The organism is Mesorhizobium sp. BR1-1-15, assembly GCF_020165475.1.
Taxonomy (GTDB): domain Bacteria; phylum Pseudomonadota; class Alphaproteobacteria; order Rhizobiales; family Rhizobiaceae; genus Mesorhizobium.
In genome coordinates, this window is the sequence record NZ_JAIUIF010000008.1 from 114,090 (window position 1) to 229,432 (window position 115,343).

The window sequence follows — 115,343 nt, forward strand, 5'->3', positions numbered from 1 at the left end:
GCCAGCGCGATCATGGCGGCGACGGCGCGCTGCGCACCTGGTCCACCATCGTCTGTGACGAATTCCTCCGGAGACGAACCCGCCGCAGCCAGGATATCTGCCGGAACAAAACACTGTCCGCGACTGCGGTGCAGCGGCAGCAGGAGCAACAGTCCCGTAATCGCCTGCGCGCAACCGGCCCTACCGGCCAGTTCGGCGAAACGTGGCGCCACTCCTGGATCCAGCACCATTGCCGCCAGTTGAATAAGCGCGGCTGCCGTTTCGCCGCAATAGCCTTCGAGATCGGTTCGCGACGGCATCGGGTCGTCGTAGAGGTCGAATATCCGGGCCTCGAGCATATTCTCGAATGCCTGTTTCGGCAGGCCGTACCTGGAAATCGTCGCTTTCAGCGCATCCGCGATCGGATGGCCCGTCTCGGACCCTTCGGCTGCGATAACATCGCGCCACCATTGCAACCGCACCTCGCCCGGCAAGGCCTCGCGGATGCGATCCCGAATGCCCGCGATTTCGGCATTGAAGGCGTAGAGCGAAAACAGCGCTTCGCGCTTGTCCGTCGGCGCGTAGAGCGCGCTGAGATAGCGGTCATGGTCGGCGGCGCGCACGGCGCCCATGACGATTTCGCCCTTTTGGTCCACGTCAGTCGACGGCGATCAGCGCGGCGGCTACCGCGCGATCCTCTGCGAGCAGGACATTATATGTCCGCACCGCTGCACCGGTCGCCATCGGGTCGGCGGCTATGCCCGCGGTCTTCAAGGCGGCGCGAAGCCCCGCCGGCAAGGGTCGTAAATCCTTGCCCGTGCCGACCAGCAGGATTTCGATCTTCTCGGCCTGGGCCAGCAGCCGTTCGAAATCCGCCACCGTCAGCGCAGATGGGTCCGCCGGCTCCCAGCCATGGATACCCGACGGCAGGCACAGAAGCGAACCGCGATGCGACATGTCGGCGAAGCGGAAGCCGCCATTGCCATATGCCTCGATAGGGGCGCGGCCGGGGAAATGCGCCTCGCGGATGACGATACCTTTGGCCATCCCTGCCGATCCGCCCTTCGGGTCGCGCGTCAGGTCGCGACCGCCTTGCCGCCGCCGACCGGCTTTTCCTCGTCCGAACTCGTGGCCTGCGGCCGCAGCTTGAATAGGATCAGCAGCGGCGCGGCGATGAAGATCGACGAATAGGTGCCGAAGATGACGCCGAACAGCATTGCCATCGTGAACGAGCGGATCACCTCGCCGCCGAACAGCACCAGTGCCAGGAGCGCCAGGATCGTCGTCACCGAGGTCAGCGTCGTTCGCGACAGCGTCTCGTTGATGGCGTTGTTGAGGAGCTGCGGCAGCGGCATCTTCTTGTATTTCCTGAGATCCTCGCGAACGCGGTCATAGACCACGATCGTGTCGTTCAGCGAGTAGCCGATGATGGTCAGGATCGCCGCCAGCGACGATTGGTTGAACTCCAGCCCGGTGATGACAAAGAAGCCTATGGTCATGACCACGTCATGGACCGTCGCCACGATGGCGCCGACCGCGAACTGCCATTCGAAGCGGAACCAGACATAGATCAGGATACCCACCAGCGCGACCAGCATGGCGATCGTGCCTTGCTTGGCCAGTTCTCCTGACACGGTCGGTCCCACCACCTCGACGCGGCGGAAATCGTAATTGTCCTGCAACTCGCCACGAACCTTGTCGATGACGGTCTGCTCGGCATTCTCGCCGCCGTCCTGCGTGCCGACACGGATCAGCACGTCATTCGGCTCGCCGAACTGCTGCACCTGCACTTCGCCGATATTCAGTTCCGAGAGCCTGGCTCTGATGTCGGCAAGATCGGCATTGCCGCTCTTGGACTTCACCTCGATCAGCGATCCGCCCTTGAAATCGATGCCGTAATTGATGTCGACGGTCATGAACAGCACCACCGACAGGACCGACAGCAGGCTCGACAGCGCGAAGGTCCAGCGGCGGATGCCCATGAACGGGATCTTCGTGCCGGGCGGAATGAAGGTTACCGGCGCCCGCGGCAATTCCTTCGGGCGCGCGCGGCGCAGCCAGATGGACACCAGCAGCCGGGTAAAGGTGAAGGCGGTGAACACCGTGGTCAGGATGCCGATGGCGTAGGTGATGGCAAAGCCCTTCACCGGCCCCGTTCCGAGATAGAACAGCACCACGGTCGCGATCAGCGAGGTGACGTTGGAATCGACGATCGTCGCCAGCGCCTTCGAGAAGCCGGTGTCGATCGCCTGGATCACCGAGCGTCCGGCGCGCCGCTCCTCGCGGATGCGCTCATAAATCAGCACGTTGGAATCGACGGCCATGCCGATGGTCAGCACGATACCGGCAATGCCTGGCAAGGTCAGTGTCGCGCCAAGCAGCGATAGCAGTCCGACGATCATCGCCACGTGCACCGCCAGCGCGATGTTGGCGAGGAAGCCGAGGAAGCCGTAGGCGACGAACATGAAGGCGACGACGAGGATAGAGCCGATGATGCCGGCGACCTTGCCGGCATGGATCGAATCCTGGCCGAGGCCCGGCCCCACCGTGCGCTCCTCGATCACGGTCAGCTTTGCCGGCAGCGCGCCTGCGCGCAGCAGGACCGCGAGGTCATTGGCGCTCTCGGCCGTGAAATTGCCTGAGATCTGGCCGCTGCCGCCCAGGATCGGCTCACGGATCTGCGGCGCCGAAATCACCTGGTTGTCGAGGATGATGGCGAACAGCTTGCCGACATTCTGCGATGTCGCCTGCCCGAACCGTGTCGCGCCGCGCGAGTTGAAGGTGAAGGAAACCACCGGCTCGTTGGTCTGCGAGTTGTAGGTTGCGGTCGCTTTGGAGAGGTCTTCGCCGGAAACGATGACGCGGTTTTCGATCAGGTAGGGAACCGGCGGATCGTCCTGCGAATAGAGGATCGATGAACCGGCCGGCGGACGGCCCTTCAGCGCATCCTGCACCGGCATAGACTGGTCCACCATCTGGAAGGTCAGCTTGGCGGTCTGGCCGATGATTTCCTTCAGCCTTTGCGGGTCCTGCAAACCGGGCACCTGCACCAGGATACGGTCGTCGCCCTGCCGCTGCACGATCGGTTCGGTGGTGCCGAGTTCGTTGACGCGGCGTTCCACGACTTCGATCGACTGTGCCAACGCAGCCGACGTGCGATATTTTATGCCGGCGTCGGTGACGGTGAATTTGAGCAGGCCGGGCTCGGAATCATCCAGCGCCATCTCCTGGACGGACCCGCCGGTGAACAGGCTTGCGGCGACCGGATCGGTCAGCGGCTTCAGTGCCGTCTTGGCCGCATCGAGCTGGTTCGGGTCCTGTATGCGGACCTGTACGGTCCTGCCCGTGCCCGCCAGGCCGGTATAGCCGATCTTGGCCTCGCGCAGCAGCGTCCTGATCTCGTCACGCGTCGTCTCCAGCTGCGCCTTGACCAGATCGTTCTGATCCATCTGGAGCAGGATGTGCGAGCCGCCCTGCAGGTCGAGGCCGAGCGTCATCTGCCGCTTGGGCACCCAGCTCGGAAGCTGCGCCAGCGTGCTTGCGGGAATGAGATTGGGCGCGGCGAGGACCACTGTGGCGGCCACGGCCAGCCAGATCAGGATCATCTTGAAGCGCGAGAAATAAAGCATCAGTTCTTATCCGTTCAGGCGTACAAGCGGCAGCATTCCGCCATCGGTTCGGTTCGCGGGCCCGTTTCTCATTCTGAGCACGGCCGGCCCTATCGTGCTTCTTCAGCGATTGTCAATCTTGCCGGCAATGGGCCGGTTCGCAACAGCATGGCGACGGTGTTGGCTTCCCGGACCGTGAAATTGCCCGAGACTTGACCGTAACCACCATCGATGGGCTCGCGAATGACAGGTGCTGAAATCACGTGGTCATCCAGGATCACAGCCAATGGCTTGCCCACATTTTGCGTTGTAACCTGTTTGAACCGTGCCGCGCCTTTGGCGTCAAACCGGATTATGACAACCGGCTGGTCATTTTGCTGCCCACTGTAAGTTGGGCGGGCGTCGAGCACGTCCTTATCTGAGAGGATGACCCGATTCTCGACCAGGTAAGGAACCGGCGGATCGTCCTGCGTATACACCACCAGCGAGCCAACAGGCGGGGAACCGCTGATCGCATCGTTCACCGGCATCGAAAGGTCAACCAAATGGAAGCTCAGGCGACCAGGCCGGGTGAGAATTTTTTCCAGCGTTTGCCGATCGGCGATGTCTGACGTCTGAACAAGTATGCCGTCTTGGTCCGCTGGTTGGGCCACCGTGCCGGCGACACGCAGATCTTGGAGACGATTTTTGATGACCTTAATCGACTGAGAAATCGCGTTAGAGGTCTGATACTTCAAACCCGCATCCGTCAGCGTGAATTTGAGCAAGCCGGCTTTGCCGGAATCCAGCGTCATTTCCTGAACGCGGCTGTCCGGGGCAACATCAGTTACCGTCTTGAGCGCTGTCTTTGCCGCCTCAAGCTGAGCCGGATTCGTGATGCGCACCTGCAAGGTCCTGCCCGACACAGCAAGCCCCGTGTAGCCGATCCTGGCCTCCATCAGAAGCGCCCGGACATCGCCACGCGCAATCTTCAGCCGGCCGTCGATCACATCAGCCACCACCAGATGGAGCAGGAGATGCGAACCGTCTTGGCCTGCTCGAACGACTGCCGGACTATCGGCAGGCCGTTCGGGCCGCATGGCATGCGGACTGGCGGCGAAAAGGTTGGACGTGTCGAAGACGGTCATCGTGGCTACGGCAAGCCACGTCAGCATCATCTTCAGGCGCCAAAAATGAGACATATGCCGTCGCTTGTCAGGGCCCCGTCCGCGGATCGCTCCGCCTGGAATTTGGTTATTTCTTGGCGTTCTGGTTCGCTACCGGCTCGCCCTTGACGCGCACGTCGGCGATCGTCGAGCGCAACGCCGTCACCTTCGTGCCGCCACCGAGGTCGATCTCGAGCTCATGGTCGTCGATCACCTTGGTCACCTTGCCGACGAAGCCGCCGCCGGTGACGACCGTGTCGCCGCGGCGCACGGCCGCCAGCATCTCGCCGCGCTTCTTCAGCTGCGTGCGCTGCGGCCGGATGATGAGAAAATACATGATCACGAAGATCAGGACGAACGGCAAAATGCTGATGAACATGTCGGGAGAAGCCCCAATGCCTTGGGCATATGCCGGTGTCACGAACATCGAGGTACTCCTGAATTTTGAAAACAGCCGCCAAACGGTTCAGTGGATTTGGCAGCCCCGCGAAATTTGGCCGGAATATAGTCGGTAAAGTTGCCAATGCAACTGCGTGGCCGGGCAAATCGGCTGCTTTTCCGGCCTGTTCGCCCGTGTTAGAGCATGACCGCGAAAAGCGCGAGCGGGTTTTCGCAAAAGATCGCGCTGTAACAAACGGTTGCAGCGAGTTTCGAAACCGTCGGGATCGAACCCGGCCACACCTTCCCTCGCGGAACCAGAGCAAAAGACCTGAGATGGCCGATACCAGCATCGACGCATTGAACCAGAAACTCGACCGCCTGATCGAGGCGGTCAGCCGCCTCGCCCCGCCGCCTGTGCCCGAAACCGACCTTGGCGGAGCCGATTGCTTCGTCTGGCAGGCGGATCCGGGTTACCTGGAGCCGGTGCGCAAGGTGAACCGCGTCGACATCGGCCTGATCCGCGGCGTCGACCGTGTGCGCGACATCCTCGTCGACAACACAGAACGCTTCGCCTCCGGCTATGCCGCCAACAACGTGCTTTTGTGGGGCGCGCGCGGCATGGGCAAATCGTCGCTGGTCAAGGCGGTGCATGCCGCAATCAACGCCTCGCCGAAACTCGACCGCCCGCTCAAGCTGATAGAGATCCATCGGGAGGACATCGATACGCTGCCGAAGCTGATGACGCTGCTGAAGGCCGCGCCTTACCGCTTCATCCTGTTTTGCGACGACCTCTCCTTCGACCATGACGATACCTCCTACAAATCGTTGAAGGCAGCACTCGAAGGCGGCGTCGAAGGCCGCCCGGCCAATGTCATTTTCTACGCCACGTCGAACCGCCGCCATCTTCTGCCGCGCGACATGATCGACAATGAGCGCTCCACCGCCATCAATCCGTCCGAGGCGGTCGAGGAGAAGGTTTCGCTCTCCGATCGCTTCGGCTTGTGGCTCGGCTTCCACAAATGTTCGCAGGACGAATATCTCGAAATGGTCAACGGCTACGCCAGCCATCATGGGCTCGACATCGACCCCGGGCAGTTGCGCGCCGAGGCGCTGGAATGGGCGACGACACGCGGCAGCCGCTCGGGCCGCGTCGCCTGGCAGTTCACGCAGGACCTCGCAGGCCGGCTCGGCAAGCCGTTGAAGGATTAGGCGCGGCTCACCGAGTGACGGCAGGAGCCGGCCACAAAAGTTTCGTGGCCGACCCGTCCGGGGACGCCGGTTTCTATATCGTGTTCATTCCCGCACAGGCTTTATGCTTCCCAGAACCATGGGAATATCGGTTTGTATCCCGAGTGTATCGGTCGCCCAGGCCTGCATTTCTGGTGAAGCATCACCTGATTTCAGGATGGAAATGGCCAGCTCGGACATGTCTGTGGGCGGCTTGGTATTGATCACCGCATAGGAGAAATAGCCGGCCAAAGCGGCACTTGCGATCGAAATGACCGGCGCAACGATTAAAGCAGTTGCTCGTACATGCGATTGCCAGCGATGCGTTGGGCTGGCGGACGGAAGTTCATCCTCTTCGACAGATTCAATCATTCCACTCTCCTTGCAGAGCGTCGAGAATGACTTTCCTCTACATTAGTTAAAATGCAGATAAACCATTTTCGATAACGCGAGTCGCAATACGGCTCTTGCGCCGATCCCCGCCAAGGGAGCGACTGCGGCACCGGAGACGTGGTGCGCACGACGGTTCCGGGCGCTGCTCAGGCGCCCGCCAATGGCAAACGTCTAGACTCCCAAAAGCTATTTGGCGTGATGTGTCCCCGCGCCATTAGCGCGGTTGAGGGCTGCTCTTTGGTTCAGCATGTCACTCAAAATTTGATCCTGGTTAGACATGCATGAAAACAACGACGTGCATCCAGCAACCAACTGAAAAAGCCCGCTCCTTGCGGGGCGGGCTGAGCCGGCGGGCCGGACTGGAGGTCAGGCGGCCCGCAAATCGCTTTTTTTATTCTATTCGAAATAGCCCCGACTATTCGAGATAGCCGGAGGGATCGACCGGGGCCGAGTTCTTGCGCACTTCGAAATGCAGCTTCGGCGAGTCCGTCGTGCCGCTCATGCCCGACAGCGCGATCTCCTGGCCGCGCTTGACCTTCTGGCCGCGCTGGACCTCGATCGAGCTGGCGTGACCGTAGACGGTGACCAGGCCATTCTCGTGCCGCACCAGCACCGTATTGCCGAATTCCTTGAGGCCGTCGCCGGCATAGATGACGACGCCATTCTCGGCCGCCTTGACCGGCGTGCCTGCCGGCACGGCGATGTCGACGCCGTCCTTGCCGGAACCGAAGCCGGAAATGACGCGGCCGCGCACCGGCCAGCGCATCTTGCCTATGCCGGTGGCGTCCGGCGCCACAGCGTCGTCATCCTCGGCCTGCTGGATGACCTTGGCGTCTTTCTTCGGCGGCGTGTAGGAAGCCAGCGTTTGCGACGGCGTCGTCTTGGCCGTCGGCTGCGTCGTGGCTGTCGTCACCGGGTCTACCGCCGCAGGCTTTGCGGCGGCCACCGTGGCCGTTCCGCCGGCCGGCACCTTCAGCGTCTGGCCGATCTTCAGCAAGCCGTCCTGCATGCCGTTCGCCTGCTTGATGGCGACAACCCCGACGCCAGTCTTCCTGGCGATCGAGGAAAGCGTATCGCCCGACTGCACCGTATAGGTACCGGCGCCGGCCTTGGGCGCGGCGGCGGCCGTTTGCGGCACGGGCTTGCTGTCTTTGGGCTTGTTCGCCGCGGCCGAAGCATCGACCTGCGCGGCCGGCTTGCCCTCCTTGAGCTTCGGCTGCTGCGGCAGCACGGCGACCTTTTCCGGCGCGGTGGCCGGCAAGTCGCGCTTGCCGTTGGCTGGCTTGGCGTCGGCAACCCTGGGCTCGGCCTTGCTGGAATAGGCGTAGGCGGGAATGATGATCTTCTGGCCGGTCTTCAGCCCCTTGGTCGCGCTCAGCCCGTTGACCTTCATGATCACGTCGGCCGGCACCTTGTAGTGCTGCGCCAGCCCGGAGATCGTTTCACCGTCCCTGACGACGATTTCGGTGGCATGCGCCGTGCCGGCTGCCTTGGCGTCGGGCTGGGCATCCTTGAAGGGCTTGGCCGCGGGAGCAACCGTGCCGGTCGCCGTCCGGTCGACATGCGGTGCCGGGCGCACCAGAGCGGGCGCCGATGCAACACGCACCGGATTGGCGGCGGGTGCCAGCGCGGGAGCGGGCTGCGCCTGGGCGACCGGTGGCGGCAGCGGCCGCGTCGACACCGGTTCGAGGCTGGAGCGGCTGACCGACTGCGTGTGGCTGCCATCGACCGGCGCGGCCGCGACATCCCCCGGATAGGGCTGCTGCACGGCATCCTGCTTGTTGATGATGGCGCGCTGATTGTTTGTCGAGGAGGTGAAGACGTCGTCGACGCCGTTGAACCGCGACACTTGCGAGCTGCACCCAGCCGCGGCACCCGCGATCATGAGAACAGCGCAGCCCCGCGCCAAATTGCGACTGTTTGCCTTCAAAACACTGAGTTGCATCGCACTAACCCGCACAAACTCTGCACCAACTGGACAGGATTAAAGCGCGTTAATGTTACTGGTCGGTTAACCCCTTAGAATCAGACGCAAAATTTCTTAAAATATTTGAGGCCGCCCAGACTGCCCATATAGAGGCATGCGCAGCCGCCGTTGCAGGCCGGCTGACATGGACAATCCCTAGATAACGGCCGCCAGGCTGCGCAACACCGGCTGCAGGCGCACGAGGCCGATATCCTCGCGCTCGAAACGGCTGCCGACCTTGGTGAGCTTGGCCAGCACCTGCTCGCCCTCCTCCGGTCCGATCGGCGCGATCACGATGCCGCCGCTCGACAACTGGTCGAGCAGGAAACGCGGCAGGCTGTCGAAGGCGGCCCAGGCGACGATCCGGTCGAACGGGCCTTCTGCGGCCAAACCGGAGGAACCATCCACCTGGCGCGCGATGACGTTGCCGATGCCGAGCGCCTCGAAGCGCTGCCGCGCCTGTTCGACCAGCGTCTTGTAGCGGTCGATGGTGACAACCCGGCCTGACAGGCGCGACATTACCGCTGCCGTATAACCGGAGCCGGTACCGATCTCGAGCACGCGATTCCCGACTTCGATGGCGAGTGCGGCGATCACCGCCGCCTGCATGTCCGCGCCCTCGATCGCTTCGCCGCATTCGATCGGCAGCATGCGGTCCGACCAGGCGATGGAATGGAATTGGGCGGCCAGGAAGCCGCGCCGCGGTGTCGCCTCGAAGGCCGCGATCAGCGCCTTCGGCACGGTCCCCCTGCCGCGCAGGCGCAGCAGGAAGGCGGCAAATCCTTCTCGGTCATCGATCGGCAGGTTCATGCAAGGGCCTTGCTCAGCTGGTCACGAATCTCATGCGCTGTGAGGTCGAGCTGCAACGGCGTCACCGACACCAGGCGATTGCGCAGCGCAAAAAGGTCGGTGCCCTGCTTGCCCTCGACGGGTTCGCGGCCGAAGCGCAGCCAGTAGTACGGCAGCCCGCGCCCGTCGCGGCGTTCCTCGACCCACAGGCTGTGTACGAGCTTGCCCTGCGAGGTGACCACCGTGCCGGCGACCTCTTCAGGCAGGCAGTTCGGAAAATTGACGTTGAGCAGCACGCCGTCCGGCAGCGGCGTCGCGACGAGTTTCTTGAGCAGCGCCGGCGCCAGCGCCTCGGTGGTCTCGTAGGGAACGACGCGGTCCTCGCCGATAGTGCTGTAGCCCTGGCTGAGCGCGATCGAGCGTATGCCGAGCAACGCGCCCTCCATCGCGCCGGCGACGGTTCCCGAATAGGTGACGTCGTCAGCGATGTTGGCGCCGGAATTGATGCCCGACAGGATCAGGTCGGGCGCGCCGGGCAGAATCTTCTTCACGCCCATGATGACGCAGTCGGTCGGCGTGCCGCGCACGGCAAAGTGCTTCTCGCCGATTTTCCTCAGCCGCAGCGGCTCCGAGATCGAGAGCGAGTGCGCATAGCCGGACTGGTCCTGCTCCGGCGCCACCACCCAGACATCGTCGGACAATGTGCGCGCGACGCGCTCGAGCGACGCCAGGCCCTCGGCATGAATGCCGTCGTCATTGGTCAGGAGAATACGCATTATTTCGATTCGATCTTTTCCAGCCCGCCCATATAAGGCCGCAGCACTTCAGGAATGGTTACGCTGCCATCCTCGTTCTGGTAGTTTTCGATGACGGCGATAAGTGCGCGCCCGACAGCCGTGCCTGAGCCGTTCAGCGTATGGACGAAGCGGTTGCCCTTGCCGTCTTTGTCCTTGTAGCGGGCTTCCATGCGCCTGGCCTGGAAATCGCCGCAGACAGAGCAGGACGAGATTTCGCGATAGGCGTTCTGGCCGGGCAGCCACACCTCGATGTCATAGGTTTTTCGCGCGCCAAAACCCATGTCCCCGGTGCACAGCACCATGGTGCGGAACGGCAATTCGAGCCGCTTCAGCACTTCCTCGGCACACTCGGTCATCCGCTCATGCTCGGCGAGCGAGGACTCCTGATCGGTGATCGACACCAGCTCGACCTTGTAGAACTGGTGCTGGCGCAGCATGCCGCGCGTGTCGCGCCCTGCCGAGCCGGCCTCCGAGCGGAAGCACGGCGTCAGCGCGGTGTAGCGCAGCGGCAGTTTCTCATGGGCGGTGATCTCCTCGCGCACGAGGTTGGTGAGCGGCACTTCGGCGGTGGGGATCAGGCCAAGCCTGCCATCTCCATGCGGCGTGAAGAACAGATCCTCCTCGAACTTCGGCAGCTGGTTGGTGCCGAAAAGAACATCGTCCTTGACCATCAGCGGCGGGATGACTTCCTCATAGCCATGCTCGGTCGTGTGCAGGTCGAGCATGAACTGGCCGATCGCGCGTTCCATCCGCGCCAGCCCGCTCTTCAGCACGGTGAAGCGCGAGCCCGACAGCTTTGCCGCACGCTCGAAATCCATCATGCCGAGCGCTTCGCCGATCTCGAAATGCTCCTTCACCCAGTTCGGGCGGGTCGGCACCTTGCCGACGATATGCTTGACCACGTTGTCGTGCTCGTCCTTGCCGACCGGCACATCGTCGAGCGGCACATTGGGCAGCACCGCCAGCGCGTCGTTCAGCGCCTTGTCGAGCTCGCGCTCGCGCGCCTCGCCGTTCTGGATGAAGGTTTTTATCTCACCGACTTCGGCTTTCAGTTTTTCGGCAAGGGCGGCATCGCCCGAACGCATGGCATTGCCGATCTCTTTCGAGGCGGCGTTGCGGCGTTCCTGCTTGGTCTGCAGCTCGGTAACATGTTCGCGCCGCGCCTCGTCCCTGGCGATCAGGTCATCGACGGTGGACTGCGCTTCCTCGACCGACCACGAGCGCTTGACCAGCGCCTCGACAAGGGCCTTCGGGTTGTCGCGAATCCATTTGATGTCAAGCATGGTCTGAAAGCTCCTGCGGTAGCTTGCCGCCAAAGCGCGCGGCGGTTTGCGCTACGATATGCTCAAGAATATAGCCTGAAACGCATCGTCGGTTTCGCGATGCGTTTCAGGCCAGAGGGGGTAAACCGCATCTCTGATCGATGCAAGATCGGGCTTGCTGACGGCAGGGGCCGCGAGCCCGCTTTCGAGTGGTGAGGGATAGCGCGACAGTCCAGAAATAAAAAACCCGCCTCGGCGGCGGGTCGTTGGCGCAAATCAGCACCATAACCGAATATGTACCATAGCGGCGGGCACCAAGTCAAGAAAAAATTCCTATCGGCACCGGGCCGCGCACCGATTCCGAGGCCGGCAGCCCGCAGGGGCGACGCGCCTGCCCTATGTGGAGGATGCGTCCGCCGGCTTTTCCGCCACCTCTTCCTCGGATTGCTGCTTCTCCCGCGCCAGGCGCTCGCGCTCCTGGCTGCGTTCAATCATCCGCGCCGACCAGATGGCGACCTCGTAGAGCAGGATGGTCGGGATGGCGAGGCCGATCTGGCTCATCGGGTCGGGCGGCGTCAGCACCGCCGCGACGACGAAGGCGATGACGATCGCCCATTTGCGCTTCTCGGCCAGCGCCTTGGATGACAGCATGCCGACGCGCGTCATCAGGCTGGTCACCACCGGCAGTTGGAATACCAGGCCGAAGGAGAAGATCAGCGTCATGATCAGGCTGAGATATTCCGACACCTTCGGCAGCAGCGAAATCTGCACCTGGTCGTTGGTGCCCGACTGCTGCATGGCGAGGAAAAACCACATCACCATCGGCGTGAAGAAGAAATAGACCAGCGAGGCGCCCATCAGGAACAGGATTGGCGACGCGATCAGGAACGGCAGGAAGGCGTTGCGTTCGTTCTTGTAGAGGCCGGGCGCGATGAACTTGTAGATTTGCGTGGCGATCAGCGGAAAGGCGATCACCATACCGCCGAACATGGCGAGCTTGACCTGCGTGAAGAAAAATTCCTGCGGTGCGGTGTAGATCAGCTCGACCTTGTGCGGGTCGAGCCCCGCCCATTGCGTCGCCCATTTGAATGGCACGACAAGTAGGTTGAACAGCTTCTTGGCGAAGAAGAAGCAGACCAGGAACGCGGCGAAGAAGCCGCCGAGCGACCAGATCAGCCGGCGGCGCAACTCGATGAGATGCTCCATCAGCGGCGCCGAGGATTTCTCGATCTCGTCCTTTTCCTTGTCCGAAACGCTCACTTGGCGGCTCCCGCCGTCTTTTTGGCCACTGGCTTCTTCGCTGGAGCCGGTTTCGCCTCGGCCTTGGTCGTCGCCGCCTTGGCTGCTGCCGGTTTGGCAGCCTTTGACGCCGCCACGGGCTTCGCCGGCGCTTTGGGTGCTGGCGCGGGTTTGGCGGTCGCCGCTTTCGCAGGCGTGGAAGCTTTGGCGCCGTTCGCCGAAGCCTTGGCGGGCTTGGCCGCTTTCCCTGCCGCAGGTGTCTTTGGCGCCAGCTCTGTCGGCGCTGAGGACGCCACCACCGATTCATCGGTCATGACTGGGAAGATCGGCGCGGCCGGCGCGGTATCGGGTTCAGTGGGCCCCGGCATGGTGGTCGCGCCGTTCTTCAACGGTTCGGCCGCCTGCGGCACCGAGCCGGCGGGCGCCGCCGTATCGACGGCCGGCTTCGGCTTCATCGCCGCGTCGACGCCGGAACGTACATCGGCGGCCGCCTGCTCGAACGGATTGAGCTGTTTCCTGATCTCGGCAACCGGGCTGAGCCCCCTTAGCTCGTCGACCGATTTTTTGACGTCGTCGAGCTCCGCTTCCTTCAGCGCCTCGTTGAACTGCTTCTGGAAATCGGCCGCCATGGCACGCAGCTTCGCCGTCGTGCGGCCGAAGGTGCGCAGCATGTTGGGCAAATCCTTCGGCCCGACGACCACGATCATAACGATCGCGATCACCAGCATTTCGGTCCAGCCGACTTCAAACATGGCTATCCGTTCCGACTAATGCATGCCGCCCAAAAGTGCGAAGCGGTTCTGGGACAACGACACGCACAAAGCAACAACCCTTGGCTCAGCTCTTGCTGGCCTTTTCCTTCGCTGCCGAAACGGTTTCGTCGGCGCGATGTTCGACGGTACGCTTGTCGTCGGCAACGTCGTCGTCCGCCATGCCCTTCTTGAAGCTCTTGATGCCCTTGGCCATGTCGCCCATCAGCTCGGGTATCTTGCCGCGGCCGAACACCAGAAGCACGATGACCAGCACGATCATCCAGTGCCAAATCGAAAATGAACCCATAGCAACTCTCTCTCGAATGGTTTCCCTGGCGATGATCTATGCGTTTTCGCGTTGGGATTCAAACACAACCGCGACAGAGTTTATGAAAGGGTGTCGGATGTCACGCATTTTCGGCGATGCGGTCCGCTACCAATCGGCGCATCTAGCCCGGGAAAGCCTCCAGGAACAGGGGCTTGCGGTCAATCTTCCGTGACGCGCGGCGTCAGCAGGCCGAGTTCCTCGAGATCGATATCGGTCAGCGGATCCTCGTCCTCGGTCAGCGCATCCGGATCGGCCGGCGGCTGCGGAATGGAGAAATTCGACGGCATGCGGCCCGAAAGCAGGCCGGCGCCCTTCAACTCCTCCATGCCGGGGAGATCGCGGATTTCCTCGAGCGCGAAATGGTCGAGGAAGGTTTCGGTGGTGCCATAGGTCACGGGACGGCCCGGCGTTTTGCGCCGGCCGCGCATGCGCACCCATTCCGTTTCCAAGAGCGTATCCAGCGTGCCTTTCGAGGTTTCGACGCCTCTGATGTCCTCGATCTCGGCGCGGGTCACCGGCTGGTGATAGGCGATGATCGCCAGAACTTCGAGCGCCGCGCGCGACAGCTTGCGCTGTTGCACGGTGTCACGGCTCATCAGGAAGGCAAGATCACCGGCGGTGCGAAACGCCCAGGCATCGCCGACCCGCACCAAATTGACGCCGCGCCGCGCATAGATCTGCTGCAGCTCGGCCATCGCGAGCGCGATGTTGATGCCATCGGGAAGGCGCGCGGCCAACTGCTTTTCGCTGACCGGCTCGGCACTGGCGAAAACGATCGCCTCGGCCATGCGCACCGCCTCCGCCATATGCAGCCGCTCGGCGGGATTCTGCGCCGGATTCTGGGCCGGATTCTGAACCGAAGCCTGGTCGATCTCGCCCTCCTCCGGTTCGTTGTCCATCTTGAACGGGACAACCGAAGCGTTGGCGCGTTCGCTCATGATGCCACCTCGACTGCCTTGATTGCCTGTGCGCGGTGGTCGCGCAAATAGATCGGCGCGAACACCTCGTCCTGCCGCACATCCATCTTGCCCTCGCGCACGAGTTCCAGTGTCGCCGCGAACGAGCTGGCGATCGCGGTGCGCCGCTCTTCCGGGCTGGACAGATATCGGACGAGAAAACTGTCGAGCGCCGTCCAGTCCTGCAGCGAGCCGATCAGCCTTGTCAGGATATCGCGGGCGTCCTTGAGCGACCAGACGCCGCGCCTGGCGATCGTGACATTGGTGATTGCCTGCTTCTGCCGCTGCTGGGCATAGGCGGTGAGCAGATCGTAGAGCGACGCCGAATAGGCATTGCGCTTCTCGATGATGACCATTTCCGGCATGCCGCGCGCGAACACGTCGCGGCCGAGCCGGTTCCGGTTGACCAGCCGCGCCGATGCATCGCGCATGGCTTCCAGCCGCTTGAGCCGGAATTGCAGCACCGCCGCCAGTTCCTCGCCGCTTTCGCCTTCCTCGCCCGGCTGCTTCGGGATCAAAAGCTTCGATTTGAGGAAGGCGAGCCACGCCGCCATCACCAGATAATCCGCGGCGAGCTCAAGTCTCAGTGCCCTCGCCGTCTCGACGAAGGCCAAATACTGCTCGGCCAGCGCCAGGATGGAGATGCGCGCGAGATCGACCTTCTGGTTGCGGGCAAGATGCAGCAGAAGATCGAGCGGGCCTTCGAATCCTGCGACGTCGACGACCAGCGACGGATCGCCGGTCAGCCGGGTATCATCGCTTTCGGCCCACAGGCGGTCCATCGGTGCGGCCTTCCCGGCCTTGCTTTCCAATGCTTCCGCCACGTCCCGTTCTTCCCTCTGTCAGGCCACCGCATCGAAATAGGTGGCGAATTCGGCGCGTATCTCGGTTTCTTCAGCCGCGTCGCGTTTTTCTATATAGGTCATTGCCCGGTTTGCACGCTCAAGCGACTTGCCCTCAAGCCCTTTGGTTCGCGATGCGATGCCCGCCATCTCCTCGAAAACGCCGTTGCAGTGAAGGACCAGATCGCAGCCGGCCGCAAGGATCGAGGCCGCCTTTGTCGGGAAATCCCCAGAAAGTGCCTTCATCGAGGTGTCGTCGCTCATCAGCAGCCCATCGAAGCCGATCTCGCGGCGAATGATCTCGTCGATGATCTTGCCGGAGGTGGTTGCCGGGTTTTTCGGGTCGATCGCGCTGTAGACGACATGCGCGGTCATGGCCATCGGCAGGTGGTTGAGTTCCCTGAACGGCGCAAAATCGTGCCGCTGCAGCTCGCTCATCGAAGCGTCGACGACAGGCAGTTCGAAATGCGTGTCCGCGAAAGCCCGGCCATGGCCGGGAATATGCTTCATGACCGGCAGCACGCCGCCAGACATCAGGCCTTCCGCCGCGGCGCGGCCGAGCTCGATGACCGGGCGCGGCTCCTTGCCATAGGCGCGCGCGCCGATGACGTCGCTCGCCCCTTCGATCGGCACGTCGAGCACCGGCAGGCAATCCGCCGTGATGCCGTAGCGCAGAAGGTCGAAAGCGTGCAGCCGCGCCATCAGCCAGGCGGCGCGGGCTCCGGCGTCATGGTCGTCGCGCCACAGCGCACCGAGCGCGCCGCCGGCTGGATAGTTCGGCGCCAGAGGCGGCCGCAGCCGCTGCACCCTGCCGCCTTCCTGGTCGATGAACACCAGCGCGTCCGGCCGTCCGATGCAGTCGCGCATCTCGGCGACCAGATCGCGGATCTGCTCGGTCTCGCTGATGTTGCGGGCAAACAGGATGAAGGCCCACGGGCATTCATTGCGATAGAAACTGATTTCTTCGCGGGTGAGCGATTTCCCGGCACAGCCGAGGATCATGGATTTTGATTCGGTCATGCCGACGAGTCTAGAATCTTCCGCGGCCAAAGGGAATCACGTCGAAAAGTGCAAAAAGAAAACGGCGCGGCGTTGAGGCCGCGCCGGTTTTCAAACTGCTCTCCTCCGACACGGGAGGTGAATGACTACCTCGACACGAAGCAGTTGCCGCCGGCAGCCTTGTAGCTGGTGCACAGATTGATGGCATCGTTGCGCGACTGCGCGGGCACGCGGACGCGGTAGAAAGTCCCCTTGCCGGCGATCTCCGCCTTGACGATGTTGGCGGTGCGGCCGGAAAGCACGCCGCCATAGCGACGCTGCAGATCCTGATAGGTCGACTGCGCGCTTTCGACCGTCGGCTGCGAGGCGATCTGCATCGACCACGAACCGCCGCCGGTCGAGGGCGCCGCGGGACTGATGGAGGCAACCTGATCGGGCTTGACCTCGCCGACCACGTCGACCGGCTGGTCGGACGGGCGCTGCGGCGCGACCGGGACCTTGGCCGGCGTGTTGGCCGACTGGGCCTTGGCTTCCGCCTTGGGCTCGGTCACCGGTTTCAGGGCTGGCTCATCGGCCGCCTGCGCGGCGTCCGGCGCCACCGTGCCGGTCTGGTCAGCATCAGCCTGAGCCGACGGCGCGACATGTTGCGGCGCCGGATCGACCGGCTCCACGGCAGCCACTTTCGGTGCGGCGGGCGCCGGATCCTCACGCGGCACCAGCGACCCGTCCGATTTGACCACCATGGTCCTAACCTTGCGCGGCGCCACGGCGACGACGTCGGGATTCGTTCCCTTGTCGGCATCCTGGAGGACCTGCGCGATGCGGTCCTCGGATTTGGCTGCGGGCGCGGCGTTATCGGCTGGCGCCGCAACGGCGGTTGGAGCATCGCCGCCGTCGCCGTCGGTCGCGTCGGCTGCGGTCTGGTCGGGCGAGAGATCGACGGCGCGAGCCGGATCTTTCGCCGCCACATCGACCGGTTCCTCGACATTGGTGACGAGCTTCTGCTGGACCGGCTCGGCGGGCTTGGCGCCCTTGGCGACCGCGTCATAGACCTTGTTGTCCTGGTTCGGCACCACGGCGCCGCCCGGGTTTTCCGGCTTGACCTTGATCGGTGCATTGTCCGCCTTGACCAGGACCGGGGCGTCGCTGCCGCCTTGGCCGCCCGGAGACAGCGCGAAGGCGCCGAGGCCTCCGGTGACAACGACTGCACCGACAATGGCGGCGATGAGCAGGCCGCGCCTGCGCGGCGACCCGCCGGCCTCGCGTTCGGCGAGACCAGGAACCGACATCGCCTCGTCCAGCTCGGGATCGTAGTCGAGCTCGTCGACGGCAAAATCGTCGGCCTGTGAAACCGGCTGGCTGCCGGGCAAGTCGTCGACGTCGAAGCCGTTGGTGGCGTCGGCATAGCCTGCCGGCGCTGTCGCGCGGGCAGACATTTCCGCCGGCCGTGCCGCGTAGGTGCGGGCCTCGGGCTGATAGCCCGGCTTGAGCCCCTCATAGCCCGGCTTGAGCGCCTGATAACCCGGCTTGGGAGCCTCATACCCCTGTTCAAAGGCATCGTAACCAGGCTTGAAGCCGGTATTGTAGGATTCGTCGGCATAGGACGCGCTGGTGTTTGCGGGAGCCGCAGCGACATCCACTGTATTCATCTCGGTCAGCAGATTGGAGAATTCGGCGTCGAGATCGTCGTAGCCGGGCGCGGCCGGCTCATCCTCTTCGAAGTGCAATTCCGGAATGTCGAGATCATCCTGAAGCGCCACGACGCGCTCCGGCACATCGACGGTCTCGACATCGGGCATCTCGTCATCGAACGCGGACTGCTCGCGCTGTGCGGCGGCCGGCGCCGCATAAGCGGCAGGCTCGGCCGCACGATAGGTCGGGACCGCGGCAGACGGCGCCGCGGCCATGGGGGCCGCCGAAGCCATCGGCTGGGCGGTAAAACTCGCCTGTTGCGGCTGTGGGACCGGCGTAACCCGGCTCCACGAGCGGACCGGCTCGGGCGGCGTGGACTGCATCGTCAGCCAATCGAGGGGATCGTCGCGGAAAGTTTCCGGCGCGGCGGGATCCGCGGCGACGTCTTCATCCCGGTCGATTCCTTCGGCCAGGTCGATGCCTTCGGCCAGGTCGATGCTTGCGGCGAGTTCCGCTTCGAAATCATCGCCTTCAGAGGCAGCGGCATGCGCGCCGCGGTCCTGGTCCTGAAGCTCATCGAGCATGAGATCGTCAAGATCGACGTCAGCGGCCGAGACCGCCTGATGCTGCTGCGCCGCCGCAGGTTCGTCCAGGTTCCAGTCGAGGTCACCGGCCGCCGGTTCTTCGTCGGGTTTCGCGGTCGCGGCGACAGGCTGCTGAACCGCTACCTCCTCCTCGGCCACCGGCGCCGAGCGTGCGCTCATGGCGCCCAACAGCGCGTTCAACTCGTCTTCAAGGCTACGCTCGTCGGCGGCGGCATGCACCGGTTCGGCCATAGCCGGGGCGGCGGGCTGAACGGGGGCAGCCACAGGCTCAGCGGCCGGCTCGTCCGTCGCTTCGGCAAGCACGTCGTTGAAATCCTGCTCGAAAGCATCATCCAGCGGCGCATCGGCGGCCAGATCTGCTGTCTCGCCTTCCGCATCCGTCACCTTGGCGAACACGTCATCCATTTCGTGCGCATCGGCCGTCTCGGCGGTCACGTCGTGCGCGTCAAGCGCATCCGTCTCCGCAGCCACGGGCGCATCGGTCGCGACCGAGTGATCGGCAGCCAGATCGAAATCGATATCCGCCAACGTGTCGCCGAAAGCCGTGGCGTCATCAAAGCGATCGCCAAAATCCTCTTCGGAAACCGCCTGGTTCGCGTTCAGCGCCGTCTCGAGGGGAAGCTCGACCGGAGCCGCGGCCGCTTCAGGCTGCAGCTGCGCCACGTGACCATCGAGCATCAGTTCGTCTTCGAGCGAAAGAGCAAAGCCATCGTCGAATTCATGGTCGACGGTAGGCTCCGCCACTTCGGCGGCCAAGGCGGGCTCGGCCGCATCGGTCGCGTCATCAAGCCGGAAGTCCTGATCGAGCGATGCCGCAAGCTCGTCCGCCATGGGCAGATCGTCATCGAGCGGCGAAACGCCATCGAGAGAGCTGGCTACCGCATCGTCGAAATCCGTATCGAAAGCGGCATCGACGGTTGGCGCGGCCTCGGCAACTGCGTCGTCGGCACCATGCTCATCGTCGAGCTGCATGTCGTCGAACGCCATGGCGAGTTCGTCATCCATGCCGTCGGTAGCGGCGGCGTCGAACGCCGGCTCATCAACATCGGCGACCGTCGCGGCGTTGCCTTCGGCAAAGTCGAAGTCGCCCATCAACTCCTTTTCGAGATCGATGTCGAAATCGACCCCCTGCGCCTGCTGATCAGCGGCGGCTTTCGGTTGGGCGGGCGCCTGTGGCTTGACCGGCTGGCGCGGGTCGAACCCCATGATCCTGGTCAGTTCCGCGAACGGATCATCGTTGGCGATGTCGTTGTTGTCGGCTATTCTCAGCTGGGTTCTGTCTGCCATTATTGTTCCCGAACTCGCACTCATTCGGACGCCATGGACGTCGCGCAGGGTTGGCCCTTACCAGCGCAATGTGGGCAAAAGGTGACAGGTTTTTTAGTCAAACCTAACGCATTTCGGTGGGCGCCGCGGCGCCGATCAGCGTCAGGCCGGACGTCAAGACATCCGAAACAGCCTGCACCAGCCCTAGTCTGGCATGCGTCAATTGTCGGTCGTTAACCTTAACAAAACGTAAGTCCGGATTATCGGTGCCGCGGTTCCAGTGCCCGTGGAAGCTTGAGGCCAGATCGTAGAGGTAGAATGCCAGCCGATGCGGCTCGAGCGCAAGTGCCGCCGACTCGATCAACCGTGGATATTCAGCGAGTTTCCTGATCAGGCCGATCTCGCCTTCGTCGGTCAACAATGCCACTGCAGCCGCCAGGCTGTTGCGATCGAAATTCGCTTCGCCCAACTGCTCGCTCGCCTGCCGGAACACCGAATGGCAGCGCGCCGAAGCGTACTGCACATAGAATACCGGATTGTCCTTGGACTGCTCGGTCACCTTAGCGAAGTCGAAATCGAGCGGCGCATCGTTCTTGCGATAGAGCATCATGAAGCGGATGGGGTCACGGCCGACTTCCTCCACCACCTCGCGCAGCGTCACGAAATCGCCGGACCGCTTGGACATGCGCACCGGCTCGCCATCGCGAAACAGCTTTACCAGGTTGCACAGAAGAACCGTGAGCTTCACCTCGTCGCCGGCGATCGCCCGCGCCAGCGCTTCCAGCCGCTTGACGTAGCCGCCATGGTCGGCGCCGAGCACGTAGATCAGCTCGACGAAGCCGCGATCGACCTTGTCCTTGAGATAGGCGACGTCGGCGGCGAAATAGGTGAACGAACCATCCGACTTGACCAGCGCCCGGTCCATGTCGTCGCCGACCGCCGTCGAACGGAACAGGGTCTGTTCGCGATCTTCCCAGTCGTCCGGCCTCTCGCCCTTGGGCGGCGGCAGCTTGCCTTTGTAGATATGGCCCTTCAGCGTCAGGTCGTTGATCGCCGAGCGGATCTTCCTGGCATTGTCGGCGTGCAGCGTGCGCTCGGAGAAGAACACGTCATGATGCACGTTGAGCAGCGCCAGATCCTCGCGGATCATCGCCATCATCGCGTCGATGGTGCGGTCCTTGACGATGGCGAGCGCCTCTTCGTCCGGCATCTGCAGCAAGGACCGGCCGAACTCCTTGGCCAGCGCCTGCCCGACCGGGACCAGATAGTCGCCTGGATAGAGCCCGGCCGGAATCTCGCCGACCTCGTCGCCAAGCGCCTCGCGATAACGCAGCATCACCGAGCGGCCGAGAACGTCGATCTGCGAGCCGGCGTCGTTGATGACATATTCCTTGGTCACGTCGTAACCGGCAAAGGCCATCAGATTGGCAAGCGCATCCCCAACGACGGCGCCACGGCAATGGCCGACATGCATTGGCCCCGTCGGGTTGGCCGATACATATTCGACATTGGCCTTCCTGCCGCCGCCGATGCTGGAGCGGCCGTAATTGCTGCCCTCGCCCAGAAGCATCGTGAGATGTGCCTGCCAAAAACCGTCCTTGAGCCGCAAATTGACGAAGCCCGGGCCAGCAACCTCGGCGGCCGCGATATCCTTGTCGTCCCGCAGCGCGAGCGCCAGGCGCTCAGCCAGCACCCGCGGGTTCTGGCCGGTGGGCTTGGCCAGCACCATTGCCGCATTGGTCGCAAGATCGCCATGGCTGGCATCGCGCGGCGGCTCGACGGCGATGCGCGACAGGTCGGGCGAAACGCCGTCATTGTCTTTCAGATCAAGCGTCTCGACGGCTTTTATGATTCGCGCGGTGAAGTCGGCGAAGATGTTCATGGGTATGACTCTGGCGGCTTTGCAGGGAATCCGGCTTGTTGGCCGGCAAAATCGAGCCCGCCCTAGCTCAAATCCGGCGTATGGTCAAACAAACGGCGGTGTTCCTTCAGCGCGTAGGTGTCGGTCATCCCCGCCAGGAAGTCGGCCACGCTGCGCGCCTTGATGCGATCCTCGGCCCGGTCGAGCCCCTCGCGCCAGCCGTCCGGCATGGCGCGCGGATCGGCGAAATAGACGTCGAACAGGTCCCTGACGATCCGCTCCGCATCGGCGCGCACGCGCATGACTTCCTTGTGCCGGTAGAGGTGTTTGTAGAGAAAGGCCTTCAGCTCTTTCTCGGCGATGGCCATTTCGGCGGAAAAGGTCACCATCGTCTCGCCCGCCGCCCTCACCGCATCGGCGCTCCGCGGCCCGGTGCGTTCCAGGTTGGCGGTGGTCGACCTGATCACGTCCTCGACCATGGCGGTGATCTGGCGCCGCATCAGCTCGTGGCCGGTGCGCACCTCGTCGAGATTGGGATAGCGCGCGCGCACCCCCTCCAGGATGGTCCCCGGCAGCGAGACGGCCTTCAGCATGTCCAGCGTCAGCAGCCCCGCCCTCAGGCCGTCGTCGATGTCGTGCGTGTTGTAGGCGATATCGTCGGCGATCGCAGCACACTGCGCCTCTATGCCGGCGAACCGGTCGAGTTCGAGGTCGTGCAGTTCCGAATAGTCGCGGATCGCCTGCGGCACCGGACCCTTCAGGCCCTTGCCGTTGGCATCGGTCAGCGGACCATTGTGCTTGACCAGGCCTTCCAACGTTTCCCAGGTCAGGTTCAGTCCGTCAAACTCGGCATAGCGCGCTTCCAGCCTTGTCACGATGCGCAGCGATTGCGCGTTGTGGTCGAAGCCGCCCCAATCAGCCATCTTCTCGTTGAGGGCGTCCTCGCCGGTGTGGCCGAAGGGCGTGTGGCCGAAATCATGCACCAGCGCCACCGCTTCAGCCAGATCCTCGTCGCCGCGCAGCGCCCGCGCCAGAGCGCGTGCGATCTGCGCCACCTCGATCGAATGGGTCAGCCGGGTGCGATAATGATCGCCTTCATGGGCGATGAAGACCTGCGTCTTGTGTTTCAGCCGCCGGAACGCGGTGGAATGGATGATGCGGTCGCGGTCCCGCTGGAACGGCGTACGGGTCGGGCTTTCGACCTCTTCGAACAGGCGCCCGCGCGAGCGCGCCGGATCGCTGGCATAGGCCGCGCGGGGCCTATAGCCAAATCCGATGTCGCCCAACTCGTTGGTCATGGTCGATGCCGCCTGACTTTGGCCGCCTGACTTTGGCCGCCAGACTATGGCCGGTTGACTTGGCCGGTTGACTTGGCCCTTCGCGCTTCATACCTATCATGTGAAACGGAAAGCAAGGTGACGCCCATGGGCGCGGATGCCAAGACCGCCATGAAAGTCGAGATGACCGATGCCGCCGCAAGGCGGATCGCCAAGATTGTGTCGGACGAGGCCGGCAAGACGGCGTTGCGCGTTTCTGTCGAAGGCGGCGGCTGCTCCGGCTTTTCCTACAAGTTCGATCTGGTCGACGCGCGCAACGACGACGATGTCGCCATCGAGAAGGACGGCGCCACGGTTCTGATCGATGATCTGTCGCTGGTCTATATGGGCGGGTCGGTGATCGATTTCGTCGACGACCTGATGGGCCAGTCGTTCCAGATCCGCAACCCGAATGCGGTCGCCTCCTGCGGCTGCGGCACAAGCTTCTCCATTTAGGAACAACATGCCTGCCATTGGCGCGGTTCGTCAGGTCGCGCTCTCGGCCGGGCGAGACCTCGACGCGACTCTGGCCTTCTGGTGCGACGTGCTCGGGATGAGCGTGCATGTGCGTTACGATCCGCCGGGCATCGCCTTCATCATGGCCGGCAGCGTGCGGCTGCTGTTCACCGACGGCATTCCGGCCGGAACCGTCTATCTCGACATATCAGGTCTCGAGGATTTCCACGCCGGCGCGAAAGCTGCGGGCGTTCCCTTCACCGCGCCTCCAACGCTTGTTCATCGCGACACCGAGGGCCAGTTCGGTCCGGCGGGGGAAAGCGAGTGGATGGCCTTTCTAAAGGATCCCGCAGGCAATACGATCGGCCTGGTCGAACGTCTTGCCCCGGAAGAACATTGAGGCCGCCATGAAGATCGTCACCTGGAACATCAACGGCATTCGCGCCCGCATCGGCAATCTCACCCATTGGCTGACCGAAAGCGCCCCCGACATCGTCTGCCTGCAGGAGATCAAGACGGTCGACGAGCAGTTCCCGCGCGCCGAGATCGAGGCGCTTGGCTACAATGTGGAAACCCACGGCCAGAAGGGTTTCAATGGCGTCGCCCTGCTGTCGAAACTGCGCTTCGACGAGGTCATCAGAGGTCTGCCCGGCGACGACGCCGACGAGCATGCGCGCTTCATCGAAGGCGTGTTCTCGACCGACAAGGGCGCATTGCGCGTCGCCTCGCTCTATCTGCCGAACGGCAATCCGATCGATGACGAGAGGAAATTCTCCTACAAGCTGTCCTGGATGGCACGGCTGGAGCGCTGGGCCGAGGAGCGGCTGAGGCTGGAGGAAGCCCTGGTGCTGGCCGGTGACTACAACGTCATTCCCGAACCTGTCGACGCGAAGTTCCCGGAGAACTGGCTGAATGATGCGCTGTTCCAGCCGCAGACGCGGCAGGCGTTCCGCAGGCTGAAGAATCTCGGCTTCACCGAAGCAGTGCGTTCGGTCACCGATGCGGGCGACACCTTCACCTTCTGGGACTACCAGGCCGGCGCCTGGCAGAAGAACAACGGCATCCGCATCGACCACCTGCTGCTGTCGCCCGAGGCCGCCAACCGGTTTTCATCGGCCTCGATCGAAAAGCATGTGCGCGCCTGGGAAAAACCGTCCGACCACGTGCCGGTGGCCATCGATCTCGATTTGCTGCCGGCCTGAGGGAGACCCGGGCCCGCGCTGGACCTCGTATCGCCACAATCAGGCGCATGATGGGAGATCATCATGGCGGCTGGGGTTCCCATGACCATACGACTTGTCCTTTGTCCGATCGGCCTGGCATTCGCTATCGCCGTCCCTGCGGCGGCTTTCGCCGCCGAGGAATGTCTTGCCAATGGAAAATCCTACCCGGTCGGCCAGGTCGCCTGTCTGACGATCGCCGACAAGAGCCACCTCGCCCGCTGCGAGATGGTGCTCAACAACACCTCATGGACGAAAGTCGGGGACAGCTGCCCGCAAGACACGCTGGCGCCGCACCGGCGGATGACGCCGATCTCGGCGCCGGCTCCCAGCATGGTGCCGGCGGAGCCGACCGAGAATTAATGTCTGATTAGCGATCTCCTCGTGGGGAGATCATCCTTACTGATCGGCGCTGTTGCCCTTGGTCAGGATGTCGTCAGCGAGCGAGATCGCTGTGCGGCGGTCGGCTTCGCCGGCGGCGGCAAAGGCCTCCTCCTGCATGCCGCGGATCCAGGGCTGGTCGGCGGGCGCCGCACGTTCGAGTGCTGCCGTCATCATCGCCAGGCCGCGCACGATCTTGCCGCTCTGGAACAACAGATGGCCAAGCGTCGCCTGCGCGCCGGCATGGCCTTTTTCGGCGGCGAGCTGGAACCAGCGCCCGGCCTGCTTGACGCTGGCCTTCACGCCGCCCTCGCCCTTCAGGAACATCTGCCCCATCTCGAACTGGGCATTCGGGTTGCGGTAGTTGGCGGCGGCGCGCATGTAATATTCCTGGGCCGCCACTTCGTTCTCGGTCACCGGGCTGCCGGGAATGCCCTTGCGCAGGTAGTCGCCCAGCGCCACCAGCGCGTCGGAAACGTAGCTTTCTTCCGGTGAGCCGGGCTCGACGTCCTGATCGACGATCTCCGAAAAGAACTTGAACGCCTCGTAATCGTCGCGCGCCACGCCGTCACCCTCGGCATACATGCGGGCAAGCTTCCAGGTAGCGCCGATCTGGCCGTTCTCGGCGGCGTATTTATAGGCCTCCGCGGCCTGTTCCTTGTGGCCGTTCTTGTAGGCGGAGAAACCGAACTGGAACACCGCCCAGGGGCTCGACTGCGGCTTCACGCCGGTCTTGTCGTCGAACACCTTGTCGTCGAAGGCCATGGCCTGGCCGACGGCGCCAAAGATCGCTAACGCGACCAGTGCCGGAAGGACAGACGACCTCAACAACTCAGATGTCCGCATAGCAGTGTGTTTCTTTCGCACCGCCCGGATGGGTGACCGCGCCGTCGCGGGCGGAACCTACCGTCTGTGCGTATTTCCATATCGCGCCGGACTGATAGTCGGTTGTGCGCGCCTTCCAACTCTTTGCCCTCGCAGCCAGTTCCCTATCGGACAACGCCACATCGATCGTGCCGTTCACGGCATCGATGGAGATCACATCGCCGTCCCGGATGAGGCCAATCGGACCGCCAACGGCGGCCTCGGGCCCCACATGGCCGATGCAGAAGCCGCGCGTCGCGCCCGAGAAACGGCCGTCTGTGATCAGCGCCACCTTGCCACCCATGCCCTGGCCGTAGAGTGCCGCCGTCGTCGACAGCATCTCGCGCATGCCAGGTCCGCCGCGCGGCCCTTCGTAGCGGATGACGAGAACTTCGCCTTCCCGGTAGTTGCGATGCGTCACCGCTTCGAAACATTCCTCTTCCGAATCGAAGCAGCGCGCCGGGCCGGAGAACTTCAACTCCGTCATGCCCGCGACCTTCACGATCGCGCCTTCGGGGGCAAGGTTTCCCTTCAAGCCCACGACACCGCCGGTTTGGGTAATAGGTCTGTCGGCCGGGCGGACCACATCCTGGTGTTCATTCCAGGCAATATGCTCCATATTTTCGGCCAAAGTGCGGCCAGTGACCGTCAGGCAATCGCCATGCAGGTAGCCGTGGTCGAGCAGCGTCTTCATCAACAGCGGAATGCCGCCGGCCTCGAACATGTCCTTGGCGACATATTTGCCGCCGGGCTTGAGGTCGGCGATGTATGGCGTCTTCTCGAAAATCCGGGCGACATCGAACAGGTCGAACTTGATGCCGGCCTCATGCGCTATGGCCGGCAAATGCAGCGCCGCATTGGTCGAGCCGCCGGTGGCCGAAACCACCGTCGCCGCGTTCTCCAGTGCTTTCAGCGTGACGATGTCGCGCGGCCGGATGTTCCTGGCGATCAGTTCCATGATCTTTTCGCCGGAGGCGAAGTTGAAACGATCGCGCATTTCATAAGGCGCCGGCGCGCCGCAGGAATAGGGCAGTGCCAGACCGATCGCCTCGGCCACGGTCGCCATCGTGTTGGCGGTGAACTGGGCGCCGCAGGAGCCGGCCGAGGGACAGGCGGCCTGCTCGATTTCAAGCAGTTCGGCATCGCCGATCGTGCCGACCGAGTGCTGGCCGACCGCTTCGAACACATCCTGCACGGTGATCTGGCGGCCGCGGTAGCTGCCGGGCAGGATTGAGCCGCCATAGATGAAGATCGACGGCACGTTGAGCCGCACCATGGCCATCATCATGCCGGGCAGCGACTTGTCGCAGCCGGCGAGCCCGACCAGCGCGTCGTAGCAATGCCCGCGCATGGTGAGCTCCACCGAATCGGCGATGACCTCGCGCGACACCAGCGACGACTTCATGCCCTGGTGGCCCATGGCGATGCCGTCGGTGACGGTGATGGTGCAGAATTCGCGCGGCGTGCCGTTGGCGGCCGCGACGCCCTTCTTGACCACTTGCGCCTGGCGCATCAGCGAAATGTTGCAGGGCGCCGCTTCGTTCCAGCAGGAGGCGACGCCGACCAGCGGCTGTGCGATCTCGGCCGCCGACAGGCCCATGGCATAGAGATAGGAGCGATGCGGCGCACGCGCCGGACCGACGGTCACATAGCGGCTGGGGAGCTTAGCCTTGGAGATGACTTTGGCGTCCATACTCTTCCTTGCCCCACATCTTCCTCGCAAGAGGGCGGTGCGGCCTGCTCCCATCGCCGAGCCTTTTGGCGCGTGTCCCGAGACAAGATCGAGGTGCGCCGGGTTTATGGCGGGAAATGGGCAATTTCGTCGGCCTGACTTCTAGCGCAGGGGTTGTTCAGAAAGTGTTGCCAAAACATCACAACGACACGAGGCGGAGCTGGTGCGGTTTATCTGCAACGCAGCCCTGGGGCCGACAGGCTCGGCCACAGCCCCGGAACGAAAAAGGCCGGGCATTGCCCGGCCTTTCATTTGATTTTACAGAGACTTAGAACTTGATCTTCACACCACCAGAGATCGCCGTGATCAGATCATTCCCGAAATCATAGCTGGCATCCTCGCCTGCAACATAGCCGTTCTCACCAGCCAATGTCCCCGAGTGGCCGCTGGTCAAAACGCCGACCGCTCCAGCGAGCCGCACTTCGATGTTGGGCTGCGGCGTATAGGCGACGCCGCCGCCCAGGGTCCACGTATCGGTCTGCGCACCATAGCCATGCGAGGTGCCACGATCCCAGGTCAATTGACCGGCGGCACTCCATTGATCATTGAACTTGTGGCCGATACCACCTGAAACGGTCCAGCCGTCACGATACATCAGGTCGAGCGACGTCACCTGACCCGGGCCGTTCGTGAAGCAAGCCGCCCCAGGCGCAATTGTTGGACAGATCGGAACGCTCTGCAGCACGCTCCAGTTGACCCACTTGATTGAGCCGAAGGCCAGCCAGTCAGGCGCAATACCGGACTGCAGTTTCAGTTCCAGCGAATCCGGCATCGACTCCTCTGCGCCATAGATCGGCCGAGAACCTCCAAGAATAGCTGGTAAGGTGAGTGTGCCCGAAATGTTGTCTAGCTTGACTTTCGAATTGTAGACCAAGCTGGCGCGGAGCGCGATATCAGGGATTTCGTAGGCAACGCCGGCGCGCCAGCCCCAACCGTTAGCCTCCAGATCGACACGACCAAGCAGCGGTTGTCCGAGGGGAGTAAAACCGACCAAGCTTTCCTTGAAGCCTGAAATGTCCTGATAGAACAACCCGCCGATAAAGCGGAGCTGGCCCTTGCCAGCATCAAACTTGTAGGAACAGGTGCCGGCGTAATTGTTGCTCTTGATATCAGTCTCGACGTTAGAAAGCGCTCCGTTCCACATACCTGGTGCGGTATGCGCGCCCCAAGGCTGCGAATAATCGACCATGCAGTCGACGCCCTGCACAACCTGGGCCTTCATTCCTATGCGCGGTACCCAATAGCCCTCGGCTCCGTCGGCCGAGGTACCAAGGCCGAGATTGGCTCCGCCGGGACCACGCGCATTCTCGTACTTACGGTCCGGCATCACATAGGTCGCTTCCGCGTCCGTCGCGAACGGCGCCGGATCAAACAGCAGGTCGATATCGTAGCCGCCACGTTCCAGGCCGCCGGCATGTGCCGAGCTCATTGCCGTCCCCAGCAAAGCCAGCGAAAAGCACCCTGCCCCCAGCAGTGCTTTCAAACGCAGATTGTTCATGGATGTCCTCCCCGAATAGTCAGTGCATCCAGCTAGAACCAATTCGGGTTAACGGTGCAACAACGAATTCTTGGGGCGTACATGTACATGTCCACCGGACGCATTCCGGACAAAATGCAGACCAGCGCAGCGAGGCAGAAAAACGGTTCGCCGGGCGTGTCTCACTCAGAAAAACGGGAGAAAATCGGCCAAAAAGGCCAAAAATAATCAGTTTTGAGCAGTCGAATGCCCCATTGTTACATTATGGCAACAATGGGGCGAAAACTTCCGTTTACGTCAACATTAACGCTACGGAATGCCGGTTTCGAGGCAAAAAGCCACCCCATTTTAGAGGGCCCTAAAGTCTCCCGAATCTGCCCTCAACCCGCTTCGCGAACCCTGGCCAGCGCCACCGAAAGCTTGCCCTGCGCCTCGCGGTATTCGGCCAGCTTTTCACGCTCGGCTTCCACGATCTCGGCCGGCGCGCTGGCGACGAATCTTTCGTTCGACAGCTTCTTGTGCAGGCGTGCGATCTCCTCGGTCACCTTGGCCAGTTCTTTCTGCAAGCGCGCGGCCTCGGCGGCGAGATCGATCAGGCTGCCGAGCGGCAGGCAGACCGTTGCCTCGTTGAGCACGATCTGCGCCGAGCCCTTGGGTGCGGCGTCAACCTGCGAGATGTCGCCGACGCGCGCCAGCCGCTTGATCGCGGCGGCGTGGCGCCCCAGCCGTTCGCGGGTAAGCGTGTTGGCTCCGATCACCATCAGCGGCGCGATGGCTGCCGGCGGCACGTTCATTTCCGAACGCACGGAACGAATGCCGGAGACGAGATCAACCAGCCAGTTGATGTCGGCGGCCGCTTCAGCGTCCTCGAAATCCGGCGACGGCCACGCGGCATGGCAAAGCAGCGAAGCGCGCTCCTTGCCCTCGCCCGCGGTCTGCGCCCAAAGTTCCTCGGTCATGAACGGCATCATCGGATGCAGGAGCTTGTAGATTTCGTCGAGCACGAAGGCGACGCAGGCGCGGCTTTCGGCCTTGGCCGCCTCGTCCGTGCCCATGAACATCGGCTTCAGCAGCTCCAGATACCAGTCGCAGAACAGGTTCCAGACGAAGCGGTAGGCCGCCCCCGCCGCCTCGTTGAAGCGATATGAGGTGATGCCGTCCGTGACCTCTCGCGCGGCGCGCGTCAGCTCGGTCAGGATCCAGCGGTTGACCGCCAGCTTAGCGTCGTTCAGCCAGAAATCGTCGTTGCGCGCGACTTCGTTCATCTCGGCGAAGCGCGTCGCGTTCCAAAGCTTGGTGCCGAAATTGCGGTAGCCGGCAATGCGCGCCGGGTCGAGCTTCACGTCACGCCCCTGCGCCGCCATCACCGTCAGCGTGAAGCGCAGCGCGTCGGCGCCATATTCGTCGATGAGGTCGAGCGGGTCGACGACGTTGCCTTTCGACTTCGACATCTTCTGCCCGTTCTTGTCGCGCACCAGCGCGTGCATGTACACGGTGTGGAACGGCTCCTCGTCCATGAAGTGCAGGCCCATCATCATCATGCGCGCGACCCAGAAGAAGATCAGGTCGAAGCCGGTCACCAGCACGTCGGTCTGGTAGTAGGTTTTCAGCTCCGGCGTCTCATCCGGCCAGCCCAGCGTCGAGAACGGCCACAGCGCCGAGGAAAACCAGGTATCGAGCACGTCCTCGTCACGGGTCAGGATTTCGCCCGGCTGGAAATTCTCGAGCTTGTCCTCGACCCAGGCCTTCCAGGGTCCTTCGAGCGCCAGATAATATTCGATCGCGGCACTCAGCGCCTCTTCCTCCGTCTTCTCGACGAAGACGCGCCCGTCCGGCCCATACCATGCCGGAATCTGGTGGCCCCACCAAAGCTGGCGCGAGATGCACCAGGGTTCAATGTTCTCCATCCACTGGAAGTACGTCTTTTCCCAATTCGCGGGTATGATCTTGGTACGCCCCTCGCGCACCGAGGCGATCGCCGGCTTGGCCAGTTCGGCGGCGTTTGCATACCACTGCTCGGTCAGGAACGGCTCGATCGGCACGCCGCCGCGATCACCATGCGGCACGGCGTGGCGATGCGGCTCGACCTTGTCGAGGAAGCCGCCTTCTTCCATCAATTCGACGATCCTCTTGCGCGCGACAAAGCGGTCAAGGCCGTTGAGTTCATCCCAGACGGCTTGGCGCTCCGGCGTCACCTCGAGCCCGGCGAGGAAATCCTCGTTGTCCCTGAGGTTTACCGCCGCCTCGACGGTGAGGATATTGATCGCCGGCAGCTTGTGGCGCTTGCCTACCTCGAAGTCGTTGAAGTCATGCGCCGGCGTTATCTTGACCGCGCCAGAGCCCTTCTCGGGGTCGGAATACTCATCCGCCACCACGGGAATCTTGCGGCCGACGATCGGCAGGACGACATTCTTGCCGACCAGGTGCCGGAAGCGCTCGTCGTCCGGATGCACGGCGACGGCCGTATCGCCCAGCATCGTCTCGGGGCGCGTCGTCGCCACGATGATGAAGGTCTTCGGGTTTTCCGGATCGAAGGCCACGCCTTCGACGGGATAGCGGAAGTGCCAGAGATTGCCGTTGACCTCCTGCTGCTCGACCTCGAGATCGGAGATCGCGGTGAGCAGCTTGGGATCCCAGTTCACAAGGCGCTTGTCCTTGTAGATCAGGCCTTCCTTGTAGAGCGTGACGAACACTTCGAGCACGGCCTTGGACAGGCCTTCGTCCATGGTGAAGCGTTCGCGCGACCAGTCGGCCGAGGCGCCGAGCCGCTTCAGCTGGTTGAGGATCGCGCCCCCGGATTCGGCTTTCCACTCCCACACTTTCTCGATGAACTGTTCACGGGTGAGGTCGCGGCGATGGATCTGCTTTTCCATCAACTGCCGCTCGACCACCATCTGCGTGGCGATGCCGGCATGGTCCATGCCCGGCTGCCACAGCACGTTCTTGCCGCGCATGCGCTCGAAGCGAACGAGAATATCCTGCAACGTGTTGTTGAGCGCGTGGCCCATATGCAGCGAGCCGGTGACGTTGGGCGGCGGGATGACGATGGTGAAGGCCTCAGCCCCCTCCTCGGCGCCGGCGCCGGCGCGAAACGCGTCGGCCTCTTCCCACACCTTGGCAATCTTCGGTTCGACGGTTTTGGCGTCGTAGGTCTTTTCAAGCATGGGAAAATGGTCCGCGCTGTCGGATTTTTGCTGGTCCGGTGTAAATCGGAAGGCTTTGACCGAGTCAACCGTAGGGGCCGCCTCGGCAACCGGCACAACAGAAAGAGGATCACCGTTCAGATAGTGTCTGTCCCGTATGCGACAATCCCTGGTGGCGTCGGCACTGTCACCGGCTCCAGCCGGAGAGGCATTGCACGCCTACGCCGCCCAATCCCAAATGCCAGCTCGCGTCGTACGAAACGAGGAATAGTGCGACGTCTCAGGACGCGCTGGAGTCCTCTGGTTTTTCTTTCAAAGCTTCGGCGAACTTGCGCATAAGCCGCACGAGTTCGTCGATGTCGTGTGCGTCCCAGCTTTCGAAAACGGCGCGAGCGTTTCTCTCTCGTGCTGCGTCGATCTTGTCGGTCATCGCCTTGCCCTTTGGCGTGACGACAGCCTCATTCACGCGGCGGTCTGTCTCGCTCTGCCGGCGCACGGCCAGGCCAAGGCTTTCGAGCTTCGCCACCTGACGGCTGACAGTGGTGTAATCGCGGCCAGCCCGGTCGGCGAGGTCCACTATCCCGATCGGCCCAAGCCGCTCTATCCCGACCAGCAGAGGAAACAGTGCGCGGTCGAGCGCAATTCCGGCCTCCTTTACCATCTGCTCATCGCGCTGAGGCCGGTTCATAAGGCTGGCAATCTCGATCAGCGCTCCGTGGAGTTCACGAATCTGATGACTCCCAATATGTGTATTTTTCACGTTTTTCATTGACGCCACTCCGACTCTCCATTATGTGCATTTTACACACAAGGAGATCGACATGACAAACGGTTTTGCGGCAGATGTGCTCATCTGCGGCGCAGGAGCGGCTGGCCTGACGCTGGGGATCGAGCTTGCACGGCGCGGTATATCCTTCCAGCTCATTGAGAAGATGAGCGAACCCTTCCGTGGCTCGCGCGGCAAGGGCATCCAGCCGAGGACACAGGAGATTTTCGAAGATCTTGGCATTCTCGACAGGGTCGTTGCCGCAGGCGGCGTCTATCCGCCGATGCGCGTGTATGGCGATGACGGCAGCTATATCGAAAAGGACACCGGCGAGCGCCCCGATCCGACCCCGGCAGAGCCTTACGCCATCGCGCTAATGATTCCGCAATTCCTCACCGAGCGGATCATGCGAGAGCGGCTGGCAGAACTAGGCCATAGGGTCGAGTACGGATGTGAGTTGGTTGGGTTCGAGCAAGGTGAGAACGGTGTCATGGCACGTCTTGCGGGGCCGAATGGCGAGCAAACCGTTCGCGCACGCTATCTTGTCGGGGCGGACGGCGGGCACAGCTTCGTGCGCGGCGCGCTCGGCTTGAATTTCCCCGGCAAGACGCTGGGCGTGCGTGCGGTCGTGGCGGATGTGCTGTTGACCGGGCTGGACCGCGATGCGTGGCACCAGTTCAACGACGGTGACATGGAGCGAATGGTCGCGATTTGCCCGCTCGCCGGAACCGATCTCTTCCAGATTCAGGCACCCATTCTGCTGGACGGCGAAGTGGACCTCTCAGCAGAACAGCTGGGGCGCTTGATTAATGAGCGGACCGGCCGCGGCGACGTGCGGGTGGATTCGGTCGCCTGGGCGTCGGCCTACCTGATGAACGCCCGGCTTGCCGATCGCTACCGGGTCGATCGGGTATTCCTCGTTGGCGATGCAGCTCATATCCATCCGCCAACCGGCGGCCAGGGCCTGAACACCAGCGTGCAGGATGCCTATAATCTGGGCTGGAAACTTGCCGCCGTCCTCGACGGCGCGGATGATTGCCTGCTCGACACCTATGAGCAGGAACGACGTCCGGTCGCAGAATCGGTTCTCGGCCTTTCGACCCGGCTGCTCGACACCCAGAAACAGGGTGGAATGCACCGCGGCCGCGAGGTGCGCCAGCTCGATATCGCCTATCCGGAATCGCCGCTCTCCAGGGAAATGGCCGAACGCAGCAGCGGCCCGCACGCGGGGGACCGCGCGCCGGATGCCCAAATCAGGGGCGCGGCGGGGCAACCATGGCGACTGTTCCAATTGCTGCAAGGGCCGCATTGGACACTGCTTGTTCATCAAGCCGGGAGAGAGACGGTTGGGCCACTCAAGGGGCTGCATGTCCACCACATCGGCCCGCAAGGCGATGTCATCGATGCCTGGGGACACCTTCGCGATGCTTATGCACTGGCACCGGGCGAGTGTGTGCTGATCCGGCCGGACGGATATATCGGTGTGATGGCGATTCTTGATGCAGACCGAACCGCGAAGCTCGAAACCTATTTGGCCCGCATGGGCCTAGTCCAACCCGGAGAAGACCCGAAAGACTGCCGAGATATGTTCGAACAATGAGGTTGGCGGGCTCTATGCTTGGGTCGGGCCTATATGAAGCGTGGAGCGGCGTGGTCGTGGCAATCGCCATCATCGGAGCTATTATTGCGGCCACCGCCTCCCTCGACATGCCGATCCTGAGATTACCGTGCCTGCGCCAGGGTGAAGGCGCAGCGGTGTCCAACTAGCCACCTAAGGCGACCCGGGAAAATCATTACGCGCCGCGCGCCACGCGCTCGATCTCCTCGCGCACCAGGCGCTCGACCAGCGTTGGCAGGTTGTTGTCCAGCCAGTCCTGCAGCATCGGCCGCAGCATCTCCTCGGCCATCTCGTCGAATGTCTTCTTGCTGCGGCTGGCAAAGGCGTCGGAGAGTTCGCCAAAGGCTGCGGCGACCTGCCGGCCCGTATGCTCGGAAAGGATTGCCGGACGGGCCGCAGGCGTTTCATCCGCCGCCTTGCGCGCCTCGTCGGTGCTCGCCGGGGCGGCGATCGAAGGGGTCCGCTCGAACGCCGGCTCCGGCATCGGCTCGTCCACCGGCGCTTCGGGCTGAACAACCGGCTTGCGAATGCCTGGTATCGCCTTCGCCTGCTCGCCGACCGCTGCGATCTCGCGGCGCCAATCGGCGACGATGGCATCGCTTGCCGCACCGGCCTCGGGCGTCGCGGGCCTGTCGGTCCTTTCGGCGGGCAGCGGCTCGGCGGCGATCCGGGCGCTCACCTCGGCAAGCGTCATCGACGCCCTTGGTGCCACGGGATCGGTTCGCTCCGGCGCTTCCATGCGCGCGACCGTTGGTTCGGCCGCCGATGTCTGTGCCTGCACCTCCGCCAGCGTGACCGGCTTCCTGACCTCGGGAGCGGCATGCAATTCGGCGCGGAGCGCATCGACGTCGGGAGCAGCGCCCGCCGCCGGCTTCAGATCCTGCCGCAAGTCATCGGCATCGTCCGGCTGCTTGCGGCCGCTGTCGCTGTCCTCGATGATCCTCCTGATGGAAGCCAATATCTCTTCCATGGAAGGTTCGCGCTGTGCGCTGCTTGCCGTTGCCATCGTCACATCCGCCGCCCTTGTGACCTGTTACAGACTTCCGCTCCGGTAAAAGCCGGATTCGAATCATGGCGACAGCGTAACCGACGGAGCGCCGTACGAGAATCCCCATTCTGGGGACATGTGGGATTTCAACAGATTAGCGCAATTCGTCGAAAAGCATGTGACGAGTTGCCGGCGCAGTTGCGCAAACAATGAAGCGCCCCGGCGTTTCGATCGAACGCCGGGCCGCTTCGAGAGAACTACTCGAATCTGTGGAGTTTAGCGGCCATCCGGCGTGCGCAGGCCGATCCACTTGTCCTTGACGGCATTGTAGTGCTCTTCAGGCCTGTACTTCGTCGCCTGCAGCGCAAGGCGCTCGGCCGAGAGGCGGCCGATCGCCGACAGGATGGCATAACTCGCCACCACAACGTCGTGCTCGGAATTTGCCTGGTTGATCTTGGCGGTGATGACGGTGGCCTGCGCGTTGAGCACATCCAGCGTGGTGCGCTGGCCGACATTGCGTTCCTCGATGACACCGTTCAGCGCCAGTTGAGCGGCGTCGATCACCTGCCTGTTGGCAGCGACGCTCTGCTGCGCGGCGGTGTATTGCGACCACGCCGAGGCGACGGCCTGGCGCACCTGGTCGCGGCTGACGTCGACCTGGATGCGGGCCTCGCCAAGCGATTCCTTGTTCTGTCGCACGACCGCCGAGGTGCGGCCGCCCGAATAGATCGGGATCGTCAGTGTCGCACCGATGTTGGCCGAGGTCGAACCGCCGTTGCTCCCCTGGAGGTCGGGATTGCGATGCAGATAATCCTCCGAAATGCCGGCCGATGCGGAAAGCTGCGGCAGCAATGCGCCCTCGGACGACTTCACCGAAAACGCGGCCGCATCGACCAGATGCTGGGTGGCGAGGATCGCCGGATGCTCGGCCGAGGCGATGGCTATCGCCGAATCGAGGCTCGGCGGCAGCAGCCTGGCCAATGGCGAGGCAGGCCTGAGCTTGCCCGGCTCGTCACCGACGATCTGGTGATAGCTCGCCGCACTTGCCAGCGCCTGCGCGCGGGCGGCGCTGAGCGACGCCACGGCGGAAGCGCGCGACGCATCGGCCTGCGCAACGTCGGTGCGCGTGCCTTCGCCGACCTCGAACCGTGAGCGCGCGGCGCGCGCCTGCTCGGTCAGGAACTGCAGATTCTGCTCCGTCAGCACCGCGATCTGCCGGTCGCGAATCACGTCCATATAGGCCGTGGCCGCGCTCAACAGCGTGTTCTCCTCGGTGTTGCGCAGGCTTTCGACGGATGCCTTGACCCGCGATTCGGCTGCCGCCACATTGTTTCTCGTCTGGAAGCCGTCGAACAGGTTCTGGTTTATGACGATGCCCACACTGGCCGACCCCGTCTTGACGTTGGCGCCGCTGGCACGGGTATTCACATAATTCGTGTCGGCCGTCCCGGTGATGGTCGGGCGCCAGCCGGACTTGGCGATGGCCACGCTCTCATCGGTGACGCGTACGCCGGCTCGGGAGGCATTCAGCGAGGAATTGTATTGATAGGCCTTTGCAAGCGCGCCGGAGATGGTTTCGGCCGAGGCGGCCAGCGGGGAAAGCGCGGTCGCCGAAACGAGGACGGCGGTGAAAAGTGACTTGCGTAGAGACGGCACCATTAAACCCTCATTCGTTTTCCATGGGAACCACGCCGCACCGGCTTCTCCTTAGAGAACCGGAGCGGCGTGTCAGAATGTTCCCTGTCGCTCGGCCCAAAGTGCCCCCATTGGGATCAGCAACGATTGTTCAAATGCAAGCGACCATGACAAAGCCTCTGCTGCAAGGCCAAATCATTCAGAATTCGAAAGCATGCTCACGTTCGAACCCGGGTAGTGGCTTAATTGCCGCATTAAATGCCCGTCTACCGGTTACAACCCCCCCTGCTTTGAAAAAAAGCCGCGCCACGCCGGAATTGCCCTGCCCTTCGACCGCGACGAGGCGGCCGCCTTCGGCGAGCTGGTCGAGCAGCGCCGCCGGCACTTTGCCGACGCTGCCGCCGACGAAGACGACATCGTAGGGCGCCTTGGCGGCATATCCCTGCGGCAGCGGGCCCTGGACCACGGTCACATTGCCGCAGCCCAGCGATGAGAGCACCGACTTTGCGGTTTCGGCCAGCGCCGAATCACTTTCAAGCGCCACCACGGAGCCCGCCAGTCGCGACAGGATGGCCGAGGCATAGCCGGTGCCGCAGCCGACATCGAGGACCGAATCAGCCTGACTGATCTCGGCCAGTTGCATCAGCTTGGCCAACGGCGAAGGCTCCATCAGATATCGCGCGCCGCCGGGGCCGTCCGCGATGCGGATGTCTTCGTCGATGTAGGCGAGATTGCGCTGGCGTTCGTCGACGAAAAGCTCGCGGGGCACGGAAAGCATGGCGTCGAGCAGCGGCGTGCTGGTCACGTCGGTGGTGCGGATCTGGCCATCGACCATCTTGACGCGAAGCTCGGAGAAATCAGCGCTCATGTCCCAACCAATCCGCTTGCCGCGCCACATCGCGGTTCATTTAGACGGGAACGGCGAGCTCCCTGCGCTGACGCGCGGGAGCCCGGAGATTGGAGGCCTCGCCCGGAATCGAACCGGGGTGCAAGGATTTGCAGTCCTCTGCGTAACCACTCCGCCACGAGGCCTCGTTACTCCCGGCGTTCCACCCGGTTCCAATAGGTTGCGGCGAAAAAGCCGTCAAGCGGCGACAATGCATTCGCGACGGTTTCGCCTGCGCCAGTCCTCGCACCCCGCCCTAAATGCGAGACGGGGCGGTTCGAGCTGCGTTAGCAAGCCGTTAAGCATGGCGGAGGATCGGGAGAAACTCCGCGCACCGGGCTGCGTTGAGGCCGAGGAGGACTGCGCCATGCAGCTGGCCAAACCGGACGAGTCGACCAACAACGCGGACAGCTCGCCGCTGCTGGGGTGCGAGGAGCTGGTGCGCTACGCCATGGATTGCCTCAAGATAGAAGGCACCGGCCGGCTTTCACCGCGCGACCGCGCGCGCCTTGCCTCGGCTTCCGCCGTCCTGAAGGAAATCAGCGAGGATCTGAGAGCAGGCCAGCAGGACGCCCCGGAGGAGGCGAGCACTGGAACGCAGGATAGCGCTGCGATTTGATTCGGGCCCCAAAGGCCGCCGCGACGAAGCCGGGCAAGGTCCCCGGCGTGGCCGATCAATCCGGCCGGCGCCGCCGTTCCCACCAGACGACGAACCGGCGCCGATGGCGGCGCACCATGGCGAATTCGTAGGAGAGCACCAAAAGTCCGAGCGGCACCATCCAGAAACCGAGAATCGGCAAGAACCCCAGAATGCCGCCAATCGTCAAAAGCACGCCGATTGCAATCCTGAGGCCGCGCGAACGCGGCATGGTGAACTTGCGCCCGAAGACCGATATCTTTCGCGCCGGTGCCTGGTTTTCTTCTGCTGCCGTCATCTCGAATGGCTGGTCCGTCTGGTGGTTTGAGGATGTCACTTGACGAAAGCCGCGACCGCGCATTCGGTTCCGCGCCCTCGCAAGACGGCTAATATGAGGACGAACGCCGCCGATTGCGAGAAACGCCTGAGCGAAAAAGTCTCGGAAAAATGCGAAATGGTTCTTTGCAAAGCCGAAAAGGGTTTGCTATAGGCTGCGCCACTCGCATGAGAGCCTCTGTTCCCCGGTAGCTCAGTGGTAGAGCAACCGGCTGTTAACCGGTTGGTCGCTGGTTCGAATCCGGCCCGGGGAGCCAATCTTTTCAAAGACTTAGTCGATCCTGAAAATCTCCGGAAAACGGCTGATCTACAGCATATCTACAGAATCCGGTTTCGCTATGGAGCTGCTCTGATGATTGCCGCGATCAGCGTGACGGAAGGCTTTGGACGAACTTCACCATCGCCCAACGCCCTTTCACGGCGGTAACAGGGGTTCGATTCCCATTGGGCGTACCAGATATTTCAATGACTTGACTATGATTTGAGATTTGTGGTCCCGATGAGAGGCCCGAAATGCACCGCATTGTTGGTGAGATTCAGCACGACAGATCGATACCTTGATCCGAGGGATTGGCCCACCGTCGGCTCGAATCCCACCCGCTCCGCCAGTTCTATCCGGCCTCCATCCGTCTTGTTGGGCGTATCCCCGAAAAAAGAGAGAACTGCGGGCGGATCGTCGCCAACTCCGCTTGATGCGGCGCGTGCCAGGATGGCTTTCGAGCCGCTGATGCGGATTTCCTTCCCCTGCACGGTGACCTGCTGGACGACAAAGCGAGCATAGGCCTGCCTCAACTCAGGTGAACCATCGTGAGCTTATCCCGCAGCAGGTTCGACAACCTGGCGATCTTTTCCGGCGTTATCAACGTTTCGCCACTGCCGGCTCGTTTGCCCAGTTCGGCGACCTCAACCGCCAGCTCGTCACGGCGGACTTTCAAGCCAACCAGACGCTCCCGCAGGTTCGGGTCGTCCCCATCAAGCCCTTCTCCACGAGAGCGAGCAGGCGAGTAATCGAGACCTCCGCTTCCTTGTGGGAATGGCGTAGTTGCGCCAGTTGATCTTTGATCTGTCCAGCACGCTCGTTGCTCGATTTCGTGTAGGTTTCGAGCAGTCCGCCTAATCGTGCGGGCGCCAGCACGCGTGCCGCAATTTCGCCAGCCACGATCCTGTATTGAGGGATGCAAATATCAGAATAAGACCACTAGAGATTGACAGGCGAGATCGACCAAGCTGGTCCCTTGCGTTCTTCTTCCTTGAGGCTGTTGGAGCCCGAAGCTGAAGCGCAGACCGGTGAGGAAGGTGTTCACGCTCAGTTTCTCCGGATGTCATTCCCAGTGCCTTGGTTTGATCATACTCATAGCCAGCGGAGAGCGTGACCGGGATTTGCGGCAGGCGATAGTCGGCGATGGCGGAGACGGAGGCTGGGAAATGTCTGCCAATCCGGGCAGTCCAGTTAGCGTTTCCAGTGACTTTAGTTGCCATAACAATCTTCCTGATGTCCCCTCCGGGTCCGCCTTGCCGGGGTTGGAACGTCGACGTCGCCAGCCTAAGGTGATCCGCAGAGGGAGCCCGTCGGATGATCATCAGGGTTGAGTTGCGCAGCTTTCGCGGTTTCGAACGTGTCGAGGCTGCCCTCGCCCCTCATGCCTTCGTGTCAGGAGCAAACAGCGCGGGCAAGAGCACGATCCTCGAGGCAATTGCGTTGGCGGAAGGCTGCCTGCGCCTCGCCAAGCGACAAAATCATCACATGCAGATATCGTGGGGCGGAGTCTTGTTTCCCGCCTATCGGGTCCCGAGTTCGTCGGAGGACGAGGACGATCCTGTCCGTCACGAGTTCCGGGACGACGAGACGAGGATTAAAGCTCGATGGGAAAGCGGCGCAACGATAGAGATCGTGTGGCCGGACGCTACATATGATCAGGCGCCATTCTTTGTGCTGCATGACGAGAATGGGCGGGCCATTTCTACCCCAGCCAAGGTCCGTAGTCTGTTTTTACCGATTGTTCCGATACCGGTCATCACACCTCTTGATCGCGTGGAGCAGGTCAAGGACACCAAGTACATCGCGAAGCACTCCAGTGGCCGCCTGGCTAGCAGGCACTTTCGCAATCATCTCTGGCGGTTGAGCAAAACGTCCTCGTGGGACGACTTCCGAGGGTTTTGCGAGGACTGGCTACCGGAAATGCGCCTGGAGGACGTCGATCTCGATATGGTTGGCAATCGGATTTCCGTCTTCTATCGCGAACCGGGAAGCCGGGTACCAAAGGAATTATCATGGTCGGGCGATGGCTTGCAGATATTTATACAATTGCTGTGGCATCTCTACAGCGCCAGAGATGCGAGCACCATCATCCTTGATGAACCTGAAGTCTATTTGCACCCCACCTTGCAGAAACGGCTGGTTGCGCTCTTAAACTCCCTGCCTGCACAGATCGTCATCGCAAGTCACTCGTCCCAAATTCTGAACGCCGCCCCGCAGGACTGCATTCTGCACGTGGATCGCCGAAGGAACTTGGCAGTGCGTACGGACAGCCTCACGACTTACGCATACTAGCTGAGCTAGCAGCGCGTTTGCAGCGAGTGCCCTTCCGGCGTCCGCTGATACCCGGAGGGAACGCTCTTCTGGTGTTGCGGTCACACCCCACCTGCGGCGCCTGCGCCGGGTTGGCGCGCTTCGTACCGATTTCCGGGAGAGCCACTAGACGAATGCAAATCCTCACCATAATGAAATGAAGGGTGAAGGGGACGGCGAATCCGTGTTCGTTAGAGCAATTGGGAAGTATGCTTCCCTGGGAGTGGGGAAACTAGTTGGCCAGAACGGATCACTGCGGTCTGTAGAGTATTTCGATTCGCCGACATCGGAGCCTCTGGTCCACAACATTGGCAAAAGCAACATAGAGCATGTAGTCCTCCCGGAGCAGACGCGCATATATCATTTCGATGAGGCCGCTGGGGCGTGGGAAATTGGCCATCTGCTGAAAGATAGCGGTGAAAGCCAACTCATCCAGTTTCCAGAAAGCAAGTCCAAACGGCTGAAATGCAACTCTGTGTTCGTTCGGTGGGAACTTCCAATTAGGGACCCAACACCATTTCTCGCCAACAAAATCAGCGAGAGCCCTGGCTTTTCGGATGGACGCAGCGCGTTTGTCCGATCACAGGTGTCTCAGCGGGCCGCGTCGATGGGGATGTCCGCGCTGCTTGCGTGCGCTGTCGAACTCGAACCGCACCAGATTGAGGTGGTGCGACGGATCCTGCAAGACCCGGTGCAGCGCTACCTGCTTGCCGACGAAGTGGGCCTCGGAAAGACGATCGAGGCGGGCGTTCTTATCCGCCAATGCGTTCTCGATGTGAAAGAAAATTGCACGGTTCTCGTGGCGGTTCCTGCCCCACTCGTCAGCCAATGGCGCGCGGAGCTTTCCGAGAAATTTCTTCTCGGGCGCCATCTGGATCGCAGTATTCATGTGATTTCACATGATGACGATGACCAGATTCGAGCGATTCTGTCGAAGGTGACGATGCTCGTCATCGACGAGGCGCACCACCTGATCGACCTCGGTATCGCGAATGCGGCCGGCATCTACCAGGATATCGCCCGCGCCGTTCCACTAATAGAGCGGGTCCTCTTGTTGTCGGCGACACCAGCACTTCATAATGAGCGCGGATTTCTGAGGATGCTCCATCTCCTCGATCCCCTGACATATCCACTCGATGGCGAGGACTCGTTCCGCCGCAAGGTCGAAAGCCGGCAGCCCCTAGCAGAAATCGTCGCCGGTCTGACAACGGAAAATGTGCTGTTTCTCGATTATGTGACAGATCAATTGCGCCGGCTGTTTCCAGAGGACGAACTGTTACTGGAACACGTTGCCAAGCTCGGCGCCGTTGTCGATACGATGCCAGACGAGAGTGACCCGGCGCTGGTGGAAGCGATCGATCAATTGCATGACCACCTGAGCGAAGTCTATCGGCTGCACCGTCGTATCTTGCGCCATCGTCGTCGAAACGTCAGCGGGATAACGCCAGATAGAATAGGGGCCGCGATCGTCCGCTATCGCAGCAGCGATCGGGCAGCCTTGACCGCCGCAATGGAAGACTGGCGGTTCGGCGAGTCGGCGAAGCTCGATGAAGCCGGCCGCGAGGCACCGTGGGCGGATCGTGCGAAAACCTTTTGGCGCGTGCTCGATCGCGGATCGCAATATCCGAGCTCCGGGGCTGGGATAATCAGTTTTCTGGCACAGCAGACCGGGAAAATTAGTGATAAGAGTCGGTTCGAGGCGGTTCGCCGGTGCCTGGGGCGCCCTGGCTTGTTCGCGGATCGCGCGGACGCACTGATTGAGGCGTTGCAGCCGCTTGTAAGTACAAGCTCGCAGTGCATCGTTTTCTGTTCTGATGCCAAGACTGCCGATCTCCTGGCAAATCGAATCGCGAACAGACTGGGTATCGTCGTCGACCGCCATGACCCCAGCAACGATCTGTGGAGGGCTTTTAGCTACAGCGTCGACCGACCCATTCTGGTTTGCGATCGACGGGCGGAAGAGGGTCTGAATCTTCAGGGCGGCAATAAAGTCGTGGTTCACTATGACGTCCCGTTCAATCCCAATCGAATCGAGCAACGTTTAGGTCGCGCTGATCGCTATGGATCCGACCAGGCCGTACGGTCCGTCGTGCTCGCTTGCGAGGACGACCCTTTTGAGATGGCTTGGGTGGGCTATCTCGGTACAGCGCTCAAAGTTTTCGACCGATCGGTGGCGAGCCTACAATATCTGCTGGAAAGCACTATGCGAGGCTTCGCGCTTCCGCTGTTCGTCGAGGGCGCCGAAGGGCTCATTGATCTCACAGCGAGGAGCACCGGCGAACACGGCGAGATCGAGCGAGAAATCTCGGCGCTAGATCAGCAGGATGCACTCGATGCCCTCGGCACGCCACCTGCGGCTCTTTTCAACGGTCTCTCCGCGATCGAAGACGATTGGCGCGCGATCGCGAGCGATACGACGATCTGGCTCGAAAAAACTCTAAGATTTGAGCATCTCGACGAGCCGCGGTTCGCGCCTAGCGCTGGGGCAGGAACGCCGTTCCGATACATCTACTCCACCACCCCCGGGCGTCAAACACTCATTCCGCTACCAACCTTCCTGGCGCATTGTGACGCTGCACTAGACTTCGGTCCGAGATATAGAGGCGACAGGACGATCCGGACTATGCCCTACACCTTTCGCCGACGCACCGCGTTGCATCCGCGCGCGCGCGCCAATGGCGTGGGCTTGCTGCGCTACGGCGATGACCTGATCAGCGGCATTACGGCGTTCACCGAGTCGGACGATCGCGGCCGTTCCTTTGCTATGTGGCGCTTTGCTCCCAGCCATGTCGGCGATCCCACAGCCGATGTCTTCTTCCGGTTCGACTTCGTCCTCGAAGCCGACGTCGCGGCCGCGGACAGAGTTCTCAGCCGACACGAACGCAACGATAGCGCGGCGAACGCAGCGATCCGGCGTCGCGGCGACATGGCACTCCCGCCCTTTTACCGCTCGTTTTGGCTCGACCGCGAACTGACGCTGGTGACCGATCACGCGCTTCTTTCGCTCCTTACGCGACGCTATCGAGTCGAACCGGATCAGAACGGGGCTCGCGACCTCAATCTTAATGCTCGCCGGTGGCAACGCCTGTCACAGTTGCACCTTCCGGAGTTCGCCCATTGGTCTGACCTTTGCCTTAAGGCGCGGGAAGTGGCCGAAAACGCGCTTCGCGCGGACCCCGATCTCATCGAAAGCCTCGCGAAAGCGGAGCAGCGCGCTCTACGGGCCGATCAGAGGCGGCTGGGCCAGTTGCGGGCTCGCGCTCGCGCCGCAGTGAGTGCTGGCGACGACACCGAGCTTGCGTTTGAGGAGCAACTCGCTGCTGCGCTAACAGAGGGCATTCGCATCCCTCAGGTTCGGCTCGACACTGTTGGCGCGATCTTCGTCTCGGCGAGCCGCTCTGTCACCGAGCGCATTTCGAGTGACCTGTGATGGGCGCATTCGACTTCGTAGGTCTGCAAGACTTTCTGCTCGACCCTCGGAACGAGATTGGCGGCTCCGGACCTCGCGACGGGGTCTTCGATCGCCTAGCTCAGATCCTGAAAGCCTCACAGGCAACTGGGCGGCTGCAAAGTGCATATGATGCCATGGCCCTTTTTAGGCACGTATTGCGACGCCAGTCCCTTCGTGCGGGCCAGCAGGCGCAGTTGCGCGTACCCTCTCGCGCGGGCTGGCCGGACCGAGCTTCCTGGGCGAATTTCGGGGTGCGGGCTCATAGCGAGACGCAAGGCTATTTCCTAGTCGAAGCTCGACCGTGGCGCGCTGATTGGCTCGACGACAGCGACAATCCGGTTTTCGAGGACATCTTCGCCGAGCAGAATGTTCGGCTCGATTGGCAGCGGCCGATCGACCCGTTCCTCGGCGAAGCGAGCGGATTCGACAGCTATGTGTCGCCGGGCCAGCGCGAGGCGGTGCGCAGCGCCTTTCTGCTGCCGCCCGGAGAGACTCTCGTCGTCGCCTTGCCGACCGGGTCTGGGAAGAGCTTCGTTGCACAGGCCCCGGTCCTCGCCCGCGGATTGGAAGGTGGATTGTCGCTGTGCGTCGTTCCGACCACGGCACTAGTGCTCGATCAGGCCCGTCAAATGCGGCAAATGCTCAAGCGCCGCTTTCCCCGGCGTGATGTGCCTTCGCTCGCTTGGCATTCCGGCCTCAGCGTGGAGGAACGAGCGGCGATCAAGGCCGCGATACGCGAGGGCCGCCAAGGCATCCTTTATTGCTCGCCCGAAGCGGTGACCGGAGCCTTGCTGCCGTCGCTATACGAGACGGCGTACGCCGGATTGCTGTCCTATCTGATCGTCGACGAGGCGCACCTGGTAAGCCAGTGGGGTGACAGTTTTCGACCAGCCTTTCAGATGCTGGCAGGCGTGCGACGGGGATTGCTCGCGGCCTGCCCGACCAGTCGCCGCTTTCGGACGCTGCTAATGTCCGCGACGCTAACCCCGGAGACCGTGGAGACGATCGACGCTCTCTTCGGCCCGGCTCGCACGGTTCACATGGTCGCCTCGGTCCATCTGCGGCCCGAACCTCAATATTGGGTCCACCGCGAGGACGATCCTGAGGAGAAGGACCGCAAGGTCCTTGAAATCTTGCGGCACGCGCCGCGGCCATTCATCCTCTATGTGACTAAGCGCAGCGATGCGAGGCGGTGGATCAAGCGTCTGCGCAAGGAAGGCTGTGCGCGCATTGACTGCTTTCATGGCGAGACTGCCCACGCCGATCGTGTCCGGATCATCGATCAATGGTCCGACAACGAACTCGACGGGGTGGTCGCCACCTCCGCGTTCGGCGTCGGGATCGACAAGCGGGACGTGCGCACGGTGATCCATGCCGCCGTCCCGGAGACGCTCGATCGCTTCTATCAGGAAGTCGGGCGCGGAGGGCGAGACGGCTGTCCCTCGGCCTCATTCCTGATCTATTCGCGCGAAGACCAGGAAATCGCCAACCAGATCGCCTCACCTTCGCTGATCAGCGACGACCTTGCGTTCGAACGGTGGTCGACCATGTATGGCGGTAGCACCCAACTCGATGCGCTTGGCCGATTGCTCGAGGTGGATTTGGCTGCCGTCCCGCCACGGCTGCGGAGACAGTCCGATTACAATCAATCCTGGAACATGCGAACGCTGATCATGATGGCGCGGGCCGGCATGCTCGAGCTTGAATCGCAGCCGCCATCGCGCATCGCGCAGCAAGAGGACGAGACCGAGTTCGCATTCGAGCTTCGCAGTGATGAGCACTGGACGGACTATTTCCAGCGCACGGTGGTGGGCATGACCGATTTCGAGCACATGAGCCAGACGCGGTTCGAATGCCTCATCGGCGAGGAACGGCAGCGCGCGTTCGATGAGGCCACCGAGAACCGCGCGTTGCTCGACAAACTGCTGGGCGGCACGAGCGAGGTCTCGCTGCTGCTGGACGATCTTTATCGCAGCAACGCCCCGGGCCGGTCGGTGATCGTATCGCCCGCCTGCGGAGGGTGCCCGGCCCACCGCCGCATGGGGACGAAGAACACCGACTATTCGGCGCCGCCCGCATACGGCATCGAGCATGTCGGCCATTTCGATCTCAGCCTCTTCGTCAGCCGGTTCCCGCAACTCTATCTTGAGGAGCCCGTCATCCTTCCCGTCGAAGAGCCCATGGACGATACCGCTCTTGTCTCCCTGCTGCGCGACTTCGTCGCTATGTTCGGGGTGCGCGAGATCGGCACGCAGACCGCCTTCCGGGAGCGAAACCCCTCGCTTGCCGGACTACACAAGCACAGCGACGACCATGTGCTGCTGCTGCAGTCGCTCGAGGAGGAAGTGCTCCGGCCATCGTCGTACGAGCTTCCGCGCGTCACGGTCTGGACTGGCGCGGTCGGCGCCGGGCTGCCCAAGTATCTGTTCACGATGAAACGGCCGCTGCATGTCATCATGACGCCGGCCTCGACGCTGGATCCGTGGAACGCTGTGCGCCGCATCGCCGACACCGGAACCAATGTCCTGTCGGTCGATCAATTCAAGCTCGGAGCGCGCCTGTGAGTATCCTCAACCAAGCCAGCGACGGGCTGTTCAATGTGCTGATCGTGCTCGTTCGCGCCCTCGTTCGCTTCGGTCCAAAGGGGCGCGAAGACCTGATCCTCGCATGTGGGGGCGCGGCTGATTCGTTCGACACCAGCCAGTTGACAAGAACGTTGAACCGCTGGACCGAACTTGGCCTGTTCGGCGAAAATATGGGCGTCATCATTATCGCCGAGCCTTACCGCTCTGCCCTCGGCAAGAGCGCAGAAGATGCGGAAGCGCGCCTCCCTAAAGTGGCAAGGGCCGTGGCGTTGCTGCGGGCCAACAATATGCGCTTCTGGGAAAGCGAGGAAGCTAGGAGCGCCGATCTGTCGAGAGGCGTGGCGTGGATGCTGGCCCAGGATGTCTATACCCTTGATGCCAATTCCGACCGGTTGGCTGAACTGGAGGCGCGACAGTTGATCGACAGCGGCAGTCAGAAGATCGCTCAGAACAATACCCGCTGGAATGGCCTCAAAACCTGGATGCTATATCTGGGCTTTGCCCGCGACGGCGTGCAATGGGTCGTCGACCCCACCGAGGCGCTCCGCGACGCGCTCACCGACATCTTCGGATCGAGCCGAGAACTGTCCGGCCCAGCCTTCGTAGAGCGCACCGCCTCGGTGCTGCCCGTCCTCGATGGTGGCGCTTATCGGTTGCAGGTCGAGGCAGCGTTGAAGGACAGCGCCTGGCCCCGCCTTCGTGCCGGCCTCGTCTCGTCTTCCTTGTCTCGGGCGATCCAGCGCCTCGACCGTGAGGGCTTCATCACGCTTTCAAACCGAAGCGACCCCGAGGGCGTCGTAACGCTTACCGGCAGCAACGCGCGCACATGGCGGGATGTCTCGCATGCCGGGCTTGTTAAGGCAGGAAAGGCCCGCTGATGCTTGAGAAATATTGGCCCGAGCCCGATCACGTCAATGCCTGCATCAAGAACGAAGCCGAGACCGCGGACGTATCGGTCCTGCTCGCGGTGCATCAGCCGACTCCGCTCACGACGCGGAATGCCGGTACGAACATCGAGACTCCGGCGTCCGAGCAGGAATTGCTCGATGCCTTTCTCTCCGACGACGTTCCGGGCGGATATCTGCTGTTTCCGATCACCGGTCCCTCGGGTGTAGGGAAGTCACACATCATTCGGTGGCTTGATGCGCAACTCCAGCGCTCGCCGCGGCGCGAACAGCTCCACATAATCCGAATTCCCAAGAGCGCAAGCCTGCGCCGGGTCGTCGAGTTGATCCTTGAGCCGTTGGCCGGCGACCCGAGATTCGAGAAATCGCGATCGGACCTCACCCGCGCCGTCGCCGAAGTCGACAAGCGCAAGGCCGTCGTCTTGTTCCGAGCACAAATCGAGAATGCGCTCGCCAGCCGGGCCGAGGCCCTCGTCGTCGAGGCGCGCGAGCATAAGGAACGTGCTGCCGAGCTTAGACCGCTCATCGGCCATGCGCAGATGCTGCCTAAACTTTTCGGTGACGCGGCACTCAAGGACCATTTCGACGAAGCGGTTCTCGCCAGAGTGGTTGCGCGCGCCTTGCAGGGCCGTGAGGACGGGGTCGAGGGCGACGAGAGCCAGTCCCAGTTTTTCGCCAAGGATCTCATCCTTCCCGACGGGATCGATCTTAACAATGCGGCCCTGTCGGTTAAGACCTATTATCAGACGCAGCTCGCGGTCCAGGATGTTCGCCGCCGCCAGGCCGCGGCTGACCTGCTCAACACCATCGTCGATACAGCGATCGGCAACGTCTTTCAGCTCGAGCAGAGTACCGGCGGAATCACCTTACAGGACATCATCCTAGGAATCCGTGATATCCTGCTGAAGAACGAAATGGACCTCGTCCTGCTCGTCGAGGATTTCGCAGCGCTGTCAGGCATCCAGGACGTGTTGCTCAAGGTCTGCGTGCAGGAAGGTACACATGACGGCAAGAAGGTGCGCGCTACCATGCGGACGGCGCTTGCGCTCACCGATGGCTATCTTGCCTCTCGCGACACGATCCTCACGCGGGCGCAGCGGGTCTGGGTCATCGGCAACCGTGAGCAGAGTGATGATGAGATCAAGGGCGCAGTGATCGAGATGGTCGGCGCTTATCTGAACGCGGCGCGCTGGGGTGAAGGCGGCCTGCGCAAGCGGTTTGACCGCCGCGGTGCAGGCGACGGGCTCACCGGCTGGCTACCCGCCTGGCGTGACGAGGAGCAGAGAGATGAGGAAGGCGAGGCGCTAAACGCTTTTGGCTATTCCACACTAGGCCACGCGCTATTTCCATTCAACCGTCTCGCAGTCGAGCAGCTCGTCCAGCGGCATCTGGCGGAAGGAGGCCGGCTCGTTTTCAACCCGCGTCGCGTCATAAACGAGATCCTCCGTCGCCCGCTTCTGATGCGGAGCACGTTCGTCAACGGCAATTTCCCACCGCCCGACTTCCATGGGCTGCGGCCGAACGTCTATCTCGCCGGCTTGGTCAGACAGACGAGCCAGCCCGAACCCATCAAGCGGCGCCTGGCTTCCGCGCTCGCAGTGTGGGCCGGCAACGCCGCCGATCAAGCTGCCCTCGCCCATGTACCGCCGGCAATCTTTGCGACCTTCTCGCTTCCGACACCTAGCGAACTCGCCAAAGTCACTTTCGTGCCGGAGCGCGATTCAACGCCGCCGATTGGACCGACCGGCGGCGAAGATACGACCCCCTCGCCGCCGCCCCCGGCATTTGCTTTCGAGCAGGATCCGCGCGTGGCGACTTGGCTGAAGAAACTTGATGCCTGGACGTCCGGAACGGAACTTGTGCAGACCGACGCTCGCGAACTTCGCAGCGCGCTGGCCGCAATGCTGAAGGGCGCGATCAACTGGTCCGCGCTCCGGATTCCAGACGAGGATATCAAGGCGACTTGGCTTTGGATTGCTGGTGCGCGCAACAATCCTGTAGGCGGACGCATTCTCGTAGTCTGTGACCAGCGCGAGGATGACGATGGCACACTTCGCGAGGGCCTCCTCGGCGCACTGAGATTTGGCTTCAACGGTCACCGCTGGGACTATCCGGAGGCCGACGTCGATTATGTCGCGAGCGCCGCGATCATTGATCGCCTGGTCAGGCAACTGGTGCCGATTCTAGTTGCGGAGGCGAACGCGCAAACAGCAGTGGTGGGTCGGGCATTGCTCAATCAGTCGCGCATCATTGGCCTCTCGCCCCCGGTTCGCGCAGCAGCCGCGGAGCCTCTGCTGCGCGGACTCTTCTCGTCGCCCCCACAGGTCGAGACGCAAACATTCGAAGAGGGGTGGGATCAGCTTCGCGCGCAGGCGCTGGGCTCGGTCAATGGCCGAAGCACGCGCGCCATCCTGCAGGGGCTTCTGCTCGATCGAAGCGCGAGCTTCCAGGGTTCAGGAAACAAACCGTTCGCAATTGACAGCGCGCGCCTGCTAGACGTGCTGGCCGGCGATCCGCCAGTGGGTCCGCTTCCCGAGAGCCTTCCCGAGGAAGCACGCACGCTCATCCCGACGATGACCGACGCCCGGCTCTGGGGCAAGCTGCAGGCAGTCATCGCCAAGCTCCGCACCTTTCGGGCCGAGATCGCAGATTTCGTCGATGAGAATCTCGACAAGAACGCGTTCGTTGCCAACCTGCGCGAAATCATCCCGCTGCTGCAGAAGACGAATTGCTGGCCGTCAGGCGTCATGATCAGGCAAAATGAGTTCGAGGCGCGTCTCACAGAATTTCAGACAAGCCGCTTTGTCGACCTGGTGGACAAGACGGCGACGATCGTCGATGAAGCCGATCGAGAGCAAATCCCGAAGCTGCTCAATGCACTTGGATCGCTCGATTTAGGGCTGATCCAACGCACCATGTCGTTCTTGACCATAGCCAATGAGATCGTCATGGAGGCAGCACCGCGTGTAGCACAACAGCAGGCTATTCGCGGCCAATCCGATCCAAGCATTGCGGCAGCGGAAATCGCGAGTTTGCTCGAGGGCGTGAGTGGAAATCAGCCTGCGCCGGTGGAGGCTGACGCATGAGTACTTCGCTTCCCGCACGCGCAAAGGCGCTTCACGAGCGGCTGGTGGCGCTAGACCAACTTGGGGCCAACGTGGAGGAAACCGGTTTGCTCGAGGACCTCCGCTCGGACCTCGCGCCACCCGCGGCAGAGTTCAGTCGGGCGCTCGACAACCGCAGGCTGCTCATGGGCTCGGGGATCGAAACGCCGGAGCCGCCTTCGCTTGCGACTGTCCGCAAACGCGCCGCCTCAACCCTCGAAAGGTTCACTGCCAACGAGAAGGCGGCGACGCTCAAGAAGGGCAGCGGCTGGGCTAACTTGATCAAGGAGATCAAGACGGCGTCGACAGACCTTGGCGCCGGCGTCGTGAGGAGTTGGAAGGAGTACAGGCAGAGCGTGTTTACCGGCGAGGCCCCATCGGTGGTGAAGGGCCGCATTGCGATGACGCCCGCGAACACCGCCGCTTTCAAGACCTATGAGCAGCTTCATCAAGCGTTCCGCGCCGAGTTCGACAACCTGCCAGCCGACAAGGCGGCAATCGATCGCGTCAAGGCCCTTGCGGCAAGGCTGACCGAGACAGCCAAGGGGTTCGATTTTGACGTGCCGGCCGACGTGAAGCGTTTCCTTGAGGCCATTCAGACCGGAGGAGCGAAGCTCGACCTGCTCACAGACGTCGTGCTGAAGTGGCTCGAAGAGAACAATGCATTCGATACTTATCGTATCGTGCCGCGGAGCGCAGATGGAAGCCGATGAAGCCCTGTTGCTGACTGCGCTGGACAAGATTGAGCAGCTTGAAGCCCGGTTGCTGACCTGGGGTCTGGTCGACGGACATGTGTCGGCCGGCGAGATGCATGGGATCATCGATGCGCTGCTCGACAAGCCTGTCTTGGGGGCCGGCGTCAGCTTTCTGGACGCTGGTCATGTCATCGCAGAACTGATCAGCCGAGCATTGCTGTTCGACATCGGCGAGGAGCCAGGCACGCAATACCGGTCCCGCATGGCCGAAGGTGTCCGCCTGCTGTTCCGGTTGCGCCAACTCTTTCCCCAACATCGCGGACCAACCGGCTGGCAGGCAGCGCCGACGCTCGTAGCTGACTTCCGGTTCATCTGGCGTCGTCGGCGCTACCCGCGTCGTGAGATCAGCGCGGCGGCAGCGCTCGCCACCATCGCGGCCGCGACGCCTGACCAAGCTGCGCGTGCGGCGCTTTCGGCGCTGGTCGAAAGCTTTGGCCCGCAGTTCGCGCTCGCCGGATTCCAGGTCTCCGCGGCTGCACGAATCCTGTCGGGCTTAGAGGGCACGCAATCCATCGCGACGTTGGTCAGTGCAGGCACCGGCAGCGGCAAGACGCTGGCCTTCTATCTGCCCGCGCTGTCGCGTGTGGCCTCCCATATTCAGCGGGATGCCGCCGCGGGTCGCTGGGTCAAGGTTCTGGCTCTTTACCCCCGGAACGAACTGCTGAAAGACCAGTTTGCAGAGGTCTACAGTCAGGCCCGGCGGCTCGACGCGACGCTGGCCTCGCGCGGCCACCGCAAGATCCTGATTGGGACCTTCTTCGGTCCGACGCCGCATTCAGCCGAAAAGGCGCACGACGCGCGCAGCGGCTGGCGGCAGACATCGGCTGGGCTCGTTTGTGAATATCTGCGCTGTCCGGCTCCGGGCTGCGCCGGGGACATGGCCTGGCGCGACGCCGATCGGCGAGCCAGTCGCGAGCGGCTTGAGTGCCTCGAGTGCTCTGCCAGGATCGAGAGCGACGAAATCATCCTGACTCGCGACCGGTTGCGATCCGAAGCACCGGACATTCTGTTCACTACCACAGAGATGCTCAACCAGCGGATGGGGGACGATCGGTTTCGGCACCTGTTCGGAATTGGCGACCGGGCGCAGCGCCCCGTCGAGATGATGTTGTTGGACGAGGTTCATACTTATGCTGGCATCTCCGGCGCCCAAGTCGCGTTCTTACTTCGCCGTTGGCGACGATTGGTCCGCCAGCATGTCAGCTTCGTCGGACTGTCGGCGACACTCAGGGACGGAGCGCGCTTCTTCGCGCAACTGACCGGCTTGTATGAGCAGTCGTCGGTCGAAATCGCGCCGGCTAACAGCGACATGATCGCCGAGGGCGCTGAGTATCTTCTGGCACTGCGCGGCGATCCGGTGTCGCGCACAGCTTTGCTGTCGACCACGATCCAGACGGGCATGCTGCTCTCTCGGCTGCTGGACGCGCCCGACGAGCGAAAGAGCCGCGGCATTATCGGCGAGCGCGTTTTCATCTTCACCGACGACATCGACGTCACCAACCGCATGTACTTCGCCATGCTAGACGCCGAGGGTCGCAGGAGCAGCGGGGCGCCAGACCTGGTGAACAGGCCCGATGGCGGACTCGCGTCGCTCCGCCGGCCGCTGCCGATCGAACAGCGCAAGCTGCATGGCCAAGATTGGGAGGCAGTGGTCCAGATCGGCCACACCTTACAGCCCCAGGACCGAAAGTCGGTGGGCCGCGTGATGTCAATGGACCCCGGCGTCGGCAACAATCTCGACATTATCGTCGCGACCGCCTCGCTCGAGGTCGGTTTCAATGATCCGCGAGTTGGCGCAGTCATTCAGCACAAGGCGCCGCGCGATGTTGCCCAGTTCCTCCAGCGCAAGGGCCGCGCGGGTCGTTCGCGCCGGATGCGGCCTTGGACTGTGGCGGTGCTGTCGGACTATGGCCGGGACCGGCTCGCCTATCAAGGCTATGACCTGCTTTTCGATCCGGAACTGCCGCTTCGTACACTGCCTGTAGGCAATCGGTACGTCATGCGGATCCAGGCAGTCTATGCGACGCTCGATTATCTCAGCCAGGCACTGGACTATCAGCGGCAAGGCAGCGTCTGGCTCGACCTATCGGCCAGCACCGACAGCAGCTACCAGCGCGCGCGCCAGACTGCGCTTGCAGGCCTCATCAATCGCATCCTCACCATCCCAGCCGAACTGGACCGCTATTCCGCATATCTCGCCTCCGCCTTGAAGATAGACGAGAGTACAGTCTTGCCGCTGCTCTGGGATCACCCCCGGCCTCTGATGACGCAGGTCCTGCCGACCGCGCTTCGCCGGCTCGAGAGCAATTGGCGCGCCTGGGGGCAGCCCGGCGACGATTTCCAAGTGTTCAATTCGCCCCTGCCGGAGTTCGCGCCGGCGAATTTGTTCAGCGATCTTAACCTGCCCGAGGTCAGTATTGTCCTCCCACAGCCTGGTAGCGTCACGCCCGACAAAGTGGGGATGCCCATCGCACAGGCGCTTCGAGAGTTCGCGCCGGGACGCGTGTCACGGCGCTACGGCATGAGCCATGCGTTCGAGCGTCATTGGATGTGTCCGCCACTCGATCAAAACCGAGTACAAGTAGTTCCGCTCGAACCGTTTGCGCGTCTGGATAGGCTCAGTGACGGGCGGATTATCGTCGCCGGCTCGGTAGGACAGGTCCCGGTCTATCGTCCCCTAGTGCTGGAGGTTCAGCCGCCGCCCGGCACGGTGGTCGATACCTCGAACGCTCGACTTCGCTGGCGCGGCCAGCTTGTCGCGCGCGAGTCCGGCCTGGTGCTGGACCCGCCCCGGGGTGGCCCCTGGACTCCGTTGATCGAGGATATCCGCTTCTACACACACGAAGGGCTGAGCCCGATCGAGGTACGCCGGATGGCGCTCGGCAGCGATGCCGGCATTCGCTTCCGCGACGGCAGATCGCTGAACAAGGAGTTCCATTTCGAAGTCGCCGGAGAGGCGGCCGCGCTCGGCTTTGGCCTCGCGGTCGACGCGATGTGCATCCGGCTTCGCTTCCCTGAAGCCTTGTGGTCGAACCTCGGGGACGAGGCGGACCCGCGATATCGTGCGATGCGGACCGCGCGCTTTCATCACCAAGCAGTTTACGGACCTTTTCTCGAAGCAGTCGACAACCCGTTCGCACGCGACTGGCTGGCTCATCTCATGCTGGCCGCGCTCAGCAATGAGGCAATGGCGCATCGGATTTCCCTGAGGGAGGCCGCGGGACGCCTTGCCGACGGCAGCGCTGAACTCGACCTCGACCGGACGCTCAGCATCCTGTTCCAGTCGCCGATCGTCGACGATGCCAATGCCCAGGGTAATCAGCAGGACAAGCTTCGGCAGGATCTGGCTGGCTTCCTGGCCGACAAGGAGGTTGTCGACAGCCTGTTCAGCCTCGCGGCAATCCTATGGATCCCGATCGATGCTGGATGGGAGCCGTGGCTTCGCGAGCGTTATGCGTCTACCGTCGGCGCGGCAGCCTTGAGCGCGATCACGAACCTCTGCCCACAAATCGACGCCGACAGCCTGGTACTCGACGTCACCGCTGGCCCGCGCGAGCAAGACGATGTGCTCGCCGGGGTTCCCAATGGCGAGATCTGGATCAGTGAGATGACGCCTGGGGGCAACGGCCAGATCGAAGAGGCGCAGCGTCAATATGTAGAAGATCCACGCCGCTTCTTCAGCCTGATGACCGCTGCCCTGCGAGACAATGATTTCTCTCTGAGCGATTTCCAGTTGAGTCGCTTCCTCGCCGCCGTGGTCGAAGGCGACAGCGACGAGCCGCTGCCCGCTGCAACGCGCGCGTTTCGGCAGGCATCAGGTGCCGAGGAGAGCCATGCAAGCTTCACGGCGCTTCGTCACACCCTGGCGGATGAGGGTTTTGTCACCTTCCACGCGTTCCTTGTTGCGCTGACAAACCGGATCCTTCGTCCCGGCTCGAGCATCGACAGCGACGCCTTTTTCCTCGACGCGGTGCGCCTCTGGAATGCCGAGGAAGAGCGGCTGAGCGTCGACCTCGACGCGCGTGTGCTGGCCTATCGCCTGGCGCGGTCTGACGACATCGATGCAGCGCTCGGGCTCGCCGGAATCGACGCCCCAACGGTCAATCCCGACCAGTGGCGGTTCGGTGTGATCTATGGTCTGCTTTGGCCGCGCGGCGCCCACATTCGCCAGTCCGGGCTGAGGACCTACTCACCCTTCGCCGACCTGCCGGCACCAGACCCGTTGCTGCTGCAGGCCTATCTTGCCGAAGATGCGAGCCTGATCGATCTGGAAGTCGACGGCTGGCAGGATTATTGTCTTGATCGCCTTGCCGAGGTCGGGGCCGCCACCCTGATGTGTCGAATGTCGGCAGCACCGCTGCTCGCCGACGCCTTGAGCTTCCTCGCCACTAATCCGGTACAGACGGTCTATCTCTCAGTTTTCGCGCGCGTGCAGGCAGTCAGGCGAGTGGAGAACGTCTTCCATGTCGATGTCGATGTTGCGGAGGCACTGCAATGACCTTCGAGACGCGACGAATCTTCAAAAGCGCGGTGACAAGCCAGCACCTGATCCGCGAACTCCTTCAGATGATGTTCCTTGGCGAACTGCTGGCGCCCGGAGGCGAGCGCGCCTGGCTCGTCAGCCCGTGGATTAGCAACATCGTCTTGTTCGACAACCGCGCTGGAGGCTTCGGTACGATCAATCCGGAATGGGGCAATCGCGAGATCCGGCTGATCGAGGTGATGACTGACGTGATGGCCCGCGGGACGGCGCTAGGCATCGCGACGAGCCTTGATGGTCACAATGACCCGCTGATCGACGCGCTCGCCATGGCGGCGGACGAAGGCGGGCTCGCCGACAAGCTTTCCATCGTCCGCCGCCGGCACCTGCACACCAAAGGCGTGCTGCTGAAGCGCGGCCTTCTGACGGGCTCTATGAACCTCACCTACAACGGCCTCGAATTGAACGACGAAATGGTCGTCTACGACACCACGCCCAAGACGCTCGCCGAGGCGCGTATCAACTTCGAGTCCTATGTGGGAGCAGGCAGGTGATCGAGCATCTGCCCGAGCGAGAGCAGGAGTGGCTGGCGCGCTTCTTTTCGACGCCCAACGAGTTGAGCTGGTCGTCGCTGCTCGACGGGTCCGCTTCGGCACGAGAGTCGGACCAGGTGCGGCAGTGGCTCGGCCTTCTCGCCGCCCCGCGCCCGGGTGCGCCGCTTATTCTGCCTTTCGCGCGGGGCGGCAAGATCGCCGGCTGGTTTGCGACCACGCAGGGTCATTCCGGCGCGTACGAGCTTCGCGATGAGATCAACGCATGGTTGGGCCCGACCTGGCTTAGCCGCTTCGAGCGGGTCGCCGAGGACTCGAACGAGCCGATGGCCGCAGCGCTTCGGGACCGCTTCGGCGGAATTGTATATCGGTTCACAGGACCCGACGACGCGGCAATGGAGGCGATCTCTGCACGGCTGAGCGAGTTTGCAGGCGTGCTCGAACGGAGGCCGCCAGCAACACGCACGCGCGTCCGCCCAATTGGGGCCATCCGCAGCGACTTCGAGCGTGCGCTACTCGCCGGCGACGAAGCCCAAGCAGAGGCGATGATCGCCGAGCTCAAGCAGACAGGCCGCCTCAATGAGGAGAACCTCCGCTACCTTGAGGTGCGGCTAAGCGCTGGCCTTGGGCTGTGGCCGCAAATCGCGCGCGATCACTGGCTCATCAAGACGATGGCCGATCTGGCGCTGCCGCCGCAGATCCTCGCGGACCTGATCGAGGCACTTTACCGAACCTATGTCGATGAGGTGGAGGCCGGCGGCGAACCGGCCGCGATCCGTGATGCGTTCGCGCGCCATATCGCAATCCCCTATCCGAAGCTATTCGCGTCCCGCCGGGGAATTCGGGCGCCACGTGTAGTCAAGGCGTTTCTGCTGTTCGAGCAACTGCAAGCCAAACCTGACCCAGCGATCATCGCCGGGCTGCTCGACCTGTTACCGCCCGGCACCCCCTCGCTCTCCGCAGCGCCGCGCGCTGCAGAACCCGCGCTGACGCTGCTGGCAGCGACCACCGCGGACGAAGCTGACGAAGCCTTCGATGACGGGCAATTCGACCGCGCCTTTGAGTTCTATCTGCGGCTTCCTCCTAGCAGGAAGACCATCAGCCGGCTGGTGTCGTGCGTCGGGACGATCGGGACAACCGAGGCGCGCCAACGACTGCTTACTTTGGTGGATGAGGCAGGCGCGGACGTGGTTGCTGGGCTGCCCCCGGGAATTGCCAGCAAGATCGAAAGCCTTCGGGAGGCGCAATCTCCTGGTCCGCCACCAGCGGAGAAGCCGGCTGATGCGAGTGCCAATCCATGGATCAGTTGGGCAGACCAATTGCAGGCAGGCCGCGACCTCACCGCGGCTGAACAGGATGTTCAATCCGCGCCGACTAATTGGGATGCCGCCAAACTCCGGGAGAGCGGCCAGTTGGCGCGGCGGTTCGCCGACATCATCGGCGGTCTACACGGTAAAGCGAGCGCGATCGCGCGGGCGGCAGTGCCCCAGATGTTCGCGAGTATCTTCCCCACAGATGCCGTTCCACCGCCGGCGACGAAGCCGATCGCATCGCTCTTGTTTATGCTGATCGCGATGGATGACGCACTTTCTCGGACCGATCTCGACTTGCTAGCGCAGCTAGCCAGCATCCTGATCGAGCAAGGGCTGTCGTCCAGCGAGTATGTTTCCCTGATGAGCGATATCGAGGATGTTCAGCAGCGGGTCGGCTCCTATGCCTATCTACCCTGGAGCCTAGACCTCAGCGAAGCGCTGGCAATCTTGCCCTGTTCGTCCGCTGCGGAACGCGAAGCGCGACTACGACTGTTCCTGCATTTGCTGGGCCAAGCGTCTGGCTTCGCGCATCGCCTCGCACCGCACGACCTGATACCGATCGAGACCCTTGCAAAGGATTATGGCGTCGGGCCTGATGCGGTCAGCGTGCTTAAACGCAAATCCGAGGCGGAGGCTGATACATCCTCCATGCCAAGCCTCAATGGAAAGACCATCGGCATTTACACGCTGGCCGAAGCGGCCGGAAGCCGTGCCAAGGCTGCATTGGAGAAGCTGTTCCCGGGCTGCAAGGTAGTTGTAAATTCAGACCTCGTGGCAACACCGCAACTCGCGGGCCTAGCGAAGACCGCTGATATGTTCGTCTTCGCCTGGAAAAGCAGCAGCCACCAAGCATTCTATTGCGTGAAGGACGCCCTGACCAATGGCGAGCCTATCTGGGCCCAGGGAAAGGGAACGGCCAGCATCCTTCGTGCCGTCCTCGATCACTGGCCAGCTGCCGGCAATTCAGCACGAGGTTGAGCTGTTTCGCTGACCTGCCTCTAGAAGCGGTCCCAAACCTGTATTACGCACCAGGCTGGCGCCATCCCACGAGTCACACTTGATCCGGGCTCTCAACAGTCACTTTCGGCGAATTCGCGCGTCAGTAGGCTGCAACGCTCTGCCTTCATTCAGCAAGACGACGACCCAAAAAAATAAGCCGTGCTATATCGGGTGAATCGGCTGAAGGGGGAGACATGAGTGAGAATCAAAATGGAGAAACTGGGCCGAGAGCTAACAAGATCGTCACCCATGCTGATTTGGGGTGGTTTGAAGCCATCGTCCGCTCATTTTGCAACAAAGGTATCGACTTCTACCCACGCCTGGGGACCGAGAAGATTGAGAGCGTATCGTCGGGTGCGATCATCAAAGAGATGGTCGACGCGACAAAGCGTTGGAAAGACCTTGATCCTGCTGATGAGGATTTGGACAAAGCGATCGACCTCGCCCGCGCGTCACTGAACGAGGCGAAACAGCAGACCGAATATCAGGACCAAAAGGCGACTCGTTTGCTGACGGTTACAACATTTCTAACTGCACTGGCCGGAGCCTTCTTCACCACCTTCACCGGAGAGTACCCATTGCAAATGATTAGGGCCGTTCCAGTCGGGTGGGGTTTACTCCTGGCGGGTACCTATTTGAGCTTCTCTCTTTTCGTGTTGTCGGCGTTGACTGGTGCCCTCGTCACCTTCCACGCCACACGGACGACGTTCAAGTATCCGGCTGAGGCGACAGTCGATGGTCAAGCTGGACCAACTCGATCATACCTCTTTTTTCGAGAGATGATTGGTGTCTCGCCGACCGGTTGGGTTAATTCCTTTGTCACCAACGTAGAAAAAGATGGGAAGACCCATATCGCTCTGAGGCCAGAGCTAAAGGTTAAATACCTAGAAAATTATGTCGTCGAAGCGTATTTAGTTGCTACGAAAACTGCAGATAAGCTTAGATATTTACAACCTGCTCAACTTCTGCTCGCTTGCGCCCTACGTTTTCTTCTCATATTTGTGGTTCTCCTAGTGATTGCCAAAACAACCATCAACCCGACGAGGCCAGCGTCGGATTCTTGTGGAATTGAACTTAGCCTGTCGTTAGGGCCATTGGTCAACAATTTGGTCTCAGGGACCGCAGCCCCAAGCCCTTGTAGAGGACCGTAACTCATGAGTCGCAATCCTGACCTAGTTGCGGTGTTCGTCGATGCCGACAACACGTTGTGGGACACGGATGCAGTGTTCGCCGGCGCACAGGTTGCCCTTCTTGGCGCGGTCGAATCCAGGATTGGCACCACGACACCGCAAGCAGATCGCCTTCGGTTCGTGCGTGCAATCGATCAGGCCCTGGCAGAGCGCCATCATGCTGGTTTGCGCTATCCCCCACGGTTGCTTGTTCGTGCCACCGAACTGGCACTCAGGGGTGCGAAGCCTAACGAGGCGGCCCGGGCTGCATGGGGTGGCGGCAAGGACTACCTCTTGTCGGAGGGAGATCTCCCCGCAATCGAGGAGAGCTTTTTTGGCGATCTGGCAAAGGTGCCAAGAATTCGCCAGGGTGTCGCACAGGGACTTCGTAAGCTCAAAGAATCGGGCTGTCTGCTTCTGATTGTGACCGAAGGAGCAAAGGCTAAGGTAGAGCGAAATGCCAACCTTCTTGAACTCACCAATTTTTTTGATCGGATTATAGAAGGCCGAAAGACACCGGACCTCTATAGGCGGATGCTTTCCTTGACTGGCGCGCCTGAGCGAGCCTTCATGGTTGGCGACCAACTCGACCGTGATATCGGCCCGGCGAAAGCAGTTGGGTTTGAAACAATCTATTTCCCAGGAGGATTTCAGCCACGCTGGACACCCGATCAAGCTTCGGTGCAGCCAGATCATGTAATTTCCAGCTTTGACCAAGTGCCTGCGATCGTCTTTGGCCCGGTAGCCGGCAAGGTCGAAGCGCGAGTCCGACATACCTAGCGCCAGCGCAACTCGGCTAAATAAAATAGTCCCAAGCGCAAGCCCCGCGTTCGCGAAGCGACAGCAAAGTGACAGGACGAACCGACGCCGAGGCCAAATGCTTTCGAAGCCGCCTTCCAGGATAAAGGCTCCCATTCTTGGTGATCCTGGTTTGTACGTTGTCCCGGAGCGACCTTTTTTGGCTGCTATGAACAGCAGGTCTCCAGATTTCAAGCCGGCATAAGGCCGAGTCGACGGTCTCGCGCGCGCAGCAATGCCAGGAATGGAAGGGCGGCCAATACCATCCAGGCCTTACCTACGACTTGTCCTGCCAAGAATTCAACAGAACCGAACGCCAGGCCGAGAAACACGATGCTGTCGATGACAAGCCCCACCATGCTGCTTGCGACAGCGGCGCGGATGAATCCCCGGCGCTGCAGCGGAGTGTAGACTGCTAAGTCAGCAATTTCCGACAACAGAAAAGCGATAGTGGAAGCGACGACCAGTGCTGGCGGTGCAAAACTCGCTGACAACAAGGCACCAATCACAATCGCGGCGGCGGCCCATCTTAGTCCAAGTCGACGCTGAACAAGGTCGCGCAGCACCAAGGCGAGACCGACCGCCAACACACCGCTAGGAGCCTCAATTCCGGGCGCCACGGGAATCAAACATGGACCATTCGGTATGCAGGTCGTCCCAACATTCCCGATTAGCCAGTTGGCCAGCGGGATACACCCAGCAAAGCACGAAGCGAACACAACTCCTTCCGTCATACGGAGGCGGTCGACGTCAGCCATTGGAAACTTTCTCCGTCAACGGTGGCGTTGCATCTCGTTCAACAAACTGTCGATATCCTTGCGCGCGCAACTCGCAAGCCGGGCATGTACCGCAGCCGTATCCCCAGTCGCGCTGATCAACACGATTGCCATTGTAGCAGGTCTGCGTTTCGTCGCGGATCAAGTCCACGAGCACAGCTCCACCGAGACTTTGTGCTAGGCGCCAGGTTTCAGCTTTGTCGATCCACATCAAAGGGGTGTGAATGACGAAGCGTTGGTCCATCCCTAAGTTCAGGGCGATTTGCATCGCCTTCATCGTGTCATCCCGGCAATCAGGGTACCCCGAATAGTCGGTCTCGCAGACGCCAGTGACTAAGTGTTGCGCGCCACGGCGATAAGCGAAGGCTGCTGCAAAAATCATGAACAGCAGATTGCGACCTGGCACGAAAGTATTGGGAAGGCCATTGGCAAGCATGGCGATTTCGACGTCACGAGTTAGCGCCGTATCGCTGATTTGGCCGAAAACGCTGAGATCAAGTACACGATCCTCCCCCAGTTTGCGTTCCCATCGGGGAAATTGGTTGCGTATGGCGCCCAACACTTGCGGACGAACCTCAAGTTCGACCCGATGGCGCTGGCCATAGTCGAACCCAATCGTCTCGACGTGCGCAAACCGCTCAAGCGCCCAGGCAAGACACGTGGTCGAATCCTGCCCACCGGAAAACAGAACAATGGCCTTCGACTCTTCCATCTGGGATTCCTGTTCAGCCTTCATATTCAGCCCAGCAATCTGGCGTCTCGTAGACGACAACGGCAGACGTCTGCGGAACCGCAGGCTTGATGCGGTTCCAGATCCATATCGCAATGTTTTCGGCAGTGGGGTTTTCCAAGCCTTCGACATCGTTGAGACAATAATGGTCGAGCTGAAGGAGCAGTGGATTAAAGGCAGCCTCCACGTCGAAGAAATCGACGACAAAGCCGGTGATAGCGTCAACGGGGCCCTCGAGGCGGAGTTCGATTCGATAGGAATGGCCATGCAGGCGGTGACAGCGGTGCGTCAACGGCACATGGGGCAACCTATGGGCGGCTTCGAAGGTGAATGCCTGAGTTATTTTCATCTGATTCCAAGTTGCTTGTGAGTTTGCAGGCTGAGTTGCCAACGGGGGTTCGCTAGGCAATAGGCGACCGCGTCCTGGGTATTCGATACGCGATCAGGCCCATCCATTGGCTGGAGCAGAAAATGATCGAAGGCCAGCGCTTCAAAGCGCTGCGGTTCTGCGCCCACCTGCGGAAATACCAACTTGAGTTCGTTTCCGGTTTTAATCGCGATTTCAGCGCCTGACTTTGGACTGACGCAAACCCAGTCGATCCCTGGGGGTGGCGTGAGCGTACCGTTGGTTTCGACGGCGATCTCGAATTCCTTGTCGTGCAGGGCATCGATGAGAGGCGGGTCGATTTGGAGGAGCGGTTCGCCGCCTGTCAATACGACGAACCTGCGTTGAGACAGTGACGGAGACCATTTTGCCTCGATGGCGCTTGCTAGGTCGTCGCATGTTACAAAGCGACCACCACCGTCGCCATCCGTGCCCACAAAATCGGTGTCGCAGAACTGGCACACGGCCTTGAGGCGATCCGCCTCCCTGCCGGACCAAAGGTTACATCCCGCGAAACGGCAAAAAACGGCCGCGCGTCCGGCCTGACGGCCTTCACCTTGGAGAGTGTAGAATATTTCCTTAACTGCGTAGCTCATCGTTAGCCAACTGCCCTATCGAGGAGTGGAGTCGGCGCCGCTTTGCGCCTCCGGCGCTGATCTGCCTTCACGACGCCGACAAGATAGTGTTTCAGGAGCGAGATATCGCGATTGACGTTCTGAAGCGCGTTCCAGCCTCGAACCTCCCCGCCCAACTCCCATTTACCTTCGGTCCAAGCGGTTTTGCCCCTGAGACACTGGAGGCCATCTTGAAAGTCGTTGACGGTGCGAGCGCTCCCGCGCTGCGCCAACACTTCCATGACATCCCCCATCGCCTGAATGCCAGCACCATGTAACAGGCGCGACGAACTGGGGTTGTGGCCATGCCAGGCCTCGGGAAACGCTCGCTTCACTCCGTCGAAGAAGTTCGAGATAAGTCGGACGCAACTCGTTTCACCGTCATGCGATTTTATCAGCTCGCGCATCACACCGTTTGCAAGCGATTCCATGATTATTTTCTGGATAACCGTATCAGCGATGATACCGCCCGGGGATGTGTGTTGCTTAATGTAGCCTTTCAGCGCGGTATTCTCGAAATTGAGGCGCGCGGTCAGGTTCGCCGCCATGGACCGCCGGCTAAGGCGCGGCGGCAAGTCGTCGACCGTCGGTAGCAGTTCGTAGATGAGCGACTTGGGTAGCGGTCGAGTGTTGTTGATGAGCACGAACTGGCGCCGTAGTTCTGCATCATCACGGCAGATCAGTGCCGAAACAAAGACCTGGAAGTCGCGATCAATCTGGGTAAGCGCCGAAAGGCGTTGTTGACCATCGACAATGAGCCCGGGCGTGCCCCCGCTGATGTCGATTGTGAGCGTAGCGGCCCCGTTGCCAAGATCATCAATTGCGACGCGATCGGTGAACGCGACTACAATAGGGTTGGGGAGCACAGCATTTGGCTTTTCGAGATAGTCGCGAATTTCTCGAATGTGGGCTGCAACCTGCGGTCGCTGGAACCCGCTGAGTTCGCCCTGTGCATCGCGGCCAATGCGCTCAATCGACGCAAAGCGCAAGACGTCAGCAGCTTTCGCCGCGAAGGTGAGTACCTGATGCTCAGGACTCTGCTGGGCACAGACAGCGAGATATTTCATCGGTTCGATTGACAGCACGCTTCAAATCCAATCGTTCAATATGATTTTTGTAGACAGCGAGATTGTGAATCCCGCGGCGTTTGTTGCGATTGCTGCCGCGGAAGATGATTACCTCTACCGACGTGGCCGCGCATATCGAGCAAGGACATTGCTGCCATGGCCGTTCCGACAGGGTTTCCCGATAGCGCTTCGCGAGTTGCAAAAGCGCTGGACTGTTTTTGCAGTCTTCGTACGGCTTCTCTTCAAATAGCGGCGCACTGTAGGCGAGAACATTATGCAGCGTCTCTTCAAGATCGGCTTCGCCGCGATCGAAGGCGCGAAGCGATCCAAGCGCCGCCCCCTCCATGCGGACCAAATCCTCGGCGCGGAACATTCCCCTTTTTACGCTACGCTGGAGCCTAGGATTTTCGATCGCCTGCGGCACTCGGATCGACGTGAAGTACCGCAGCGCGAGCCCGTCGCCCGGAAGATAATAATTCTTCTTGGCATCCTTGAACGCTCGTATCAGCGGCGATGTCGTATCAAAGCTGGCGATGTCGTAACCGTGGAAGCTGTCGATATCGTCAGCCTTAGCGAAACCTAGAATATGAAGCTTGGTTGAGGCTGGCACCGCGGCGCGAATAGCGTCTAGGCAAATCTTGATCTCCGGCGACTTGAGCGGAACCATGCCGCCGATTGCCAGATACTCGTACCCCATGGTGACGAGCCTCCGCGCGGCTTCGGCCATACTGCCCGGTGACCATCCCTGAACGACCCCCAGCGGCGTGAAACTCGCACCCATCTGCGCGGCTTCACGCTGAAAGTGATCGGCGTTCTCAAGCGTTATGTCGAATCGTTGCTTAGCATCGGTAGCCCCACCTTCCATCCCGACGCCGGCGGGATCGAAGTCAAATATGACATGGTCGACGGAACAGCCGTGAGTGAAGCCGCACTCGTCATAAAACTCGGCCATTTCTGCCGGGGTGTATGGCGGACGCTCTTCGTTGACATAGGTGAAGGCGCCGCAGTCGCCGAAGATGTCCAAATGCGTGAACTCTGGCTTGTCGAGGCGGAGAAATTTGCGGACACCAACCAAGCCAAAGCGCCGCGCCTGGCTCGCCGTGTATTTGCCCTTCACACGGTGGTCTCCAACAATACCGCGCGACACCAGCACTCCATCATAAGGCGCATAGCCCAAGATCTCGTGCGGATAAGCATCGTCCCAATAGGGTTGCCGCTCCGCCGGACTGCGATCGGCTATGAAGTCGAATGCGGGATCTACATAGTCCAGGCTGTCAGCAAAGATGAATTTCATGCGACGCCTCGCGCGAGGTCACGCTCGAGGTGCATCAGATGATCGCTAAGCTTGCTGATGTGCTGCGACGTTGACTGGATATCGTTCCAGTCAATACCGAGGCCCTTCCAAGAACCGCTCGTCCACGCGCAATGAGGCGCGAGGCGCTTGAGTGTGGCGCGAACCGCCGCCACGCGATCGGACGCAGCATCGGCCCGAAGCATGATAGGGTCCATCAGCGCGCCCATCGCTCTTATACCTGCGCTGTGCATAAGACGGCTCTCAACCGGGGGCCTACCCCAAGCGTCGGGGAACGTATCGCGGACCGCTGACCAATAGAGCAACAGGGCCTCATACATTGCCTCTGTGTCGTTGCCACGTCCATTGTGCTTAAATTGGCCGAGCGCCCCCGCTGGCGTTTTGAGGCTCATGCGCATCGTTTCGATGAGCGAATTGTCGGTGACGATGCCGACCTTGTCCTTGCCGTCAGATTCGCGGCGGATCAGTCCGTAGAATGGCGAACTTGGATCTGTGTTGAGCGCCTCGCAAAGCGCACTTGGCAACTGACGCGCAGCAAGGTCACGCGGTAGAAGAACGCTGACCTCCGGAAGCAACTCATTTATCAAACGCGTAGGAAGCGGTTTCGCCTTGTTTACCAGAATGAATTGCTCTCGCTGTGTGGCAAGCTGTGCTGACACAAAACCGATTACCGGGACAGCAATCGACCGATCCCTTGCCTCCGCAAGTGCTAGTGAGCGTTGCTGACCGTCAACGATCCACGCTGCTCGTCGTCCCTCCGGGTAAATCGGGATCGTTAGCGTACCTGCGTCCCCAACCTCGCAGATATTTCCTGGTGCTCGCCCGCGCGCCGATGCAAATTCCACCTCGGGCGCCATTGCGAGGATGATGGCATTTGGGAAAAGCACCGGACCGCTGTCCAGAAAAGCGGTGATCTGCTTCACATGTTCACGGATCACGCCGCGCTGAAATCCCTTGAGTTCTTGCTCCTCGCGACGGATACGACTGATATCGGCGATGCGCGTGATGTCAGAGCCTTGAAGAAAGAATGCGAAAACCCCGGTTCCACCTTGTTCAGCACGAACAGCTCGAATTTTTAGATGCTCCACTGCAGTCATGAACGTTCCGCCCTGACTTCGCGCACCAGCCCCGCCAATCTGCCCTGTTCGCAGGCGATATTTAGTTCGTCTCGGAACAGCCGCAGAAGGCGGGCGGTGCTACCGTTTGCCATAATCCAATGTTCATTGATCAGACGCCGCATCGCGTCATCGTCACATCGTTCCCGCTCAACCCTTGCCGGATATCGCCAATCCCGTAGCATGGCAGTGACGTGCAGGGAGTCCGTTGCCGCGTCATTGCTACCGAAAGCAATGTGTACATACTCAACGAAGTGCCGAAGGGCCCGCGAGGCAAAGTCACTGCGCGTGCCTCGCATCGTGCTATCAGGTCCGTCGAGCCGATCATCGTACGGCATCACGAAACTCCGCAACTCGGGCGCTATCCGCTCGACTTGGGTGCGAGTAAAAATTCGAAGGCGGTGCCGATCTATTGCCGCTAACTCGACCAGATCCAGACTGATCATATCAAGGTAAGCGTCAGAAAGTGCTGCGCACACCAGACCATCGGATTGCGAAATGATGGGCCGGAGAAGCTCTGAAAATGGCGAGGACCGGCTGAGTTCTTTCCACCATACCGAACGGACAAAACTCCCTGTGACGCGCGCAGCGATGCTGTCATCAGCGTCGAGCAAAACCGTACACGCATAAGACGGAACCTCGGCCGAGGCGGCGATCAAGCCCAGACCAGCCGAGACCACGTACAGCCGCGCGTCTATCGCCTGTGCTGCGGCAGTAGCCTCCCTGAACGCCCTACCCCCATAAAGTTGTGAGGCCGGGAATCTGGGCTTGGCCAGCGCCAGGCGATCACACCATCGTCCTGCGAGTTCGACCAGATTTGCTTGCAGAAGAGAGGACGCACGGAGACTATCTGTGACCGGTTTGCGTTTGCGGTTCGTACAAGTCGTGATCACCAGCGCCACAAAATCCCGTCCAAGGTGAGCGGTCTAACGCATTTATGCATAGGCGATCGAAAGCACATTGACCACATTAAATCGCACTTTTTCCACTCCGATTGACGCGATAAATGCTGTTAGCATGTTCGCGCGCGCAGCACATGGGTATGGATCGGCGGGCATGCCCGATCTGAAACAAATTACCGCCCAAATCCGCCCTGCAGCTCCGCGACCAGCTAAGCTGAAGGCCGCCCACAAATTATATCGTCAAGCCGGCCGCCCCCCCCGTTAACGGTGAGCGAGGGTGCCAGGGGCAAGGTGTGCAGCGATCAAAGGCGTGGCGGGTCGACTCTAGCCCCCGAGCGGGCTGCGGTTGGCCTGATGCGCAGCCTTTGCTCTTGGTTCTGTTTTGGGCTGTCCTACCTACAGCTATCGAACCTCTTCGGCAGTTGTCTTCGCGCTGTAGCGCCCGCGGTTCGGATCCATGCATTGTGCGGAAGTACTTCGCCGCATCACCGTCACCTTTTGCGCTCCTTGAGATCTGGTGAGGCGCGATCAGCCCCGCATCGTTGAGCGCAGGATGGCCTGCATGTGTTCTTCCAGATCAAGCTCGCCACGAGCCTCAACGGCGAGCAGATATTTCGCCTTGGCTCGGCGGTCATCCCGGCTGATCGCCGGATAGGAGCAGACGGCCAGCAGTGCCTCTTGCTCGACCTTGTCGGCCCGGTCGCGGTCGTCCCTGTTGCTCCCCGCTCGATGAACAACGCGGTGGAACGCCGCATAGGCCGCCTCATGAGCCGCGATCAGTGCCTGCAGCTTCGGCGAGGTCCTTACGTCAGCGGACACGGGATCGACAGCAGCCGCCGCGCCGGTCAGCGCGAGAAGAGTACGGCGGGTGATCGCGGGCATGGATTATGTCCTATTAGCTGCCGACCATGCCGGACTGTAGCACCGCCCCGAGAGTGCGCAGAGAGGCTGACACGCTGTCTGCTGACAATGCGGTCCAGTTGGCCACTCGAACCGAAATGGTCTGGTCATGTGGGCGCTTAAACGCCCGAGCCATCAAGTAAGGCGTTCTGAAGATGATGAGTTCGGGGAGATTGGTCCAACGCTTGCCGGTGAGGCGGCTGCCCCGTTCGCACCCGTTGATTAGCTCACCTCCCGCAAGTACCGCTCCAACTCGGTCGCCAGGATTAACGTGCGCCCACCTGCCTTGCTCCGGCGCAATTTCCCCTCTTTAAACAATCCATACAATTTTGCCCTCGAAAGACCCGTAGTCTCGCTCGCCTCACGCAGCGTGTAAGCAAGTCTTTTGTTCAGGCGAACGTTGTCAGCCTCGGGAGGATTTACCCTCTTCTGCTGCAGTAATTCCAGAATGTGGGCCACGTCATCTTCGATGCGCCTCAATCGACGATCAAAATCGTCCACCAGCGCAGCTACTTCCTTGAAAGCGTCGTTCATCAGGTCAGCCTCGGCCCCCACCGAGATGTCGATAACATATTCAAGTGCCGACCCGCCAATAGGGTGGTCCGAGGTTGGAGGCGGACGCGGCTGTTTCGGCCTTGCGCGCCGGGGGGGCGGGCCACCTCCGCATGGCTACCAGCGGGAGCCGAGTGGGGTCCGCGATCCAGACGAAGCACCTTCTGCCACTTCATCTTGGGGCTCAACAGCGACTGGCTCGCGCTGATTGGACCTCAAGCGAGCATCACGATTGACGATGTCCGTCACCTGCACGGCCGTCCACGTTCCGCCCCGTGCCGTGGCGATGCCGCGAGCATTCAGCGCTGCAGCGGTCTGGCGCAGCGAGGCTCCTGTCGCGCGGATATCGCGGATGATCGGAATAACATTCTCGGCAAAGGCGTCCGCTTGCTGCATACGAACGGCGAGTGATTTCTTCTGCGCCATAGGAAGGTTCGGGCCACCTAGCTTCACTCCACGCGCCTTTGCCGCTGACAGGGCCTCCTTAGTGCGCTGGCTGATCAACTCGCGCTCCTGCTGGGCGACCGCCGCATAGATGTTCAACATGAAGCTGTCGACCTTGGGACCAAGCTCTGCAACGATGAACGGCACCCGCTTAGCCATCAGGCCACTGATGAAATGGACGTTGCGGCTGAGCCTGTCCAATTTGGCGACAATCACCGGGGCATCGGCTTTGCGAGCGGTAGCAAGCGCCGCCTTGAGCTGCGGTCGCCTGTCGAGGGCGTCGGAGCCCTTGCCGGTTTCGACCTCGACGAACTCGCCGACCACCTCGAACCCCTCGGCCTCGACGAAGCGGGCGATTGACTGGCGCTGGGCATCAAGGCCGAGGCCGCTCTTGCCCTGACGGTCGGTTGAGACGCGAAGATAAATGATTGCCGGCTTCATCGGCGACTTCCTTGTTGGTGTAAGGAATGTATACGCTCGTCTGTAAAACTTACAGTGCGATTTTTGCGGCCGCGATGACACGGGCTCTTGTAAACACGGCTTTGCAAGATGCATTTGTGCAAGGCTTCGATATGTCGGACGCTTTGCCCCGACACTTAGGAATCCTGCACTAAGGCGAGTGACATACGCACTCGTCTTGGTGCAGACGGCTTCACGGTTACGCGGCGTTGGAAGGGCCAAACACGGCGCGGTCATAATCGACCATGGGCGTGTAGCTCTGGATGATTTCGCCCAGCACCTTCACGGTTGCAGATTTGCCTTTAGGGGTCTTTTCGACCACCCCACCAATGCCGGCGCGAATCCGAAAGCCGATTTCGCGGTTGATCGGGCCCTTTTCAGGATTGCCATTCTTAAAGATGTCGTCTCGGACGTAGGTTCGATACCTCTCGATCCATTTAGGGTCATTCATGCAGGCGTGAATGGCATCGAGCGTGATAGACCGAGAAAAACCGCCGTCCCGGCAAATTTTCTGGGCGGCAAGCACGGTTTCGTCGACCAGCCACCAGAACAGCTTGAAGCGATCAGCTTCCTCTTGGGGCATGTGTCCAGCGTCGATGAGGTAGTTGATGGTTGCGCGCTGGATGATTTCGGTCGGTTCCATCCGCTCAGCCTGGGCGGCCGCCAACAACGCAGCATTTGCGGAGGCAGTAAACGGGACAGTGTACTTAAAGGGGGCGGCAGGTGCGTCGGTCCGTGTAGGCATGTCCATCTCCTTATTAGGAATATGAACGGATGTACATCCTACATTCATCAGCGTCAATGCCGAAGCTCATTTTATTTCAACAGGGCCGATCCTAAGTCGGTCGGCTTGTTTCGCGTCTCTGGCCTAGCCCTAGACGATCCCAGTCTCTTTCGCGGGCTCCGCTTTCTCTGGCGCGCGGCGGAAGGCTTAGTGCCGCCGAGTTGCGGAACCAGCGTTGGGCTTGAACCGCTGCTCCCACTCCTCCAGTGACATACGCGTGTCGTCGGTCGGCGAACGCGCCGGCTTGCGTAGAACAGTATCAACCTCTGCCTTGTCGATGATCAGCCCAAGCAGCTTCGCTTTGCCCATAACAGCAGTCACGCCAGCGGCAGGGTTCTTCGTTGCCAGCGCGAGCTTCAACATCAGGTTAAGTTCAGCAACCAGATCGTCGACCGTGATTTCTGACCGCCTTGCGGCGTCGGCTCGCAACTCAGCGATGCGCGTGGCCACCTTAGGCAACCTGACCATCTTGGAAGCCTCCACTTCAGCGGCATTGCCGCGCGCCGTGTAGCCGGCCTCGATATAGGCTCGCGATTGAGGGAGGCCCTCGGCGAGGCCAAGACAGAAACGCTCCTGCCGCATGTTCAATCTGGCGTTTGACATAGCGGTATCATAATACCGAATATGCCAAGCTTACACCACAGATTTGTCGACGCCCTTTAATGGAGCGGCTCGATCTTTTCGAGATCAGCAGCGTTGACGATCTCACCGTCGCCTTTGACGAAGAACGTGCTGCGGGCAAAGGCTTTCCGTCGATTCAAATCGGATTTGCGATCGGGCAGAGGTTCATACGACCGGAGGTCATAGTAGCCTTCGACCACAAACGGTAGATCGTAGGTTTGCTCTCCCGACAATGGGTAACAGCCTTGTGGGCCGCCAATGGCGACGGCACTGATGGGAAACAGGTCGCCGGAAGCTGGAAGCTCTATCTTCTCGATGCTGTGCCTGTCGTCCGGGTGTACGTCCGTCAAATATTTAATGAGGGCGGCAGCTTCATCGGTCGTGAACAATTCGTTAATCCACGCTCTCGCATACGGATCGCCCGAGAGGTGGTAATCGCCGATAGCGTCCGTATACGGAACCGGTGGTCGCTGACGGCACCCAACAACCCATCGCATTGAGACATCCTTGCAGCCATGGAATTCTGCAATGGTCGTCCTGACTTTGAAAAGCTCTTTTGGATCGTGTCCCGGGGAGTGGTGTAGCTGACGGCATTGGTCGCCGTGCTCTCCGGCATGGGCCGGGCTGATCAGCGCGCCACGGCTGGCAAGCTGATCAGGGGATCATCGCTCATCTGGCTGATCGTTTCCAGAGTCATATATCTGGCCCGCTGCACTGCCCATTCATCGTTCTGTTCGAGCAGGATTGCGCCGACCAGACGCACGATCGCATCGTCGTTCGGGAAGATTCCGACGACCTCGGTGCGCCGCTTGATCTCGCCGTTGAGACGCTCGATCGGATTGGTCGAGTGCAGCTTGGCGCGGTGTTCTTTCGGGAAGGTCATGTAGGCCAGCACGTCGGGCTCGGCGTCGTCCATGATTGTCGCCAACTTCGGCACCTTCGGCCGGATCTGGTCGGCGACGGCGCGCCATTGCACGCTTGCGGCCTCGGGCGTTTCCTGGGCGAAGGCGGTGGCGATGAAAGCGGAGACGACCCTGCGGCCGCTCTTGCCGGCATGGGCCAGCACGTTCCTCATGAAGTGGACGCGGCAGCGCTGCCATGTCGCGCACAGCACCTTGGTGACGGCCGCCTTGATGCCTTCATGGGCATCGGAGACGACGAGCTTGACGCCGCGCAGGCCGCGGCGGGTCAGCTTGCGCAGGAACTCCGTCCAGATCGGCTCGGCCTCCGAGGTGCCAATCTCCATGCCCATCACCTCGCGCCGACCGTCCGCGTTGACGCCGACAGCGAGGATGACGGCGACCGAGACGATGCGACCGCCGCGGCGCACCTTCAGGTAGGTGGCGTCGATCCACAGATAGGGCCAGTCGCCCTCGATGGGTCTTTCAAGGAACGCTTTGACCTTGCCGTCGATCTCCTCGCACAGCCGCGAGACCTGGCTCTTCGAAATGCCGCTCATCCCCATGGCCTTGACCAGGTCGTCAACCGAGCGGGTCGAGATGCCTTGCACATAAGCTTCCTGGATGACGGCGGTCAGCGCCTTCTCGGCCATGCGGCGCGGTTCGAGGAAACCTGGGAAGTAGGAGCCCTTCCTGAGCTTGGGGATGCGCAGCTCGACGGTGCCGGCGCGCGTCTCCCAGTCGCGCTCGCGATAGCCGTTGCGCTGGGCCGTGCGCAACGGGTTCTTCTCGCCATAGGCGGCGCCGGTGGCGGCCCCAACCTCCATTTCCATCAGCCGCTCGGCGGCAAAGCCGATCATCTCGCGCAGGAGATCGGCATCCGGGGTCTTCTCCACGAGCGTGCGCAGGTTCATCATGTCGTCGGTCATCGGTGGTCCTTCCGAATTGGGTTGGCGTCAACAACCAAACCCTACCGGAAAGCGCCGATGACCACCGCAAAGCCGCTCGCTCGCTACGGCGCGACTAACGGCGCGCTCGCGAGCGGCTTCGTAACCGCCGAGCTACACCACCTGTGGGGACACGACCCTCTTTTGCGATTGGCATCTTCAATCCTTGTTCAACGATACAGAGGAACACACCCCTTCGTGCTAGCCTGTTCTCTTTTCATCTGCTCGGCGAAACGACTCCGCGTTCACCAAATGGTACAAGGCCATCGCAGTGCATCTCCAGTCTTCGCCATAGCGCCAGTTCAGCAACTGGCCGACTAAGTCTGCGCATAGCTCGTCCAATTCTTCTTTGCCGAGCACTTGTATTGTGGCGCGATATTTCTCAATTGCGCGGAGCAATGGCTCAATCTCTTGCGGCAGGTTTGGCAGAACATCTGGCGTCCTGCCATGCGCTGACTCGCTCCATACTGGCGGCTTGGCTCGTACTTGGCGCATAAACCTCCGCATTTCAGAAATCCTGTGATCTAACGTCATTGCTACCTCCGTGTTTGCCCGGATCCGCCGGGCGCCGGTTGGGTTCACCTGCGCGACCGCTTCGTAAGGCGGTTGTAAAGGGCCGGATCATTGATTGGCGGCAGGACCGGCTTTCGGCCGGGCAGCGCAACCGGTGGCGCACCTTCCTCGGGTCCACGTGAGGCGGGTGGCTGCGATAAAGATTGGTGCATCGTCTCTGAAGGCGGAGCCGGCGAGCCGCCATCCAGGCGGCTGGGCGAGCCCGGCGACGCCGGCTCAACGCCTTCGGTCTTCTGGTCGAAGGAGTAGCTGGGCACCGGGATTTCATTGGGGAAAGCGTCCAAAGCGGTGTCGCGCCTCACCTGGACGGCTTCAACGACATTTTTATCTGCAATGTGGCTAGGCGCGCGAGCCGGCCTAGCCGCCTGAGGGGCGGCCGGCCGCGCGCCTTTGGTTCTTAAATTGGTTTTGTTAGGCAGGTTCTGAACAGTTGCGGTGCCGCTTGGCTCACAGTCGCTGTGAAACGGAGGGCTAACAGTCAGACGATTTGAACTGTTAGCCGCGTCTTGCACACTTGGACGCCGCGATCTTGCATCGAGTTCGGCGTCAAGTGCCTTGAAGCGCTCCCACCGCGGGCGATAATTCGGACGTTTTCCTTGCCCTCTGTTCAAGTTGTCGAACAGACGGTTTGGATCGCTTGGATCGGTTAGGAATGCGATTGCGGACCGAACAGTCGGAAGCGAATGCTCTGTCACGTACGCTAGGCGCCGCATGCCGGGAAAGCACGGACCGTTTGCCCCGTGCATATGGTCGATTAACTGGGCCGCAACACGGCGTCGGCTCTCCGTCATACGGATGTTTGCCAAGACCTTGTTTGCCAGATGCTTGCCAGTCAGCTTGCGGTCTTGTTTCTTGCAGCTACCCCCTCGCCCATCGGATTTGTCGACATTGCTCACGGCCGCCCCCGCAGGGGATTCGCCCGTCGGATAACGCGGATCGCGTCGGCGGCGCTCAGACCAAAAGTCTTGCGAAGATACGGAACAAGAGGGCGCGGTGGTTCATTGGTTGCCGCCAACCACCGCACAGCGCGTTCAAACTGATCATCCGACTGGCCAGCCGGTTTTACCTCTCCTCTCTGCGACCTGATGTGCCTCTCATTGGTCACTGGGAGCTCCGCGAGCAGAGTGACTCGTCGACGCGCGGATTGACACGTGGCCCGCCATGGTGACCAAGCGGGAAGAAGTGCCAGGCGGAGTCGTCCTTTGCGGTGTTTCTCGTGTTTGGTATCCAACGCAGTCGGCGCGTCGGCTGCACAAGCGCGCAGCGATAAACAAAAGCTGACGAGCGCCGGTTAAATAGCCATGGAGTGTCGCGGAGGATCCAGACTGGAAGCCCAAGCGTCAGCAAATGCTCCAGAAGCGGTTGGAACAGCGCCCAAGACCACGGCAAGTTGCCGATGATCATGTCTATGCCTTCGACGTCGGCCGTGGTGAGCGAAAGGGCATCCCGACGGGCGATATTCGGTCCTGTTGGGTCGATATCGATTGCCAGTTGGCAGATATGACCGCTCTCGGCCAAGCCGCGGATTAGCGCGCCATTACCGGCAGTTGGCTCGAGGTAGCGAACGCCATCCGGCAGATGCATCAGCAGCGGCGGAAGCGCCATCGCCGGCGTGCAGTAGCGGTCTTTTGCGACCTGGGGGAAATTCGAGCGGCGACCCATGGGGCGTAGTCCTCCCGTTGATCAGCTCTGCAGCACGACCGTTGGGCAGTCTGTTTGAGGTGTCGGTGTCAAGGTACAGGCGATTGTCTAGGTGCGGGCTCCGGAGATGATCGGAAGCCGTTCGCCGTCAGGTCTGCGCCCCTTTATCCTGGGCCGATGTCTCGCGCCGCGGCAGCTTTCTCGAGACAGGCGATGAGCTCCAAGCGGCGCCAGCGATTTGTGTTTGGGCCGACCTTCAGCGGTTTAGAATAGCGGCCCGCGCTTATGCCACGCCACAGGGTCGAGCGGTGAATAGGCGAGTTCTTGCCGCCGATGATGCGGCAAGCGCTTGCCTCATCAACTAGATCATCGATCTCGCCTAGCGGATCAGGCTGCTGCATCAGTTATCTCCCGCGTTCATGTTGCCGCGAGAACGATCACCTAGTTGCAACCGGCTGTCACCGTGGACTTTTCGGCCGTTTCAGAGAGCCGCCGAGTCCACCCTGCCGCCGCAATTTGGGCGGTGCTATCCCTTTTCGAGAATTTCGGGCCGACTCCGCCTTGCTATGAAATCCAACAGTGTGGCTTTGCCCGGCCGGTCATCACCGATCGCAATTGCCAAACAAGCGTCAACAAAACGCAATAGCGGATTCTCGGGATCAGGATCTCTCCGAGGCAGCCCTAATCGAGCGTCCGTGTGGTCATGCCAAACCTGGCAGAGACCATGGATCAATTCCTGAACAATGAGCGGCATTCTGGATCCTGGCGCTGGTGGCTTGGCCCAGTGGTCTTTCGAGCGGAAATCGCCGTAGGCGTGCAAATCCGAAAGTTGCGAATGTATTTTTTTGTACCGCTCCCAAAGGCCGGTTGTCATCCAGTCCCCGCCGTATAGCGCGAAGTGTTCATCTCTCTCCGGCGCTGGGAAAACGTCACCGCCGACCCAGGCAGGTTGTTCCCCTTCCGCCTTCAGCCATCGATATGCACTTGCCTCATCGTGGAATGGCGCAGGAAGGCCGTCAGCAAACTTCCAGCCTTCGGCTATGATTGGCGCCAGCGCCGCACACAGCCCATCCAATATCCTTTCGAGCCGGCTGCATTCTTCGTTGACAGCCGAACGCCAGTTCTCCTGGTATTGATTGATGGCGTCTTCGACCAAGCCGGATATGGTTTCCTCTTGTTCTGTGGTGAGCGCTGCAGCTTGCCGGGCATGACGCAAGAAGGTTTGGGCTTCGACAGTTGACAGCTTCCTTCGGGTCAAGCTGCGACCCCTGCTTTAAGCTGCGCCACGTCGCCGCCATCGATCACTGCAGCAAGCCGATCTGCCCAAAGCTCAAGCGCTTGTCGCTTTTCACGCATGTAGTCATAGCGGGCGTAGACCCGTGAAGTGACCGTGCCTTTGGTGATCGATACGTGGTTAAGAACGTGCGCGACAATAAACGGCGAGATGCCAATCTCTTCCATGCCTGTTGCAGCCGACCGGCGAAGATCGTGCGGCGTCCACGGCTCGATTCCCATGATAGTTGCCACGCCGCCCTTGATGATCTCCTCACGCTTAATCGCCTTGGGGACAGACGCCCCGGTAACGGCGGCGCGGCCGCCAGGGGCCGAGAACACGAATTTCGAGACCGCCCTGCCCTTCCGCTTTGCCAGCGCCTCACCGTCGGCGATTTGGCCGGTGATGATCTCGATCGCCATTTTGGATAATGGCACTTGATGCTCGCGCTTGTTCTTTGATCTGGCCGCTGGGATGGTCCAGACGCCGCGCGTAAGATCAAGTTCACCGAGGGCCATGCCGGCAATTTCCCCGACGCGCTGAGCGGTAACCAAGCACATCCGGATGATTCGCCGCGTCGATTCCCGCATGTCGGCTCCCGGCAGCGCGTACCAAAACGTCCTGATCTCGTCGGCGGTGAGAACCCGGTCGCGTTCGGTCGTCGCGGTCGGCTTGGGCATACCTTCCGTTAGATTATGGTCGAGATCGCCGCGACCACGCGCCCAACGGACCATTGCCCGCAGATCCTCATAGACACGATTGGCCTCGGTGCCCGCGCCACGATCTTTGATCGCATCGATTGCCTTGGTCAGGTCGCGCCGGTGAAGGTCCGCTAGCTTGATCTCCCCAACGCAACCGGAGGAACGGCCCTCAATCCTGCTGCCCTCGGCGTCATAGCCGGAGACGTTCTTGCGCAGCCGCCGAGCGATCTCGTCGCCGCTGCGCTTGGTCGAGGCGTGGCGCTTAACATAGTTTTCGACTAGATCAGCAACGGTCTGTGATGCCTTATGCGCCTTTTTCTCCGCGACCGGGTCGCCACCGTCGCCAACCTTTGCCCGAGTGTCTTTCGCCCGCTGGCGAGCGCCCTTATCGCTGCCGAGCGGTATGTCCGGATAGGCGCCAAGTTTCAACCATTGCCGCTTTGACGGCGGCCCGTAGACCACATACCAGGTCTTTTGCCCGCCCGAGGATGCGCGAAGCACAAGGCCCTTCACGACAGTGTCGAAATAGTCGGTTTTCCTACCGGATTTGGGCTTGGCCGCCTGAACGAATTTGTCTGTAAGTTCGACCTTCGGCATGGCGATCTCCCCGTTCCCTGTAGATCACCGCCGATCGACGGTCACTGGGCCATTTTTCGGCGCTTCCGGAGAAACCGGCTTTTCCGCGATCCAATTGATCTACAGGGTGATCTACACAAAACTATGCGCTTTGTCGATACACATTGCGACAGGCCGCGGCGTAGAAAGATAGAAAAGTAAATGAAATTCAAATGGTTACGCGTTGCCGACTGTCGCTTGCCGACGCATACAATCGCTGTGGAAAACCTCTGTTAACCGGTTGGTCGCTGGTTCGAATCCGGCCCGGGGAGCCACTTAATCCAGAAATGTCTTTAAACCCAAGCACTGCAAGGGTTTCCGCCTCCCAGAGGTACACTGCGGGGTACACTGGGCTATGACGATCGGCGTGAACCACATTCAGAAGCGCGGCAAGGCCGGATGGGGCTACAGGCGCAGAATCCCTGGAGAACTTTGGACCATTTTGGGCACGCGAGAACACCTCGTGCCCGCTTGGTGCCACTTACCAGGAGGCGCTAAAGAAATACCCTGCGGTTCATGCAGAGGCCGAGAAGTTTTTTGTCCGACGCGGTCAAGCGCGCCAACTGCCCCGACAGCGTGGGATCAGTTCCGCGACGAAATAGCCGCTGCTGGCAAAATGGGATTTGGCGAGGTCATCGAAGCGGCGCGATCCTATGGCGAATTCGGCGTGGCCTGAAGATCACGTCGCCTTCCACGCAGCGGCTCGATATGCCGATCCGTTCCGCTCAATGTCGTCGAGCAAGCCGTCTCTCGAAGAAACCAAAGCCGATAGTGATCAATGCCGCCAGCAGGAAATATCCTAGCGCGGCGGCGAACAGAGGCTCGTAGACCCGAAATGTCTGCGCGCGAACGAGGTTCGCCGCACCCATGAGTTCGAACACCGTGATCGTCGACGCCAGTGCGGTCCCCTTCAAAAGCAGGATATTCTGGCCGCCGATCGCCGGCAAAGCCAACCTGAAAGCCTGCGGGAGAAGGACGGAAATCATGATCCGTGTTTTCGACAGGCCAAGCGATTGGCCGGCCTCACGCTGCCCTTCTGGAATGGCCTGTATCGCCCCTCTCCAAATCTCGCCACAGTAGGCCGCGGTGTTCAGGGAAAGGGTAAAAAACGCATAGAAGTCCGCGCCTCGCAAAATGGGCCAGAGCGGGCTGTAGCGGATCGAGGGGATCCCCGAGAGAATTTGGCCGATACCGAAGTAGCAGAGGTAAAGCTGGACCAGGAGCGGGGTCCCCCGGAACGCGAGGATAAACGCAACCGCTGGATATCGCAGCCATTTGCTGTTGGATAGCCGGGCCAGTGCAACCGGGATGGCAAGCAAATTGCCGACCACCGCACAGCCGAGGAACAGGATTATGGTGACCTGGACGCCGGCCAGAAGCTGATTGGCAAGGTAGGCTCCAAACTCAGTCACGCTAGCCCCGCCTCCCGCCACGGACGGTGGCTGTTTCGAGGGCATGGAAAAGCATCGCCGATATGCCGGACATGGCGAGGAACACGAACGCGATCGCGCAATAGAACATGAAGTAATCGCGCGTCGCGCCGGCAGCCATCTTGCCGGCGAGAACGAGCTCGGTAAAACCGATCAGGCTGACCAGTGAGCTTTCCTTCAAAACGACCAGCCACAAATTGCCAAGCCCCGGCAAGGCCAGGGGGACCATTTGCGGCACGGTGACCAGGAAGAAGGTCTGGCGCCGTGTCAGACCGAGTGCATGGGCTGCCTCGACCTGACCTCGCGGGATGGCCACGATCGCGCCGCGCAGGACCTCCGTGCTGTAGCCGCCTTGAACGATCCCAAGCGACAGGGTCGCGGCGACAAACCCATTGACCTGGAATTCGGAAGTCAGTCCCGCCAGGCTCACGGCCCAGCGCAACGCGTCCGTCGCGGTATAGTAGACGAGGAATATGATGAGAATGTCCGGTACGGACCGGATGATTGTCGTATAGGCAACGGCTGCGGAGACCGCCACGCGGTTCTTCGAGATCTTGGCCACCGCACCCATGAGGCCGAGGGTCAGGCCCACGAGATAGGCGCTGATCGAAATTCCAAGGCTCAGGCAAGCGCCAAGAAGCAATTCGTCGCCCCAGCCCTTGTCCCCGAAGCTGAGCAGGGTTGCCCAAGACACGGTCGAGTTCATACAGCGCGTTCCAGTTCAATGAAGATGGCGACGGCCGCCCCGGGCCGGCCGTCCCCTGGGCCTGAACCAGATGATCAATCGCCGTAAATGTTGAAATCGAAATAGCGCTTGGTGATCGTCTCGTACTCGCCGCTGGCGCGCACCGCCTTGAGTGCTGCATTGAGGCGGTCCCTCAGAGCGGTGTCCTCCTTGCGCAGGCCGCCGCCGTCGCCGTATCCAAACATTTTCTCATGCGGCAGCGTCACCTTGATTTCATAAGCTTGGCCCTCCGGCTTCTTCAAGAAATCCTGGATCTGGATGCCTGCCGCAGCCATGAGATCCACGCGTCCGGCCTGGATGTCCGCGATTTCGTCATCGAGTGTTGGATAGATCTTCACTTCGGCAATGCCGTTGAACTTATCCTGCATGTAGGTCGCCTGCAGGCTGGCACTCTGTGCCGCGACCGCAATCCCCTTGAATGTCTCCGGCTTGGTCACGTCGAACTGCCGCGTATCCGCCTTGGCGCCGACAAGCACGTTGGGCGAATAGTAGTACTTGTCGGTGAAATCGATCACCTCCTTGCGCTTGTCCGTGATCGACATCGAGCTCCAGATGACGTCGAACTTCTTGGCCAACAGCGCGGGAATGATGCCGTCCCAGGCGATATCGACGATCTCACATTTCGCCTTCATCTCTTTGCAAACGGCATTCATCAGGTCGATTTCCCAGCCCTGCCAGGTGCCGCTGGCATCCTTGACGGAGAAAGGCGGGTATGGCTCCGCGGCGACACCGAAACGGATGACATCGTCGGCCGCCGACGATGAATTGGCGGCGCCAAATACCGCCACGATCAGTGACAAGGCGAGTGCAAGCTTTTTCATGATTGTTCCCCTTTTTGTTTATGTGGATTTGTATCTTCCGCAATGATGATGCTGGTAGCCGGGCATCTGCCGATCTTTCGACGTCGGCCCGTGGCCAGCCGGCAGCATCGAGCATCGTGGACTGGTTCGGATGTCGGCGATGCGAACTTGGCCATTCGGCTCGGTCGACCTTCTTTCAGGGCGGTGTTTGAAAACGCTAACAGTTCAAATGATCTCGATCTAATGCCCCCTGCCGTGCGGTTCATCACCAATAGTTATGACGATAGCCCCTTCGAGTGGCGCAGTCCGGCGACCGGCAAACGATCGGCGCTCATTGATCGGCGCGTGCGAGGACAGGGCTGAATTGAACGGTTCACGACGCCGCCATTGATCGCGCCTATGAGTTTTCAGCGATAGTCCCGCGCCCACGGGAATAAGCTCGCGACTGTCCACCAAATTTCTGATGTGGCATCGTCGGCTGGTTCCGGGATGGCCGGCCGCAATGCGGTCGGTCCGGTGCGTTCGCTCTAAGGTCGTCATATGAATAGCAGCCCTTGCCGGTCCATCGAGGAGATGAGCGAAAAGATCGCTGCCGGCCTGTCGCCCGTGGAAATCATGGAGGGTTGCCTCGATCGCATCCAGGAACTGAATGAACACATCAAGGCGATGATTTTCGTGGCCGAAGCTGATGCCCTGGACGCCGCGCTTCAGGCCACACGCGAAATCAGATCCGGTCACAGGCGCGGCCCGCTGCATGGCGTGCCGATCGCGGTCAAAGACGTTATCGACGTCAAGGATTGGCCGACAACGGCTGGCTCCCGGTTGTTTCGGGATCACGTCGCGACGGAAACGGCAACATGCATTGCCAATCTTCAGGCGGCCGGCGCCATCATCATCGGCAAGACGAACCTGCACGAACTGTGCGTCGGCGGCCACGACAATCCTTGGCACGGCAAGGTCGCCAACCCGCTTGATCCGGACCGTGGGACAGGTGGCACGAGCAGCGGGTCGGCCGCAGCGGTCGCGGCCGGTTTTTGCCTGGCAGCGGTTGGCACGGACAGCGGCGGGTCAAACCGATCCCCGGCTGCTGCAACCGGCTTGTTCGGTTACAAGCCGACGAATGATCTGATCGCTGTGCAGGGCGTCATGAGCATAGCGCCTTCGCTGGACTGCGTCGGCGTTCTTGCACGCTCGGTCAGGGACGTTCGCCTGATGACCGAGGCGCTTGCCGGAAAACGGCTCGCCCCGTCGGCAAGCGGGGGCAGCAAAACGACAACGGGCATCACGATCGGCATCTGCCCCGAACTGCTTGGCGCTCACGTCGACACGTCAGTCGATATCGCGTTGGCTACCATGCTCGATCGTCCTGAAGTGCGCACGGTCGAGATCACCTTCGACGACAGGGAGGCGTTCGTTGCCGCGGGACTGACAATCCTCCAATGTGAGTTCGCGCGAATCTACCGCAATGCAATCGAGCAGAAGCCGGACATGGTCGGCGACGCGGTTCACTCATTCCTGCAGGGCGGCATTCGCATCCATGCCGGCGCCTATGATAGCGCCATCGAAATCCGTAACGGCGTGCGAGGCCGGTTTCTGGAGAAAATCGCGGGCCTGGACGCTTTTGCCATTCCTACGGCGCCTGGATCGGCGCCGCGGCTTTCCGACGAACTTACCGAGGTGAATGGGGAAATGGTGCCGTGGGGAATGGCCGGCGGCCGCTTCCGCCGCTGGGCAAATATGCTTGGCATGCCGGCGTTGGCTATTCCTTTGCCGGTTCCTGACGGGCTTCCGGTGTCGGTGCAACTGGCCGCAGGTCCGGGTCAGGACGCCGGTTTGCTCGATCTCGCCGAAATGTTGACAGGCAACTGAAATCAGTTCCGCCAAATCGCTGAAAGTTCATAACCTCCAGGAATAAACTTCCTTCGCGCGCCTCTTGGAACATCCGACCCTTCCCATTAATCTTGGCGTTCGCAGCTCGCTGTTTCGGCACAGCGATCAGCTGCCTGGCAAGGTAAGCGGGCATGAAATTTGGCGAAAAGGACACCGTCACGAAGGAGGCAGAGTTTACGCCTCGCGAGATCGAGGTCTTCGCTTCGGTCATGCTGCATGGAACAACCACCAAGGCGGCCGACGCACTTGACATCACGCAGCCGGCTGTCAGCAAGATGCTCCAGCAACTCAGCGAGAAGGCGGATTTCCAGCTGTTCAGGAAAAGCCGGCAGCGGCTGATCCCCACTCCTGAAGCGCACATGCTCTATGCCGAGGTGAAGCGCGTTTTCGAGTCCGCGCGCGGCATCTCGCGCGCCGCGAGGGAGATACGCGAGCTACGAAGTGGCAGGTTGAATATCTGCGCGCTCCCGGCCTTCGGGTCCACGCTGCTGCCATCCATCATCACGAGCTTCTCAAAACAGCATCCATCCGTGTCGATTTCCCTGGATATCCGCAGCTCCGCCACGGTGGTGCAGCGGGCGAGCCGCAATCAGCTCGACATCGGAATAGGCGTAACGGCATCGGACGAGAATTCTTCAATCGTCAGGCGAGCGCTGACAGCGACCCCACCGGTTTGCGTCATGCCGGCGGGTCACCGTCTGGCCGAGCTCGACGTGGTGCAGGCGGAAGATCTCGACGGTCTCGACTTCATCTCGATGGGCTCTGCCGATCCGATGCGGCAGCAGCTCGATGCCTTGTGCGAAGAACGCGGAGTGGGACGTCTGTTGAAGGTAGAGGCCAGCCTGTCCAGTGCGTGCATCGCCCTTGTCGCGTCCGGGGCGGGCGTGAGCGTCGTCGACAGGCTTTCGGCGTGGCTGGCACGCGACCTGCCGATCGAGATCAGGGATTTCCGGCCACGTCTCGATCTGAACCTCAGCGTCTACCGGCCTTGGGGTGTCATTGCATCGACGGCGGCGGACGCCTTCACCGAGCATCTCATCCAGACGACGCGAAGCTTTATGAACGGCGTAGAGGCAGGAATCACCGCCCTGGGTCCTCGCCGCCAGGCCGACAGAACTGTTTTCATTCACCGCTGAAAGCCTCTAGCGGAGCGGCAGGCATTCGAACAGGCGGCCGATATCGGCTTCGTCATTGTAGACATGCGGCGACACGCGCATCTTCGTGCCGCGCAGCGTGACGTGCACGTCAGCCCGCTTCAGCTCTTGTGCCGCATTCGGCGCGAGACGGCCCCCTATGTCGAGGATCGCGATATGGGGCGTTGGGTGTCGCGGACGCGCGACCGGCAGCCCTCTGCTTTCCGCCTGCGCCCAGACAAGCTCATTAAGGTGACGCAGGCGCTCAAACACGCGCCCGACGGTCCAGCCGCGGATGAGCTTCATTGCGGCGATTGCGATGGGCAGGACCGCGAAATCGGAGCGTTCCCCCATGTCGAACCGCCGCGCGCCGGGAAGAAACTCGGCTACGGCCACCTTGTAGAAGTCCGATTTGTCCCCGCCCATCCGGTTCCATGAATGATGCTCCAGAGTGCGCCCCTCTGTGTGCCAACGCCGGTCGGCGTAAAGGAATGCGAGGCGATATGGCCCCAGAAGGAACTTGTAGGTGGCAAAGACGAGAAAGTCCGGTCGGACGCGCCGGACATCGAAGGGTATCGCGCCAACCCACTGGGTTCCGTCAACGACAAGACTGGCGCCCGCTGCCCGTGTGGCGGCGACCACCGCCTCCAGGTCGATCGCCATGCCCTCGAACCAATGCACCAGCGTCCCCGCAACGACCGCGATGGGACGGCTCGAGTCTTGGATTGCCGATACGATCGCGCTGGTCCAGTCGCCGTCGGCTGGTTGCGGGACGATATCAACGCAGGCGCCGGCGCGTTGCGCGAGGTCGTACCAGACATATCTGTGCGAGGTGTGTTCGTTCTCCATCAGAAGGATGGCCGAACCTGCCGCAACCAAAACGTTGGCGGCTGCGATAGCCATGCCATAGCTGGTGGCGGCCACAATGGCGATCTCATCGGCATCGGCGCCCACCATTGATGCGGCGAGCTGCCGCGCCTCTTCCACCTCGTCGTAATAAGAGGCGATGGTCATTTTCCAGGGTTCGGCTTTCACCCTGACGCCGGCCTCGCCGGCCGCGACGGCGGCGGTCGGGATCGGAGACATGTATGCGGCATCCAGATAAGCTGTCTCGCGGGGAATGGAGAAGAGATCTCGTTGGCAGCTCAGCATGGCATCACAACCTGAAATCAATTGAGGTGCCGAGTCCGGCGTTGCGGGCGGAGATATAGACAAGATTGGCAAGCTCGATGTCTTGCGCGGGAACGCCGAGAGACCGGAAAAGCGTGATCTGATCGTCGCCAGTGCGGCCGGGTTTCGCACCTGCCAGCACGTCGCCGACCTCGCCACGGATATGATCGACGCCGATCACGCCGGTTTCAATCGCCTCGATCAGTTCTCCCGCGGCCGTCAGCGCCATAGGCAGGTAGTCGACCCAGATCTGCGCTCTGCGCACACAGTCGAGGTCGAGCTCGCGGCATGAAGCGACGCTCGCCCCGACCGCATTGATATGGACACCAGGCGGAAGCCATTCGCCGCACAGCACCGGCTTTTCGGAAGATGTCGTGGTGCAGATGATGTCGGCCTCGCGAACGGCCTCGCCAGGGTCGCGATGTGCCTTCGCCTGGAATCCGGCGGCTGACTGCTCCTCGGCGAAGTGCTGCGCCTTTGCAAAGTCGCGACCCCAAACATGGATCGCATGGATCGGCCGGACGTCCGCAATAGCCGCGACATGCCGGCGCGCTTGCTCGCCATATCCGAACAGTGTCAGCGTGGTGCTGTCTTCGCGCGAAAGTGCCCTCGTCGCGACAGCACTGGCCGCCGCGGTCCGCCAAGCCGTAAGCTCTCCCCCGTCGATCAAGGCTACAGGCCGTCCATGATCCTTGTCGAACAGGAAGACACCGCCGCGATGAGACGCGAACCCATGCGCGAAATTGTCAGGAAACACGGAAAGCACCTTCGCCCCGAACAGCGGCCGGTCATCCAGCGCAGCATACATAAGCGACAGACAACTCCCGGCCGCACCCGGCAGCTCAAGTGTGCGCCTGATCTGCTGGCGCGCCATGCCGCTCGATGTTTTGCGCAGTGCGGCCTCGGTCGCTTCAAGAGCCAGGGATAGGCTCAAAATGTCCCGGATCGCGTTCTTGTCGATCAGGAGGAATTCCGGCTCGCCACTCACCGTGCAGTCTCTTCCATTCCGCGATCCCCGATGCGCCGATAAGCGTAGCATTGCTCTCGCAAACGGTTGCGCCCGAATTTGATAACTTCGCACGAGAAGTTGCCCGTGCGGGCTAATGGGCCGACCTGGGCAGCCGCAGATGGCTGGGACATTGGTTCATAACTTTTGGCCATGAACGGCAGCGACCAGTTCAATTGACCGCAGTTGGCACCCATTGCAATGTTTTCAGGCAACCGAGGATGTTGTGCGGGGTTGCAAACACATCGCAGGCGCCGATCGAATTAAGAAGAGCGGCGTCAGCAGTACTGTCAAACGCTCCAGCAACATCTCTCAACGATATAGCGGCATTTGCATCGATTCGTCTTTCAGAGATTACTCGTATCGGATGACGTCATTAGCCCGGGAATTTTTGGAGATCATCTTTATGCGTGTCGTGGTCATTGGTTCCGGTATCGTCGGCAGTTCCGCCGCCTATGAATGCGCCAAGGCGGGAGCAAGCGTCGTCGTGCTCGAGGCCGGACGGATAGCAGGCGGTACGTCGGGGGTAAGCTTTGCCTGGACAAATGCGACGACCAAGCGGCCCCGGCCGTATTTCGATCTGAATGTCTCGGGAATGCGCGCCCATCTTGAACTCAAGCGCGACTTCGGCATCGCTCCCTGGTTCACCCAGACCGGCAGTTTCGATTGGCGAACAGAGCCGGAGTCGATGGACGATTATTTCGAGAACTTCAGGCAGATGAAGGAATGGGGCTACGGCGTCGAGTGGATCGACAAGAAGCGCGTCGCCGAGATGGAGCCCGATATCGATGTCTCCGCTTTCGGCGATTGTCCAATCTCCTACTATCCGGAAGAAGGCTGGGTCGATCCGGTGCTCTACTCGGCCTGGCTTTTGCGGGCGGCGAAGGAGCGCTGGGGAGCACAGGTCAAACTCGGTTCACGCGTGACCGAGATCGAGACCGAAAGCGGGCGCGTACGGGCAGTTCGGACGGCGAACGGAGACCGACACCCTGCGGATGCCGTCGTGAGCTGCACCGGCGGCTGGTCTAGTGAGAGGCTCGGCGATGCCCAGGGTATTCCACTTTCCTCGACCACAGGCGTGCTCGCCTTCACCCCGCCGGTGGCCTTGACGCTCCGCAGCCAGCTGCATGCCGACGATCTGGATATCCGTCCCGACGGAGCGGGCCGCATCATGATCCATAAGGTCTCGGTGGACATGACCCTGGAGAAGCCGGAGGTGCTCAGCCCTGCCGGGAACGAGGCGGCGACGCTCCTGGATGCGGCGACCAAGGTCCTGCCTTCGCTCCGCGACGCAGGTGTGGAAGCCATTCGCACGACGGTCCGGCCGTTCCCGGAGGACGGCTACACCTGTGCCGGCGCCATGCCGGATATCGTCGGCCACTACATGGCCGTAACGCACAGTGGTGTGACCATCGGCCCGCAATTGGGCAAGGTGGTCGCCGACGAAGTCGTGCGCGGCAAAATCCATGACGAAATGGAAACGTTTCGTCCGCAACGCTTCTTCCAGGCCCACGCCCAGCGCTCCGCTGTCGCGCACGTCTGATCCCGCTCAGCAGACCGCTGGATTGCGTACGGCGGCCTGCTTTTGACCAACGCAACCAGGGGCCTCCGCCATGGGGAACATCGAACGATTCGACAAGAACGAACGGCTTAGCCGTATCGTCGTTCACAACGGCACGGCCTATCTCTCGGGCTTGACGGCCGATGACAAGAAAACCGGCACGTCTGACCAGACGAAGGAGATATTGGAAAAGGCGGATCGCCTTCTGGCGAGCGTCGGTTCGGATAGATCGAAGCTGCTGTTCGCGCAGATCTGGTTGAGGGATGTCGAAGACTTCGACGCGATGAACAAGGCTTGGGTCACATGGCTCGACGGCGTGGAGCCCCCGGCACGCGCCACGGTCGGGGCGAGCTTCGCCTTGCCCGAGATCCGTGTCGAGATCCAGCTTACCGCAGCGATTTGACACGTCGCACGCCACGTCCAGGCCAGCGAGTCCAATCAGATTCGTCAGGGACATGCTTGCGCACCGGCCTTCGCGGCGCGATAGATGCGGCGGTTTGGGGAGGAATCATGCGAAAAGTCCTGGCATCGGCATTGCTGCTGGCGGCTGCGGCGTTCGCGACCGGCGCTCATGCGCTGGACAGCAGCGGCACGCCCGTCGTCGTGACACCCCTCGCCTCGCGCACGACCACCGCTTCCGGCCAGCCGATCACGCTGCCGCAGAAGAACGTGCAGGTGCTGGTGTCGACCTACGACATAGCGCCGGGCGCGACCTTGCCGGTGCACAAGCATCCGTTCCCGCGCTACGCCTATGTCGAGGCCGGCACGTTGAAGGTCACCAATGTCGAGACCGGCAACAGCAACACCTACAAGACTGGCGATTTCATCATCGAGATGATCGGGCAGTGGCATCAGGCCACCAACATCGGTGAAGGCCCGGTCAAGCTGCTGGTGATCGACCAGGTCGAGGAAGGCACCAAGAACACGGTTTTGCGCCAGTAAGCCACCGCTGCTCCGGCTCCTCGAACTGTCTCGCCACGGGAGCGCGCCGCGTTAAGTGTTGGCCCAGCTCTTCACATCCGGTTCCGCACGACCGGGCTGACGATGCTATGCCGGTTGCCCGCCTTACCGGCGGAACCGGATTCCCCCCGTTGGGTTTTTCGCGAAATCCCTTTGCTTGGTGAATGCCTTTTCCTGGAGCAAACTCCCTGCCGGGGCTCAAGGAGCAGAAATGAGAGCACGAACAGCGACGGTCGGCGATCTGGAAGACGTGTTTCGCCATTTGTCCAAGCGCATGTCCGACGAATACATCGCCGCCGGCAAGGACAGCAAGGTCGCCTACGACAATCTGATGATGAACCTGAAGGAGGGCCGCGCCCATGCCCTTGTCGACAACGACGGGACCGTAGCGATCGTCGCCTGGCACGAGCATGGCGACGCCGCGGACACGCTGTTCGCCGCGCGCGAGGGCTTTTTCAGGGCCGCGACCGTGCGTTTCTGCAGGCGGCATATCAGGCAGATCCAGGCGCTCGCCGGCAATCTCCCTATTCACTCCCGCAGCTGGCTCACGGGACCGGAAATCGCAAAATGGTTTCGCACCATCGGCTATGTCGAACGCGGCGAGGAAAATGGCGCCAAACTGTTCGAATTGCCGCCGGCCGCGACCCGGCCGGGCTAGGCAAGCAGGTTTGGTGCACCGCGAGTCCAGCCGCCATTGCACCGTGGCACGGCTCGCCTTCGCGCGGCCTTAGCCCCAGGCGCCGACCATTTGGCGTGTCGTGGCGTTCAGCCGATTGAAGGCGTTGATCACGGCGATCTGGATGACGAGCCCGGCAAGCGCCTTTTCGTCATAGTGCCGGGCGGCCTCGTCCCATACCTCGTCCGTCACGGCATCCGTTCTGTCGGCCAGCCTTGTGCCGGCTTCGGCAAGGGCAAGCGCGGCGCGTTCGGCATCGGTGAAGTACGGCGTCTCCCGCCAGGCCGACAAGGCAAAGATGCGTTCGTCCTTCTCGCCAGCCTTCTTGAGTTCGCGCGCATGCATGTCGACGCAAACCGAGCAGCCATTGATCTGGCTGGCGCGCAGATGGACGAGCTTGCGCGTCACATAGGGCAAATCGGCCGCCTCGGTCGACTTGTCCAGCGCCAGCAGCGCCTGCAGGGCGCCGGGGATGAGCATCACGGGGTTCTTGAGCCTGGCTTCCATGGTGTTTCTCCGTTTGAAAAGTTTGGTCAGGGCGCGGTTTGCCATGCCCGGGAGCGGCGCATCCGGGAGACTTGTTGTGGTTCGCCGGCCATGGCGACCGGTTGGTCGAGGAGAGTCGGCGCTCAGCCTTGCTTCGCAGCCACCTGCTCAAGTCGCTCAAGAATACGCGGCCAGCCGCTTCCCATGCCGACATATCCACGCTCGTCGGCCGGCCGGAACCCCGAGTGCTCCATCCGCACCCGGGTCGCCGCGCCCTCAGGCGTGAGCGACCAGGTCACCACGGTTTTCAGTCCGCTGTCGGATTCGCTTCCGTCGCCCCAGCTATAGGCAAGCAGGCGTGGCGCCTCGACTTTCAGCACGACGCAGTTCGTCACCCCGGACCAGCCCGGTACCGGTGAAGCGCGGAACGTGAAGCGATGCCCCTCTTGCGGCGCGAAGTCATTCTGCATGAGCCATTCTGCGACGAGTTCGGGCACTGTCAGCGCACGCCATATCTTCTCCGCCGAATGCGGAATCAGCCGTTCAACGACGATCGATTTGGTCTGTGTCATGCCGTGCTCCTCTTAGTCGTCGTCGAGCCACCGCTCGCGATCAATAACTCGATGGCTATGGGTTAACTCATAACCATGTAGTTATAAGACTGTCAAGCAGGGAAATGCCCCCTGGTCCAATGCGCCGTGCCGTTCCTGCTTTCGCGCCCGCCGCGCGGGTGCTACGGGCTTCTCACAACATCATGGACAGGATCACACCTTGACTGAAGAAGCCCGCCCGCCGCTGATCGAAATCTGTGTCGAGGGCATTGATGGCCTTCTGGCCGCACAGGCCGGCGGCGCCGACAGGGTCGAACTGTGCGCCAGCCTCGTCGAAGGCGGCATCACGCCGAGCTTGGGAACCGTGCGCGCCGCGCTCGACCAGGCGATTGTGCCGTTCCATGTCATGGTGCGGCCGCGTGGCGGCGATTTTCTCTACAGCGAAACCGAGTACCGTTCGATGCTGGCCGACGTAGCCGCCCTGCGCGACCTCGGCGTGCCCGGCGTGGTGTTCGGCTGCCTCACCGCCGAAGGCACCATCGACGAGCGCCGCATGAGCGAACTGACGGAGGCCGCCGGCGGCCTTAACGTCACGTGTCACCGCGCTTTCGACATGACGCGCGACCCGGCCGAGGCTTTGGAAGCGCTGATCCGTTGCAAGGTCGGCCGCGTGCTGACCAGCGGCCAACGCGACACGGCGATGGAGGGCCTGTCGCTGCTGGCGGACCTGGTGCGACAGGGGGGCGACCGCATCGTCATTCTCGGCTGCGGCGGGCTCGATCTCGGCAACATTGCCGAGGTGCGGCAAAGGACCGGACTGTCCGAAATGCATTTCGCCGTCCTTAAGGACGTGCCCAGCGCCATGCGCTACCGCAATCCCAAGGTCGGCATGGGTGGCTCCGATCTCGACCGCGAGTATCGCAATACGCTCACCGATACGCCGCTTGTGGCAGCGACGATCGCGGCGGCCAAGGCATGACCGCCCTCTCCCCGATCAGCCGTGTCAGGCAAAGCGACGAAGCGGCCATACTCGCGCTCAACAACGAGCATGCCGCCGAATTGTCGTGGCTTGAGCCCGAGCGCCTGTCTTTCCTGCTTGGCGAGGCGTTCTATGCGCGCCGCATCGGCGCGCTCGAAGCCTTCATCATGACCTTCGATCAAGGGGCTCGGTACGACAGTCCGAATTTTCTCTGGTTTCGCGAACGCTACGAGCGCTTCGTCTATGTCGATCGCGTCGTGGTGGCGGCGCAAGCTCGTGGCCGCGGCCATGCCCGCCTGCTCTACCAAGACCTGTTCGAGCACGCCACGCGCGCCGGCCATGCACTGGTCACATGCGAGGTCAATGCCGACCCGCCCAACCCGGCTTCGGACGCCTTCCATGCCGCGCTCGGCTTCACCGAGGTCGGCGACGCGGTGATCCACGGCGGCAAGAAGGCGGTGCGCTACTACGTCAGGCGGATCATCGCCTGAGCGCTGCTCCTTTCCAGGTCTCTGCCGCTACTGGAACAACGCCGCTGCACTGACCAGCGTCGTCCAGAACCCCCACAACAGCGGGATGCCGACCAGCAGCCAGGCAAGGACCAATTTGACAGAATTGCTGTTGTCTTGCGCCATGATCACTCTCCTTACGCTGCAGCCGGTTCGGCCTTCATGTGGAACCGTGCATCCACCGGCCGCATCATCAGGTTGAGCAGGAAACCGACGACGAGCAGGCCGGCCATAATGTACATGGTGACCGTGTAGGCATCGGCCTTCGCTACTCCTGCATCGATCTGGTACTGCCTGATGTAGTTGACCAGGACCGGCCCCAGCACGCCCGCCACCGACCACGCCGTCAGCAGGCGGCCATGGATGGCACCGACATACCGCACGCCGAAGACATCGCGCAGATAGGCCGGAATGGTGGAAAAGCCGCCGCCATACATGCTCAAGATGACGCCATAGAACAGCACGAACAGGAACACGTTGCCCGACTGGCCCGTCCACGGCACCACCGCATAAAGGATCACGCCCAGCACGAAGAAGACCGCGTAGGTCGTCTTGCGGCCGATATAGTCGCTGGTCGACGCCCAGAAGAAGCGGCCGAGCATGTTGAAGATCGATAGCAGGCCGACGAAGCCGGCGGCGGCGGCCGGCGTGATGCGTCCCGGGAACATCTCCTGGCTCATGGCGGAGGCTTGGCCGAGGACGCCGATGCCGGCCGTCACGTTGAGGCACAGCACGCCCCACAACAGCCAGAACTGCGGTGTCTTCAACGCGTCGTCGAGATGGACGTTGGCGGTTGTCACCATCGTGTTTTGTGTCGTCGGCGGCGTCCAGCCGGCCGGACGCCAGCCATCGGGCGGCACCCTGACGATGACAGCGCCGATCAGCATGAAGATGAAGTAGACAATGCCCAGCACGATGAAGGTTTCGGCGACACCGATATGCTGCGGGGTCGAAAACAGCTTCAGCAGATAGACCGAAAGCGGCGAAGCGATGAAGGCTCCGCCGCCAAACCCCATGATCGCCATGCCGGTCGCCATGCCCGGCCGGTCGGGAAACCAGGTGATCAGCGTCTTGACCGGCGAGATGTAGCCGAGCCCGAGGCCGATGCCGCCCAGGACGCCGTAGCCGAGATAGATGATCCACAGTTGATGCAAGGTGACGCCGAGCGCCGACACGATGAAACCGCCACCGAAACAGCAGGCGGCCGCGACCATCGCCTTGCGCGGGCCGACGCGATCCAGCCAACCGCCGCCGAAGGCTGCCGCGAGGCCAAGAAACAGGATCGCGATCGAAAAAATCCAGCCGAGTCCGGTCAGCTTCCAGTCGTCGGGCGCCGAATCGGTGATACCGATCAGTTTCGACATCGGCAGGTTAAAGACGCTGAACGCGTAGGCCTGACCGATGCAAAGATGAATGCACAACGCCGCCGGCGGCACCATCCATCTGCTGAAACCGGGCTCGGCGATCGTGCGCGAGCGGTCGAGCCAGCCGCCAGCGTTTTCCCTGGTCGTTGCCATTCCATCCTCCCATGCAATGCTCCGATTCGTATAAACTAGGCGGAGCACGGGGCGGGACAACAAGGAATAGCTGCCATAATACCAATGTCTAAGGACATTGGGCTATCCGGCAAGCAGATCGCCAGGTCACCCCTGGCTATATTAGGACGAACTTACCAAACAAGCTGCCGGACAGGCGGCATCGAGCGAGGCTGACCTTGGCCGCTAGGCAACGCAAGGGAGGGACACTGCGGCGTCACTCACCAGTTGCGGTTCAGCCACTCACGCGACGGCCGCTCGATGACATAATAGCTGCAGAGCGCGCAGGTAAAGACCCCAGCCAGCATCAGCCATGGGTCGCTGCCTCGCTCATAGACGAATTTGTAGAATGGCTGCTGCCACAGATAGAGCGAATAGGACCATAGACCCAGCGTCGCCATAGGCCAGGACGACAGCAGTCCAGAAAACAATCTCGTGCTGAAATCGAGAGCGTTGACGGCAAGCGCCAGGAGCGGCACGGCGACCAGATAGTGGATCGGGGTTGGTACCGGGTCCATGAACAGAAGCACCGCCGCGATGGCCGCCGCCACCGCCACATAAGGGCCCTTCAACAGGGCCGGCAGCTTGCCGTCGGTCTTCAGCAGGCAGATGGCGGCCGACAGCAGGATCGACGCAATATGCACGTCGGTGCGCCAGTATGTGGTCTCGTAGTCCATGTGCAGGAACCAGTACGAAACCGCACCGTTTGCCATGGCCAGCACCGCCAGCACCAGGAGCAGCGGGATGACGCGGCTACGGCTTGCGACAAGTGCGCTGATCGCTGCCAGGATGATGTAGGCATGCTCTTCGACACAGAGCGACCAGATGTGGTCGAGCGCGCCGGCGCGGTTCACGAGAATTCCGGCATAGTTGTAGGTGAATGTCAGCGCCGTCAGCGCCGCCTTCCATTTGAAGGCGACGAACGTGCCCGACAGCGCAATCATCGAAACGATCACGAACACCAGCAGCGCGGGATAGATGCGGGAGAAGCGGCGCTTGAAGAATTTCTTCAGCGGGTAGCGCTCGACGAACAGGATCTCGGCCATCAGCCGGCCGCTGAGCACGAAGAAGAATTCGACGCCCAGTACGCCGAGATTGATCCCTGCAACGGGAAAGAAATGGCCAATAAGCACCAGCGCGATCGAAAGTCCGCGCCAGCCGTCGAGATAGGCCAGTCTTGTCCTGGCGGATCTGTCGGCGACGGATCTTGGCGGCACAACATGCGTCGCGGAGATGTCGGTCATGCCGCTCCCTTCGCATTGAAACATGCGAATAGGGTCGCAGGTCGTGATGAACACTCCGAACCCGGCTCGCGTTTGATCGACGGCATAGTGCAGTGCAATATCGCTTTGTGCAAGTGCGAGATTGCCACAATGCGCCCGTCTGCGGAAAAGGGGCGAGAAGTCCCTCTCCTGCCTGACAGGAGCAGGAAGGAATCAGGCGTTGGCGGCGGCCACCGCGCGCTTGGCCATGACCGCGACCAGATTGGCACGGTAGTCGGCGGAAGCGTGGATATCGCTCATCAGCTTGGTCGCCGGCACCTTGACGCCGTCGAGCGCCGAAGCCACGAAGTCCTTCGCGAGCGCGGCCTCGATCTCCTTCGAGCGGAAGACGCCATCGTCGCCGGCCCCGGTCACGGCCACCCTGACGCCGTCCTCACCCTTGGCCACGAACACGCCGACAATGGCGTAGCGGGAGGCCGGATTGCGGAATTTTTTATAGGCTGCCTTTGCCGGGGCGGTGAAGGTGACGGCCGTGAGGATTTCGCCGTCCTCCAGCGCCGTCTCGAACAGGCCCACGAAGAACTTGTCGGCCGCGATCTGGCGCGTGTTGGTAATGATGGTGGCATTTAGCGCCAGCATGGCCGCTGGATAATCGGCCGCAGGGTCGTTGTTGGCGATCGAGCCGCCAATCGTGCCCCTATAGCGCACTGCCGGATCGCCGATCAGCGATGCCAGATGCGCGAGCGCCGGGCAGGCCTGTTTCAACTTGTCGTCGCTGGCAACATCGAAATGCGTGGTGGCGGCGCCGATCGTGACTGCCCTGCCGGACACTGTCACGCCTTGCAATTCCTTGATCCGCGACAGGTCGACGACATCGGAGGGGGCCGCCAGCCGCGTCTTCATGGCCGGGATCAGGGTCATGCCGCCCGACAGCAACTTGGCGTCGCCGCCCGTGACGAGCTTCGCGGCATCGGCGACTGAGGCGGCGCGGTGGTAATTGACTGCGTACATTTGGAGGCTCTCCCTGGTGAAGAGTGGATAGTCAGTAGTCAGTAGTGATTAGTGAGTAGGCATTGGTCGGTAATTTGGTGAATAGCGGGTGATCAACTGCCGCGGCAACCGCGTTTTTGTTCACTACTCACTACTCACTATTCACTACTCACTCTCCTTTCAGTGCTTCGCCGTCGCACGGATCGCGGCCCACACCGTAGACGGCGAAGCCGGCATGGCGATATCCGCGATTCCTATGGCGTCGGTGATGGCGTTGATCACCGCCGGCGGCGAGCCGATAGCGCCGGCCTCGCCGCAGCCCTTGATGCCGAGCGGATTGCCCGGACACGGCGTGTTCGAGGTCGAGACCTTGAACGAAGGCAGGTCATCCGCGCGCGGCATGGTGTAGTCCATGTAACTCGCGGTCAGAAGCTGGCCGTCGGCATCATAGTGGGCGCCTTCGAGCAGTGCCTGGCCGATGCCCTGCGCGATGCCGCCATGCACCTGGCCCTCGACGATCATCGGGTTGATGATGTTGCCGAAATCGTCGGCCGCGACGAACTGGATGATCTCGGTCGTTCCGGTCTCCGGATCGATCTCGACCTCGCAGATGTAGCAGCCGGCCGGAAAGGTGAAATTGGACGGGTCGTAAAACGCCGTCTCCTTCAATCCCGGCTCCATGCCACCGGGCAAATTATGAGCGGTATAGGCCGCCAGCGCCATCTGGAACCACGGCACGTTTTTGTCGGTGCCGGCGACCTTCAGCGCGCCGTTCTCGATGACGATGTCGCCCTCGTCGGCCTCGAGCAGGTGCGCCGCGATCTTCTTGGCCTTGGCCTCGACCTTGTCCAGCGCCTTGGCAATCGCCGACATTCCGACCGCGCCCGAGCGCGAGCCGTAGGTACCCATACCCATCTGCACCTTGTCAGTGTCGCCATGGACGATCGAGACGCTGTCGATCGGCACCCCAAACCGTTCGTTGACCAGTTGCGCGAAGGTCGTCTCATGGCCCTGGCCATGGCTGTGCGAGCCGGTCAGCACCTCGATGGTGCCGGCGGCATTGACGCGCACCTCGGCCGATTCCCAAAGGCCGACGCCCGCGCCGAGCGAGCCCACCGCGGCCGACGGCGCCAGGCCGCATGCTTCGATGTAGCAGCTCATGCCGATGCCGCGCAGCTTGCCGTTCCTGGCGGCCTCCGCCTTGCGCCCGGCAAAGCCGGCATAGTCGGCGGCCTCCATGGCCGCGTCGAGCGAGGCGCCATAGTCACCGGCGTCATAGTTCATGATGACCGGCGTCTGGTGCGGAAACGTGGTGATGAAGTTGGTTCGCCGAAGCTCCGCCGGCGACACGCCGAGTTCCCGCGCCGCGGTCTCCATCGTGCGCTCGATGAGATAGGTGGCTTCCGGCCGCCCTGCCCCGCGATAGGCATCGACGGGTGCCGTGTTGGTATAGACCGTTCGGACATTGGCGTGGATCGCCGGGATATTGTACTGACCCGACAGCAGCGTCGCGTAGAGATAGGTCGGCACGCAGGACGAGAACAACGACATGTAGGCACCGAGATTGGCCAACGTGTCGACCTTGAGACCGGTGATCCTGTTGTTCTTGTCGAAGGCCATTTCCACTGTCGAGACATGATCGCGGCCATGTGCGTCGGAGAGGAAGCTTTCGGTGCGGTCGGCCACCCACTTCACCGGCACGCCGGTTTTCTTGGACGCCCACAGGCAGACGATCTCTTCCGGATAGATATAGATCTTGGAGCCGAAGCCGCCGCCGACATCGGGCGCGATGACGCGCAATTTGTTTTCCGGCGCGATGTTATAGAAGGCGCTCATCACCAGCCGCGCGACATGCGGGTTCTGCGAGGTCGTCCAGCAGGTATAGTGGTCTTCCGCTCTGTCATAGTGGCCCAGCGCTGCCCGCGGCTCCATGGCGTTGGGCACCAGCCGGTTGTTGACGATTTTCATGCGGGTGACGTGGGAAGCCGCGGTGATCGCCGCGTCGGTCGCCTTGGCGTCGCCGATCTCCCAGTCGAAGATCAGGTTGTTTTCGGCTTCCGGATGGAGTTGCGGAGCGCCCTTTTCGAGCGCCTTCGTCGCATCCACCACCGCCTCGAGTTCATTGTAGGTGATCTCGACCGCTTCGGCGGCGTCGCGCGCCTGCCCCTTGGTGTCGGCGACCACGACGACGACTGCATCGCCGACATAGCGAACCTTGTCGAACGCCAGCGGAGACCAGGCTCCCATCTTCATCGGGGAGCCGTCCTTGGAATGGATCATCCAGCCGCAGATGAGATTGCCGATACCATCGGCCTTCAGCTCCTTGCCGGTCAGCACGCCGATGACGCCCGGCATGGCTTGAGCCTTGTCGACGTCGATCTTCACGATCTGGGCATGCGCGTGCGGGCTGCGCACGAAGGCCGCATGCTTCATGCCGGGCACCACCATGTCGTCGACATAGCGACCGGCGCCGGTGATGAACCGCTTGTCTTCTTTGCGCGCCACGCTAGCGCCAACACCTTCAATGCCCATCAGAAATTCCTCCCGAAATAGTGAGTAGGAAGTAGTGAGTGGTGGAGATCGGCGCCGGTTCGTACCGACTACTCACTACTCAACTTTTCTCACGCCGCTTGCCTGACCTTGCCGCTCATCCCCTCCGATGCGGCGAGGATCGCCTTGACGATGTTGTGGTAGCCGGTGCAGCGACAGATGTTGCCCTCGAGCTCTGCGCGCACCGTCGCTTCGTCGAGGCCTTCGGGGTGGCGCTTGATCATGTCGGTCGCCGTCATGATCATGCCCGGCGTGCAGAAGCCGCATTGCAGTCCGTGATGCTCCTTGAACGCCGTCTGCACGGGATGCAGGTCGGCACCATTGGCAAGCCCCTCGATCGTCACCACGCTCGATCCGGACGCCTGCACCGCGAGCATCGTGCAGGATTTCACCGCCTTGCCGTCGACATGGACGACGCAGGCGCCGCATTGCGAGGTGTCGCAACCGACATGGGTACCGGTGAGACCGAGATTCTCCCGCAAGAAGTGAACCAGCAGCGTCCGGTCCTCGGCCGCACCGCGGACCTGTTTTCCGTTCACCATCAACGAAACGTCCGACATGAATCCTCCCTGGGTATCACCTTGGTCATCACGCTGCCGACGCGGTGTTGGCTTCGGCCATGCGTTATTCGTACACCGCACAAGCCGTAAAAAACAGCGCAGCGCAAAGCCGGATCATTGTACTTTCGGCCATGGCAGGGCGAAACACGCATTGCCCTCGCCCCATTGCCAAAATGCCGATTGGCGGCAACAATGGCTTTCGACGTTGGCGCGCAAGAAGCACATAAACAGCCGCGCACAGGCAGCGTCGGAGGAAATGCGGGAGAACGTCGCTGACCGTTTCACGGACGCGCTACGCATGCGGTTTGTCGGCGCTGACCACGGACGAGCCCGACCCGGACGTCTTCGCACGCGCGGTGGCGGCGGAGGCGGCCGCCATCGAGGCCGGCTTCGCCCTGTTGTTCTTTTCCCAGCGTCTTGTCGAGGCCGGCGCCCTTTCGCGCGCAATCGCGGCTCATGCGCCGGCGCTCCACTACGCCGGCTGCTCGACCGCCGGCGAAATCACGCCGCAGGGCCTCGAGGAGGGCCATATCCTCGCCATGCTGCTCCCTTCGGCGTCGTTTACCGCGGTCAGCACCACGGTCGACAACCTGTCGTCATCGGGCTTGGACAGGGTCACTGGTGATGTCGAGGATCTGCGACGCACGCTGCATGGGCGCATCGGCGGCGAGCGGGCTGGGAACACCTTCGCGCTCTGTTTCATCGACGGACTGTCCTATGCCGAGGAAGCGGTGAGTTCGGCCATCCATTGGGGCCTCGATGACATACCACTGCTCGGCGGTTCCGCCGGTGACGACCTGAAATTCGAGACGACGAGCCTGATCTCCAACGGCAAGGTCACCTCCGACAGCGCCATCATCGTGCTGGTCGCCACGGAAATCCCTTTCCATGTCTTCAAGACCGACAATTTCGTTCCCACCGACGAAAAGCTGGTGGTCACCGCGTCCGATCCCGATCACCGCATCGTGCGCGAGTTCAATGCCACCAATGCGGCCGAGGAATATGCCGCTTCGGTCGGCATCGTCGCGCAGACGCTGACACCGCTGAGCTTCGCCTCGCATCCGGTGGTGGTGAAGGTAGGCGGTGAATATTACTGCCGCTCCATCCAGAAGATGCATGCGGACGGCTCGCTGTCGTTCTTCTGCGCCATCGACGATGGTGTCGTGCTGTCGATCGCCCAACCCAAGGACATGGTGGAATCGACCCGCGCGGCTCTGCTCGACGTCGAGGCGAGGCTTGGCGGCATCGACATGATCATCGGCTTCGACTGTGTCCTGCGCCGGCTGGATGCGCGCAACCGCCAGGTCTTTCGCGAGATTTCCGAACTCTACCGGGTCAACAACGTCATCGGCTTCGGCACCTATGGCGAACAATACCGGTCGATGCATCTCAACCAGACCTTCACCGGCATCGCCTTCGGCGAGCGCCCGGCCGCCGAGTGAGCGCTGCCGTGCCCCTCAAGGACATAGACGATCCCGACAGGCTGAAGAAGATCAACGCTGCGCTGGTCAGCCGCGTCGAGCGCTCGATGGACCAGCAAGGCAACGCCTTCTCGCTGTTCCAGACCGCGATCTCACTGGAAAGCAGGGTACGCGCCCGCACCGAGGAACTGCACTCGACCTTGCGGCGGCTGGAACAATCGAACATCGACCTCAGCGCCGCCAAGGAAAATGCCGAGCAGGCGAACCTGTCCAAGACCCGCTTTCTCGCGGCGGCCAGCCACGACGTGCTGCAGCCGTTGAATGCGGCGCATCTGTCCGTCTCCGCCCTTGCCGAAGTGCAGACCAGCGACGAGGGCCGGAAACTGGTACGGCAGGTCGAGCGCTCGCTGGAGACGATGGAGGACCTGCTGCGCACGCTGCTCGACATCTCCAAGCTCGATGCGGGTGTGGTCCAGCCCGACATTGGCGACGTCAGCCTGGAGGCGCTGTTCTCGTCGCTGCGGTCGGATTTCCAGCCTGTGGCCGAACTGAAGGGCCTGTCGCTGAAATTCCGCGCCGTCAACGCCGTGGTTCGCTCCGATCGCACGCTGCTGCGCCGCATCCTGCAGAACATCCTCTCCAATGCGCTGGGCTACACCCGCTCGGGCGGTGTCCTTGTCGGCACCAGGCACCGCGGCGATGCCATCCGCATCGATGTCGCCGATACCGGCTGCGGCATTCCCGACGACCAGCGCGAGGCGGTGTTCGAGGAATTTCATCGCGGCATCATGCCTGCCAATGCCGAACTCGCCGGCGGCGGCCTCGGCCTTGGGCTGGCCATCGTGCGGCGCATCGCCGGCGCGCTCGGCCATCCCGTGACGTTTTCCTCGAAGGTCGGTCGCGGCACGATTTTTCACATCGATGTCCCCGTCGGCATCGGTGCCACGGCGGACGCCGTCGCCAGCGCTGCAAGCCTGGAGCGGCCGCGCGGCTACGGCTTGTTCGGCACCAAGGTTCTGCTGGTCGAGAACGATGTCGAGGTGCTGCAGGCGATGACCTCGTTGCTCGAACGCTGGCAATGCCTGGTGCGCGCCGCGACCTCGACCGACGACGCGCTCGACATGCTCGGCGACACGGACTGGGTGCCCGACATCGTCATAGCCGACCAGCACCTCGACGGCGGCGATCTCGGCACCGCCACCATATCGAAGGTCCGCCGCTATCTCGGCCGCGCGGTGCCGGCGCTGATCGTCACCGCCGACAGTTCCGAAGCCGTCGCCAAGGCGGCGCGTGCCGGCGGCATCGAGCTGATGCGCAAACCGCTGAAGCCCGCGCAACTAAGGGCGCTTCTGGCACATCTGCTGGCTTAAGGGAGGCCCCGGCCAATCCAGCCTAAATTCATTCCGCTCTAAACGTGAAGAAGCGTGAATACTAATTTACTTACTGATGAAATAATACTAAGTTTCGGCACGCAATTTTACTGCTCGGAGGGTTGAATGGCCAGGAAATGCGTAGGCGGTAGCCTTGTTCCGCCAGGGCAAACCAGTTGGAACATTCCAGCTTTGCCAAATGATGAAGGCGGACGGCAATGCACCGAAAGCGGGGGAAACATCGTCCCAGATGAAACCACATCCTGCGGAGCAAGCACGTCTTCTGTTGGTCAGATGACTGGCTCGACATCTTCTGCAATGTCGCTGACGACAGCGGTGTTGGATCCTGTGCGACGCGTCCGGGATGCCTTTTTCGACACGCATCTGGTTCGCTCTCTCGCCTTGATCAACGACTCTGACGAACTCATCAAGATCGCAATGAGCGACAGGTCGATTGCCGGCCGCATCGCAGAAGGTGTGGGGTTCTTGAGCAGTGTTTCTACCGCGGTTCTAGCAGAGAACGACAAGGATCCGATGCTTCGATTGCAATACCAGCCTGACCTTCATGAATGGGTCGTTGCGCTCGCGAAGGACGTCCAGAAGCGCCTGTCGAGCAAGGATCTGCACGAAGCCATGGAACAAGCGATTGGAATCCTCGACACGTATGTCGGGCGAACTTTTGGAGACGTCGCGGCGGACCTGAAGAAAGGTCGCCTCAACTCGGCAACGTAGTCGCACTGATCCACTTCGTCTTCGCTGGAGACCATCATGTCGCGCGAACTGACATCAGGCTTCGCCTTGGTCGCACAAGTTGCTGAAAAGGAAATCTCGTCGATTTTTGTGAAGACATTCCTCGGATTGATGCCAAAAATTCAGCGTTCGGTGGAAGGTGTCACGGTTAACATCTGGTTCGGCAATTTAAGCCCGAGCGTCCGACTGATTGCGAGCAATAATCCGTTCGAAAACCTGGTGGAAATAAGCCTGCCTTTTATCGGCCGGGCGAGCGACCAATTCGATGAATGCGTAGGTACTTTGGTGGTCAGGCCGTCATTGATCCAAACCGAGGTCCAACAGAACGGCCAGACCCTGATCGCGCCCATGGTCGATTTTCGGGGGCTGTCGGTTGCGGCGTTCGAAGTCAGCGTCAACAAGGACAAATTCAAGGCAGTTATGCATCAGGCCTTGTTTGACTCGCTCAAGGGGCAGGGAACGATAACTGCTGGACCGCTTTTCCCGACGAGCGGCCGGCCGTTTTTCTTCAAAACTTTTCTTTCGGCCCCGCCGCGGGCTAATATCCTCGCCGTTTTCATCGCCGACGTGGGGAATGTGCCAGATCTACCAGACTCAGCAAACACCCTTACCAACAGCATTATGGTTCTTGTTCCGGTTGAAACCATCAACGCGAACATTCACGATCAACTTGCCGCCCATGGTCTGGGACAACTGCCTGCCGGACTTGAAGGAGGGACACTGACCTCCCTTTCGATCGAATTGAAGGCCGGGCACGTGTTCGTGAAGGGCACCATGGACGCCGACGTAGGTCCGTTTACGTCGACCGTTCATTTCAAGGCCTGGCTGACACTTTTCGTACAAGGAGGGAACGTTCAGGTATCCGTCGCACGTACGCAACAGGACACAGATATTCTTGGAGATTTGCTGGACTTCTTTTCGGCAGGCGCGGTCACCCGGGCTCTTGAAGAGGCAATTCCTGCGGCGGTGAAGTCCATCGGCGGTGGTGCTTTCGGAACCTTGGGCCTTTTTGCGGATGAGGTTCCCTTCGAGCAGAGCTTTGCGGCGGCCCAGGCATCTGGATCGATTCTGATCCGTCCGGATGGATTGGGAATCCCCGTTGCACTTACGAACAGGGTGTCTCCGGCCACCGAAAAGCCCACCTATATGAGAGCGCACAAGCTGAGCCGCGAGTTTCACGTTCCGTCTGGCTGTCAGTTCGGTGACTTAATAAACGCCACAAATATCCGCCGTTTTGTTTCATGGCAGGAGGCTGTGCAGGTCGGTTACGATGGATGCAAGACATGCCAACCACAGTTCAACATCACAGTGTTTGGTCAGGTGGTAATACATGTGTCCGGCCCCTTCCAGCAATCGGAAGGCATGCCCCAAGTCGAAGCGGTGCTAACTGACAATGTCGTTCGCTTTGATGTTCAGGTCAGTCCGCTCAAGGAAACCGCTGGCCGTGCGTTTGCTCAAACAAATAATGGGACTACCGACTTCCGTTATTTCATTTCGCCGATTGTTCCTGGTCGATGGCAACTGTCGATCAGATGGGACGATTGGGCTGTGATCTCTCCCGTAGATGTCGCGCGAAGATGGATACGCCACGATGGCCACTGGGAAGGGCAGTCCACAGTTGTACGAACGAAGCGCGGGGAAGACCAGGTAGCCGTCACCTATGAGGCGTGAATTGAAATGAAGGGTTTGATCGTCGCGCGGACTGGGAAAATACTGCGCTAGTGCACCCATTGCCCTGATCGCCGACTCAAAACCCCGCCTGATCCCTGAAAAGCTCCGCATTATCAAGCTTCGAAACCTCGATCACCGCTTGCGTGCGGCTGTAGACGTTGAGCTTGCGCAGGATCTCCGAGACGTGCGCCTTGACCGTGGTCTCGCCCACTTGCAGCTCATAGGCGATCTGCTTGTTGAGCAGGCCCTGGCGCAGCATCTGCAGCACGCGCAACTGCTGCGGCGTCAATGTCGAAAGGCGCTGCACCATGTCGGCGCGGTCGGTGCTGTCGGCGTCGGGGGGGCGGCCCTCATAAGTTTCCGGAACATAGATGGCGCCTTCCATAACCGAGCGTATAGCGTTGGCCAGATCGCTCTTGCGCGCCGATTTCGGGATGAAGCCGGCAGCACCGTAGGACAGCGCCTCGGAGATGATCTTGGGCTCCTCGTAACCGGACACGATGACCACGGGCAGGCGCGGATAGCGGGTCCGAAGCTGCAGCAACCCCTCGAAGCCGTGCACCCCGGGCATGCTGAGATCGAGCAGGGCAAGGTCGAACGGCTTTGTCCCGGCCAGCAGGTCGAGTGCTTCGGCGATCGACCGCGCCTCCACCGTGTCGACCTCCGGATAGGCCATCTGCACGGCGCTGTGCAGCGCCTCGCGAAACAGCGGATGATCGTCGATGATCAGGAACCGGGCGCTGTCAGTGGCTGCTGTCATGTGGCTCGTTTCGGTTTGCCGGCCGCAGCATAATCCCGCGACCATGGCTGACTTATTGGCAAATAGTCTATCCCAGCGGACGATGCATCGCCGCGAAAGTGATGGAAACTCCGGATTCCTTATACGGCCGGCCGGCCAATGCTATGAAAAGCGACGCCTTGCCCGGCCTCTCAATTCGGCCGAAGGTGCCCGCGGCCCGACATCCAACTGCAGAGACAGACCATGACCGCCTTTGTCCTCCCCGCTCCGCCAACGCCCTCGGTCGCAGTGGACGGCTCGAACGAGCGATTTGCGGTGCGCCGCATCTTCTGCGTCGGGCGCAACTACGCCGCGCATATCAGGGAGTTCGGCAATGACGAGCGCGATCCACCCTTCTTCTTCACCAAGCCCGCCGATGCGTTGGCAGACTCCGGCGCCACGATCCCCTACCCGCCGCTGACGACCAACCTGCACCATGAGATCGAACTGGTGGTCGCGATCGGCAAGCCGGGCTTCCGCATCCCGCGCGCCCAGGCGCTGGATTATGTCTGGGGCTATGCCGTCGGCATCGACCTCACCCGCCGCGATCTCCAGGACGAAGCCAAGAAAGCAGCGCGGCCCTGGGACTGGTCGAAGGCTTTCGACCTCTCCGCGCCGTGCGGTCCTCTGGTTCCCGCGCAAAAATCCGGCCATCCGAGCCAGGGCCGTATCTGGCTGGCTGTCGACGGCAAGATCCGGCAGGACGCCGATCTCGCCGAGTTGATCTGGCCGATCTCCGACATCGTCTCGATCTGCAGCGAAGGCATGGAATTGCAGCCAGGCGACCTCATCTTCACCGGCACGCCGGCCGGCGTCGGCGCGGTCAACCCTGGGGAGACGATGACCGGCGGCGTCGACGGCATCGGCACGATCGAAGTGACCATCGGCCAGCCAAATCGGTGAGTGCATGAGCGACATCGTCCTTCACAACTACTACCGCTCCTCCACCTCCTACAGGGTGCGGATTGCGCTGGAGATGAAGGGGCTGACCTATGACTACGTGCCGCATCACCTGCGCCATGGCGAGCATCTCGAACCGGCCTATCTCGCGGTCAACCCGCAGGGCCTAGTGCCGGCGCTGATCCTGGGCGACGGCACCCTGCTGACGCAATCGCTGGCGATCATCGAATTTCTCGACGAGACGACGCCCGAACCGCCTCTGCTGCCGAAGGACGCAGTTGGGCGCGCCCGTGTCAGGATGCTGGCGCAGATGATTGCCTGCGATATCCATCCGGTGAACAATCTGCGTATCCTGACCGCGCTGCGAACCCTGTTCGGCGCCGGCGACGAGGATGTCGCCAAGTGGTTCCGGCACTGGGTCAAAGAGGGTTTCAAGCCACTCGAAGACCTGTTGATGGCTTCGCCCGAGACCGGCACCTTCTGCCACGGCGACACGCCGGGGCTGGCCGATATCTGCCTGGCGGCACAAGTCACCAGCAATGCCCGTTTCGGCGTCGATATGGCGCCCTACCCGACGATCTCGCGCATCAACGCCGCTTGCATGGCCCTGCCGGCCTTTCAGAACGCCGCGCCGCAAAACCAGATCGATGCCGAGTAACCTTTTCGGCGACGCGCAGCGTCGCCATCGGCGTATGCCCAAACGGCCGGCTTGTCTGGCGGAATCGATTTCCGCTTGACCGGCCAGGGAATCGGCTATCGTTTCCCGAAGTGCGCGCAAGGTGGAGTTGCCGATGAAAGCCGTCGTCTTCGAAAAATTCGGCGAGGCGCCGACGATCCAGACCGTTCCCGATCCGAAGCCGGCGCCGGACGGCGTCGTCATCAAGGTCGAGGCGACAGGCCTGTGCCGCAGCGATTGGCACGGCTGGATGGGCCATGACGCCGATATCCGCTTGCCGCATGTCCCCGGTCACGAGCTGGCCGGCGTCGTGGTAGCCGCCGGCAAGCAGGTGACCCGCTGGAAGGCTGGCGAGCGCGTCACCGTCCCGTTCGCCGTCGGCTGCGGCCATTGTTTCGAATGCACGTCCGGCAATCACCAGGTCTGCGAGCACCAGTCCCAGCCGGGCTTCAACGCCTGGGGCTCGTTCGCCGAATATGTCGCCATCGAGCACGCCGACACCAACCTCGTGCGCCTGCCCGACGAGATGGAATTCGCCACTGCCGCCAGCCTCGGCTGCCGCTTCGTCACCTCGTTCCGCGCCATCGTCGATCAGGGCCGGGTGACGCCGGGCGAGTGGGTGGCGGTGCATGGCTGCGGCGGTGTCGGCCTGTCGGCGATCATGATCGCCAGCGCCATGGGTGCCAATGTCATCGCCATCGACCTCACCGAAGAGAAGCTGGACTTCGCCAGGAAGATCGGCGCGGTGGCGACCATCAACGCGGCGACGACCCCGAACGTCGTCAAGGCGGTCAAGCAGATCACCAATGGCGGCGTGCATATGTCCATAGATGCACTCGGTCATCCCACGACCTCGTTCAATTCGATCGCCAATCTACGCCGGCGCGGGCGCCATGTGCAGGTCGGCCTGATGCTGGGCGATCACGCCCGCCCGCAGGTGCCGATGGACAAGGTGATCGCGTTCGAGCTCGAAATCCTCGGCAGCCACGGCATGCAGGCCTACCGCTACCCCGCGATGATGGAGATGATCCGCACCGGCAAGCTGAAACCCGAGCTTCTGGTCGGCAAGAAGATCAGCCTTGAGGAAGCGCCGGCTGCACTGATGGCGATGGGCGGCTTCGAAGGCATCGGCATCGGTGTGGTGACGAAGTTTTAGCCAGCGGCGCCGGTTGCGGGCCGTGGCAAATCCCGCCTGGCAAACTTTTTGGCGCCGAATACGCACAGCACCACGCCGAGCGTGATGACGACCATCAGGGGACTGACCTGCTCATGCAGCAGGGACGCCGCCAGGGCGAGGCCAAAAAAGGGCTGCAGCAGTTGCAACTGCCCCACGGCGGCGATGCCGCCTTGCGCGAGGCCGCGATACCAGAACACGAAGCCGATCAGCATGCTGAACAGCGAGACATAGGCAAGCCCGATCCATGCATTGGTCCCGACCGTGGCGAAGGACGGTGGCAGGGTGACCACGGTCAGCACCAGCATGACCGGCAGTGACAGCACCAGCGCCCAGCAGATCACTTGCCAGCCGCCCAGCCTGCGCGACAGCGCGGCGCCTTCTGCGTAGCCCAGGCCGCACACGATGATGGCGGCAAGCATCAGTGCGTCGCCAACGGGTGAGGCCGTCATGCCTTGCGCAAGGGCAAACCCACCCACCAACGCGCTGCCGAGGCATGAGAACAGCCAGAAGGCCGGTCTCGGCCTCTCGCCCCCGCGCAGCACGCCGAAGATCGCGGTCGCCAGCGGCAGCAAGCCGACGAAGATGATGGAATGAGCAGAGGTGACATGCTTCAGCGCCAAGGCTGTCAGCAAGGGAAAGCCGACCACCACACCCAACGCGACGATGACAAGCGACATCAGGTCATGACGTTCCGGGCGCTTCTCGCGGAAGACGAGCAGCAGCGCGAGGCCAAGCAAAGCTGCTATCACCGCGCGCGCCGACGTCAGGAATGTCGGATCGAGATCCATCACCGCCACGCGCGTTGCCGGCAAGGAGCCGCTGAAAATCAACACGCCGATGAATCCGCTCACCCAGCCGCTCGTCGTCTTGTCCATTGCAGGCACTCCATCCGTTGCGCCCTCTATCGGGCCCATACCCATGGCGTCACCAGAGACAATGCAGTACAATTCAACAAAACTGTAATGGTTTGCCGGAAGGTACAGATGAACGTATCAGCGAGATTCGACAACAGCGGAACCCTTGTCGAAGGCGTCATGTCCACCATCCGCCAGCGAATTGCCGCGCGCAGCCTCACGCCCGGCGCCCGATTGCCCTCGATCCGCGCCTTCGCGAAATCCATGCAGGTTTCCAAATCGACAGTGGTCGAGGCCTATGAGCGACTGGCGGCGGAAGGCGCGATCCGTTCCCGGCCAGGCTCCGGCTTCTATGCCGCCGGATCGCTGGCGCCGCTGTCGCTGGCCGAGATCGGCCCCCGACTCGATCGCGCCGTCGATCCGCTCTGGGTTTCGCGGCAGTCGCTGGAAGCGGGCGATGAGATGCTGAAGCCCGGCTGCGGCTGGCTGCCCGCCTCGTGGATGCCGCAGGCAGCGCTACGTCGCGCGCTGCGCACCGTGGCGCGCGCCGATGATGTGGCCCTTGCCGACTACGGCACGCCGCTCGGGCTGCCGCCGCTGCGCCAATTGCTGGCGCGGCGCATGGCCACGCATGGCATCGAGGCTTCCCCCGAACAGATCATGCTGACGGAATCGGGCACGCAGGCCATCGACCTCCTGTGCCGGTTCCTGCTCGAACCCGGCGATACAGTGCTGGTGGACGATCCCTGCTATTTCAATTTCCACGCACTGTTGCGTGCCCATCAGGCCAAGGTCGTCAGCGTCCCCTATACGCCATCGGGACCGGATATCGAGTTGTTCGCGCAGGCGCTGGCCGAGCATCGGCCGCGCCTCTACATCACCAACTCCGCCATCCACAACCCGACCGGCGCGATCCTGTCGCCGGTCACCGCGCACCGGCTGCTCAAGCTCGCCGATCAATCGGACCTGACCATCGTCGAGGACGACATCTTCGCCGATTTCGAACACACTCCTGCCCCGAGGCTTGCGGCTTTCGACGGTCTCGAACGTGTCGTCCATATCGGCAGTTTCTCCAAGACGCTTTCGGCCTCGATACGCTGCGGGTTCATCGCCGCGCCCCGTGACTGGATGGAAGGGCTGGCCGACCTCAAGATCGCCACCACTTTCGGCGGCGGGCGGCTCGCGGCCGAATTGGTGCTGACCCTGCTCAGGGATGGCAGCTATCGCAAGCACATGGACCTGCTGCGCGCCCGGCTCTCACGCGCCATGATCGAGACAAGCGCTCGGCTGAAGGCGATCGGGATCACGCCCTGGATCGAGCAGCCCGCCGGTCTGTTCCTCTGGTGCAGCCTACCGGATGCAGTGGACGCAGCCGAGGTTGCCCGCCGCGCGCTTGCGGCCAATGTCGTGCTGGCGCCCGGGAACGCGTTCAGCCTGTCGCAATCAGCCAGCCGATTCCTGCGCTTCAACGTTGCGCAATGCGAAGACGAGCGGATTTTCAAGGTGCTAGAGGCAGCCATGCCGCGTTGACGGCCGGGGCGCGGCTTGCGCGATCAGGACTTCATGCAAATCTCGCGCACGCAACTCCGCAGCCAGCGCTGCGCCGGATCGGCATCGAGCCGCGGATGCCAGAGCATGGAAATAGTGACCGCCGGAATGTCGACCGGCAGGGAAAAAGTCTGCATGCCGGCGCGCGCACCTTGCGTATGCCGCTCGGGCACGCTGGCGATCAGCTCCGAGGCGCGCGCCATGGCGAGCGCGGCCGAAAAACCGGAAGCCATGCACACGACCGTCCGCTGTAATCCGAGCCGGCTCAAGGCCTCGTCGATCGGTCCCCTTTCGCGCCCCCGCCGCGAAACATTGATGTGGCGGCCGGCCGCATAGCGTTCCGGCGTCATCGCGCCCTGGCCGAGTGGATGGCCACTGCGCACCGCGCAGACGAAACGGTCGCGAAAAAGCGCCTGGATGCGCACCTCCGGCCCGGTCTCGCCGGCCACGCCTACTTCCAGGTCGATCGCCGCTTCGCGCAGTGACGCCATGTCCTTGTCCGACTTCGGCGCGAAACGCAGCCGCACGCCCGGCGCATCGGCCTGGATCCGGGCGATCAGGCGCGGCCCGAACTCCTCGACGAAGCTTTCATTGGTGCGCAGCGTGAAGGTCCTCTCCAGGCCCGGCAGATCAAGCAGCCTCGCCGGGCGCAGCAGCGTTTCAGCATCCTGAACCACACGGCCGACCTGCTGGCGCAGTTCCTGCGCGCGTGGCGTTGGAACAAGGCCGCGACCGGCCCGCACCAGCAGCGGATCTCCCGTCGCCGCGCGCAACCGCGCCAGCGTGCGGCTCATCGCCGAGGGGCTGAGCCGTAATCGCGTCGCCGCACGCGCCACGCTGCCTTCGTCCAGCAGGACATCGAGGGCGACGAGCAGGTTGAGATCGGGCGGCGACATGGTTCGATCCTAGCACGAAATCCGCTGATGTAGCGTGCAACGCATGAATAGAATGCAAATGCTGCGCGTTCCGCCACATCATGCAAACGATTAGATCTTCGAAGCTTCTACCTGAAGCCGACAAAGGGAGATCGCCGTGGCAGTCACTGAGCAACATCGCAACGAGCACGCATCGGTCGCACAGAAAATCCCATCGGCTGGATGGGCGCTGGCGAGCCTGTCGCTGGCCACGCTGCTGTCGTCGCTCGGCACCAGCATCGCCAGCGTCGGCCTTCCCGCGCTGATGCAGGCATTCGATGCCTCGTTCCAACAGGTGCAATGGGTCGTGATTGCCTATCTGCTCGCCATCACCATCCTGATCGTCAGTGCCGGGCGCCTCGCCGACATGCTCGGGCGGCGGCCGCTGCTGCTTTTCGGCATCGCGCTGTTCACATCGGCGTCGGTGCTCTGCGGCCTCTCGCCGGCTTTGTGGCTGCTGATCGCGGCGCGGGCGGTGCAAGGGCTTGGCGCGGCGCTGATGATGGCGCTGACATTGGCCGTTGTCGCCGAGACGGTGAGCAAGGCCAGGACCGGCAGCGCCATGGGCCTGCTCGGCGCCATGTCGGCCATCGGCACCACGCTCGGCCCTTCCATAGGCGGCCTGCTGATCGCCGCTCTCGGCTGGCGTTCGATCTTCCTGGTCAACGTGCCGCTCGGCATCCTGACCTTTGCAATGGCCTGGCGTGCTTTGCCTGCCGGCAACCGGACGGCGTGGACCGGTCAAGCCGGCTTCGATGGTTTGGGCACGGGCCTGCTGGCCCTGACATTGGCGGCCTACGCGCTGGCGATGACGCTGGGTAGAGGCAGTTTCGGGCTCATCAACATCGGCCTGCTGGTCGCGGCTGGCATCGGCATCTTCCTGTTCGCCACGGCGCAAAGGATGGCGAAAAACCCATTGGTCGAGCTTTCCGCCTTCCGTGATCTCTCGCTGAGCGCCAGCCTGGCCATGAATCTGATCGTCGCCACCGTGATGATGGCTACCTTGGTGGTTGCGCCGTTCTATCTCTCGCGCGGGCTCGGACTGGACGCGGCAAACGTCGGACTGGTGCTCTCGACAGGCCCGCTGGTTTCGGCGCTGTCGGCGTTGCTCGCTGGACGCCTTGCCGATCGCTTCGGAGCCAAAAGGATGATGGTCGCGGGCCTGCTCGGCCTTGCCACGGGCACGTTCCTCCTGTCCCTGGCGATAACGACACTCGGCATCGCCAGCTATGTCGTCCCCATCACCGTGACCTGCTTCGGTTATGCCCTGTTCCAGACAGCGAACAACGCCGCCGTCATGCGCAGCGTCGGCGCCGGTCAACGCGGCGTCATCTCCGGCCTGCTCAATCTGTCGCGCAACCTTGGCCTCATTACGGGCGCCTCCGTCATGGGCGCCATATTCGCCGCCGCATCGGCCGGAGGACGTGAAGCCGGCGGCCAAGGCATGCTGACGTCAGCGGCGGCGGCCAGCGGAATGCAGGTGACCTTCCAGACGGCAACGGCACTGGCGGTGGCGGCGCTGGCGCTCAGCCTTTTGCCGAGCCGGCGGGCGGAGAATGCCTGACGAAGATCAATTCAGGGGGCTTGGGCGAATGCCGCTCAGGCCCCTGCCCGCTTGCGGCGCTCATAGAGCATGACCAGCGTCTCGGCCGTCAGCGCCGGCTTTTCCTCGCCCTCGATCTCGACGGTGTTGGCGGCCTTCATCAGGTATTGGCCCGGCCCCCTGTCCTCCATGGACAGCAGCGTGGTGCGCAGCCGGATGCGTGCGCCCACCTTGACCGGCGCCAGGAAACGCACCTTGTCGAAGCCGTAGTTGAAGGCGGCCTGCGTGTTCTCGGGCACGATTCCCATGCCGAGCGCCAGCGCGCCGATGATCGACAGCGTCAGATAGCCATGGGCGATCGTCGTGCGGAACGGGCTTTGCCGCCGCGCCCGTTCGGGGTCGACATGGATCCATTGATGATCGCCGGTGCATTCGGCGAACTGGTTGATACGGTTCTGGTCGACTGTCGTCCATTCCGAGACGCCAAGCTCCTGCCCGGACATCGTCCTCAACTGCTCGTAGGTCGGCGGCGTCTTAGGCCGTATTTCGGTCATTCCTGTTTTCCCGATAGCTTCCAACGCTTCCGGACCACGAACCGGCGGCCTCTGTCAATTCGCCCTGCATGATTCGGTCCCCTTGGGATCGATGCGAATCCTGGCATCACTCTACGTCAAGCCGTGTTCGCCCGGCCTTGGCATTTGAGGGTACCCATGGTGTAAAGGCATAGCGGCCGATGAAAGAGCATCCGAACAAACTTCGCCTGGCGCAGGGTTGGCAGGCAACCGGTCTTTGTCACGCAAGCTACTTCTTCTCGTAGCCGGCGCGGATTTCCTCCATCGCCTCTTTGATGCGCATGCGCAGGATGTCGACCGATTCGGTGCCGGATTTCCTGACCAGCTCGGCCACTTCGCTGGCATTCTTCAACGTAGTCTCGAAGGATTTCCTGGCGAACTCAGTCTGTTTGGCCATCAGGTCCTGCGGCGTGCCGGGCGCTCTGTAGCCTTGCGTCATGTCGGCAATTTCGCGCAGCGTGTCCTGCAGCATCTCGCGTTGCCTGGAGAACAGCGACGACGCGCCGGCGGCACTTGCCCGCGCCGATTTCTCCAGCGCTTCAAGGTTCTTGCGGTGGTGCGCGAGGATTGCCTCGACATCGACATTGGGCAGTTTCAGATCGCGGCCGAACCGGCCGAACATGTCCGTGAAGGAATGGGAATCCGGTTGTTTGGCCATGCTCATCTGCTCCCCTGTTGCCGCGACTGCTGATGCCCCGCCCATGAGAATAGGGCATGGCGTGCGCCCGTCAATTGACGAGAAACAGCCGCTCCGCGGTGTAAAGCGCGATGCCGGCCAGACCGCCGATAATCATGCCGTTGAAGCGGATATATTGCAGGTCCCGGCCGATATTCATCTCGATCAGCCGCGTCAGTTGCGCCAGATCCCAGCGCTTGACCTGGTCTGCGATGAATTTCGATACGCCGCTCTTCTGGCTCTCGACGAAAGAGGACAGCGCCACCAC

The 115,343-nt window shown here is 61.7% G+C and carries 103 protein-coding genes and 2 tRNA genes (2 of these 105 cut by a window edge); 36 read left to right on the plus strand and 69 right to left on the minus strand.

Annotation, left to right across the window (positions count from 1 at the left end; translation table 11 throughout):
* The 5 genes from LB541_RS15975 to yajC form a co-directional block, all read right to left on the minus strand.
* Positions 1 to 611, minus strand: the 5' portion of a protein-coding gene (locus tag LB541_RS15975) for a phytoene/squalene synthase family protein (RefSeq protein WP_140561537.1). It extends 205 nt beyond the left edge of the window; 611 of the gene's 816 nt are visible here — the first part of the coding sequence; the start codon lies at positions 609 to 611; the stop codon falls past the left edge of the window.
* A gap of 25 nt (positions 612 to 636) precedes the next feature.
* Positions 637 to 1,026, minus strand: a complete 390-nt coding sequence (locus LB541_RS15980) for an Mth938-like domain-containing protein (protein ID WP_140495776.1) — start codon at positions 1,024 to 1,026, stop codon at positions 637 to 639.
* Between the two features lie 29 nt (positions 1,027 to 1,055).
* Positions 1,056 to 3,608, minus strand: coding sequence for a protein translocase subunit SecDF (gene secDF, locus LB541_RS15985; RefSeq protein ID WP_140495775.1), 2,553 nt, complete (start codon positions 3,606 to 3,608; stop codon positions 1,056 to 1,058).
* An 89-nt stretch (positions 3,609 to 3,697) separates the two neighbouring features.
* Complete coding sequence (locus LB541_RS15990) at positions 3,698 to 4,744, minus strand: SecDF P1 head subdomain-containing protein (protein WP_224618943.1); 1,047 nt, start codon at positions 4,742 to 4,744, stop codon at positions 3,698 to 3,700.
* Positions 4,745 to 4,820: 76 nt separating this feature from the next.
* Positions 4,821 to 5,159, minus strand: coding sequence for a preprotein translocase subunit YajC (gene yajC, locus LB541_RS15995; protein WP_140495773.1), 339 nt, complete (start codon positions 5,157 to 5,159; stop codon positions 4,821 to 4,823).
* Positions 5,160 to 5,446: 287 nt separating this feature from the next.
* On the opposite strand from yajC, the gene LB541_RS16000 reads away from it, so the two are divergent.
* Positions 5,447 to 6,322: an ATP-binding protein gene (locus LB541_RS16000; protein ID WP_224618945.1), complete on the plus strand. Its 876-nt coding sequence runs from the start codon at positions 5,447 to 5,449 to the stop codon at positions 6,320 to 6,322.
* An 84-nt stretch (positions 6,323 to 6,406) separates the two neighbouring features.
* Here the strand turns inward: LB541_RS16000 and LB541_RS16005 are convergent, their stop codons facing one another.
* The 14 genes from LB541_RS16005 to LB541_RS16070 all read right to left on the minus strand — a co-directional run bounded on the left by LB541_RS16005 (position 6,407) and on the right by LB541_RS16070 (position 23,325).
* Positions 6,407 to 6,712, minus strand: coding sequence for a hypothetical protein (locus LB541_RS16005; RefSeq protein ID WP_140521031.1), 306 nt, complete (start codon positions 6,710 to 6,712; stop codon positions 6,407 to 6,409).
* 436 nt (positions 6,713 to 7,148) lie between these two features.
* Complete coding sequence (locus LB541_RS16010; RefSeq protein ID WP_224618948.1) at positions 7,149 to 8,678, minus strand: LysM peptidoglycan-binding domain-containing M23 family metallopeptidase; 1,530 nt, start codon at positions 8,676 to 8,678, stop codon at positions 7,149 to 7,151.
* A gap of 177 nt (positions 8,679 to 8,855) precedes the next feature.
* The gene (locus tag LB541_RS16015; protein WP_140495769.1) at positions 8,856 to 9,509 is read right to left on the minus strand and encodes a protein-L-isoaspartate(D-aspartate) O-methyltransferase; all 654 of its coding nucleotides are present in this window, start codon (positions 9,507 to 9,509) and stop codon (positions 8,856 to 8,858) included.
* Positions 9,506 to 10,264 carry a 5'/3'-nucleotidase SurE gene (gene surE / locus LB541_RS16020; protein WP_140495768.1) on the minus strand — a complete coding sequence of 253 codons (759 nt, stop codon included), beginning with the start codon at positions 10,262 to 10,264 and terminating at the stop codon, positions 9,506 to 9,508. The genes LB541_RS16015 and surE overlap by 4 nt, the downstream gene beginning before the upstream one ends.
* On the minus strand, positions 10,264 to 11,568 hold the full coding sequence (serS, locus tag LB541_RS16025; RefSeq protein WP_140495767.1) for a serine--tRNA ligase: 1,305 nt from the start codon (positions 11,566 to 11,568) through the stop codon (positions 10,264 to 10,266). The genes surE and serS overlap by 1 nt, the downstream gene beginning before the upstream one ends.
* A gap of 375 nt (positions 11,569 to 11,943) precedes the next feature.
* Entirely contained in the window at positions 11,944 to 12,807 is an 864-nt protein-coding gene (tatC, locus tag LB541_RS16030; protein WP_140495766.1) for a twin-arginine translocase subunit TatC, read from the minus strand.
* Positions 12,804 to 13,538 carry a Sec-independent protein translocase protein TatB gene (gene tatB / locus LB541_RS16035; protein WP_140495765.1) on the minus strand — a complete coding sequence of 245 codons (735 nt, stop codon included), beginning with the start codon at positions 13,536 to 13,538 and terminating at the stop codon, positions 12,804 to 12,806. The genes tatC and tatB overlap by 4 nt, the downstream gene beginning before the upstream one ends.
* A gap of 85 nt (positions 13,539 to 13,623) precedes the next feature.
* Entirely contained in the window at positions 13,624 to 13,845 is a 222-nt protein-coding gene (locus LB541_RS16040; RefSeq protein WP_015317533.1) for a twin-arginine translocase TatA/TatE family subunit, read from the minus strand.
* 179 nt (positions 13,846 to 14,024) lie between these two features.
* Complete coding sequence (gene scpB, locus LB541_RS16045) at positions 14,025 to 14,804, minus strand: SMC-Scp complex subunit ScpB (protein ID WP_224618950.1); 780 nt, start codon at positions 14,802 to 14,804, stop codon at positions 14,025 to 14,027.
* Positions 14,801 to 15,604 (minus strand): segregation and condensation protein A, encoded by an 804-nt coding sequence (locus LB541_RS16050; RefSeq protein WP_140623496.1) that lies wholly within the window; start codon positions 15,602 to 15,604, stop codon positions 14,801 to 14,803. The genes scpB and LB541_RS16050 overlap by 4 nt, the downstream gene beginning before the upstream one ends.
* Positions 15,605 to 15,664: 60 nt before the next feature.
* Entirely contained in the window at positions 15,665 to 16,684 is a 1,020-nt protein-coding gene (gene nagZ / locus LB541_RS16055; protein WP_224618952.1) for a beta-N-acetylhexosaminidase, read from the minus strand.
* A 125-nt stretch (positions 16,685 to 16,809) separates the two neighbouring features.
* A complete protein-coding gene (locus LB541_RS16060; RefSeq protein WP_224618963.1) occupies positions 16,810 to 20,187 on the minus strand; it encodes an SPOR domain-containing protein in 3,378 nt (1,125 codons plus the stop codon).
* Between the two features lie 103 nt (positions 20,188 to 20,290).
* Positions 20,291 to 22,048, minus strand: a complete 1,758-nt coding sequence (gene argS / locus LB541_RS16065) for an arginine--tRNA ligase (protein ID WP_224618966.1) — start codon at positions 22,046 to 22,048, stop codon at positions 20,291 to 20,293.
* A gap of 62 nt (positions 22,049 to 22,110) precedes the next feature.
* Positions 22,111 to 23,325 carry a deoxyguanosinetriphosphate triphosphohydrolase gene (locus LB541_RS16070; protein ID WP_140728916.1) on the minus strand — a complete coding sequence of 405 codons (1,215 nt, stop codon included), beginning with the start codon at positions 23,323 to 23,325 and terminating at the stop codon, positions 22,111 to 22,113.
* A 126-nt stretch (positions 23,326 to 23,451) separates the two neighbouring features.
* On the opposite strand from LB541_RS16070, the gene erpA reads away from it, so the two are divergent.
* The 4 genes from erpA (at position 23,452) to LB541_RS16090 (ending at position 25,382) form a co-directional block, all read left to right on the plus strand.
* Positions 23,452 to 23,799, plus strand: a complete 348-nt coding sequence (gene erpA, locus LB541_RS16075) for an iron-sulfur cluster insertion protein ErpA (protein ID WP_140495759.1) — start codon at positions 23,452 to 23,454, stop codon at positions 23,797 to 23,799.
* Positions 23,800 to 23,806: 7 nt separating this feature from the next.
* A complete protein-coding gene (locus tag LB541_RS16080; RefSeq protein ID WP_140495758.1) occupies positions 23,807 to 24,199 on the plus strand; it encodes a VOC family protein in 393 nt (130 codons plus the stop codon).
* A gap of 7 nt (positions 24,200 to 24,206) precedes the next feature.
* The gene (xth, locus tag LB541_RS16085) at positions 24,207 to 25,001 is read left to right on the plus strand and encodes an exodeoxyribonuclease III (RefSeq protein WP_140495757.1); all 795 of its coding nucleotides are present in this window, start codon (positions 24,207 to 24,209) and stop codon (positions 24,999 to 25,001) included.
* Between the two features lie 63 nt (positions 25,002 to 25,064).
* Entirely contained in the window at positions 25,065 to 25,382 is a 318-nt protein-coding gene (locus LB541_RS16090; protein WP_140564102.1) for a hypothetical protein, read from the plus strand.
* 36 nt (positions 25,383 to 25,418) lie between these two features.
* Here the strand turns inward: LB541_RS16090 and LB541_RS16095 are convergent, their stop codons facing one another.
* From LB541_RS16095 to LB541_RS16115, 5 genes are all read right to left on the minus strand, one after another.
* Positions 25,419 to 26,246 carry a tetratricopeptide repeat protein gene (locus LB541_RS16095; RefSeq protein WP_140517142.1) on the minus strand — a complete coding sequence of 276 codons (828 nt, stop codon included), beginning with the start codon at positions 26,244 to 26,246 and terminating at the stop codon, positions 25,419 to 25,421.
* Positions 26,233 to 27,957, minus strand: coding sequence for a dihydroxy-acid dehydratase (gene ilvD / locus LB541_RS16100; RefSeq protein WP_140495754.1), 1,725 nt, complete (start codon positions 27,955 to 27,957; stop codon positions 26,233 to 26,235). The genes LB541_RS16095 and ilvD overlap by 14 nt, the downstream gene beginning before the upstream one ends.
* A gap of 307 nt (positions 27,958 to 28,264) precedes the next feature.
* Positions 28,265 to 29,494 (minus strand): OmpP1/FadL family transporter, encoded by a 1,230-nt coding sequence (locus LB541_RS16105; RefSeq protein ID WP_140495753.1) that lies wholly within the window; start codon positions 29,492 to 29,494, stop codon positions 28,265 to 28,267.
* 359 nt (positions 29,495 to 29,853) lie between these two features.
* Positions 29,854 to 32,637, minus strand: a complete 2,784-nt coding sequence (locus LB541_RS16110; protein WP_224618969.1) for a valine--tRNA ligase — start codon at positions 32,635 to 32,637, stop codon at positions 29,854 to 29,856.
* 259 nt (positions 32,638 to 32,896) lie between these two features.
* Positions 32,897 to 33,394, minus strand: a complete 498-nt coding sequence (locus tag LB541_RS16115) for a MarR family winged helix-turn-helix transcriptional regulator (RefSeq protein WP_140495751.1) — start codon at positions 33,392 to 33,394, stop codon at positions 32,897 to 32,899.
* A 43-nt stretch (positions 33,395 to 33,437) separates the two neighbouring features.
* Between LB541_RS16115 and LB541_RS16120 the strand changes: the two genes are divergently transcribed.
* Positions 33,438 to 34,982, plus strand: a complete 1,545-nt coding sequence (locus LB541_RS16120) for an FAD-dependent oxidoreductase (RefSeq protein ID WP_140517150.1) — start codon at positions 33,438 to 33,440, stop codon at positions 34,980 to 34,982.
* A gap of 193 nt (positions 34,983 to 35,175) precedes the next feature.
* Here the strand turns inward: LB541_RS16120 and LB541_RS16125 are convergent, their stop codons facing one another.
* The 4 genes from LB541_RS16125 to LB541_RS16140 all read right to left on the minus strand — a co-directional run bounded on the left by LB541_RS16125 (position 35,176) and on the right by LB541_RS16140 (position 38,655).
* Complete coding sequence (locus LB541_RS16125) at positions 35,176 to 36,006, minus strand: PopZ family protein (protein WP_140521041.1); 831 nt, start codon at positions 36,004 to 36,006, stop codon at positions 35,176 to 35,178.
* A 258-nt stretch (positions 36,007 to 36,264) separates the two neighbouring features.
* Positions 36,265 to 37,644, minus strand: a complete 1,380-nt coding sequence (locus tag LB541_RS16130) for a TolC family outer membrane protein (RefSeq protein WP_140521260.1) — start codon at positions 37,642 to 37,644, stop codon at positions 36,265 to 36,267.
* Positions 37,645 to 37,822: 178 nt separating this feature from the next.
* Entirely contained in the window at positions 37,823 to 38,491 is a 669-nt protein-coding gene (locus LB541_RS16135; RefSeq protein WP_140495747.1) for a protein-L-isoaspartate O-methyltransferase family protein, read from the minus strand.
* Between the two features lie 90 nt (positions 38,492 to 38,581).
* Positions 38,582 to 38,655: transfer RNA gene (locus tag LB541_RS16140), tRNA-Cys, on the minus strand.
* Positions 38,656 to 38,876: 221 nt separating this feature from the next.
* Between LB541_RS16140 and LB541_RS16145 the strand changes: the two genes are divergently transcribed.
* A complete protein-coding gene (locus tag LB541_RS16145; protein ID WP_140495746.1) occupies positions 38,877 to 39,128 on the plus strand; it encodes a hypothetical protein in 252 nt (83 codons plus the stop codon).
* Between the two features lie 55 nt (positions 39,129 to 39,183).
* Here the strand turns inward: LB541_RS16145 and LB541_RS16150 are convergent, their stop codons facing one another.
* Complete coding sequence (locus tag LB541_RS16150; RefSeq protein ID WP_140495745.1) at positions 39,184 to 39,444, minus strand: hypothetical protein; 261 nt, start codon at positions 39,442 to 39,444, stop codon at positions 39,184 to 39,186.
* Positions 39,445 to 39,664: 220 nt separating this feature from the next.
* On the opposite strand from LB541_RS16150, the gene LB541_RS16155 reads away from it, so the two are divergent.
* A tRNA-Asn gene (locus LB541_RS16155) sits at positions 39,665 to 39,739 on the plus strand.
* A gap of 217 nt (positions 39,740 to 39,956) precedes the next feature.
* On the opposite strand, the gene LB541_RS16160 is transcribed toward LB541_RS16155, so the two are convergent.
* Positions 39,957 to 40,274, minus strand: a complete 318-nt coding sequence (locus LB541_RS16160; protein ID WP_140665145.1) for a hypothetical protein — start codon at positions 40,272 to 40,274, stop codon at positions 39,957 to 39,959.
* Positions 40,271 to 40,417 carry a hypothetical protein gene (locus tag LB541_RS16165; RefSeq protein ID WP_181175107.1) on the minus strand — a complete coding sequence of 49 codons (147 nt, stop codon included), beginning with the start codon at positions 40,415 to 40,417 and terminating at the stop codon, positions 40,271 to 40,273. Before LB541_RS16165 ends, LB541_RS16160 begins: the two co-directional genes overlap by 4 nt.
* 638 nt (positions 40,418 to 41,055) lie before the next feature.
* Here LB541_RS16165 and LB541_RS16170 point away from each other — a divergent pair.
* From LB541_RS16170 to LB541_RS16220, 11 genes are all read left to right on the plus strand, one after another.
* Positions 41,056 to 42,033, plus strand: coding sequence for an AAA family ATPase (locus LB541_RS16170; RefSeq protein ID WP_140665151.1), 978 nt, complete (start codon positions 41,056 to 41,058; stop codon positions 42,031 to 42,033).
* A 175-nt stretch (positions 42,034 to 42,208) separates the two neighbouring features.
* On the plus strand, positions 42,209 to 45,481 hold the full coding sequence (dpdE, locus tag LB541_RS16175; RefSeq protein WP_224618971.1) for a protein DpdE: 3,273 nt from the start codon (positions 42,209 to 42,211) through the stop codon (positions 45,479 to 45,481).
* Positions 45,481 to 48,066 (plus strand): protein DpdF, encoded by a 2,586-nt coding sequence (gene dpdF / locus LB541_RS16180; protein WP_140665156.1) that lies wholly within the window; start codon positions 45,481 to 45,483, stop codon positions 48,064 to 48,066. Before dpdE ends, dpdF begins: the two co-directional genes overlap by 1 nt.
* The gene (gene dpdG, locus LB541_RS16185; RefSeq protein ID WP_140665158.1) at positions 48,063 to 48,965 is read left to right on the plus strand and encodes a protein DpdG; all 903 of its coding nucleotides are present in this window, start codon (positions 48,063 to 48,065) and stop codon (positions 48,963 to 48,965) included. Before dpdF ends, dpdG begins: the two co-directional genes overlap by 4 nt.
* On the plus strand, positions 48,965 to 52,078 hold the full coding sequence (gene dpdH, locus LB541_RS16190) for a protein DpdH (RefSeq protein WP_140665161.1): 3,114 nt from the start codon (positions 48,965 to 48,967) through the stop codon (positions 52,076 to 52,078). The genes dpdG and dpdH overlap by 1 nt, the downstream gene beginning before the upstream one ends.
* A 71-nt stretch (positions 52,079 to 52,149) precedes the next feature.
* Complete coding sequence (locus LB541_RS16195) at positions 52,150 to 52,809, plus strand: hypothetical protein (RefSeq protein WP_224618974.1); 660 nt, start codon at positions 52,150 to 52,152, stop codon at positions 52,807 to 52,809.
* Positions 52,796 to 57,349, plus strand: coding sequence for a protein DpdJ (dpdJ, locus tag LB541_RS16200; protein WP_224618977.1), 4,554 nt, complete (start codon positions 52,796 to 52,798; stop codon positions 57,347 to 57,349). The genes LB541_RS16195 and dpdJ overlap by 14 nt, the downstream gene beginning before the upstream one ends.
* Positions 57,346 to 57,885 carry a phospholipase D-like domain-containing protein DpdK gene (gene dpdK / locus LB541_RS16205; protein WP_140665169.1) on the plus strand — a complete coding sequence of 180 codons (540 nt, stop codon included), beginning with the start codon at positions 57,346 to 57,348 and terminating at the stop codon, positions 57,883 to 57,885. Before dpdJ ends, dpdK begins: the two co-directional genes overlap by 4 nt.
* Positions 57,882 to 60,173: a protein DpdD gene (gene dpdD / locus LB541_RS16210; protein WP_140665173.1), complete on the plus strand. Its 2,292-nt coding sequence runs from the start codon at positions 57,882 to 57,884 to the stop codon at positions 60,171 to 60,173. Before dpdK ends, dpdD begins: the two co-directional genes overlap by 4 nt.
* A gap of 215 nt (positions 60,174 to 60,388) precedes the next feature.
* Entirely contained in the window at positions 60,389 to 61,345 is a 957-nt protein-coding gene (locus tag LB541_RS16215; protein ID WP_140665175.1) for a hypothetical protein, read from the plus strand.
* 3 nt (positions 61,346 to 61,348) lie between these two features.
* A complete protein-coding gene (locus LB541_RS16220) occupies positions 61,349 to 62,143 on the plus strand; it encodes an HAD family hydrolase (protein WP_140665178.1) in 795 nt (264 codons plus the stop codon).
* A gap of 209 nt (positions 62,144 to 62,352) precedes the next feature.
* Here the strand turns inward: LB541_RS16220 and LB541_RS16225 are convergent, their stop codons facing one another.
* The 23 genes from LB541_RS16225 to LB541_RS16335 all read right to left on the minus strand — a co-directional run bounded on the left by LB541_RS16225 (position 62,353) and on the right by LB541_RS16335 (position 82,467).
* Entirely contained in the window at positions 62,353 to 62,919 is a 567-nt protein-coding gene (locus tag LB541_RS16225) for a VUT family protein (RefSeq protein ID WP_140665181.1), read from the minus strand.
* On the minus strand, positions 62,912 to 63,649 hold the full coding sequence (gene queC / locus LB541_RS16230) for a 7-cyano-7-deazaguanine synthase QueC (RefSeq protein WP_140665184.1): 738 nt from the start codon (positions 63,647 to 63,649) through the stop codon (positions 62,912 to 62,914). Before queC ends, LB541_RS16225 begins: the two co-directional genes overlap by 8 nt.
* Before the next feature lie 13 nt (positions 63,650 to 63,662).
* Positions 63,663 to 64,016, minus strand: a complete 354-nt coding sequence (queD, locus tag LB541_RS16235; protein ID WP_140564067.1) for a 6-carboxytetrahydropterin synthase QueD — start codon at positions 64,014 to 64,016, stop codon at positions 63,663 to 63,665.
* On the minus strand, positions 64,013 to 64,648 hold the full coding sequence (gene queE, locus LB541_RS16240; RefSeq protein WP_140665186.1) for a 7-carboxy-7-deazaguanine synthase: 636 nt from the start codon (positions 64,646 to 64,648) through the stop codon (positions 64,013 to 64,015). Before queE ends, queD begins: the two co-directional genes overlap by 4 nt.
* A gap of 2 nt (positions 64,649 to 64,650) precedes the next feature.
* On the minus strand, positions 64,651 to 65,751 hold the full coding sequence (gene dbpB / locus LB541_RS16245) for a DGQHR domain-containing protein DpdB (RefSeq protein WP_224618979.1): 1,101 nt from the start codon (positions 65,749 to 65,751) through the stop codon (positions 64,651 to 64,653).
* Complete coding sequence (gene dpdA / locus LB541_RS16250) at positions 65,696 to 67,027, minus strand: tRNA-guanine transglycosylase DpdA (protein ID WP_140665189.1); 1,332 nt, start codon at positions 67,025 to 67,027, stop codon at positions 65,696 to 65,698. Before dpdA ends, dbpB (LB541_RS16245) begins: the two co-directional genes overlap by 56 nt.
* On the minus strand, positions 67,024 to 68,142 hold the full coding sequence (gene dbpB / locus LB541_RS16255; protein WP_140665191.1) for a DGQHR domain-containing protein DpdB: 1,119 nt from the start codon (positions 68,140 to 68,142) through the stop codon (positions 67,024 to 67,026). The genes dpdA and dbpB (LB541_RS16255) overlap by 4 nt, the downstream gene beginning before the upstream one ends.
* Positions 68,139 to 69,062, minus strand: coding sequence for a hypothetical protein (locus LB541_RS16260; RefSeq protein WP_140665194.1), 924 nt, complete (start codon positions 69,060 to 69,062; stop codon positions 68,139 to 68,141). Before LB541_RS16260 ends, dbpB (LB541_RS16255) begins: the two co-directional genes overlap by 4 nt.
* Positions 69,063 to 69,590: 528 nt before the next feature.
* Positions 69,591 to 69,944, minus strand: a complete 354-nt coding sequence (locus tag LB541_RS16265) for a hypothetical protein (protein ID WP_140665197.1) — start codon at positions 69,942 to 69,944, stop codon at positions 69,591 to 69,593.
* Positions 69,945 to 70,184: 240 nt separating this feature from the next.
* The gene (locus tag LB541_RS16270; protein ID WP_140665199.1) at positions 70,185 to 70,496 is read right to left on the minus strand and encodes a helix-turn-helix domain-containing protein; all 312 of its coding nucleotides are present in this window, start codon (positions 70,494 to 70,496) and stop codon (positions 70,185 to 70,187) included.
* A 135-nt stretch (positions 70,497 to 70,631) separates the two neighbouring features.
* A complete protein-coding gene (locus tag LB541_RS16275; RefSeq protein ID WP_140665202.1) occupies positions 70,632 to 71,399 on the minus strand; it encodes a recombinase family protein in 768 nt (255 codons plus the stop codon).
* A gap of 217 nt (positions 71,400 to 71,616) precedes the next feature.
* Positions 71,617 to 72,162 carry a hypothetical protein gene (locus tag LB541_RS16280; RefSeq protein ID WP_140665204.1) on the minus strand — a complete coding sequence of 182 codons (546 nt, stop codon included), beginning with the start codon at positions 72,160 to 72,162 and terminating at the stop codon, positions 71,617 to 71,619.
* Positions 72,163 to 72,348: 186 nt separating this feature from the next.
* A complete protein-coding gene (locus LB541_RS16285) occupies positions 72,349 to 72,804 on the minus strand; it encodes a terminase small subunit (RefSeq protein ID WP_140665208.1) in 456 nt (151 codons plus the stop codon).
* Between the two features lie 56 nt (positions 72,805 to 72,860).
* A complete protein-coding gene (locus tag LB541_RS16290; RefSeq protein WP_224618980.1) occupies positions 72,861 to 73,211 on the minus strand; it encodes a hypothetical protein in 351 nt (116 codons plus the stop codon).
* Between the two features lie 239 nt (positions 73,212 to 73,450).
* Positions 73,451 to 74,650: an IS256 family transposase gene (locus LB541_RS16295; RefSeq protein ID WP_140584734.1), complete on the minus strand. Its 1,200-nt coding sequence runs from the start codon at positions 74,648 to 74,650 to the stop codon at positions 73,451 to 73,453.
* Between the two features lie 219 nt (positions 74,651 to 74,869).
* Entirely contained in the window at positions 74,870 to 75,202 is a 333-nt protein-coding gene (locus LB541_RS16300; RefSeq protein WP_140665215.1) for a hypothetical protein, read from the minus strand.
* Positions 75,203 to 76,342: 1,140 nt separating this feature from the next.
* A complete protein-coding gene (locus LB541_RS16305) occupies positions 76,343 to 76,903 on the minus strand; it encodes a hypothetical protein (protein ID WP_140665218.1) in 561 nt (186 codons plus the stop codon).
* A gap of 143 nt (positions 76,904 to 77,046) precedes the next feature.
* A complete protein-coding gene (locus LB541_RS16310) occupies positions 77,047 to 77,283 on the minus strand; it encodes a helix-turn-helix transcriptional regulator (RefSeq protein ID WP_224618983.1) in 237 nt (78 codons plus the stop codon).
* Between the two features lie 125 nt (positions 77,284 to 77,408).
* On the minus strand, positions 77,409 to 78,140 hold the full coding sequence (locus LB541_RS16315; protein WP_140665223.1) for a hypothetical protein: 732 nt from the start codon (positions 78,138 to 78,140) through the stop codon (positions 77,409 to 77,411).
* The gene (locus LB541_RS16320; RefSeq protein ID WP_140665226.1) at positions 78,137 to 79,453 is read right to left on the minus strand and encodes a tyrosine-type recombinase/integrase; all 1,317 of its coding nucleotides are present in this window, start codon (positions 79,451 to 79,453) and stop codon (positions 78,137 to 78,139) included. Before LB541_RS16320 ends, LB541_RS16315 begins: the two co-directional genes overlap by 4 nt.
* Positions 79,454 to 80,196: 743 nt before the next feature.
* Complete coding sequence (locus LB541_RS16325; RefSeq protein WP_140495744.1) at positions 80,197 to 80,883, minus strand: ABC transporter permease; 687 nt, start codon at positions 80,881 to 80,883, stop codon at positions 80,197 to 80,199.
* Position 80,884: 1 nt separating this feature from the next.
* Entirely contained in the window at positions 80,885 to 81,607 is a 723-nt protein-coding gene (locus LB541_RS16330; RefSeq protein WP_140495743.1) for an ABC transporter permease, read from the minus strand.
* Between the two features lie 74 nt (positions 81,608 to 81,681).
* Complete coding sequence (locus tag LB541_RS16335) at positions 81,682 to 82,467, minus strand: transporter substrate-binding domain-containing protein (protein ID WP_140495742.1); 786 nt, start codon at positions 82,465 to 82,467, stop codon at positions 81,682 to 81,684.
* A gap of 552 nt (positions 82,468 to 83,019) precedes the next feature.
* On the opposite strand from LB541_RS16335, the gene LB541_RS16340 reads away from it, so the two are divergent.
* Together LB541_RS16340 and LB541_RS16345 are read left to right on the plus strand one after the other, a co-directional pair.
* Positions 83,020 to 84,315: an amidase gene (locus tag LB541_RS16340; RefSeq protein WP_224618985.1), complete on the plus strand. Its 1,296-nt coding sequence runs from the start codon at positions 83,020 to 83,022 to the stop codon at positions 84,313 to 84,315.
* A gap of 152 nt (positions 84,316 to 84,467) precedes the next feature.
* Positions 84,468 to 85,472: a LysR substrate-binding domain-containing protein gene (locus tag LB541_RS16345; RefSeq protein ID WP_140521043.1), complete on the plus strand. Its 1,005-nt coding sequence runs from the start codon at positions 84,468 to 84,470 to the stop codon at positions 85,470 to 85,472.
* 6 nt (positions 85,473 to 85,478) lie between these two features.
* Here the strand turns inward: LB541_RS16345 and LB541_RS16350 are convergent, their stop codons facing one another.
* On the minus strand, positions 85,479 to 86,684 hold the full coding sequence (locus LB541_RS16350; protein WP_224618987.1) for an aminotransferase class V-fold PLP-dependent enzyme: 1,206 nt from the start codon (positions 86,682 to 86,684) through the stop codon (positions 85,479 to 85,481).
* Positions 86,626 to 87,720: an ornithine cyclodeaminase family protein gene (locus LB541_RS16355; protein WP_140675776.1), complete on the minus strand. Its 1,095-nt coding sequence runs from the start codon at positions 87,718 to 87,720 to the stop codon at positions 86,626 to 86,628. The genes LB541_RS16350 and LB541_RS16355 overlap by 59 nt, the downstream gene beginning before the upstream one ends.
* 121 nt (positions 87,721 to 87,841) lie before the next feature.
* Here LB541_RS16355 and LB541_RS16360 point away from each other — a divergent pair, with 121 nt between their 5' ends.
* From LB541_RS16360 to LB541_RS16375, 4 genes are all read left to right on the plus strand, one after another.
* Positions 87,842 to 89,188, plus strand: a complete 1,347-nt coding sequence (locus LB541_RS16360; RefSeq protein WP_224618989.1) for an NAD(P)/FAD-dependent oxidoreductase — start codon at positions 87,842 to 87,844, stop codon at positions 89,186 to 89,188.
* 70 nt (positions 89,189 to 89,258) lie between these two features.
* Complete coding sequence (locus LB541_RS16365; protein WP_140517162.1) at positions 89,259 to 89,609, plus strand: RidA family protein; 351 nt, start codon at positions 89,259 to 89,261, stop codon at positions 89,607 to 89,609.
* Positions 89,610 to 89,716: 107 nt separating this feature from the next.
* Positions 89,717 to 90,148, plus strand: a complete 432-nt coding sequence (locus LB541_RS16370; protein ID WP_140495738.1) for a cupin domain-containing protein — start codon at positions 89,717 to 89,719, stop codon at positions 90,146 to 90,148.
* 229 nt (positions 90,149 to 90,377) lie between these two features.
* Positions 90,378 to 90,824: a hypothetical protein gene (locus tag LB541_RS16375; RefSeq protein WP_140521047.1), complete on the plus strand. Its 447-nt coding sequence runs from the start codon at positions 90,378 to 90,380 to the stop codon at positions 90,822 to 90,824.
* 69 nt (positions 90,825 to 90,893) lie between these two features.
* Here the strand turns inward: LB541_RS16375 and LB541_RS16380 are convergent, their stop codons facing one another.
* Complete coding sequence (locus LB541_RS16380) at positions 90,894 to 91,349, minus strand: carboxymuconolactone decarboxylase family protein (protein WP_140495736.1); 456 nt, start codon at positions 91,347 to 91,349, stop codon at positions 90,894 to 90,896.
* A 122-nt stretch (positions 91,350 to 91,471) separates the two neighbouring features.
* Entirely contained in the window at positions 91,472 to 91,900 is a 429-nt protein-coding gene (locus tag LB541_RS16385) for an SRPBCC family protein (RefSeq protein ID WP_140495735.1), read from the minus strand.
* 199 nt (positions 91,901 to 92,099) lie between these two features.
* On the opposite strand from LB541_RS16385, the gene LB541_RS16390 reads away from it, so the two are divergent.
* Positions 92,100 to 92,858 (plus strand): copper homeostasis protein CutC, encoded by a 759-nt coding sequence (locus LB541_RS16390; RefSeq protein WP_140555124.1) that lies wholly within the window; start codon positions 92,100 to 92,102, stop codon positions 92,856 to 92,858.
* Positions 92,855 to 93,349 carry a GNAT family N-acetyltransferase gene (locus LB541_RS16395; RefSeq protein WP_140495733.1) on the plus strand — a complete coding sequence of 165 codons (495 nt, stop codon included), beginning with the start codon at positions 92,855 to 92,857 and terminating at the stop codon, positions 93,347 to 93,349. Before LB541_RS16390 ends, LB541_RS16395 begins: the two co-directional genes overlap by 4 nt.
* A gap of 155 nt (positions 93,350 to 93,504) precedes the next feature.
* On the opposite strand, the gene LB541_RS16400 is transcribed toward LB541_RS16395, so the two are convergent.
* The 5 genes from LB541_RS16400 to LB541_RS16420 all read right to left on the minus strand — a co-directional run bounded on the left by LB541_RS16400 (position 93,505) and on the right by LB541_RS16420 (position 100,225).
* Positions 93,505 to 94,884 carry an OFA family MFS transporter gene (locus LB541_RS16400; protein ID WP_140495731.1) on the minus strand — a complete coding sequence of 460 codons (1,380 nt, stop codon included), beginning with the start codon at positions 94,882 to 94,884 and terminating at the stop codon, positions 93,505 to 93,507.
* 239 nt (positions 94,885 to 95,123) lie between these two features.
* On the minus strand, positions 95,124 to 96,146 hold the full coding sequence (locus LB541_RS16405) for an acyltransferase family protein (protein ID WP_140665234.1): 1,023 nt from the start codon (positions 96,144 to 96,146) through the stop codon (positions 95,124 to 95,126).
* Positions 96,147 to 96,338: 192 nt separating this feature from the next.
* A complete protein-coding gene (locus LB541_RS16410) occupies positions 96,339 to 97,136 on the minus strand; it encodes an FAD binding domain-containing protein (protein WP_140517171.1) in 798 nt (265 codons plus the stop codon).
* A 159-nt stretch (positions 97,137 to 97,295) separates the two neighbouring features.
* Entirely contained in the window at positions 97,296 to 99,647 is a 2,352-nt protein-coding gene (locus LB541_RS16415) for a xanthine dehydrogenase family protein molybdopterin-binding subunit (protein ID WP_224618990.1), read from the minus strand.
* A gap of 89 nt (positions 99,648 to 99,736) precedes the next feature.
* The gene (locus tag LB541_RS16420; RefSeq protein ID WP_140495727.1) at positions 99,737 to 100,225 is read right to left on the minus strand and encodes a (2Fe-2S)-binding protein; all 489 of its coding nucleotides are present in this window, start codon (positions 100,223 to 100,225) and stop codon (positions 99,737 to 99,739) included.
* 305 nt (positions 100,226 to 100,530) lie between these two features.
* Between LB541_RS16420 and LB541_RS16425 the strand changes: the two genes are divergently transcribed.
* From LB541_RS16425 to LB541_RS16440, 4 genes are all read left to right on the plus strand, one after another.
* Positions 100,531 to 101,667 (plus strand): FIST signal transduction protein, encoded by a 1,137-nt coding sequence (locus tag LB541_RS16425; RefSeq protein ID WP_140656516.1) that lies wholly within the window; start codon positions 100,531 to 100,533, stop codon positions 101,665 to 101,667.
* Positions 101,668 to 101,675: 8 nt separating this feature from the next.
* A complete protein-coding gene (locus tag LB541_RS16430) occupies positions 101,676 to 103,016 on the plus strand; it encodes a hybrid sensor histidine kinase/response regulator (protein ID WP_140495725.1) in 1,341 nt (446 codons plus the stop codon).
* Positions 103,017 to 103,142: 126 nt separating this feature from the next.
* On the plus strand, positions 103,143 to 103,748 hold the full coding sequence (locus LB541_RS16435) for a hypothetical protein (protein ID WP_140521055.1): 606 nt from the start codon (positions 103,143 to 103,145) through the stop codon (positions 103,746 to 103,748).
* A gap of 36 nt (positions 103,749 to 103,784) precedes the next feature.
* Positions 103,785 to 105,437: a hypothetical protein gene (locus LB541_RS16440; protein WP_140670338.1), complete on the plus strand. Its 1,653-nt coding sequence runs from the start codon at positions 103,785 to 103,787 to the stop codon at positions 105,435 to 105,437.
* A 76-nt stretch (positions 105,438 to 105,513) separates the two neighbouring features.
* Here LB541_RS16440 and LB541_RS16445 read toward each other — a convergent pair whose 3' ends face one another.
* Complete coding sequence (locus LB541_RS16445) at positions 105,514 to 106,197, minus strand: response regulator (protein ID WP_140495724.1); 684 nt, start codon at positions 106,195 to 106,197, stop codon at positions 105,514 to 105,516.
* Between the two features lie 222 nt (positions 106,198 to 106,419).
* On the opposite strand from LB541_RS16445, the gene LB541_RS16450 reads away from it, so the two are divergent.
* The 3 genes from LB541_RS16450 to LB541_RS16460 all read left to right on the plus strand — a co-directional run bounded on the left by LB541_RS16450 (position 106,420) and on the right by LB541_RS16460 (position 108,947).
* Positions 106,420 to 107,118 (plus strand): fumarylacetoacetate hydrolase family protein, encoded by a 699-nt coding sequence (locus LB541_RS16450; RefSeq protein WP_224618992.1) that lies wholly within the window; start codon positions 106,420 to 106,422, stop codon positions 107,116 to 107,118.
* A 4-nt stretch (positions 107,119 to 107,122) separates the two neighbouring features.
* Positions 107,123 to 107,773 carry a maleylacetoacetate isomerase gene (maiA, locus tag LB541_RS16455; RefSeq protein ID WP_140517184.1) on the plus strand — a complete coding sequence of 217 codons (651 nt, stop codon included), beginning with the start codon at positions 107,123 to 107,125 and terminating at the stop codon, positions 107,771 to 107,773.
* Positions 107,774 to 107,906: 133 nt separating this feature from the next.
* Complete coding sequence (locus LB541_RS16460; RefSeq protein WP_224618994.1) at positions 107,907 to 108,947, plus strand: zinc-dependent alcohol dehydrogenase family protein; 1,041 nt, start codon at positions 107,907 to 107,909, stop codon at positions 108,945 to 108,947.
* Here the strand turns inward: LB541_RS16460 and LB541_RS16465 are convergent.
* The gene (locus LB541_RS16465; RefSeq protein WP_140521057.1) at positions 108,944 to 109,843 is read right to left on the minus strand and encodes a DMT family transporter; all 900 of its coding nucleotides are present in this window, start codon (positions 109,841 to 109,843) and stop codon (positions 108,944 to 108,946) included. The two genes, LB541_RS16460 and LB541_RS16465, sit on opposite strands and share 4 nt — an antisense overlap.
* A gap of 108 nt (positions 109,844 to 109,951) precedes the next feature.
* Here LB541_RS16465 and LB541_RS16470 point away from each other — a divergent pair, with 108 nt between their 5' ends.
* Positions 109,952 to 111,352, plus strand: a complete 1,401-nt coding sequence (locus LB541_RS16470) for a PLP-dependent aminotransferase family protein (protein WP_224618996.1) — start codon at positions 109,952 to 109,954, stop codon at positions 111,350 to 111,352.
* A 23-nt stretch (positions 111,353 to 111,375) separates the two neighbouring features.
* On the opposite strand, the gene LB541_RS16475 is transcribed toward LB541_RS16470, so the two are convergent.
* Positions 111,376 to 112,266 (minus strand): LysR family transcriptional regulator, encoded by an 891-nt coding sequence (locus LB541_RS16475; RefSeq protein WP_224618998.1) that lies wholly within the window; start codon positions 112,264 to 112,266, stop codon positions 111,376 to 111,378.
* 136 nt (positions 112,267 to 112,402) lie between these two features.
* Here LB541_RS16475 and LB541_RS16480 point away from each other — a divergent pair, with 136 nt between their 5' ends.
* Positions 112,403 to 113,848, plus strand: coding sequence for an MFS transporter (locus tag LB541_RS16480; RefSeq protein WP_224618999.1), 1,446 nt, complete (start codon positions 112,403 to 112,405; stop codon positions 113,846 to 113,848).
* A gap of 35 nt (positions 113,849 to 113,883) precedes the next feature.
* On the opposite strand, the gene LB541_RS16485 is transcribed toward LB541_RS16480, so the two are convergent.
* The 3 genes from LB541_RS16485 to LB541_RS16495 form a co-directional block, all read right to left on the minus strand.
* The gene (locus LB541_RS16485) at positions 113,884 to 114,381 is read right to left on the minus strand and encodes a MaoC family dehydratase (RefSeq protein ID WP_140495716.1); all 498 of its coding nucleotides are present in this window, start codon (positions 114,379 to 114,381) and stop codon (positions 113,884 to 113,886) included.
* Between the two features lie 247 nt (positions 114,382 to 114,628).
* Positions 114,629 to 115,057 carry a phasin family protein gene (locus LB541_RS16490; RefSeq protein ID WP_140656525.1) on the minus strand — a complete coding sequence of 143 codons (429 nt, stop codon included), beginning with the start codon at positions 115,055 to 115,057 and terminating at the stop codon, positions 114,629 to 114,631.
* Between the two features lie 70 nt (positions 115,058 to 115,127).
* On the minus strand, positions 115,128 to 115,343 hold the 3' end of the coding sequence (locus LB541_RS16495) for a DUF445 domain-containing protein (RefSeq protein ID WP_224619000.1). It continues 1,080 nt past the right edge of the window; only the last 216 of its 1,296 coding nucleotides appear in the window; its start codon lies off the right edge, out of view; it ends in the stop codon at positions 115,128 to 115,130.

Coding starts and splice junctions, on each gene's coding strand:
- LB541_RS16465 (WP_140521057.1), bottom strand. CDS start 109,843: ATGGACAAGACGACGAGCGGCTGGGTGAGCGGATTCATCGGCGTGTTG.
- erpA (WP_140495759.1), top strand. CDS start 23,452: ATGGGCGCGGATGCCAAGACCGCCATGAAAGTCGAGATGACCGATGCC.
- dpdH (WP_140665161.1), top strand. CDS start 48,965: ATGCTTGAGAAATATTGGCCCGAGCCCGATCACGTCAATGCCTGCATC.
- xth (WP_140495757.1), top strand. CDS start 24,207: ATGAAGATCGTCACCTGGAACATCAACGGCATTCGCGCCCGCATCGGC.
- LB541_RS16215 (WP_140665175.1), top strand. CDS start 60,389: ATGAGTGAGAATCAAAATGGAGAAACTGGGCCGAGAGCTAACAAGATC.
- LB541_RS16490 (WP_140656525.1), bottom strand. CDS start 115,057: ATGGCCAAACAACCGGATTCCCATTCCTTCACGGACATGTTCGGCCGG.
- LB541_RS16095 (WP_140517142.1), bottom strand. CDS start 26,246: ATGCGGACATCTGAGTTGTTGAGGTCGTCTGTCCTTCCGGCACTGGTC.
- LB541_RS16110 (WP_224618969.1), bottom strand. CDS start 32,637: ATGCTTGAAAAGACCTACGACGCCAAAACCGTCGAACCGAAGATTGCC.
- maiA (WP_140517184.1), top strand. CDS start 107,123: ATGAGCGACATCGTCCTTCACAACTACTACCGCTCCTCCACCTCCTAC.
- LB541_RS16335 (WP_140495742.1), bottom strand. CDS start 82,467: ATGAAAAAGCTTGCACTCGCCTTGTCACTGATCGTGGCGGTATTTGGC.
- LB541_RS16300 (WP_140665215.1), bottom strand. CDS start 75,202: ATGACGTTAGATCACAGGATTTCTGAAATGCGGAGGTTTATGCGCCAA.
- LB541_RS16320 (WP_140665226.1), bottom strand. CDS start 79,453: ATGCCGAAGGTCGAACTTACAGACAAATTCGTTCAGGCGGCCAAGCCC.
- LB541_RS16445 (WP_140495724.1), bottom strand. CDS start 106,197: ATGACAGCAGCCACTGACAGCGCCCGGTTCCTGATCATCGACGATCAT.
- scpB (WP_224618950.1), bottom strand. CDS start 14,804: ATGAGCGAACGCGCCAACGCTTCGGTTGTCCCGTTCAAGATGGACAAC.
- LB541_RS16270 (WP_140665199.1), bottom strand. CDS start 70,496: ATGAACGACGCTTTCAAGGAAGTAGCTGCGCTGGTGGACGATTTTGAT.
- queE (WP_140665186.1), bottom strand. CDS start 64,648: ATGAGCTACGCAGTTAAGGAAATATTCTACACTCTCCAAGGTGAAGGC.
- LB541_RS16340 (WP_224618985.1), top strand. CDS start 83,020: ATGAGCGAAAAGATCGCTGCCGGCCTGTCGCCCGTGGAAATCATGGAG.
- dbpB (WP_140665191.1), bottom strand. CDS start 68,142: ATGACTGCAGTGGAGCATCTAAAAATTCGAGCTGTTCGTGCTGAACAA.
- ilvD (WP_140495754.1), bottom strand. CDS start 27,957: ATGGACGCCAAAGTCATCTCCAAGGCTAAGCTCCCCAGCCGCTATGTG.
- LB541_RS16090 (WP_140564102.1), top strand. CDS start 25,065: ATGGCGGCTGGGGTTCCCATGACCATACGACTTGTCCTTTGTCCGATC.
- LB541_RS16410 (WP_140517171.1), bottom strand. CDS start 97,136: ATGTACGCAGTCAATTACCACCGCGCCGCCTCAGTCGCCGATGCCGCG.
- LB541_RS16070 (WP_140728916.1), bottom strand. CDS start 23,325: ATGACCAACGAGTTGGGCGACATCGGATTTGGCTATAGGCCCCGCGCG.
- queD (WP_140564067.1), bottom strand. CDS start 64,016: ATGAAAATAACTCAGGCATTCACCTTCGAAGCCGCCCATAGGTTGCCC.
- LB541_RS16435 (WP_140521055.1), top strand. CDS start 103,143: ATGGCCAGGAAATGCGTAGGCGGTAGCCTTGTTCCGCCAGGGCAAACC.
- LB541_RS16485 (WP_140495716.1), bottom strand. CDS start 114,381: ATGACCGAAATACGGCCTAAGACGCCGCCGACCTACGAGCAGTTGAGG.
- LB541_RS16440 (WP_140670338.1), top strand. CDS start 103,785: ATGTCGCGCGAACTGACATCAGGCTTCGCCTTGGTCGCACAAGTTGCT.
- nagZ (WP_224618952.1), bottom strand. CDS start 16,684: ATGACCGAATCAAAATCCATGATCCTCGGCTGTGCCGGGAAATCGCTC.
- LB541_RS16380 (WP_140495736.1), bottom strand. CDS start 91,349: ATGGAAGCCAGGCTCAAGAACCCCGTGATGCTCATCCCCGGCGCCCTG.
- LB541_RS16005 (WP_140521031.1), bottom strand. CDS start 6,712: ATGATTGAATCTGTCGAAGAGGATGAACTTCCGTCCGCCAGCCCAACG.
- LB541_RS16000 (WP_224618945.1), top strand. CDS start 5,447: ATGGCCGATACCAGCATCGACGCATTGAACCAGAAACTCGACCGCCTG.
- dpdF (WP_140665156.1), top strand. CDS start 45,481: ATGGGCGCATTCGACTTCGTAGGTCTGCAAGACTTTCTGCTCGACCCT.
- yajC (WP_140495773.1), bottom strand. CDS start 5,159: ATGTTCGTGACACCGGCATATGCCCAAGGCATTGGGGCTTCTCCCGAC.
- LB541_RS16225 (WP_140665181.1), bottom strand. CDS start 62,919: ATGGCTGACGTCGACCGCCTCCGTATGACGGAAGGAGTTGTGTTCGCT.
- LB541_RS16135 (WP_140495747.1), bottom strand. CDS start 38,491: ATGAGCGCTGATTTCTCCGAGCTTCGCGTCAAGATGGTCGATGGCCAG.
- surE (WP_140495768.1), bottom strand. CDS start 10,264: ATGCGTATTCTCCTGACCAATGACGACGGCATTCATGCCGAGGGCCTG.
- dpdA (WP_140665189.1), bottom strand. CDS start 67,027: ATGAAATTCATCTTTGCTGACAGCCTGGACTATGTAGATCCCGCATTC.
- dpdK (WP_140665169.1), top strand. CDS start 57,346: ATGACCTTCGAGACGCGACGAATCTTCAAAAGCGCGGTGACAAGCCAG.
- secDF (WP_140495775.1), bottom strand. CDS start 3,608: ATGCTTTATTTCTCGCGCTTCAAGATGATCCTGATCTGGCTGGCCGTG.
- LB541_RS16475 (WP_224618998.1), bottom strand. CDS start 112,266: ATGTCGCCGCCCGATCTCAACCTGCTCGTCGCCCTCGATGTCCTGCTG.
- queC (WP_140665184.1), bottom strand. CDS start 63,649: ATGGAAGAGTCGAAGGCCATTGTTCTGTTTTCCGGTGGGCAGGATTCG.
- LB541_RS16460 (WP_224618994.1), top strand. CDS start 107,907: ATGAAAGCCGTCGTCTTCGAAAAATTCGGCGAGGCGCCGACGATCCAG.
- LB541_RS16010 (WP_224618948.1), bottom strand. CDS start 8,678: ATGCAACTCAGTGTTTTGAAGGCAAACAGTCGCAATTTGGCGCGGGGC.
- LB541_RS16060 (WP_224618963.1), bottom strand. CDS start 20,187: ATGGCAGACAGAACCCAGCTGAGAATAGCCGACAACAACGACATCGCC.
- LB541_RS16395 (WP_140495733.1), top strand. CDS start 92,855: ATGACCGCCCTCTCCCCGATCAGCCGTGTCAGGCAAAGCGACGAAGCG.
- LB541_RS16470 (WP_224618996.1), top strand. CDS start 109,952: ATGAACGTATCAGCGAGATTCGACAACAGCGGAACCCTTGTCGAAGGC.
- LB541_RS16450 (WP_224618992.1), top strand. CDS start 106,420: ATGACCGCCTTTGTCCTCCCCGCTCCGCCAACGCCCTCGGTCGCAGTG.
- LB541_RS16275 (WP_140665202.1), bottom strand. CDS start 71,399: ATGAAGCCGGCAATCATTTATCTTCGCGTCTCAACCGACCGTCAGGGC.
- LB541_RS16120 (WP_140517150.1), top strand. CDS start 33,438: ATGACAAACGGTTTTGCGGCAGATGTGCTCATCTGCGGCGCAGGAGCG.
- LB541_RS16405 (WP_140665234.1), bottom strand. CDS start 96,146: ATGACCGACATCTCCGCGACGCATGTTGTGCCGCCAAGATCCGTCGCC.
- LB541_RS16285 (WP_140665208.1), bottom strand. CDS start 72,804: ATGTCAAACGCCAGATTGAACATGCGGCAGGAGCGTTTCTGTCTTGGC.
- LB541_RS16400 (WP_140495731.1), bottom strand. CDS start 94,884: ATGGCAACGACCAGGGAAAACGCTGGCGGCTGGCTCGACCGCTCGCGC.
- tatB (WP_140495765.1), bottom strand. CDS start 13,538: ATGTTTGAAGTCGGCTGGACCGAAATGCTGGTGATCGCGATCGTTATG.
- argS (WP_224618966.1), bottom strand. CDS start 22,048: ATGAACATCTTCGCCGACTTCACCGCGCGAATCATAAAAGCCGTCGAG.
- LB541_RS16220 (WP_140665178.1), top strand. CDS start 61,349: ATGAGTCGCAATCCTGACCTAGTTGCGGTGTTCGTCGATGCCGACAAC.
- LB541_RS16365 (WP_140517162.1), top strand. CDS start 89,259: ATGGGGAACATCGAACGATTCGACAAGAACGAACGGCTTAGCCGTATC.
- LB541_RS16145 (WP_140495746.1), top strand. CDS start 38,877: ATGCAGCTGGCCAAACCGGACGAGTCGACCAACAACGCGGACAGCTCG.
- LB541_RS16080 (WP_140495758.1), top strand. CDS start 23,807: ATGCCTGCCATTGGCGCGGTTCGTCAGGTCGCGCTCTCGGCCGGGCGA.
- LB541_RS16415 (WP_224618990.1), bottom strand. CDS start 99,647: ATGGGCATTGAAGGTGTTGGCGCTAGCGTGGCGCGCAAAGAAGACAAG.
- LB541_RS15980 (WP_140495776.1), bottom strand. CDS start 1,026: ATGGCCAAAGGTATCGTCATCCGCGAGGCGCATTTCCCCGGCCGCGCC.
- LB541_RS16105 (WP_140495753.1), bottom strand. CDS start 29,494: ATGAACAATCTGCGTTTGAAAGCACTGCTGGGGGCAGGGTGCTTTTCG.
- LB541_RS16420 (WP_140495727.1), bottom strand. CDS start 100,225: ATGTCGGACGTTTCGTTGATGGTGAACGGAAAACAGGTCCGCGGTGCG.
- LB541_RS16310 (WP_224618983.1), bottom strand. CDS start 77,283: ATGCAGCAGCCTGATCCGCTAGGCGAGATCGATGATCTAGTTGATGAG.
- LB541_RS16370 (WP_140495738.1), top strand. CDS start 89,717: ATGCGAAAAGTCCTGGCATCGGCATTGCTGCTGGCGGCTGCGGCGTTC.
- LB541_RS16050 (WP_140623496.1), bottom strand. CDS start 15,604: ATGGACCGCCTGTGGGCCGAAAGCGATGATACCCGGCTGACCGGCGAT.
- LB541_RS16280 (WP_140665204.1), bottom strand. CDS start 72,162: ATGCCTACACGGACCGACGCACCTGCCGCCCCCTTTAAGTACACTGTC.
- LB541_RS16015 (WP_140495769.1), bottom strand. CDS start 9,509: ATGAACCTGCCGATCGATGACCGAGAAGGATTTGCCGCCTTCCTGCTG.
- serS (WP_140495767.1), bottom strand. CDS start 11,568: ATGCTTGACATCAAATGGATTCGCGACAACCCGAAGGCCCTTGTCGAG.
- LB541_RS16170 (WP_140665151.1), top strand. CDS start 41,056: ATGATCATCAGGGTTGAGTTGCGCAGCTTTCGCGGTTTCGAACGTGTC.
- LB541_RS16150 (WP_140495745.1), bottom strand. CDS start 39,444: ATGACGGCAGCAGAAGAAAACCAGGCACCGGCGCGAAAGATATCGGTC.
- LB541_RS16345 (WP_140521043.1), top strand. CDS start 84,468: ATGAAATTTGGCGAAAAGGACACCGTCACGAAGGAGGCAGAGTTTACG.
- LB541_RS16040 (WP_015317533.1), bottom strand. CDS start 13,845: ATGGGTTCATTTTCGATTTGGCACTGGATGATCGTGCTGGTCATCGTG.
- LB541_RS16125 (WP_140521041.1), bottom strand. CDS start 36,006: ATGGCAACGGCAAGCAGCGCACAGCGCGAACCTTCCATGGAAGAGATA.
- LB541_RS16385 (WP_140495735.1), bottom strand. CDS start 91,900: ATGACACAGACCAAATCGATCGTCGTTGAACGGCTGATTCCGCATTCG.
- LB541_RS15990 (WP_224618943.1), bottom strand. CDS start 4,744: ATGATGCTGACGTGGCTTGCCGTAGCCACGATGACCGTCTTCGACACG.
- LB541_RS16265 (WP_140665197.1), bottom strand. CDS start 69,944: ATGCCCGCGATCACCCGCCGTACTCTTCTCGCGCTGACCGGCGCGGCG.
- LB541_RS16375 (WP_140521047.1), top strand. CDS start 90,378: ATGAGAGCACGAACAGCGACGGTCGGCGATCTGGAAGACGTGTTTCGC.
- dpdE (WP_224618971.1), top strand. CDS start 42,209: ATGAAGGGTGAAGGGGACGGCGAATCCGTGTTCGTTAGAGCAATTGGG.
- LB541_RS16295 (WP_140584734.1), bottom strand. CDS start 74,650: ATGACCGACGACATGATGAACCTGCGCACGCTCGTGGAGAAGACCCCG.
- dpdJ (WP_224618977.1), top strand. CDS start 52,796: ATGGAAGCCGATGAAGCCCTGTTGCTGACTGCGCTGGACAAGATTGAG.
- LB541_RS16330 (WP_140495743.1), bottom strand. CDS start 81,607: ATGAACTCGACCGTGTCTTGGGCAACCCTGCTCAGCTTCGGGGACAAG.
- LB541_RS16305 (WP_140665218.1), bottom strand. CDS start 76,903: ATGGGTCGCCGCTCGAATTTCCCCCAGGTCGCAAAAGACCGCTACTGC.